The organism is Flaviramulus basaltis (assembly GCF_900114265.1).
Taxonomy (GTDB): domain Bacteria; phylum Bacteroidota; class Bacteroidia; order Flavobacteriales; family Flavobacteriaceae; genus Flaviramulus; species Flaviramulus basaltis.
On the sequence record NZ_FPKV01000005.1, the window covers coordinates 1 to 115343 of the forward strand.

General features: G+C 34.6%; 103 protein-coding genes, 1 tRNA gene and 3 pseudogenes (1 of these 107 running past the window's edge). 36 read left to right on the forward strand and 71 right to left on the reverse strand.

Going from position 1 to position 115343, the window contains the following annotated elements; all coding sequences use genetic code 11:
- The first annotated feature begins 113 nt into the window (after nt 1-113).
- The 5 genes from BT151_RS18645 to BT151_RS18650 all read left to right on the forward strand — a co-directional run bounded on the left by BT151_RS18645 (nt 114) and on the right by BT151_RS18650 (nt 2980).
- Nucleotides 114-542 carry a hypothetical protein gene (locus BT151_RS18645; RefSeq protein WP_072403477.1) on the forward strand — a complete coding sequence of 143 codons (429 nt, stop codon included), beginning with the start codon at nt 114-116 and terminating at the stop codon, nt 540-542.
- Between the two features lie 155 nt (nt 543-697).
- Nucleotides 698-1363 carry a hypothetical protein gene (locus BT151_RS16510; protein ID WP_072403478.1) on the forward strand — a complete coding sequence of 222 codons (666 nt, stop codon included), beginning with the start codon at nt 698-700 and terminating at the stop codon, nt 1361-1363.
- A 188-nt stretch (nt 1364-1551) separates the two neighbouring features.
- Complete coding sequence (locus BT151_RS16515; protein WP_072403629.1) at nt 1552-1917, forward strand: transposase; 366 nt, start codon at nt 1552-1554, stop codon at nt 1915-1917.
- Nucleotides 1918-1922: 5 nt separating this feature from the next.
- Nucleotides 1923-2780, forward strand: a complete 858-nt coding sequence (locus BT151_RS16520) for an IS3 family transposase (protein WP_072403479.1) — start codon at nt 1923-1925, stop codon at nt 2778-2780.
- A 44-nt stretch (nt 2781-2824) separates the two neighbouring features.
- Nucleotides 2825-2980: a hypothetical protein gene (locus tag BT151_RS18650; RefSeq protein WP_171946652.1), complete on the forward strand. Its 156-nt coding sequence runs from the start codon at nt 2825-2827 to the stop codon at nt 2978-2980.
- A 673-nt stretch (nt 2981-3653) separates the two neighbouring features.
- Here BT151_RS18650 and BT151_RS16525 read toward each other — a convergent pair.
- A tRNA-Met gene (locus tag BT151_RS16525) sits at nt 3654-3726 on the reverse strand.
- A gap of 1015 nt (nt 3727-4741) precedes the next feature.
- Here BT151_RS16525 and BT151_RS16530 point away from each other — a divergent pair.
- Nucleotides 4742-10018 (forward strand): AAA family ATPase, encoded by a 5277-nt coding sequence (locus tag BT151_RS16530; protein ID WP_072403480.1) that lies wholly within the window; start codon nt 4742-4744, stop codon nt 10016-10018.
- Between the two features lie 239 nt (nt 10019-10257).
- Here the strand turns inward: BT151_RS16530 and BT151_RS18515 are convergent, their stop codons facing one another.
- From BT151_RS18515 to BT151_RS16570, 8 genes and pseudogenes are all read right to left on the reverse strand, one after another.
- Entirely contained in the window at nt 10258-11454 is a 1197-nt protein-coding gene (locus BT151_RS18515; protein WP_072403481.1) for an NERD domain-containing protein, read from the reverse strand.
- Nucleotides 11451-13001 carry a hypothetical protein gene (locus BT151_RS16540; RefSeq protein WP_143144332.1) on the reverse strand — a complete coding sequence of 517 codons (1551 nt, stop codon included), beginning with the start codon at nt 12999-13001 and terminating at the stop codon, nt 11451-11453. The genes BT151_RS18515 and BT151_RS16540 overlap by 4 nt, the downstream gene beginning before the upstream one ends.
- Complete coding sequence (locus BT151_RS16545) at nt 12988-13935, reverse strand: hypothetical protein (RefSeq protein WP_072403483.1); 948 nt, start codon at nt 13933-13935, stop codon at nt 12988-12990. The genes BT151_RS16540 and BT151_RS16545 overlap by 14 nt, the downstream gene beginning before the upstream one ends.
- On the reverse strand, nt 13932-17126 hold the full coding sequence (locus tag BT151_RS16550) for a hypothetical protein (RefSeq protein WP_072403484.1): 3195 nt from the start codon (nt 17124-17126) through the stop codon (nt 13932-13934). The genes BT151_RS16545 and BT151_RS16550 overlap by 4 nt, the downstream gene beginning before the upstream one ends.
- On the reverse strand, nt 17119-17814 hold the full coding sequence (locus BT151_RS16555) for a condensin complex protein MksE (RefSeq protein WP_072403485.1): 696 nt from the start codon (nt 17812-17814) through the stop codon (nt 17119-17121). Before BT151_RS16555 ends, BT151_RS16550 begins: the two co-directional genes overlap by 8 nt.
- Nucleotides 17784-19064: a hypothetical protein gene (locus BT151_RS16560; RefSeq protein ID WP_072403486.1), complete on the reverse strand. Its 1281-nt coding sequence runs from the start codon at nt 19062-19064 to the stop codon at nt 17784-17786. Before BT151_RS16560 ends, BT151_RS16555 begins: the two co-directional genes overlap by 31 nt.
- 240 nt (nt 19065-19304) lie before the next feature.
- A pseudogene (locus tag BT151_RS16565) lies at nt 19305-19457 on the reverse strand (zinc-dependent peptidase); the annotation flags it as partial.
- Nucleotides 19458-19529: 72 nt separating this feature from the next.
- A complete protein-coding gene (locus BT151_RS16570) occupies nt 19530-20141 on the reverse strand; it encodes a class I SAM-dependent methyltransferase (RefSeq protein WP_072403487.1) in 612 nt (203 codons plus the stop codon).
- A gap of 50 nt (nt 20142-20191) precedes the next feature.
- Here BT151_RS16570 and BT151_RS18915 point away from each other — a divergent pair, with 50 nt between their 5' ends.
- Nucleotides 20192-20317 (forward strand): hypothetical protein, encoded by a 126-nt coding sequence (locus tag BT151_RS18915; protein ID WP_262494253.1) that lies wholly within the window; start codon nt 20192-20194, stop codon nt 20315-20317.
- Between the two features lie 55 nt (nt 20318-20372).
- Here the strand turns inward: BT151_RS18915 and BT151_RS16575 are convergent, their stop codons facing one another.
- The 62 genes and pseudogenes from BT151_RS16575 to BT151_RS16885 form a co-directional block, all read right to left on the reverse strand.
- On the reverse strand, nt 20373-21440 hold the full coding sequence (locus tag BT151_RS16575; RefSeq protein WP_072403488.1) for a hypothetical protein: 1068 nt from the start codon (nt 21438-21440) through the stop codon (nt 20373-20375).
- 14 nt (nt 21441-21454) lie between these two features.
- Entirely contained in the window at nt 21455-21850 is a 396-nt protein-coding gene (locus BT151_RS16580; RefSeq protein WP_072403489.1) for a hypothetical protein, read from the reverse strand.
- A gap of 3 nt (nt 21851-21853) precedes the next feature.
- Nucleotides 21854-22432, reverse strand: coding sequence for a TIR domain-containing protein (locus BT151_RS16585; protein WP_216231144.1), 579 nt, complete (start codon nt 22430-22432; stop codon nt 21854-21856).
- A gap of 1 nt (nt 22433) precedes the next feature.
- Nucleotides 22434-23000, reverse strand: coding sequence for a toll/interleukin-1 receptor domain-containing protein (locus BT151_RS16590; protein WP_072403490.1), 567 nt, complete (start codon nt 22998-23000; stop codon nt 22434-22436).
- A gap of 3 nt (nt 23001-23003) precedes the next feature.
- Nucleotides 23004-26132 (reverse strand): Eco57I restriction-modification methylase domain-containing protein, encoded by a 3129-nt coding sequence (locus BT151_RS16595; RefSeq protein WP_072403491.1) that lies wholly within the window; start codon nt 26130-26132, stop codon nt 23004-23006.
- 402 nt (nt 26133-26534) lie between these two features.
- Nucleotides 26535-26783, reverse strand: coding sequence for a (2Fe-2S) ferredoxin domain-containing protein (locus BT151_RS16600; protein ID WP_072403492.1), 249 nt, complete (start codon nt 26781-26783; stop codon nt 26535-26537).
- Nucleotides 26784-26787: 4 nt separating this feature from the next.
- Complete coding sequence (locus tag BT151_RS16605) at nt 26788-28020, reverse strand: MFS transporter (protein ID WP_072403493.1); 1233 nt, start codon at nt 28018-28020, stop codon at nt 26788-26790.
- A gap of 106 nt (nt 28021-28126) precedes the next feature.
- Nucleotides 28127-28750, reverse strand: coding sequence for a hypothetical protein (locus BT151_RS16610; RefSeq protein ID WP_245794902.1), 624 nt, complete (start codon nt 28748-28750; stop codon nt 28127-28129).
- A 21-nt stretch (nt 28751-28771) separates the two neighbouring features.
- A complete protein-coding gene (locus tag BT151_RS16615) occupies nt 28772-29461 on the reverse strand; it encodes a HupE/UreJ family protein (protein ID WP_072403495.1) in 690 nt (229 codons plus the stop codon).
- Between the two features lie 53 nt (nt 29462-29514).
- Nucleotides 29515-29730 (reverse strand): hypothetical protein, encoded by a 216-nt coding sequence (locus BT151_RS16620; RefSeq protein ID WP_072403496.1) that lies wholly within the window; start codon nt 29728-29730, stop codon nt 29515-29517.
- A 33-nt stretch (nt 29731-29763) separates the two neighbouring features.
- The gene (locus BT151_RS16625) at nt 29764-30876 is read right to left on the reverse strand and encodes an efflux RND transporter periplasmic adaptor subunit (protein ID WP_245794903.1); all 1113 of its coding nucleotides are present in this window, start codon (nt 30874-30876) and stop codon (nt 29764-29766) included.
- A 121-nt stretch (nt 30877-30997) separates the two neighbouring features.
- Complete coding sequence (locus BT151_RS16630; RefSeq protein WP_072403498.1) at nt 30998-35398, reverse strand: CusA/CzcA family heavy metal efflux RND transporter; 4401 nt, start codon at nt 35396-35398, stop codon at nt 30998-31000.
- 204 nt (nt 35399-35602) lie between these two features.
- Entirely contained in the window at nt 35603-35995 is a 393-nt protein-coding gene (locus BT151_RS16635) for a hypothetical protein (protein ID WP_245794904.1), read from the reverse strand.
- Nucleotides 35996-37087: 1092 nt separating this feature from the next.
- Nucleotides 37088-37867, reverse strand: a complete 780-nt coding sequence (locus BT151_RS16650) for a M90 family metallopeptidase (protein WP_072403501.1) — start codon at nt 37865-37867, stop codon at nt 37088-37090.
- A 15-nt stretch (nt 37868-37882) separates the two neighbouring features.
- Complete coding sequence (locus BT151_RS16655; RefSeq protein WP_072403502.1) at nt 37883-38095, reverse strand: heavy-metal-associated domain-containing protein; 213 nt, start codon at nt 38093-38095, stop codon at nt 37883-37885.
- A 23-nt stretch (nt 38096-38118) separates the two neighbouring features.
- The gene (locus tag BT151_RS16660) at nt 38119-40377 is read right to left on the reverse strand and encodes a heavy metal translocating P-type ATPase (RefSeq protein ID WP_072403503.1); all 2259 of its coding nucleotides are present in this window, start codon (nt 40375-40377) and stop codon (nt 38119-38121) included.
- Nucleotides 40378-40897: 520 nt separating this feature from the next.
- A pseudogene (locus BT151_RS16665) lies at nt 40898-41197 on the reverse strand (heavy metal translocating P-type ATPase); the annotation flags it as partial.
- Nucleotides 41198-41212: 15 nt separating this feature from the next.
- Nucleotides 41213-43162, reverse strand: coding sequence for an FTR1 family protein (locus BT151_RS16670; RefSeq protein WP_072403504.1), 1950 nt, complete (start codon nt 43160-43162; stop codon nt 41213-41215).
- 84 nt (nt 43163-43246) lie between these two features.
- Nucleotides 43247-45421 (reverse strand): TonB-dependent receptor family protein, encoded by a 2175-nt coding sequence (locus tag BT151_RS16675; protein WP_072403505.1) that lies wholly within the window; start codon nt 45419-45421, stop codon nt 43247-43249.
- 446 nt (nt 45422-45867) lie between these two features.
- Nucleotides 45868-47007 (reverse strand): MFS transporter, encoded by a 1140-nt coding sequence (locus BT151_RS16680; protein ID WP_245794905.1) that lies wholly within the window; start codon nt 47005-47007, stop codon nt 45868-45870.
- Nucleotides 47008-47054: 47 nt separating this feature from the next.
- Nucleotides 47055-49022 carry a heavy metal translocating P-type ATPase gene (locus tag BT151_RS16685; RefSeq protein ID WP_072403506.1) on the reverse strand — a complete coding sequence of 656 codons (1968 nt, stop codon included), beginning with the start codon at nt 49020-49022 and terminating at the stop codon, nt 47055-47057.
- Between the two features lie 51 nt (nt 49023-49073).
- Entirely contained in the window at nt 49074-49616 is a 543-nt protein-coding gene (locus BT151_RS16690; protein ID WP_072403632.1) for a hypothetical protein, read from the reverse strand.
- A 171-nt stretch (nt 49617-49787) separates the two neighbouring features.
- Entirely contained in the window at nt 49788-50054 is a 267-nt protein-coding gene (locus BT151_RS16695) for a hypothetical protein (protein WP_072403507.1), read from the reverse strand.
- A 24-nt stretch (nt 50055-50078) separates the two neighbouring features.
- Nucleotides 50079-50438, reverse strand: a complete 360-nt coding sequence (locus BT151_RS16700) for a SpoIIAA family protein (protein WP_072403633.1) — start codon at nt 50436-50438, stop codon at nt 50079-50081.
- Nucleotides 50439-50686: 248 nt separating this feature from the next.
- Nucleotides 50687-51118, reverse strand: coding sequence for a Fur family transcriptional regulator (locus tag BT151_RS16705; protein WP_072403508.1), 432 nt, complete (start codon nt 51116-51118; stop codon nt 50687-50689).
- A gap of 36 nt (nt 51119-51154) precedes the next feature.
- Nucleotides 51155-53662, reverse strand: a complete 2508-nt coding sequence (locus tag BT151_RS16710) for a heavy metal translocating P-type ATPase (RefSeq protein WP_072403509.1) — start codon at nt 53660-53662, stop codon at nt 51155-51157.
- Nucleotides 53663-53671: 9 nt separating this feature from the next.
- The gene (locus tag BT151_RS16715; RefSeq protein WP_072403510.1) at nt 53672-54019 is read right to left on the reverse strand and encodes a SpoIIAA family protein; all 348 of its coding nucleotides are present in this window, start codon (nt 54017-54019) and stop codon (nt 53672-53674) included.
- A 51-nt stretch (nt 54020-54070) separates the two neighbouring features.
- Nucleotides 54071-54502 carry an MgtC/SapB family protein gene (locus tag BT151_RS16720; RefSeq protein WP_072403511.1) on the reverse strand — a complete coding sequence of 144 codons (432 nt, stop codon included), beginning with the start codon at nt 54500-54502 and terminating at the stop codon, nt 54071-54073.
- Nucleotides 54503-54548: 46 nt separating this feature from the next.
- Nucleotides 54549-54818 carry a zinc ribbon domain-containing protein gene (locus tag BT151_RS19000; RefSeq protein ID WP_072403512.1) on the reverse strand — a complete coding sequence of 90 codons (270 nt, stop codon included), beginning with the start codon at nt 54816-54818 and terminating at the stop codon, nt 54549-54551.
- Nucleotides 54819-54882: 64 nt separating this feature from the next.
- The gene (locus tag BT151_RS16730) at nt 54883-55239 is read right to left on the reverse strand and encodes a SpoIIAA family protein (RefSeq protein ID WP_072403634.1); all 357 of its coding nucleotides are present in this window, start codon (nt 55237-55239) and stop codon (nt 54883-54885) included.
- Nucleotides 55240-55284: 45 nt separating this feature from the next.
- The gene (locus tag BT151_RS16735) at nt 55285-55698 is read right to left on the reverse strand and encodes a Fur family transcriptional regulator (protein ID WP_072403513.1); all 414 of its coding nucleotides are present in this window, start codon (nt 55696-55698) and stop codon (nt 55285-55287) included.
- Between the two features lie 15 nt (nt 55699-55713).
- On the reverse strand, nt 55714-56052 hold the full coding sequence (locus tag BT151_RS16740; protein ID WP_047418561.1) for a P-II family nitrogen regulator: 339 nt from the start codon (nt 56050-56052) through the stop codon (nt 55714-55716).
- A 115-nt stretch (nt 56053-56167) separates the two neighbouring features.
- On the reverse strand, nt 56168-57424 hold the full coding sequence (locus BT151_RS16745; RefSeq protein ID WP_072403514.1) for an efflux RND transporter periplasmic adaptor subunit: 1257 nt from the start codon (nt 57422-57424) through the stop codon (nt 56168-56170).
- 15 nt (nt 57425-57439) lie between these two features.
- Nucleotides 57440-61840, reverse strand: coding sequence for a CusA/CzcA family heavy metal efflux RND transporter (locus tag BT151_RS16750; RefSeq protein ID WP_072403515.1), 4401 nt, complete (start codon nt 61838-61840; stop codon nt 57440-57442).
- A gap of 120 nt (nt 61841-61960) precedes the next feature.
- Entirely contained in the window at nt 61961-62332 is a 372-nt protein-coding gene (locus BT151_RS16755; protein WP_072403516.1) for a hypothetical protein, read from the reverse strand.
- 77 nt (nt 62333-62409) lie between these two features.
- A pseudogene (locus tag BT151_RS18965) lies at nt 62410-62535 on the reverse strand (GDCCVxC domain-containing (seleno)protein); the annotation flags it as partial.
- A 26-nt stretch (nt 62536-62561) separates the two neighbouring features.
- Complete coding sequence (merA, locus tag BT151_RS16760; protein ID WP_072403517.1) at nt 62562-64241, reverse strand: mercury(II) reductase; 1680 nt, start codon at nt 64239-64241, stop codon at nt 62562-62564.
- A complete protein-coding gene (gene merTP, locus BT151_RS16765) occupies nt 64234-64845 on the reverse strand; it encodes a mercuric transport protein MerTP (protein ID WP_072403518.1) in 612 nt (203 codons plus the stop codon). The genes merA and merTP overlap by 8 nt, the downstream gene beginning before the upstream one ends.
- An 11-nt stretch (nt 64846-64856) precedes the next feature.
- Nucleotides 64857-65228 (reverse strand): ArsR/SmtB family transcription factor, encoded by a 372-nt coding sequence (locus tag BT151_RS16770; protein WP_072403519.1) that lies wholly within the window; start codon nt 65226-65228, stop codon nt 64857-64859.
- A gap of 240 nt (nt 65229-65468) precedes the next feature.
- A complete protein-coding gene (locus tag BT151_RS16775; RefSeq protein ID WP_072403520.1) occupies nt 65469-66320 on the reverse strand; it encodes a heparin lyase I family protein in 852 nt (283 codons plus the stop codon).
- 70 nt (nt 66321-66390) lie between these two features.
- The gene (locus BT151_RS16780) at nt 66391-67419 is read right to left on the reverse strand and encodes a methyltransferase (protein ID WP_072403521.1); all 1029 of its coding nucleotides are present in this window, start codon (nt 67417-67419) and stop codon (nt 66391-66393) included.
- A gap of 207 nt (nt 67420-67626) precedes the next feature.
- Entirely contained in the window at nt 67627-68169 is a 543-nt protein-coding gene (locus BT151_RS16785) for a hypothetical protein (RefSeq protein WP_072403635.1), read from the reverse strand.
- Nucleotides 68170-68276: 107 nt separating this feature from the next.
- Nucleotides 68277-68843, reverse strand: coding sequence for a helix-turn-helix domain-containing protein (locus tag BT151_RS16790; protein ID WP_072403522.1), 567 nt, complete (start codon nt 68841-68843; stop codon nt 68277-68279).
- 181 nt (nt 68844-69024) lie between these two features.
- Complete coding sequence (locus BT151_RS16795; RefSeq protein ID WP_072403523.1) at nt 69025-69738, reverse strand: PepSY domain-containing protein; 714 nt, start codon at nt 69736-69738, stop codon at nt 69025-69027.
- 44 nt (nt 69739-69782) lie between these two features.
- Nucleotides 69783-70334 carry a potassium channel family protein gene (locus BT151_RS16800; protein ID WP_072403524.1) on the reverse strand — a complete coding sequence of 184 codons (552 nt, stop codon included), beginning with the start codon at nt 70332-70334 and terminating at the stop codon, nt 69783-69785.
- A 415-nt stretch (nt 70335-70749) separates the two neighbouring features.
- Nucleotides 70750-71352, reverse strand: coding sequence for a DUF4136 domain-containing protein (locus BT151_RS16805; protein WP_245794906.1), 603 nt, complete (start codon nt 71350-71352; stop codon nt 70750-70752).
- 58 nt (nt 71353-71410) lie between these two features.
- On the reverse strand, nt 71411-72913 hold the full coding sequence (locus BT151_RS16810; RefSeq protein WP_084648007.1) for a ferredoxin reductase family protein: 1503 nt from the start codon (nt 72911-72913) through the stop codon (nt 71411-71413).
- Between the two features lie 56 nt (nt 72914-72969).
- Nucleotides 72970-73515 carry a YceI family protein gene (locus tag BT151_RS16815; RefSeq protein ID WP_072403637.1) on the reverse strand — a complete coding sequence of 182 codons (546 nt, stop codon included), beginning with the start codon at nt 73513-73515 and terminating at the stop codon, nt 72970-72972.
- 640 nt (nt 73516-74155) lie between these two features.
- Nucleotides 74156-74701: a DUF3347 domain-containing protein gene (locus tag BT151_RS16820; RefSeq protein ID WP_072403526.1), complete on the reverse strand. Its 546-nt coding sequence runs from the start codon at nt 74699-74701 to the stop codon at nt 74156-74158.
- 27 nt (nt 74702-74728) lie between these two features.
- The gene (locus tag BT151_RS16825; RefSeq protein ID WP_072403640.1) at nt 74729-75178 is read right to left on the reverse strand and encodes a heme-binding domain-containing protein; all 450 of its coding nucleotides are present in this window, start codon (nt 75176-75178) and stop codon (nt 74729-74731) included.
- A gap of 1 nt (nt 75179) precedes the next feature.
- Nucleotides 75180-75869 carry a DUF3347 domain-containing protein gene (locus BT151_RS16830; protein ID WP_072403527.1) on the reverse strand — a complete coding sequence of 230 codons (690 nt, stop codon included), beginning with the start codon at nt 75867-75869 and terminating at the stop codon, nt 75180-75182.
- 28 nt (nt 75870-75897) lie between these two features.
- Entirely contained in the window at nt 75898-76284 is a 387-nt protein-coding gene (locus BT151_RS16835; protein ID WP_072403639.1) for a DUF302 domain-containing protein, read from the reverse strand.
- A gap of 4 nt (nt 76285-76288) precedes the next feature.
- On the reverse strand, nt 76289-76477 hold the full coding sequence (locus tag BT151_RS16840) for an SHOCT domain-containing protein (RefSeq protein ID WP_072403528.1): 189 nt from the start codon (nt 76475-76477) through the stop codon (nt 76289-76291).
- A gap of 15 nt (nt 76478-76492) precedes the next feature.
- Nucleotides 76493-78889: a multicopper oxidase domain-containing protein gene (locus tag BT151_RS16845; RefSeq protein ID WP_084648015.1), complete on the reverse strand. Its 2397-nt coding sequence runs from the start codon at nt 78887-78889 to the stop codon at nt 76493-76495.
- A 73-nt stretch (nt 78890-78962) separates the two neighbouring features.
- Nucleotides 78963-79529, reverse strand: coding sequence for a helix-turn-helix domain-containing protein (locus BT151_RS16850; RefSeq protein ID WP_072403529.1), 567 nt, complete (start codon nt 79527-79529; stop codon nt 78963-78965).
- A 138-nt stretch (nt 79530-79667) separates the two neighbouring features.
- Nucleotides 79668-80093 (reverse strand): hypothetical protein, encoded by a 426-nt coding sequence (locus tag BT151_RS16855; RefSeq protein WP_072403530.1) that lies wholly within the window; start codon nt 80091-80093, stop codon nt 79668-79670.
- A gap of 13 nt (nt 80094-80106) precedes the next feature.
- Nucleotides 80107-80451 (reverse strand): P-II family nitrogen regulator, encoded by a 345-nt coding sequence (locus tag BT151_RS16860; protein WP_072403531.1) that lies wholly within the window; start codon nt 80449-80451, stop codon nt 80107-80109.
- A gap of 76 nt (nt 80452-80527) precedes the next feature.
- The gene (locus tag BT151_RS16865) at nt 80528-81067 is read right to left on the reverse strand and encodes a DUF3347 domain-containing protein (protein WP_072403532.1); all 540 of its coding nucleotides are present in this window, start codon (nt 81065-81067) and stop codon (nt 80528-80530) included.
- A gap of 26 nt (nt 81068-81093) precedes the next feature.
- Nucleotides 81094-82974, reverse strand: coding sequence for an efflux RND transporter periplasmic adaptor subunit (locus tag BT151_RS16870; protein WP_072403641.1), 1881 nt, complete (start codon nt 82972-82974; stop codon nt 81094-81096).
- Nucleotides 82975-82984: 10 nt separating this feature from the next.
- Nucleotides 82985-84232, reverse strand: coding sequence for a TolC family protein (locus BT151_RS16875; protein ID WP_072403533.1), 1248 nt, complete (start codon nt 84230-84232; stop codon nt 82985-82987).
- Between the two features lie 10 nt (nt 84233-84242).
- Nucleotides 84243-88082, reverse strand: coding sequence for an efflux RND transporter permease subunit (locus tag BT151_RS16880; RefSeq protein WP_072403642.1), 3840 nt, complete (start codon nt 88080-88082; stop codon nt 84243-84245).
- A 129-nt stretch (nt 88083-88211) separates the two neighbouring features.
- The gene (locus tag BT151_RS16885) at nt 88212-88628 is read right to left on the reverse strand and encodes an HYC_CC_PP family protein (protein WP_072403643.1); all 417 of its coding nucleotides are present in this window, start codon (nt 88626-88628) and stop codon (nt 88212-88214) included.
- A gap of 416 nt (nt 88629-89044) precedes the next feature.
- On the opposite strand from BT151_RS16885, the gene BT151_RS16890 reads away from it, so the two are divergent.
- From BT151_RS16890 to BT151_RS17030, 29 genes are all read left to right on the forward strand, one after another.
- Entirely contained in the window at nt 89045-91273 is a 2229-nt protein-coding gene (locus BT151_RS16890) for a TonB-dependent receptor family protein (RefSeq protein WP_072403534.1), read from the forward strand.
- A gap of 171 nt (nt 91274-91444) precedes the next feature.
- Entirely contained in the window at nt 91445-91867 is a 423-nt protein-coding gene (locus BT151_RS16895) for an HYC_CC_PP family protein (RefSeq protein ID WP_072403535.1), read from the forward strand.
- A gap of 174 nt (nt 91868-92041) precedes the next feature.
- Nucleotides 92042-92623 (forward strand): helix-turn-helix domain-containing protein, encoded by a 582-nt coding sequence (locus BT151_RS16900; RefSeq protein WP_072403644.1) that lies wholly within the window; start codon nt 92042-92044, stop codon nt 92621-92623.
- 72 nt (nt 92624-92695) lie between these two features.
- Nucleotides 92696-93124: a c-type cytochrome gene (locus BT151_RS16905; RefSeq protein WP_072403536.1), complete on the forward strand. Its 429-nt coding sequence runs from the start codon at nt 92696-92698 to the stop codon at nt 93122-93124.
- On the forward strand, nt 93124-94308 hold the full coding sequence (locus tag BT151_RS16910; protein ID WP_072403537.1) for a porin family protein: 1185 nt from the start codon (nt 93124-93126) through the stop codon (nt 94306-94308). The genes BT151_RS16905 and BT151_RS16910 overlap by 1 nt, the downstream gene beginning before the upstream one ends.
- Nucleotides 94309-94330: 22 nt before the next feature.
- Nucleotides 94331-94636, forward strand: a complete 306-nt coding sequence (locus tag BT151_RS16915) for a hypothetical protein (RefSeq protein ID WP_143144335.1) — start codon at nt 94331-94333, stop codon at nt 94634-94636.
- Between the two features lie 156 nt (nt 94637-94792).
- Nucleotides 94793-95401 carry a WG repeat-containing protein gene (locus BT151_RS16920; RefSeq protein WP_072403539.1) on the forward strand — a complete coding sequence of 203 codons (609 nt, stop codon included), beginning with the start codon at nt 94793-94795 and terminating at the stop codon, nt 95399-95401.
- A 17-nt stretch (nt 95402-95418) separates the two neighbouring features.
- Nucleotides 95419-95688 carry a hypothetical protein gene (locus tag BT151_RS16925; RefSeq protein ID WP_072403540.1) on the forward strand — a complete coding sequence of 90 codons (270 nt, stop codon included), beginning with the start codon at nt 95419-95421 and terminating at the stop codon, nt 95686-95688.
- A 12-nt stretch (nt 95689-95700) separates the two neighbouring features.
- On the forward strand, nt 95701-95919 hold the full coding sequence (locus BT151_RS16930) for a heavy-metal-associated domain-containing protein (protein WP_072403541.1): 219 nt from the start codon (nt 95701-95703) through the stop codon (nt 95917-95919).
- 19 nt (nt 95920-95938) lie between these two features.
- Nucleotides 95939-96157 (forward strand): SHOCT domain-containing protein, encoded by a 219-nt coding sequence (locus BT151_RS16935; RefSeq protein WP_072403542.1) that lies wholly within the window; start codon nt 95939-95941, stop codon nt 96155-96157.
- 35 nt (nt 96158-96192) lie between these two features.
- On the forward strand, nt 96193-97008 hold the full coding sequence (locus BT151_RS16940; protein WP_072403543.1) for a DUF3347 domain-containing protein: 816 nt from the start codon (nt 96193-96195) through the stop codon (nt 97006-97008).
- Nucleotides 97009-97160: 152 nt separating this feature from the next.
- Nucleotides 97161-97376 (forward strand): SHOCT domain-containing protein, encoded by a 216-nt coding sequence (locus BT151_RS16945; protein ID WP_072403544.1) that lies wholly within the window; start codon nt 97161-97163, stop codon nt 97374-97376.
- A gap of 59 nt (nt 97377-97435) precedes the next feature.
- A complete protein-coding gene (locus BT151_RS16950; RefSeq protein WP_143144336.1) occupies nt 97436-97852 on the forward strand; it encodes a hypothetical protein in 417 nt (138 codons plus the stop codon).
- Between the two features lie 50 nt (nt 97853-97902).
- Nucleotides 97903-98178, forward strand: coding sequence for a DUF5676 family membrane protein (locus BT151_RS16955; protein ID WP_072403546.1), 276 nt, complete (start codon nt 97903-97905; stop codon nt 98176-98178).
- Between the two features lie 4 nt (nt 98179-98182).
- A complete protein-coding gene (locus tag BT151_RS16960; protein ID WP_072403645.1) occupies nt 98183-99460 on the forward strand; it encodes a multicopper oxidase family protein in 1278 nt (425 codons plus the stop codon).
- A gap of 16 nt (nt 99461-99476) precedes the next feature.
- Nucleotides 99477-100631, forward strand: a complete 1155-nt coding sequence (locus tag BT151_RS16965; RefSeq protein ID WP_072403547.1) for a hypothetical protein — start codon at nt 99477-99479, stop codon at nt 100629-100631.
- Nucleotides 100632-100654: 23 nt separating this feature from the next.
- Nucleotides 100655-101437, forward strand: coding sequence for an AlbA family DNA-binding domain-containing protein (locus BT151_RS16970; protein WP_072403548.1), 783 nt, complete (start codon nt 100655-100657; stop codon nt 101435-101437).
- A 64-nt stretch (nt 101438-101501) separates the two neighbouring features.
- Nucleotides 101502-102140 (forward strand): lycopene cyclase domain-containing protein, encoded by a 639-nt coding sequence (locus BT151_RS16975; RefSeq protein WP_245794907.1) that lies wholly within the window; start codon nt 101502-101504, stop codon nt 102138-102140.
- 52 nt (nt 102141-102192) lie between these two features.
- Nucleotides 102193-102654: a universal stress protein gene (locus BT151_RS16980; protein WP_072403550.1), complete on the forward strand. Its 462-nt coding sequence runs from the start codon at nt 102193-102195 to the stop codon at nt 102652-102654.
- Nucleotides 102655-102706: 52 nt separating this feature from the next.
- A complete protein-coding gene (locus tag BT151_RS16985) occupies nt 102707-104101 on the forward strand; it encodes an NAD(P)/FAD-dependent oxidoreductase (RefSeq protein WP_072403551.1) in 1395 nt (464 codons plus the stop codon).
- Nucleotides 104101-105435, forward strand: a complete 1335-nt coding sequence (gene nhaA / locus BT151_RS16990; protein ID WP_072403552.1) for a Na+/H+ antiporter NhaA — start codon at nt 104101-104103, stop codon at nt 105433-105435. The genes BT151_RS16985 and nhaA overlap by 1 nt, the downstream gene beginning before the upstream one ends.
- Nucleotides 105435-106787 (forward strand): APC family permease, encoded by a 1353-nt coding sequence (locus BT151_RS16995; protein ID WP_072403553.1) that lies wholly within the window; start codon nt 105435-105437, stop codon nt 106785-106787. The genes nhaA and BT151_RS16995 overlap by 1 nt, the downstream gene beginning before the upstream one ends.
- Nucleotides 106788-106815: 28 nt before the next feature.
- Nucleotides 106816-107829 (forward strand): type II glyceraldehyde-3-phosphate dehydrogenase, encoded by a 1014-nt coding sequence (locus BT151_RS17000; RefSeq protein ID WP_072403554.1) that lies wholly within the window; start codon nt 106816-106818, stop codon nt 107827-107829.
- Between the two features lie 11 nt (nt 107830-107840).
- Nucleotides 107841-108902, forward strand: a complete 1062-nt coding sequence (locus BT151_RS17005) for a class I fructose-bisphosphate aldolase (RefSeq protein ID WP_072403555.1) — start codon at nt 107841-107843, stop codon at nt 108900-108902.
- Between the two features lie 11 nt (nt 108903-108913).
- Nucleotides 108914-110272, forward strand: a complete 1359-nt coding sequence (locus BT151_RS17010; protein ID WP_072403556.1) for a dicarboxylate/amino acid:cation symporter — start codon at nt 108914-108916, stop codon at nt 110270-110272.
- The gene (locus BT151_RS17015; RefSeq protein WP_072403557.1) at nt 110269-111189 is read left to right on the forward strand and encodes an alpha/beta fold hydrolase; all 921 of its coding nucleotides are present in this window, start codon (nt 110269-110271) and stop codon (nt 111187-111189) included. The genes BT151_RS17010 and BT151_RS17015 overlap by 4 nt, the downstream gene beginning before the upstream one ends.
- Nucleotides 111176-112150 (forward strand): ATP-dependent 6-phosphofructokinase, encoded by a 975-nt coding sequence (locus BT151_RS17020; RefSeq protein ID WP_072403558.1) that lies wholly within the window; start codon nt 111176-111178, stop codon nt 112148-112150. The genes BT151_RS17015 and BT151_RS17020 overlap by 14 nt, the downstream gene beginning before the upstream one ends.
- 76 nt (nt 112151-112226) lie before the next feature.
- Nucleotides 112227-113306, forward strand: a complete 1080-nt coding sequence (locus BT151_RS17025; protein WP_072403559.1) for a glycoside hydrolase family 130 protein — start codon at nt 112227-112229, stop codon at nt 113304-113306.
- Between the two features lie 61 nt (nt 113307-113367).
- A protein-coding gene (locus BT151_RS17030; RefSeq protein ID WP_245794908.1) for a glycosyltransferase crosses the window boundary here: on the forward strand, nt 113368-115343 show its 5' portion. 274 nt of this gene lie beyond the right edge of the window; 1976 of the gene's 2250 nt are visible here — the first part of the coding sequence; its start codon is at nt 113368-113370; its stop codon lies beyond the right edge, outside the window.

The following is a 115343-nucleotide window of genomic DNA, read 5'->3' on the forward strand; positions in this document are numbered from 1 at the left end:
CTAAACCAATGGTTGTTGCTCTGTTTGTTAGCTTCTGATTTTCCTGCGGAAAATCCTCGCACACAAACCTCGCAACTTTCCATACATTTACCGTTGTGCTTAATTTAAACAAATTGCGAAAAACCAAAATAAATATAGGAATTTTAATCATTTTACCTGTTTTGACAATTTTTATTTCTTGTAGTTCGTACAAGGATTTAAAAAAAGGACAATCAGCAATCACATTTTACTCAATCTTTGAAAATGATACTCTGAATGTAAATGTGAATGACTCAATCCTACTTCAGAACCATAAAATTGATATGATTCCTGAATTAGGAATTTCTAAATACTCAGTGATTTATGTAAATGGAACTGAGTTTAGAGTATCTGGAACTTATAAAACGACCGAAATAATTGACAAAGAACTCGGATTAAAATTCAATCGGACTTTGGAATTCGACACAATATTAAAAGCAAAAAACGGTAGATATATTGACATTGGCGCAAATGACAAAAAAGTTATTATTGTCCAAAAAAAGAAAACAAAAATAGTAGAATAAAAAAAACTAAGCACAACATTGTATATAAAAAATTGCTAGTTTTACCTAAACCAATGTTAGTTGCTCGTTTGCTTGCTTCTGATTTTCCTTCGGAAAATCCTCGCACACAAACACGCAACTTTCCATATACGTAACCGTTGTACCCAATTTAAGAAATGACCGATAAACAACAAAATTTGAATTTAAGTGATATTGGAAAATGGATTTCTGATTTCCTACAAGACCCAATTATTTTTCGGATATTTCTACCTGTTTTTTTACTTGTACTTGGATGGATTTTAAAAAGTTATTATGATAAATATTACGGAATCAGACCAAAATTATTTTTAAAACTTAGCAATCCACTTTACGGTCAAAAATTACTCGGACTTGAGGTTGGTCATATATTAACTTGGCGCTATGAAGCTGAATTAAAAAATAACTCAAAATTCGATGCTTATAATATCAAACTTTTTGAATTAGAAGCTGAAGATATAATTATCAATAATGTAGCGGAATTAAAATACGTTTTTAAAGAAAATAATCACCTTTCGAGTAATAACTTAATGCAGTTTGAGATAAAAAAACAGATTGAAGTTGATGCAGACGTTTTAATCCAAAGTCGAGTGGAAAATGGAATTAAATACATTATTCCTGGTTTAAAAATTCCAGAACCACAGAATGCGCTAAAACCAGAAGTTTTAGAAAATATAAAGCTTGTTGTAAAGTTTGAAAACGAAAAAGGAAAGAAGTTTTATATAAAATTCACAAAACAGAATGGAAAAGAAACGAGTAAAATAAAAACTATTAGACCATTTTGGTTTAATAAAGTATTGAAATAAAAACTGGGTACAACAATGTATAAAAATAATTGCTCAATTTTGGGCTTAACCAAAGGTAGTTGCAATTTTACTACGTCTGATTTTCCTTCGGAAAATCCTCGCACGTAAACCCGCAACTATTCTTATACGAGACCGTTGTACACAAGCTTGACCCGTCCTGAAATATGTATACACTAAACAACAAGTATATGTGTAAAAATGATGGATATGTAAGACGCTATAGCGAAAGCTTTAAACTCAAAGTCCTTGACGAACTTTCCAAGGGAAACCACTCTAAAAGACAAATAGGACTGCTCTATGGCATACAGCCAAGCACTATTAACGAATGGATTAAAAAGTACAATCGTAAAGATTTAATGAACACCCGCGTACTCGTGCAAACAGACGATGAACTTACCCGAATAAAAGCCCTGCAAAAGGAGCTCAAACAGCTAAAGGAACTTCTCATAAAGAAAGACCTAGATAAACTTATTGATGATAGTTATCTCAAAGTAGCGGCTAATAAATTAGGCTATAAAGATGTTTTAGAACTTAAAAAAAAACTAAACATCTAGCACTAATGGAAACTATAGACAATAACCCAAAAGAAATACCCTTTAGCATCTTCACTATTTGCAAGGGATATGACTTGACTCGTGATGCATTTTATAAATACAAAAAACGATTTGTCAAGCGAATAAAAATTGAAAATCAGGTATTGGAAATCGTTCACAAAAGAAGAAGGACATTACCCAGAGAAGGCGCTCGAAAGTTGATGCACTCACTAAAAATGGACTTTGAGAAACACAATATCAAAATAGGTAGAGACCAGTTATTATGTATCCTTAGAGATAATGACCTATTAATACGGAGAAAGAAATATTCCTCCAGAACAACCAATTCACATCATAGGTTTTACAAATATAAAAACAGTATTAAAGAAGTAGAAATAAATAGACCAAACCAAGTCTGGGCAGCAGACATAACATACATCAGAACCATAAAAGGATGTTGTTACTTAGCGCTATTAACCGATATGTACTCGCGTAAAATCGTAGGATATGACCTAAGTGATAGCTTAGAACTAACAGGCTGTGTAAGGGCTCTTAAAAAGGCATTGTATCATAATACAGGACTGAGGAACCTGACACACCACTCAGACAGAGGAATACAGTATTGCAGTAATGTATACACCAAAGAACTCAAGAGAAAGAAGATAGAAATCAGTATGACAGAGGAAAATCATTGTTATGAAAACGCTCTCGCAGAACGTGTAAATGGAATACTAAAAGATGAATTTTATCTCGACCAGACCTTTGCTAGTGTGCAAGAGGCAAAAAGAGCAACCAAAAATGCAATCAAATTATACAACTCTAAAAGATTACATTTATCTTTAGACTATAAAATACCTAATAACGTGCACCAAAATGCAGCTTAATTTTAATCAATAACCTGTAGACGTATTTTAGGACGAGACAAGATATGGAACGTGATTATATTTTATCTGTTTTAAAATTATGTAAAGGTAAAGTTTATGGAGGTGGTGGCGCATCTGAAATCTTGAAAATACCGGCATCAACATTAAATTCAAAAATCAAAAAGCTAGGTATTACAAAAGAAGATATTTATTCAACATAAATAAACACAAAACTTAAGTTTTGCTTTAAGTCTAGTTTTAGTAATATATAAAAATTTAAAACGTGCATAAGACGGAAAGACCCCAAGGTATTGAAACATGTTGCTTATTAACTGAGGACATATTACATTAATCACATTATACATAAGAACAATTATAGTACAAATGTTATCATTGGTATTTTATGAGAGAAGTACATTTGATAGCTATAATGTAGTATTATGTAAAATATGATCTTTAAGAATACTCTAGGCAAGTTTGGATGGAAATAGAAGTTTAATAGACCCTTCTATCTTGTTTCTTCTTGATTTGCTAAATTAATATACTTCATCACTTTGTATAACTTAAAAAAGTGCTAGCGGTTAATCTGCTAATGCAATTGCACTTAGCAGCCTACTTGGTTTTGACAGATAGACATACTTTAATCATAAAAGTTATAAACTCGAACATGCCTGCTTCATGACATACATTTATAACCAACAGCAATTAGTAGTTTGTTTAAAAAAAGCATTAAAACAAAAATCTTGATTCAAAATCCATAGTTTTTATCATGAAAAGACATTAATTAACATCAATTCTTATGGTAAACACGAAAAAAGCATTATTCTGTACCTATTCTGTACCCATAGAAATAAAAAAAGGGTATCAATCTCTTGAAACCCTTGTTATTCCTAGTAGCGGGAACTGGACTCGAACCAGTGACCTTCGGGTTATGAGTCCGACGAGCCACTTATTGCCCTACTCCACTATATATTAAATCACTGAAAAACAGCATGTTATTATTTATGTGAATTATCCAAATCGACTTAACCGTATGCGGTTTTGTATGCGGTTTGGAAGTACTAAAATACATCTTTTATTTCGAAAATCAATAGATAAGTAATGAAACTTTTAGAAGCAAAATCGAATATTTCAAATAAAGAAATACATCGTAGACGGAAGCTACAAAACTTAATATTATTTTGTTATGCGTATCAGAATAGAAATATTGGTGAAAGATGCAAAGTTTGGAGGAGTGATTGAAATGGATGAAATTTATTTTGGTGGTAAAGCAAGAAAAAAAAACAAAAAGGAGTAAGTGTACTGGTAAACAAAAGACAGTAACAAATTAAAAGAAAAGCTTATGGTATTTAATAATATTATACAAAAAACCCTACTTACAGAAGCAGGGCGGTTTCAAAAAAAGGCGCAGACCTTATTACTTAATTTTTGTCGTGTTATAAATTATAAAGTAACTGATTACTACTAATTTTACAACATCGAAGATAACTGTTACAGGGATTTTGACGTAAACCTCCTCTGTATTCAATCTGTTTTTCATTGGTTCTGTGTTTAAATTTTAAGTTTAAAAACAACAATGCTGTACGTACAGATTATCATCGAAAACAAAGCTATATAAAGTATTTCTATTATTCCTTAAGGAGTATATATATTAAAAGCAATAAATGAGTAAAATAGAAATTAAACCTAAAAAAGTCATCATTCCATCAAAGTGATAGATACGTAAAATTATATTATTCATGTTAACCCTTGAATAACTTTTTGCGATTTTCAGTCTTGTGTCACAAATTTTTAAGCTTTAGATAAAAGAATACTCCACATAAAACAAAAAAAATATCAATATATGATTGCTAGTATAATGATAATTATCAATATATCTAATGAGTGAATTATAACGAATTAAATGATATTATACCATTGTAATAGAACTATTTTTTTCTATTACAGCTATCTTTGTTAATACTAAAAACTACTTTTTTGGTATGGCAAAAAAAAAACAAACTTCAGGCATTAGAGAGATTGCAACTTCCAAGCAAACAGGAGGTGGTGGTTTCGTTTTTGAAGATAAGGTGTCAGCATGGTTTTTATCGCATTTCTTGGCAGACATAAAACCATTTACGCCAGAAATAGGAAAAATTAAAAGAATCGATTATCAAGTTCGAGGAGATGGATGGTTACTAGAGGATCTACTATTGACAACAGAAGTCAGCAATGATATAGAAATAAAAATTCCAATATCTAGTAAAAGTAATGTTCAAATAAATAGTAAAGGCCCTAACAGTGAATTGCTAGGTGACATTTGGAATGAGTACTTAAACATTGCCTCTGATGTATTTGATGCATCTAAAGATTACTTATGTATCATCAATTCCAAATTACACCCAAAAATCTCAAAAGAGTTAAATAGCTTAATAAAATTTTCTAAAGAGAATGATGCTAAATTATTACATCAGAGAATTAATCAAGATGATAAAGCTTTCTCTAAAGATTTAAAGAAATTATATAAGGGGTTCTACTGTCCTGTTAATATTGCTAAAGCCCATAATATAGATGAAAGTGAAACTGTAAAAATTTTAAGTAGGATTATATTAGTTGAATTTGATTTTGAAAATGCAATTTCTAATGATGAAAACCAGATTATTGAGGTCTGCAAGAATTGTTTACTAGAGACAAGTGGCAGTACAGAGCACCAATTGTACAAGAATATATGTTCTATAAGAGGAGAGCTTGCACCATTGTCTGGCTTTATAGATTACCAAAAATTAATTAAAAAGCTTAAAAATCATTTTCAATTGAGGGGCTTTACTAATCATAATAATGATTGGAATAAAATACTTGAAACTAGTAGGTTGAAAATTGACTCTATACCAGACAAAATTGGAAATAAAGTTAGTTTTTCAACTTTGAATGAATTGGAAGAGATACAAGGGTTAATACAAAAAAATAAAGCCGTGTTTATTCTTGGAAAATCTGGTTATGGAAAATCTGTTTTAGTCAAAAAATATATTCAAGAAAAGCTAAATCCAAACGATAAATTTGTTTGGGTCGACGCTCAAAGCATTCAAAATAATAAGCTGGAAAACCATTTTGGAGTACAACATAACTTAACTGATATCTTCAATAAAGTGCAACAGTCTAATTGTTATTTATTTATTGATGGCATTGATAGATTTTTTAAAGAGGCAGAACTAAATTTGATTTTCCCCATTCTTTCAGTCGCCAGTCATCCTTCTTCTTCGTGGAAAATAATCTTTACCTGTCAAATAGAGGATTATGAGAATGTTCTAGAAAGGCTTTACAGGATAAATATAACTTTAAACATAGTCGACTTTGAACTAAAAACGAATGTATCTAATTATGTTTCTCAGTTAAAAACCCATTTTCCTGTTTTATCAGAATTATTTAAACATAATCATTTAGCACCTATTTTAAATAATCTAAAATATTTAGATCTATTAGCTTATAACCTCTCTACAACGGCAAATATATCAAAGGCTGATTTTATTGGAGAATCTACTATTATCGATTGGATTTGGAAAAAAGAGATTGACTCTATAGGCGCTTCGAGTTCAAGATTCATTCAAGATTTTTCTGAAAAACAAGCCCAAAAACTTTCTGTGAGTATACCTGTTTCAGATTTTAGCATTTCCGAGATATCTCCACTCGATAAATTAAAAGAAAACAAAGTTTTTATTGAGATTGAAGATAGGCTTTATTTAACACACGATTTATTTGGCGATTGGGCAAGATATAAATTAATACGTGCAAATAGTAGAAACTTAAAACCATTTCTGCTGTCAAAAGATTTATTCTCACCACTTTGGTGTAAAGCCATTAGATTATATGGGATATATCTTCTTGAAAATAATAATGATGCTTCTGAATGGATAAAGTTATTTAATTCCCTTGTAGCTTCAGAACCGAATGAAAAAATAATCCAAGATTTACTTCTTGAATCAATTATATTTTCTGCTGATTCATATTCACATTTAACAGCTCTATGGGATGTGTTTCATCAAAATGATGGAGAACTTTTTAATCGTTTTCTAGACCAATTTTTGCTAAAGGCGACCCTGCCTAATAAGAATGTATTAAAACTAGCTGAAGAAATTGGTGGATATAGTGTTGCTGAAGCATCTACCTATAATAGAGTACCCAACTATTCATATTGGGGAGATATATTAAACTTTATCCACTCAAAAAAAAATAAAATCATAAATATATCAAGAGCAAAGACCGCCACAATAACTAAGATGTGGTTAGAATATACGCCATTGAATTTTTTATATAGGAGTGAATGTTCGGAAATAGCCCTAGCCAATGCAGAATGGATGTTTGAGTTTAAACATAATCGTGGTTTTGTGAAGGGTGAAGTTGATCAAAATATCTACAAAGCCTTTTTAATGGGAATTAATGAATTTCCAAATGAAGTTATTGAGTTGGCATTGAAATTAAGTAAACGTATTCAGGTTGAAAAATCTGAAAAAAAACATGATGAAAATTCTAATCCAAACAAGCAAGTAAAGTCCGTTTTTAGACATGCAAAGATTAGAGACAAGATACAATGGCCCGATGGTCCATATGAACGAGTGGATGATGCTTTTGAAAAAATCTGTATTGATGAAAATGCATTAAATCCAATTATCGATATTTTTCCAGAGAAAGCGAAAGAGATATTACTTGCTCTATTTATTGAAGCTCCAAAAGAGATTTCTTTTGGTTATGACAACCACTATGATCTCGATATAAATGAGCCTCATAATTGGTTTCCTCCTTTTTATACTAGAGGTCCTTTTTTATATTTCTTAAACCATCAACCAAAAACTGGGATTGAATTTATTGTTTCTTTAGTAAATTTTGCTACTAATCAATGGACTAATTCTTTCAAGCATAAAGAATTGAAAATACCAAAATTGTCTTTTAAACATGATGATAAAACTTTAGACTTTATAGGTGATGAGAGAGTCTATTTTTGGTTTAGAGACGCTACTGGCGCTCCTCATAGTATTGTAAGTACATTAATGGCTCTAGAAAAGTTTTTACTTGATAAGGTTCATTCTGAAAAATCAATTGCTGAATACGTTGAGATTATTTTAAAAAATGGTAATTCTGTTGCATATTTTGGCGTTTTAAATTCCATTGGGAAATATTCACACAAATTATTTCTAAATGAATTGAAACCCATGCTACAAGTTTATAATTTTTATGAATGGGAAAAATCTTTAGATTATGGTGCACATAATATTGAAGGCCATCAAATGATTGGTTCTAATTTTTTTGGCAAGAAAACATGGGATTTGGCAAAAGAATGGCATGACATGCCCCATAGAAAAACCTCGATTCAAAGTGTATCTCTTTCCTTATTCTTAAATAATCAAGATTTAAGAGAATATTATAGTTCAGTAACTGATTCATGGAAAAAAACATTGAGTAATATTGAATCTGAAGGCTATGAAAATGTTTATCTAAATAAATTAATTTCCTTTTATAATTATGACAACTATGATCCCATAGAAAATGAAGGCCGTTTTTACTATCAATACAAAGAACCCGAAAATTTAACCATTAAATATAAGGATGCTAGAGAGCAATTAACCGAGAGTAATGATTCCTTTATTTTTCCTTATCAGTGTTTTCAAGAAGTAGAACAAGAAAAAAAGTATTCGATAGAGGGTTGTGAAAAATTATGGAACAAAATTCAAACATATGCTAATTTGAATGATGAATATCCTTATTCTCATTTATCAGGGAAGCATCAATCTGTACTAGGAGGAGGTGCTTTACTTATACTCAATAAAAATGTTTGGATAGATAAATACCCAGACATTTTAGAATGGATAATAGAATATGTTGATAAAGTTTTACTTGATTATTCAATGGATAGGCACGATATGTCTCAAATAGGTATGGGACACTCTTGGTCACAGTTTACTGCAAACATTTTAGCAATGTTGTGGCCTACAGATTTAAATAATAAGAGCTTAAAAAAGCAAATAGCACTACTTCTTACTAAAGCAAGTTATGACACCATAAAAATATTATTCGTTTCACTTTCTAAATATCTTAAGTGGTCTGATAAAAGCTTTATACAAATCCAAAATCTAGTAATAATCTGGAGCTCAATTCTCTATAAAGATTATAAACAGACCCAAAATTATAATTCCATTGCTAATCAAGAAGATTTAAAGATAACGCATAATGATTTAACATTAGATGAGCATCGTGAGAAACTGTTAAGTGATTTTGTAGATAATAAAATAAATAGCACTCTAATTGACTGGTCTAAATTACGAACAGTTGAGCCTAAAATTAAACAAAGAAACTGGCGTCATGACTCCGATTTTACCATTGGCAACAAGCCAGGAATAGATTTAGAAATATTACAGCATGCTTTTAGCTCAATTCCTGAAATTGAAATAGTAGATGATAAAGAGCGGAATTATCTTTTGAACCTTTGGAAGCAGATAACTGAGCAGATAGTATTTGAACTTGGAAATATAAATGAGAATAGTAAACAACAAGAAGACTATCCGAATCAATTCCATATATGGGCGTTGCAAAAAATACCCAAATTAGTATCACAAATTAAACCCACAGATAATATAAAGACAGATTTCTTTTGGGAGCAAATACTACAATATGGCCATTTAGCAAGTCATTGGGTAGATATATTTTGCTTACATTATTTTTTAAATAATATTGAAAACAAAGAGTACCATAGCGGCTTCTTCAAAGAGTGGAAAAAAATGATTGCCTATGCTAGTGAATGCAAAACTTGGAATTATAAAAGGCATTATAGGGAAAATGAAATTTGGGAATCTTTGATGGGAGTGTCTAGTTCAATGATTAAGTTATGGGATAATGATGACTATATAGACTTCTTCAAAAAGGTGATTTTAGAAGATATTAAACTAATGAACAAAAAAGCTAATGACCAAGATATTATTTATAAAGTATTACTTGTTTTAAAAACAAAACCGGGTTTATATACTCTTAAAGAAGGGATTGATATAATTAATAAGTATCTGAATTTTAGAAAAATATTAGATAAAATAGGTACTCCAGACGGTTTTGTCAGAGTAGATTTTGAACATGAGGACGCTTTAGCACAAACTACTAGTTTTTTATGGGAAAATCATAGAGATAGAATAATCAATAATGTTTTAACATTAAATGGATTTAAGCAAATAATTTTATTTTTAGTAGCAAATCAAAACCCAATAGGTATAGAATTACAAAGAAGAATTTTAATGCACTAAATTATTAAACTGAAGAAATCTTTAAAATTATTAGGCACTTGTATTTATATACATTTCTATTCATATAAGGACATCAATAAATAAATATGTTTGACTAATAAAAAGCCTGAATTGAAGAAATCCATTAATATTTACCCTATATTTTTAAAATCTTTGATTTATACTATTTACGATTTTAATTAATTCTCTAGTCCTTAGGTAAGAAAGCACAAAGAGTTTATAGGTTCATAAAATTAACTTTAGGGCTTGAAACCAAAGGCCTCAAATGGATTATCTCTGAACTCTGAGCTATTAGACATTTTAGGATTTTGAAAATATCCGAATTCCTCTTGAATTTTAGTGGCGTTTTTTAAAAACTCATCTGTAAGATTTGGAATGTAATGATGGCATATATCAAAAACACTTTCTCCTTTAGTATTTGAACCAATCGCTATACCAATTACATTATGAATAGACGGGTTTAATTTTCGGGCTACAATGCACCTTAACTCAAGCTCTTGTTCTTTTCCGTCCCAATTATCTTGAGTTAATGGAATGAATACGTATAGATGGTTAGCATTTTCTTGGGGTAGTAACATCCTAGCATTAGACTTTTTATTAATTGCATCGTCTAAACATATTCCTAATTCTATTCTATTCATCCTATTTTCTTGATTAATCAATCTAACCGCAAACTCCATATTATCTCTTCTTTCTTGACTAGTAGAGTCTGTTATGTGGTAATTGAAAAGATGATTTATCATATAATCCCATATAAAACTCGGCTTAATAGTTTCTCGCCAATTATAATACTCTTGTGATGTAAGATAACTTACCCACAAATCATCAGGACAAGTTAAAACATCAACAGGTTGATCAAACTCTAAAGTTGTTTCTATATAAATTGCCAGAAAATCAACCTCACAAGCAACAAGTAAATTACAATTTTCAAGAAATTTTTCTTTTGCAAATAGATAGTTTGTGAAATCGGTAATTGTGTCCAACTCAGAAAGTATAGTTGCAGTAGATTTCTCATCAAAAATATGTACAAACTCCTCTTGATAATTTCCAATAGGAATTTGGTAATCTTTATCACTACCAAAAGCAATGGCTATTCTATAAATTACCCTTTGATCTTTTTTTGGCAGTTGAATAGATGTCTTTCTATCTTTTAGAAGAATACAATCTACAGAATTTAAGTGTCGTTCAGCTCCTTTTATCTGATTTATGGAGCTTTCGATTGCTTTCTTCGACCAACGCTTTTGCTGTATTTCTTGATTTTTATGTTCTGAAAACTTGATGTCTTTTACAGATATAATAATGACCGTATTAGCACATACTACAAGTAAATCGCAAAGTTCTTTTCCGTTTTTCCCGATTGGGTTTGGAAAGCTCCAAAACGGCAAGAAAGATATTCTGCATAAATGTGCTATATACTTTTCTGAAGGTGTCATCATATTTTAACAAGGCCTTTACCTTTAACTTTTTTCTCACTGATATAAGAATATACTTTAGGTAGATTAACAATATGACCAGAGAATCCAGAGGCTTTTAAAAGTAAAATCGCAGTAAGCTTATGCACAATCATACTGATATGAAATAACCCTTTGAACTCAGCTTCATAGTCTAGGCTATTTGATAAAAAATCGTCACCGTGTAAAAATTTATTACGGTCAATAAATACTGCATCGGATTCATCTTGACTTAGTTTATAATTAAACTTATCAAAAGGTTCAGAAAGTTTTTTGTTGTTCGTCCCACGATTAAGTCCATCTAATTTTGAACATATTCGGGCGTAGTTAGCTTTATATGCTTTTAAATCTGCTTCAGATAGATTTTTAGGCTCATTATCTCTTTTTAATTGGTTGACTTCTTTTTTAGCGTTATAGGTGATTTTTTTTAGTGCTTTTGCTATTTCAGTCTCTTCTATAAGTGTTGATTCTCCTTTGTCATTTTCAGCAAACATTTTCGATATATTTTCCAATGCAACAAACAGGGAAGGTACTTTTAATTCTAAGGTGTTGGAGTGACTATTAATTAATATTATTATAGATCTTAATACCTGTCCATTAGAATTAATCAAAGAGCAGAGGTTTGAATAGTTCTCCGTAGGGAATTCATTCATATATTCTAAAGAGGTATTACGATTAACTCTTTGAAGTACACCATTTTTATCTTTTTCAATTTTCATTTCTTGAAACTTCATATACTTGTGAGGACTTACTGTATGAAGCTCAAAACCTTTTAAATTACTTTTTGCGTAATCTATAGTTTTTATTCCTAGTGGATTTTCAAACTTATTATAATTATAAGAGAAAATATACCCTTCTCCACCAAAGTATTTACCCTTTAAAAAGGCATAAGTCATTAAAATAGAATTACAAACCCTGGTGAATTCATCGTAACTAATTTTGGACTGAGAATCTATACCTAGAAAAGTTTCTTCTTTCTTTTTGACGGTATAAAAATGATATTCTTGTGAGTCTATGCTTAATTTGATGAGTATGTCTGGATTGTTAAGATTATCTATCTGTATGCACCAACTGGGTTGGAAATCTCTCATTAAAATGGTTGCATCCTTTATTGGAAGTAATAGTCGGTAATACTTCTTTTTTTTATAATGAGTTTTACTTTTGTTAGAAATAGAGTGAATATTTGAAATGACTTTTTTGGTGATTGAACTATTTGTCGCCGTTGGATCATCAAAATTTGGGAAAGAAATATGTTTTGGTATAATATGCTTTCCTAACATGTAATAGTCAATATCAGTACAACTTAGTTTTATTTCGGTTTCAGCTTTTATTTTATAATCTGCTCCTTGCATTTTTTTAGTTATGTATGGATCTGGCTCTAAGGTGATATTATCAATAAAAGATATATTACAATTTAGGTTTGTATAAGGATGTTTGGGTGATGTGTCTACTTCTAAAACACCTTTACGGTCAGTCCTTAGTGATTTTAGAAGTTGAAGGTTGGGAACTATTAGTTTATTAATTATTGCCATCAAGTATATTATTATTTTCAATCATTATTTTGAGGTTGTTTCCTTCTTCCGTAATCCAATGATTTTTATGTATTAATTCTTTAATGAGAGATATGTCTCTTTCTGAATAAAATTCTTTTTTTAAACCAGATAAACTATCAGGATTCTCAGAATCCTTCCAATGACTTTTATGATCTGTATCTTTTATACCTCTAGAAATTCCATCGGGATGTAAAAGCTGTATATCTGGAATTATATTCTTCACTAATTGATATATTTCTAAACCATCTTTATCCCAATCTGCTGAATAATAAATGGGCAATCCTCTTCTTAATTCATAAGTATACTCTAACTTTGGAACATTCTTACCACCAGCATACCACAGTTCATACCCATTTTCTCTTGGTAATTTATCTCTGTTTAAAAAATTCCCGTTCTCACATAGAATAATAAGTTTTGGATCATAGCATTGTAAAACGTACAAGAACTGTTGGCTTTTATTATCTACAAGTTTTATATTAAAAATAGAATTGATGGCGTCGACAAGAGAAGGATGCTTATCTAAATATTTTTCATTTTTAAAAAACATTAACGAAAATCCTTTTACGCTTTCTTGAGCTTTTATAAGATCAGCTTTTAGCTTCTCTAGGCTTCCATCTTTAATACCTTCTTTAAAGTCTATTAATAATTTTATGTCTTTTTCCTCAAACCTAAGTTGAGGCTTCAATAGGTTTTCACTATCTAAAAAAGTAGCATAACGGCTATAATCTTCAAGATACTTATTTTCATATACCTCTATAAAATCTAGGTTTCGACTAAATGTTTTTCTATTACGCTTAATTTCTAAAGCAGTCTCGTGATTTTTAAAAACGGGACTTTTACTTATTGTCTTATTTAGTTTTACTTCTCCAGTCTCATACAGTTTGTGTAGTGCCTTTATTTCTATCCAATTCATTTAGTAGCCTTTCTTTTTAAATACCCCTGTAACTGTTCGTTTTTATAGTTTGTTTTAAAGCTACTATTAGGAATGGGATAATTACGATTTTTGTCTGTTTTACCTTCAAGAAGTTGATGCAAATACCAACCATCTTCTGTATTAGAACCAAATGGCTCTGGTGTCATTGTTATAATTTGATAACCATATTTTTGAGCAATTTGAGGGAAGGTGTTGAAATTGTCATCATCTAAATTAGATACTTCCTCAAGTATTAAAAATCGTAATCCGTCTCTTTTTTCTTTGGATGTTATAGACAACCTGCCAATGCCCAAGAGAACTCTAGCTGTATAACTCTCTCCTGTACTACCAGGATATTCTTTACCGTCGCTATCCTTAAATTCTGTTTTGAGCGTGAAATAAGTCTTTGGGTCTAGAAGATCTGAAAACTCTATGTTTTTGGAATAACCAGAGATATCCTTGAATGCTTCTTCAACAAAATTTTCAACTGTTTCTGACTCAAACAATCCTGCTGTTTGAGCTTTAGAAGACAAGCTATTTATCCAATTAATTTTGAAGTTGACATTTGGATCAAAGACGACTTGAAAATAGTATTTTTTACTTATCAACTCTCCTTTAAAAAAAGTATTAAGTTTAGCTACCACAGATTTATAATTATCATATTCATTCTGAGTCTTATGAAAAATCTTTAGCATTGTATCTATTATTGCCGAGGCCAGTTTATTCCTGTCTTGATGAATACTACCTAATACTTTTTCAATATTTTTTGTGGTAACAATATCATTACCTAATAATTTTTTCTCAAGAATTTTATACTCAAAAGTCTCTGTTTCTTTTTCAATTTCTTGTCTTACCTCAATATCATCCTTTAGTTCTTTATAGTTAGTTAGTGAGGATTTGTAGCTGGACTCATATGCAGTTTTTGCCAGTGCGAATTTTTCTTGAATAGAAGTAAGATTATCTACAGATGTAACATCTTTTAATAACGCATTTTTTAAGCTTGGATATTTAATCAATATAGCTTTCTCTTCTGCTTCAATTTTTTTGAGTCCTTCAATTTTTAAATCTTCAATCTCTTTAGGATTGTAGTTAACCTTTTCTAGTTCTTCAGTTTTAGTATTTAATAGGGTTTTTGTGCTCTCAAATACTCCATTTGCCTCAAGTTGGCCGGTGTTGAGTTTACTTTGTTCTGCACTACATTTGTTTATTTCTTCATCTAGATTTTCATTTGAAAATTTGAAAGGAATTTTCAAAGACAATGTATCTAGTTTTTCTTTCATATCAGCAATAGAGGCTTTTATATCAGCTTTAAAATTATCTAGATTCTGAATCATTATTACAGAGGATTTATACTCTTTAACTTTTCTTTGGTCTGGGATATTTACATCCCAATTAAAATCTAAATCAAGAGATTCTATACTATCTAATAGACCTTGTTCCAGTTTTTTTATACTACTAAGTTTCTTATCTATTTTAGTAATTTCTGTAATTAAATTCTGCTTTTTAATACTAAAAGCACTGGACAAAGCATCTTTGTCATCAAACAAACGATCTGTAGAAAGTGATTTTATAAATCTTTTTATGCCTCCTATGCTATACCACCATCCTTGGTTTTCTTCATCTTCTTCTATAAACGCCTCGTTGAGAATATCTAAACTAGAGGTATACATTACTTGATCTACAACTTCTTCCGGAAAATTCCATTTAGTATCTAACAGAAAAGAGCGAAGTACGGTCTCTTGTCCAAGAGAAATACTCTGCTTCTTATTAAGAAGCTGTGATGCAAATGAGGTGTCATCTTTGAGTTCTAATATTTCAGATAACTTTTCAAGATTACCTTTCTTTTTTAAGAGTTGATTTTTTAGGGTGTTTAATTTCTCATTTTGCTTTTGATATTGCTCTTCTACGCCTTCAATAGTTTTATATTCCTTAACTACATTTGTTACATCCTTAATTGACTGAATAATTTGTTTTACAGTCAAGTTCTTAAAATCAAAATCAATATTACCATTTTGAACTATTTTGGGCAGTTTACAATCATTTAAATCATTTAAATCTTGTTTTGTTTTAAGATAATCTGAATAGTTATTCTTATAAGTGTTAAGGTTGCTAAGAGCTTCAGAATATGATTTGAATTTTTCAATTGCCTTTTTCTGTTTTTCTTCTAAGTCTGGAATAGACTTATTGTATTTTTTAATTTCTGCATCAAGCTTATCTACTTTTGTTTTTGTATCGTCCCAAGTCTTACATTGTTGATTGAAGGTGTATTTATTTACGTAAAATTTATTCAACAAATATTCTTTTTCTGTTTCCTGATGCGTTATTGAAAGCTCTTCTAAAACTTCTAAGTACTCTCTCTTACCAGTAAGTGAACTTATTAAATCGCTTAGATTTTTGTAGCGCTCAACATAATCATCTAAGTTTTGTTTATTCTGTTTGTACTCAGCTTCAATTGCGTTTTTCTTGTTCTCAAATAAAAAACTCTTTAGACTCTCATCTTTATCAGTTTCTAGGGTGTTTGCTTTTGAAAATGCCTGTAAAACTTTCGCGAAAGCGGTAAGATGTGTGTCTTGGCTTAGATTAAGAGGAAGTATGTTTTTATCAAAAAAGAACTGGTATAACTCATTGCGTTCTGCTTTTCTGGTAAATACATCAAGGTATAATTCCTTTTCGTCTCTTAGATGTTTAGTAAGTACATCGATAGAAGGTATGGAAGGTTTTGTCCCTTTTGTAATAAAATCATCTTGATATACGAGCTTTTGTTCAGGTATTAAGCTACTTCCAAGGCTCTGTCTTTCTTTTTTAGTTTTTTTTGAATCTTTTTCTGAATCAAAAGGTTCGTTAAGAATTCTGAATAATTTGATTTGACTTGAGCTAGAGTTGGGTATGTTTACACCAAATGTGATATACATTTTATGCTCAACTTCTATGTTTAGAAAGAAATAAGCATTGGGCGTTTTATAAGGAATGGTATGAATTTGACGGTGTTCTTTTTTTACACTATCAGTTCCGAAATGTATTTTCTTGCGCTCGGCAATAAATAGAATTTGTAGTAAATCTGCTAAAAGGGATTTACCTATCCCGTTAGGACCAGTAAAATCTGTACGTGTATCGTGTATAAGATAGTCTTGGTTATAGTGCTTTATAATCCCTACAGTAGATATGGAATGTATTAATGGTAGTTTATTCATTATCTGTTTCTGTTAGGTTACTTACAAACTCTTCAAAATTTGATATTTCGTACTCATACATCATCTGAAAGCGATGTATAGATTCTTTTATAACAAAAGAAAAATCGTTTTCTCCCTTTTGAGTTAGTTGATCTACCCAACCTAACTGTTCAAAATCTTGAATAACATTTTTAATATTTTTCGTTACATTGGCCCACTCCTTTGGTGTAAAATTATCTCTTGCTCCATTTTTAAAGAAAACAGATTTGTACAGGCTACTAAACTCGCTACCTAAAATTTTTGATTTGATATCTTTTAAAAAGGAAATTTCTTTTACATTTTCAAAGTACCTATCATAATACATTTGAAGCAGGGTAATTGCTGCGATTGTCTCAATAGCAGTTAAATCTCTATGTCTGGTATGATCTGAAAGTATTCCTTTAGACTCCTCGCTAAAGGTTAAGAAGAAATAAGTTACTCCTTCAAATGTTTTCTTATCTAAAACAAGACGATAGAAAACATCATAATATTTTTTGAACTCTATGTAGTATTTTGATAGAATTCTATGATGATAATGTTCATCATCCTGAATGTGCTTTCCTTTCAGTAGTTCGATATTTAAATCTGCAAAATGTTTTTGAACATCTCTTAGCTTAAAAACATCTATAAAATTATAATTTAGCGTTTCTGCCATATGTTCATCTGCCATATTAAAATATTTTTATCCTGATAGTCCTCAGGTATTTGTTGAAGTATCTTTATGTCATAGTCCTTATGTTTACTAGCATATTTTAGGACATCATATATTACTTTTAAAGCAACTCCCTCATCTTTGGTTTCATCTAACAATCTGTAGAACTCCTTAGTAATGTCAGTGTTCTTATGTTTTGATAAGTTGATTTTGAGTATGTTGAGTTGACGTGCAATTTCCTCTTGCTTTAATAATAAACTATTAGCACTCTGTGTTTGTTGTAATGCATAAACAGGATCTATTTCTTGAGTAAGGACGTAACTTTTTTTCTTTATAAAGTTGTTATACTTTTTAACGTTTAAGAATTTAAACGACTCTTCTGGAATGTTTTTTAAATCAATATTTTTATAAAACTTAAGACCGTCTTTTCTATCATAAACAGATGCTTGAAGACTAGCTTCCAAAAATTTACGTAGATTTCTCTGGAATTGTGTTCTGGTTCTAAAATTCTCTTTAAAATTGGCTAGCTGTTTATCAGCATAAATATATCTTTCGATAATCTGCTCTAATTTCTGCTCAATAATTTCAAAAAAAGTATATACTTCATTTTTGATTTTAAGAGCTATTTCATAATCGGCTTTTAATTTTTCTAAGACTAAAGGTTCTTTTTCTATTTTAGTGTGTGAAACTTGCGAAATTTGACTTTCAAAATAATCCACAACAATTCTTATTTGTCCTTTTAAACTACCACTGAGTTGAAGGGTCTCTTTAATCTCTTCCGACCTAGCCATACTATCTCTAAACAGCGTAGTGAAAGCATCAAGATTTTCTAAAGCTAGACTATCTGTATTGGTAACGATAGTGTTAAGTCTAATAATAGATTGATTAACCAGATCTTTAAAAGCCTCTAAATGGTCTTCAATAACTGTTTTACTACTATTCTTAAAATTATGCTCGTACCAAGATTCAAATTCTAAAATCTCTTTAATTTCTTCAGCTTTAAAAAGTCCGTAATTTTGAAATGTTTTACGAAGCGGAAAATGTTTATGTTCATTAAACAACTTCTTTCCAACAAATTGAATAAACCTTACTGCGTGTGGTGTTAGTATATATTTATAAGGTTTATTAGGTGGATGTTCTAAAAAAAAGTGAAGTAAATTTTGTGTAAGTTTTTCAATTTGTGGTTTTGCTTCAGGAAAGAAATCTGATGCCTCACCAATGGCGCGTTCAAGATCAATCTCTTCAAATTCATTTCCTATATAATCCAATTCAATTCTTTTATGAAGGATATATAGAAGTAACCCCTCTGCTTTAGAGGGGACAAGTCTATCGTAAAAATCATTTATATCTTGTAATTCGGTTTCTATACTACACTGGTATTAAGTAAATTCCCTAAGATAAAAATAATTGAATTTTTAAGTATAGATATTTTAAAAAGAATTTAAAAAACTTGTTTTCTATATATGATTTAATAATGACTCCACTAGTGAGCACAAAAGACAAAAATTTTAAGTTTTTAAATTTTGATTGAAGCATTTAACCAACATTTTATATAACTCTGGATGTTTCTTTTTGAGTAAGTCTGGACGCTCGAAGAAATATTCTGAAGCTACTGCAAAAAATTCAGCCTGATTTGCACCTCCATGTTTTCGGATATCGGAAAGTTCCATATTAAAAAGAGAAAATAATTATAAGATACCCTATTAACAATGCGGCAGAACAGAAAAATAAGGCTATTTTCTTTTAAACCAACAAAACAAGAAGTTTTGATTTGTATCAAAGGGCGTTTTATGGTCAATTCTAATACATTTTATTTTGTCAAAAGACGCTTTAAATTGATTGGTCATAGTTGTTTCTGAATATTGTTTGATATCTAAACCACTACACTTTTTTGGACCATTTTCAGAAAAAGTGCCAATGACTAAATTACCATTCTTATTAAGATGCTTTTGAACAGTCTCAACATAATTACTTATACTTTCTTTATCTGTTAAAAAATGAAAAGCAGCCCTATCATGCCAAAAGTCATAATTTTCAGGTGGTAAAAAATTAGCGGCATCAGCTACTATCCATTTTATACAATCAGCATTATCTTTTAAACGTAGCTGTGCTCTATCTAATGCGGCTTCAGAAATATCTAATACTGTAATATCTGTATATCCCAATTTTAATAAATGGTCTACCAAAAAGCTATCACCTCCTCCAATATCAATAATCTTTGCGGATTTAGAAATGTTAGATTCTTTAAAAAAGGATAGCGATGCTTCAGGAATAGGTTCATACCAACTCACTTCTTTTAAGGATTTTGTTTTAAAAACGTTTTCCCAATGTTCTTTTTTATTCATAATTGGTATTTTAGTTCCAACTCATTTTATGTAATCTAACTGCATTCAAAATGGCTAATAACGCTACTCCTACATCTGCAAATACCGCTTCCCACATGGTTGCTAAACCACCCATTGCAATACCTAATACTGGTGCACTATTAGTGCCATTTAAAGATAAGTATGTTGGTTTTTAAGTGTTCTTGCATAAGTAATGAGGTGTTTTGGGTTTACATAGAGGAATATTTTTATTTAAAGTTTAGCATCAATTTTTGCTTTGATTGTTTTAAGCTCATTTATACTTTCATTATCAGGACTGAAATAATTATTAAACTGTTTTTCTATATCACCAGCATACTGAAGGCTGTAAACTTCAACATCCCAAGTTTTTTTTCTAATTGTCGAGGCAAATTCTATAATATTTCGACTACCTAAGTCATCATATCCTTCATCCCTTCTTATATCCATTGCAGCTTGAATAAAGGGTAATAACAGGTTATCTGATATATACCTAAAATCCGGTACATCTCCAGCATCTTGAATTTCTTGTAAATACGCGTAATGGGTTGGGGTGTATTCGTTAATTAAATTTGACCAAGGTTTTGTCAAATAATCTGCTGCACCAAATTTTATTCTATAATCATCTACTAATCTAGAATTAGCATTTAATAATTCCATCATATCAGAAGCAATTTGCTTTTGTTTAGATACTTTATCTTCGATATGGAATGTGTACTTCTTCTTTAAATCTTTAAATGCTTCATTATAAAAATCTGATATTTCATAAAGGTTAACAAATTGTTTTTGCCAATCTTCTTCATCTTCACTAAAAAAAGCTTGAAAGGCTTTAAAGTTGGACAGAATATCCATTTCAATGACTCTTTCAAAATTTTTGTTAGTATTAAAATACATTGTATTCATTGTTGATGGATTTTCTTTTTCAGCTTTGAAAAATACTTCCATTCGTTCACCGTGACGTATTATATCCTTTTCTAATGTTTTTAAATAATTAGTTAATAATAATAGACGGTCCTTTAAATCTTGAAGTTTATCATTAGTAGCGTCCTGCCTTTCTATAATTAAATGTTCTCTCTGTTCATAAACTTGATAAAGCACAAAAAGAATTGAGAGGAAAGCTAATATCCCACCAATTAATGAGCCATAAGCTGATATTATGTGGTCTCTCTTGTTGAAATCTACATCAAACAACTTCCAATTATCTGTTTCATAAATAGCTTGAAAAGTAAGAAATACAATTAAAGCCATCGTTAACCAAAAAACCCATTTGATTATTTTTTTATAGCGAGATAATGATTCCATAAGAATTACTTTTATTAGTTTTTAAAATAAATTACACATAAAATAAGTAAAATTATTTCTGATAAATAAATCGGCCATATTGTTGGTCTAAAAGCTATTCCCAATGGATTTGTCTTACTCTTAAGAGCCGAAATATCCATAGACATTGATTTAACTTCCTTATTTATGACAGCATCGTATAGTTTTCTAAAAATTTTTTCAAGCCACAAATAATGAGAGTCCAAATACCAGAATATCAAAGAAACTGGGAAACCTATAATAAATATTTTGTAATCTCCTTTATCAATACCAAATGCCATTAATGCCGTTATTGCTGTAATGCTCCAACTTTTAACCAAAAAAGATTTATGAGATAATCTATCAATAACATTATGAATCAATTCCAAATGCTTAATTCTTGTTTCTTTCATATTTTAATTTCTTTCTGAAGGTTCATATCCTTTTAGCCAACTATCCATTATAATATACTTATTCACACTTTCTCTAATCCATAGTTTAATATTATCCGTGTTAGCAATTTTATTTTGTGTTATGTACGGATAAATTCCCAAATACTCTGTTCCATTGAAATTATCAGACTCATAATCTGAAATAGGTAATACAGCAACTCTTCCTTTAATGCCATCAAAATACCCTAACTCCCAAGGCATCCATTTTGACAAACTACTATTTCTCGAAAATGCATATACTAATGACTTACAATTTTGCATTCTGTACCTTATTCTTTCTGCTGTTTCTTTAGTTACTGAATTGCGATTGAGTTGGTAATCATCAATCCAATCAACATAAACAGTAAAACGAAAATCTTCCAAGTAAATTTTTAGACTTGCTATCTCTTCTTTATCCAAATAACTATGTGATAAAAATATATCGTACTCTTTTTCAATACTGAATGATTCATTTAAAATCTGGGGTGCACCCAAACCTTTACTAAAATTAACTTTCCTGTAACTCGTTACTCGACTTAAAAGGTCTTTTGTTATTAAACCCATATTAATTTTTTAACCATTCTATTAACCCTATTTTTTTACCGTCTGGAAAAATAACATTGAATTCGTCATCCCATTCTAAACTTTTATATTTTTTGTCTACATAAGGATAGATTTGTAAATATTCATTTCCATTCCAATTACCTGTGTTATCCGCAACAGGCAAAAGAACTATGTTACTAATGTATTTATGAACATCGCCGATTCCCAATTCCCAATTACACCATTTTGATTCTATACCTTCATTTGTTGCTAACAGGATAAACTTTTTATTACCTTTTATCATTTCTTTAATTTTAATAGCAGTTTTGCCAGAAGGCGGATATGATAATTCATCATCCATCCAATCTACGTAAACTTGTATTTTTAGCTTATTAAGTATACCAACCAAATATCCTACTAAATCAGAATTTTTATGACTATGGCTAATAAATACACTTGACTCAAATTCATTTCTTTTTTTAGCAAGTTTTGAGGACATTGCTAACAGCACAGCCATACTTCCTTTTAAACCATAATCATCTTTACCAAGAGTAGATTTTAATTGTTCTTTAGTAATAAAATCTGCCATATCTTAACTATTCTCTACTATTACACGTTCTTCTTGGGTAAGGCCATAGAGGTCGTAAACCATTGTATCTATTGTTTTTTCGGTTTGATTTATTCGGGTTTGTAGGTCTTGGGCTTTCTTCTTGTTTTCTTCAAATAGCTCTAACCATTCAAACTCGTCTTTTTTGGTAAGTGGCTTACCACTTGCTTTTTTTATGGCTTTGTTGAGTTCTTTTATAAAGTCTGAAAAGTCTAACTCGTGCCAGTTTTCGAGTTTTCGGGTTAATATTAATAGAGGGAATTTTGATAAAATATAAGTCGAAAATCTATTAATAATTATATTAAAATCATTCTTATACTCAATCAGAATATTTGTTTGATTAGTTATTGAATCTTGCAAATCAATTGAAGCATTTTTAATCGGCAATTTCTCAATATATTTTGGTTTTATATTATAATCAATATGAACATTTTTAAAGTAAACGTTCATTAATTTTGAGTTCAAAATAGCCAATAAGTACTCAAGTTTAAAACTCTGATTTATTGATTCTACGAAAGAAAAATTATTAAGAGGATAAAATTTTCCATTATTGTCCAAAGCGCATACTAATCTTGTAGGCATACTTAACTTTCTTATATATTGAATTAAAATTTTTCTCCTTTCAAAACTGTTTTTAGAATAACCAGAAAGATGTTCTCCAAAATCAAGTTTATCTCCATCATAATTAATCATATATTTTTTCACACAACTTGCGGAAGGAATACAAAATTTCCAATCATTTTGAGAATCATTTAAATCTTCTTCTTTCTTTACATATTTCTTGTTATTACCTGTTTTAATACCATACCTCACATTGAAAATTTTATTTAATGAAACTGTATCCTTTTGAATTTTCAATAATAAATTTGTAAGATTAGGTGTTAATTGTAAATTAAACGATAGGCTCTGAAATCTTTCCCAATCCTTTGGTATGATTGAATTAATAATAAATTTATTGTTTTCAATTAAGTAATTTGGAATGTTATTAGTTTTTAACTTGTAAGTGTTTATTGATTTATTTTGATTTATAAGTAAATTTCTTATAATAAAAATAGCTGGAACAATATCCGGTGCATCAATGAATATTCTTTTCTCTAACTCAATTAATGTTAGAATCTCTTTCTTTAGGATATCTTTTCTTATTAAATAGTATTTGTCTAAATAATACCAAGTGTTTGGTGTGATAAATCCAAGAAACCCATTTTTCTTTATTAACTTATTAAGTGCTAAATCTGTAAAGTGAACATAAGTTTCTATTTCACCTTTTTTACATACATAATTACTTATTATATAATCCTTTTGTTGTTTCGGAACTTTAGCACCCCAAGGCGGATTTCCAATCACAACATCAAAGCCACCATTTAGAAATATTTGCGAGAACTCGGTTTGCCAATTAAAGGCTTTATCTCCTGCTACGGTTTTGCTATCAATTAAAGAGTTGCCACATTTTATGTTGTTACTTAAATCGTTGAGTTTACGTCGTGGTTGTGCTGTACGTAACCATAAGGATAGTTTGGCAATTTCTACAGATTCTTCGTTTAGGTCAACCCCATAAATATTGTTTTCCAGAATGGTAGTTTCTATGTCGCTTAAAATGAAGCCACCACCTAAAACTTTAGCTTTTAATTCATCGATGTAGCGGTGTTCTTTTATTAAAAAGTCTAACGCTTGGTTTAAGAATGCTCCAGAACCACAAGCTGGGTCGCAAATGGTTATTTGCAGTAGCCAATCTCTATAGGTATCTAACACCTCTAACAGTTGTTTTTTAGTGTTTTGGTGTGTGCCTCTTTTAAGCTCAAAATAGGCTTCTTCTTTAAAATCTAATGCTTGTTTTTTCTCTTGGCATAGTTTACCAACGGTATTTTCTACTATGTATTTGGTAATATATTTTGGCGTGTAGAATACACCATCTTTTTTACGTTTGCTTTTTTGTTTGTCGAACTCACCACCTTCAATTTCGGCATTTACGCTTTCAATTTCGTTAAGTGAGTTTTCAAAAATATGCCCTAAAATGTTGACATCTACCTGACTGCTAAAATCGTATTTAGCAAGTTTGTAGGCGTGTTTGTACAGTAATGCATCGTCAATCTCCAAACTATCTATAATAGCGTCCGGTTTAAAGAGACCACCATTGTAGGCATAAATTTCGGCTCTTGAGGTTGTGCCTTTTCTACCTTCGTCTAAAAAATGAAAGTATTGCTTAAAGAGGTTATACAATGGACGTTCGTCACCAAAATCGATGTCGGCTTTCCACTTGTCTAAAATCTGTATGGTTGAGTTTGGTGGTAATAGGTCTCTATCTTCGGCAAAGAAAATAAATAGAAAACGGTCTATTAATTTTTGAGATTTTTTGAATAGGGATAATTTTACGTTTTTTTCGAGTGCTTTGTTCTCATTAGCGTTGTTATCTTCAAGAGATTGCTGCGCTTCGCTCGCAATGACAGCATCCATTTTAATGCGTTTGGCGTTGCGTTTTACCAAGTCTCTAAAGAGTTCTCGTTTAAATACCGAGTAATCATTATAAAACTGTTTGGTAATTTTATCTTCCTCTACCAAAGAGGCTTCTTTAATAGTTAATGGAAGATTGTTTACAATGTTGTCTTTTTGTAAACATAGATATAATAAGGCAAATTCTTCTGGTGCTAATTGAAACAGATTGAACTCTAAAAACTCGGTGGCATCATTGATGTAAAACCTCAACTTCTCGAAGTTGGATGTTATGACATAAACGCAACCTTTTTGATTGGCTTTATAGTCGAATGCTTGTTTTCGGATGCTTTCTAAATCTTTGGTGTTTGTCCCTTTTAATTCTATGACACCAATAGCGTTTCCTTTGCTTAAAATAGCGCCATCTGCTTTTCCTGCTCCCTTTTGGTTTTTAAACTCTGTAGTAATGTTGAAGTCAGGCTTTGGATTAAGCGTATAATCCAATACATTTACAAACAACTCGTCTAAAAACTTGGCTTGGTATTGCTCTTCTTTAGAGTTTTTAATATTTTCTTGAATGGTAAGGTTGTGAAAATACTTGGTGAATTTTTTATAGGCACGCTCTACTACATGACTGTCTTGCTGTGTGATATATGTTTTTAAAACGGATGTTTGGAATAATGGCATTTAATTTCTTTTAGTTACAACAAAGCATGACTCTTATGACCTCATAAAAGCAAATGCTTAAGGTGTTAATAGTTAGGGAGAATTACGTTTCTAAAATAGTAAAAGAAAACAACATCTAACTAAAGACAAACATTATTTTAAAAGTAGTTCTTAACATTTTACTATTTATGCGGGAAACTGTATCCTGAAAAATGAATGTTAAAAATATTGAGGATTTAAAGGATTTTAAAGAAATACAATTCGCATTTCCTTAAAATCCTCAATTCCCTAATTATACTTTTGTAGAATTTAAGGAAAATAACAAAAGGAAGTTACCCCGATAATGTAGACTTCCTTCATTTCTTAAAAATATTGATAACGTATTTAGGGTTTTCATTGGGTTTATCTCAAAAACTTAAATGACTATTTATTCAAAATATGCCTTTTAACTATCGTTCCTAAATCTTTTTCCGAGAACCAAATATCCTCTGGATGAAGGTGAATCACAGGAGCCATTTCGCATTTATTATTACAGTCCATATCCTCCACTTCAAGTTTATCTTTCAGTTTATATTTCTTTATATAAAAATCTAAAAGCTTTCCTTTTTTCTTTCGGCAATTTACGCCATCACATCTATAAATGATGGTCTTGTTATTTTTAGAATCTGCCATAATTTTATTGTTTACGATGAATGTTTTTAGGTCTTAAAAAAATAACCACCAGCACTAATATTGCTAATGTAATTATACCCCCATATAAAAAACTTTGATTGGGAAATGTAGTTCCTAAAAATCCTGCAAGTGGATATGCAAACGCCCACCATAGATGGGAAAATGCAAAATGAGAACCGTAGACTTTACCTTGTTCTTCGATGGTTACTGTTTCTCCGATAAGTGTTTCGGATGGAATCTCTGCGAGACTTTGACCAAGTCCTGCAACAATCCATACAATGAATAACATTGAAAAATCGAGGTAATTGGCAAAACTTATGGCAACCCCTAAAATCAGAGCTCCAATAATGAGAGAGATACGTCTTGATTTGGATTTATCAATTGCTCCAGAAACGAAGGCTGCTACCATTGCGCCAATAGCGAAAGCTGCCATTATGATTCCATAGTCCTTATCTGTAAGTTCCAATCCACCTTTGACCAATACGATGGTATTGACCAAGATAAGTGCGCCAGCAACCGCAGAAACAAATTCAATGAATAATGCGAAGCGCACGTATTGATTGGAAAATAGTAGTCTAATACCCTTTAAAACATCTTGCCAAGTGGTTGGCTTTATTTTACTCTCGATTTCGTCTGGAACTACATCCAACTTACTTTTTGGAAGGCTCAATAATAATATACCTGCGATAACAAACGTAGCGGCATCGACAAAGAATATTTCCCTTGCACCTAACCAAATCGCTAAAATTCCTGCCATTCCTGGTCCTAAAACACCTAACAATTGATACGTGGCTGCTGATAAACCTATGGCTTGACGGTAAATGGATTTATCTACAACCTGTGGAATAATAGACCGATACGTCGGACTGAAAAACGCATTGAATACATTCATCAGAAAAATGAGAACATAAATTTGCCATTCTTCGGTTACAAAGGGCAAACAGCCTACTATAACCATTCTTATAAAATGTGTAGTGTACAATATTTTCTTTCGACTTATCCTATCTGCCAAGACGCTTGCAAAAGGCGAAAATATAATGAATGCAGTAACTCGTAAAGTAAGAGCTGTTGCCAATATGACCGCAGCCCTTTCTTCGCCAAACTGATATGCCAAAAGAGCCAATCCGACCCACGTAAAGGCATCGCCCAATAAACTGATGGTCTGTGCCAAATAAAGTTTTGCGAATAAACGATTACTTAAAGCTTGGAATGGCTCTAATAGTTTTGACAGTTTCATTAATTCTCTAAATATTAATTGAGTTCAAAAGTTTAATTTGTGCCTGCTGAATGGAAGGGTATTTCAATTGGGCGTAGAAATTGACCTTCCATTGCAGGACTTTAGGTTATAATGTATACTGACCTTTGAGCCTCAAGTTTACTGTTACATCTTCATTACTCGTATTTCTGAAAAACCAACCGTGTTTGCCTTCATAAGGGGCTAAAAAAGTGCCAACCATATTATGGGAATTTGAAATCGTATAACTTTCAAAATAAACTTCTTTAACCTCCTCTTTTTGTTTTACCTCGCCGTGAAAATCAAAGTATAGAACTTCGTTATTGGTTGTTGTCCATTCATATTTCATTGTTCCGTATTTGAGCATATTTATTTTAAATTCAATGCCTTTTCCTGCCGGAACTATCACTGTAGTTTCATCCTCGCGTGCAGCTAATTGCTCTTCGGGTGCTGGAAAATCTGCCTCAACGGGTCGAGCGACATCGGGTCCCGACCCAGCTTTTTCGAGTTTTATTAATGGAAGATTTGATGTTGAGACCATCATTCCCAAATCATCAGTTTGATTGCTTTCAGGCACATAGAGTTTGCTAAACCCTAAAACTTTACCTGCTCCTGTTGGGTCTATACCATATTCCGCAGGTAATACTGCTACAACCAAAAGAAGTGCTCCAACAACTAATGCTATGACGGTTGCCTTTATAATTTTACTTTTTTCCAAGATTGGATGTTTCATTTCTGACATAATAATTTTTTTTTAAGATGTAAAATAGCCTGTTAATTGGAAGCCGAGCAATAAAAACCCTGCTGCCATAAGTGCTGTATTTGTAATTGTTGAAAATTTCATAAAACTGGGTTGTCTTCTCCAAATTGTAATAAGGATTAACACAACTGCCAAAGCAATAAATTGTCCTATTTCTACACCTATATTGAAACCAATTAGATTAGTAAAAAGGCCGTCTTTATCAAATTTAAATTCTTGCAGTTTACTGGCAAGACCAAAACCGTGAAACAGACCGAATATCAAAACTGCTGCTTTCGTGTTAGGTTGTTTGCCAAAGAAACGTTTAAAGCCACCCAAATTGTCGAATCCTTTATAAACAATGGATAGCGCAATGATAGCATCTATTAAATATGCATTAATATTTATATCGGCTAAAACACCTAATAGTAACGTGGTACTATGGCCAATGGTAAAAAAGCTAACATATAAAAGCACTTCTTTCGGTTTATACAGGAAGAAAATAACGCCGACCAAAAATAGCAGATGGTCATAACCCGTAATCATATGCTTCGCTCCTATATAAAGAAAGGGGCCGAATGCCACGCCGCTGTTTCCTAATAAAAATGTTTGTGTGTCTTCATCTACTCCGTGAGCATACGCCATTGAACCAAATGCTCCGCATAGAAACAGAATGAGAAAGGCGTATATATTTTTGATTTTCATAATAAAATTGTTTAAGTCCCATTGCACATCGAAGTGCAATGGAACTATGATTATTAATGGGCGTGCCCGTGGGATTTAACTTGTTGTATGCTATCCAATCTTCTATTTTCTTCTCTTACTATTTCCAAGCTATCTTCCCTTTGGCTCATTTCTTCTGGGCTTAAAATTGTTTCAGTATTTTGATTTTCTACGTCCTTATTTTTATTGGATTCTCTGCAAGATGCTAATAGGGTTAAGCTAATGGTTGCGATAAAAAGTACTTTTTTCATAATGTTTAATTTTTATTGTTATCGATTTTTAAATTATTCTTCTTCTTCAGAATTTCTTAATGCAGACAAGATGGAATAAGCGTTTTTAACAACAGGTTTAAAATTTTGAACAGTAGCAGTTTCAGCAAAAGTTATGGCTGTATATCCTTCCTGCTCAATTCCTTTTTTAACCTGTTCTAACTTGAATGTATAGCCATTTTCCGTTTCTTCGGTTTGAAGAACTACAAAATCTTTTCCTTCATATTGAACTAAAGCTTCTGAAGGGATTGCATTTTGCTTATTTGTGCCGCTTTCTACCCAAGCCTTTACGTACATTCCTGGTAATAATCCTTTTTTGTCTTCTTTGTTTAAATGGCTATAAACTGGCGTCATACGGTCACTACCAGTCGCTTTTCCAATTAAGAAAACCTCGGCAGTACGATTGAAGGTATTGTCATCAGAAAGTGAAAATTTAACGGTTTGACCAATCTCCAACTTTCCCAAATCTTTTTCAAAGGCATTCAATGCCAAATGAATATCGTTTAAATCGACAATTTCAAATAGAACATCCTGTGGTGATACATAATCCCCAATATTTACATTGCTCGCTTTTATAAAACCTGAAATTGGCGCATAAAGATTTGCGGTTCGTGTTATATTGCCATTTTGGACAGAACTTCTACTTATTCCCGCAAGCGCAAGCTGCTGTTCGTATGCCTTCACTCTTCCTTGTGTTATTTTATAATCAGAAGAAACCTGTTGAAATGTTTTTGCTGAATTGATGTCCTCCTCTCTCAACTTTTTCTGGCGATTAAATTCTTCTTCAAGAAATTGAAGTCTGCTTAAACTTTCCAAATAGCCCTGTTGGATTTGGATAAATTCAGGGTTTTCAATGGTTGCCAAGATTTGCCCTTTTTTAATTGCTTCACCGGGCAATCTGCCAGCCGTTTTTAAATAACCTCCTAAAGGTGCAGATACAGAAGCCATACTTTCAGGCTCAACATCTATGGTTCCATTTAGTTTTATGATATTACTTAAATTCCGCATTTCAATCGCACCGGTTTCAATTCCGGCAAGATTGTATTGGTCTTTGGTAAAAGTGATTTGTTTGCTTCCAGTTGAAACTGGTTGTTCTTCTTTCATCGAAGATTCTTCGGAAGATTCCATTTTTTCGGAATCCTTATTGCCACAAGCCACCATAAATAGGGTGGATAAAATGAGCAGCGAAATTTTTGTATTGAATTTAATTTTCATCTTTTTTATGTTTTAATGTGATATCACAAGTTTTTTACAAGCCCAATAAGGCTTCGATTACTATGATGGACTGGTTATATTGATATAGTGTGTTTAGATACTCTGTTTGAATACTGTTCGCCAAAGTGAGGTTTTGCAAGTATTGCGTATAGGAAACATCCCCGCTTTTAAAGCTCTTTTCTGAATTATCAATGATAAGTTCCGCTTGTGGCAGAGCTTCATTTTGATAGTAATCTAAAGTACCTTGAAGTTTGTAATATTCTTGCAATAAATTTTGTAGTTCCCCTTGTAATTGCGTCTTATTTAACTCAATTTGAGATTGGACGATGTACTCTTCGATTTTGGCAGTTTGAATTTTGGCACGATGTCCACCAGGAAAAAGAGGAATTGAAATACCTAACTGAAAGAATGAAAATTGGTCATTGTCACTAAAATTTTGGTTTGCTATACCGCTATTTTGAGCCCCAATAAATGTTTGGCTATTATAACCGAACATAATATCGGGTAACACTTTATTCCTTTCTACATTGGTCTCCCTTTTCCTTAATTCCAACTGTTGTTTTAAATAAACGTAAAACGGACTTTGCTCCACAGACTGGTTTTCAATATCTAAATCTATCTCACGACGAACCAGTTCACTATCTGTAATGCGAATGTCATCGTTTGTGTTCAAAACTACCTGAAGCCGCTTTTTAGCGATTCTCATATCGGCTTCGTTTTGTTGAAGCTTGTTTTTTATTTGCATCGCTTGCGTTGCCGAGGTTACACTTTCCAATTTTGTGGATTCGCCAGATTCATAACGCATCGAACTTGAACGGTTGAGATTGCCATATAGACTATCTTGACGCTGCAATAATTGTTTGTTCTGAATTAAAAACACAACTCTGAAATAGGCAGCTTTTACATCCGCAATCAGGTCATTTTCTTCTATAACCTTTAGTTGTTCACTGCTATTAACTCTTGCTTTTGCGAGTTTGAATTGACTGGTATACACAGTAGGAAAATTGATTCGCTGTGTAATTCCATACAGATTATCCTTAACTGTAGGCGTATTAAATTCGCCACTTGAATATGAAAATTCTGTTCTGGGAATAGTTATAGCACCGTATTTTCCCTTTTCTTCAACCTCGATTTCATATTGAGCTATTTTTATACGGTTATTGTTCTGAAGTGCCATTTCAATAGCCTGCTGCAATGTAATTTCACGTTCTTGTACCATACTTGTTTCTTGTGCTTGAAGTTGCATTGCTGGAAAGAATAGGCCACCAATCACGATTAAAGTAATAACAATTTTCTTACTTCTAAAATTGAATTTAGCCTTTCTATCAGTAAAATAAATATACAAGACTGGAAGAACGATTAGCGTTAATGCGGTCGCAGTAATCAATCCACCAATAACTACAGTTGCCAATGGGCGCTGTACCTCTGCACCTGATGAATTTGACAATGCCATAGGTAAAAAACCTAAAGCAGCTACGGTAGCTGTCATTAACACAGGTCTCAATCTCACACGAGTTCCTTTAATGACGCGTTCATAAATATCGCTTACACCTTCTTTATCAAGCCTGTTGAATTCTGCCACCAGTACGATTCCATTTAGAACGGCCACACCAAATAGGGCAATAAATCCAATTCCAGCTGAAATACTGAAAGGTAAGTCTCTTATGATTAGTGCAAAAACACCACCAATGGCTGATAAAGGGATTGCCGTAAAAATGAGCAAACTTTGTTTCATTGAACCAAAAGTGAAATAAAGCAGCACCAAAATCAGCAACAAAGCGACAGGTAAAGCAATCATTAAACGTTGATTAGCTTCTTGCAAGTTCTGAAATTGACCGCCATAAGTTACATAGTAACCTGCTGGCATATCGACCTTCGAATTCATAATTTGCTTAATGTCCTCAATAATACTTTGTACATCCCTGTCACGTACATTGAAGCCAACAATAATTCGACGCTTTGCATTGTCACGCTGAATTTGCACAGGACCTGGTTCAAATGAAATGTTCGCCACCTGACTTAATGGAATTTGATTTCCCTGTGGTGTACTCACATACAAATTTTGTACATCGGTAATATCGGTTCGATAGTTCTTGTCCAACCGCACAACAAGGTCAAATCTACGTTCCCCTTCATAAACAAGTCCTGCCGAAGTACCCGCAAACGCAGTTTCGATAGCATTGTTTACATCCTCGATGTTCATTCCGTATTGAGAAATCTTATCTCGGTTCATTTGAATATTAATCTGTGGTAATCCGGTCACTTCTTCAACATACAAATCTTCAACACCTTCTACCGATTTTATTTTGCTCCCAACATTACCAGCCAAATCTGAAAGAAGATTGAGGTCTTCTCCATAAATTTTGATGACAACATCCTGTTTAGCACCTGTTAAAAGTTCGTTGAAACGCATTTGTATCGGTTGTTGAAAACTAAAAGTAGCATTTGGGATTATTGACAGGGATTCTTTCATTTCTGCTGCCAGTTCTTCTCTTCCGCCAGCTTTTGTCCATTCGGATTTTGGGCTTAAAATAACCATCATATCTCCTGCTTCAATAGGCATCGGGTCTGTGGGAATTTCCCCTGAACCAATCTTGTTTACAACTTGCTTTACTTCATCTGGATATTCATTTAATAATATGGACTGCGCCTTTTGAGAAACATCAATCATCTGGTCGATGGAACTTCCAACAGGCACTCGGGTTTCAACCGCAAAATCTCCTTCGTCCAATTGCGGAATAAACTCACCACCCATATTTGCAAAAACTATCAGCGTTATAATAAATAATCCTACTGCCAATCCAAGTACCAACAGTTTAGCGTGCAGGGCAGCTTCTAAAATAGGTTGGTACATACGCTGAAAGAAGTCCATCATTTTATCGGAAAAATTCCGTTTATGTTCCGTCTTGCGACCCAGTGCAAGGGCAGACATCATTGGAACATAGGTAAGCGATAAAATCAATGCTCCAAGAATAGCAAACATTACCGTTTGAGCCATTGGATGAAACATTTTTCCTGCAACCCCGCTCAAGGCCAAAATAGGAACGTAAACAATTAATATAATGATTTGTCCAAAGGCAGCGGAATTCATCATTTTTCCAGCCGAGTGCCTTACCTCGGCATCCATTTGTTTAGATGACAGCTTTTCAACGCCTGCATATTTCTTTTTACTGGTATGAATCCCAAACATTACAGATTCAACAACAATTACCGCCCCATCCACGATAAGACCAAAATCGATTGCACCCAAACTCATTAGGTTTCCGGAAACCCCAAAGAGGTTCATCATCGCGATTGCAAAAAGCATTGAGAGTGGAATGACCGAAGCCACTATCAAACCACCTCTTAAATTCCCAAGAAAGAGGATTAATACAAAAATTACTATTAAAGCACCTTCCGTAAGATTTGTGGTTACCGTTCCTATTGCACGGTCCACCAAACCTTTCCTATCCAAATAAGGCTCAATGGTTACGCCTTCGGGTAAAGTTTCTTTAATCTGTTCAATTTTAGCTTTTACATCATTGATAACTGCGGAAGAGTTTGCTCCCTTTAGCATCATTACAATTCCTGTAACAACTTCGCCCTCTCCATTTCGCGTAGCCGCTCCATAGCGCACACCGTGACCAAATTGTACTTTGGCAACATCCCTTACAAGTACTGGTGTTCCGTTATTTACTTTAACAGCTATTTTCTCCAATTCTTGTAAATTGTTCACAAGTCCTTCGCTTCGAATAAAATAAGCATTAGGACCTTTATCTATATAAGCGCCACCCGTGTTTTGATTGTTTTTTTCCAGCGCGGTAAAAATATCTTCAATAGAAACCTTCATACTTTGAAGTTTATCTGGGTCTATGGCAATTTCATATTGTTTAACCAAACCACCAAAACCACTCACTTCTGCAACACCAGGTGTTCCTAAAAGTTGTCTTTTGATAATCCAATCCTGTATAGTTCTTAATTCGGTGGCATCATATTTATCTTCATATCCTTTTTCGGTATGAATTACATATTGATAAATTTCACCCAAGCCGGTAGTTACGGGTCCCATTTCAGGTTTTCCGATGCCTTCAGGAATATCTTTGGCAGCCTGCGTTAATCGCTCTTGAACTTGTTGCCTTGCCCAATATAAATCGACACTTTCCTCAAAAACAATAGTTACTATAGAAAGCCCGAATCGAGAAAAGGAACGCATATCCTTAATACCAGGAATACTAACCATTGTTTGTTCTACTGGAAACGTAACTAATTGTTCTACTTCTTGTGCCGCTAAAGTGGGTGATATGGTAATAACCATAACTTGATTGTCTGTGATGTCTGGAACTGCATCAATGGGTAGCTGTGTTAGCGAATATGTGCCCCATCCAATTAGAGCCAGCGTAAATAATCCGATAACAAGTTTATTGTTTATCGAAAATGCAATGATTTTGTCTAACATTATGTTTAAAATATTTTTAAGTCGTAAATAATAAAAATGAAAATACCATAGGAGTGAACATCAGATTTGAACAACAAAGCCGATGATTAATTTTTAATACAAATATGGTAGAGGCAATGGCATTGAAGCTGACATTACCTAGGCACAATAAAATGGCAAATACAAATATTGTATTATGCTAATTTTATTAAGCTAGAAAGAAAATTAACAAAGAGGAGGCCCACGAAGGGAATAGGAGTAAAAATTAACGGAATAAGGCTTAACCAAATAATCTCGAAAACGTTGTTTTTCTCGATTGGTGTGCCATAGTTCCTGTTTTTCTAATTCAGAATATAAAAAATTATTAGCAATTGTTTTAGTTGTTGTTTTTATCACTTTTTCAACCCCTGTTAAGTAGGTCAAATTCCTGTCATTAGTGAAATGTTGAAAGTGTTCAAAAATATGACTTAAATCTGAATGGCTATGTTCTACCTGAATTTCAAAACTTATACTGTTAGAAATATCATTAGAATGTATTTCATCAATATGGGGTACCACATCGTGACCTATCATAATGAAGGCTGCTGTAAAGAACAGTATATTTCTAAATAGCTTCAAAGAATATTAAATTCAAAAATTAGTTGCGAAATTAGTTGTTTTATTCTAAACACCAAAATTTTTCAATGAATATGATCAGCAATATACATATTACTGTACAAGGCTAAAATGAATAATAGAAGTACGAAAATAACAATTGAAACAATAAAGAAAATTTTCAATGCTTTATATTTTTTTGCAATTTCTATTTCAGATTTTTTTCTATTTTTCTCTAGCTTTCTTTTATCTCTACGGTTTTGTGACATTACTTTAGGTAATATTATTTTAGTTAATGAGTAGTATTTTTAATACTAATTATGAATAATCGGAATAGTTATGACAAAAGATTATTGTATAACTAGATTATGATACAAGTAGCATCAAGCTCAATAAATACTTGAATAATATATCACTTTAAGGAATTAGCTAGAAGGAGGACCCCGAAGGGTATGGTGGGATAAAGTTGTAAAATATAAAATTTTAGGATAATCCCAAAAACGCTGCTTTTCAAAATTTGTATGCCAAATAAATTGATTATCAATATTAACTATTAAATCAGAATTTTGGAGAATTTTTGTCTTTAAATTCAGAGTTTTAACAGCTCCAATTACATATTTTGAAGTCCTTTCATTAGAAGAATGCTGGAAATGTTCAAATATATGACCTAGATCAAAAAATGGCTATGCTCTAATTGAACTACATAATTCGTGTTAGTAACATAAGTAGAATGTAATTCATCAATATGAGGTACCACATCGTGACCAATCATAATGAAAAGAGATACGCTAAATAATAGGCTTCTAATTAAATTCAAGTAATTTTTATAGAGGATGAGAAAATAATAAAATAATTCAAAACATAATTGAATTTATTACCACATATGAATTAGAAAATTGAATTCTTTAATTCTAATAACTTAAAAAAAATATTAATTTTAGGACTTTTCATTATTTCATTTCATCCTCCACGCTTCCACAAGCCAACACAACATATCTAAATCAAAATATGGATTGCTAATTTATCAATATACATATTAAAAATACAGTATTAATTTATAAAATATCGTTTCCCAGCAGTCTATTCAAATTTTATCCATTTTAAGATTCCATATACTTAAATAGCATTTGCTGATTTTTGATTGAAGCATTTTACCAACATTTTATAAAGTTCTGGATGTTTCTTTTTGAGCAAATCAGGTCGCTCAAAAAAATATTCTGAAGCTACAGCAAAAAATTCAGCCTGGTTTGTGCCTCCATATTTTCGGATATCCGAATGATTATCATTTATCGCTTCCATTTCCTTATGGATTAAATTCAACCAAGGCATCGCATATTGATGTTCTAATAACCGTTCTGGCACACCGTCTGTCTGGTCATCTATTTTATCAATAAGATGAACAAATTCGTGTATGCCAGTATTACTTTTATCGGTTGTGTTATTGAAACCGTGATACAATGCTTTTTTAGATAAAATCATTTGCTTCTCAAAACGTCCGTTTCCAACTATGCCGCCAATGTTTCTTGAGTTATCCTTGCTGCTAAATTGCATATCCTCATTAAAATAATCTGGATATAAAAGGATGCCGCTTAAATTGGTGTAATGCCATTCTTTAAAGCCAAAAACAGGAATTACCGCACTTGCTGCAATTAAAATTTTGTCTAATTCTTCTAATTCAAACTGCACACCATCAATATACACCTCACTTAAAAACTGCATCATTTTTTGTTGAAAAACAAGTTGCCTGCCTTTAGAAAGATTTTTATAATAAAGAACATTCTCCATTAATAATTTTTGCCAATGCTCTGGAAATGGCTTTACGGTTTGTCTTTTTGCTTTTCTGTAAAAATGAATAGCAAACAAAAGAATCACCACAAAAATTAACGTATAGACCATATTATAACAAAAGTATTAATCTACAGGTTCAGCCTTGAACCCTACTTTTTGCAATGTAGCCTTTACATCTTCTTCGGTAGCACCATCGCTTTCTACTGTTAGAATTTTATCTGGGTTGGCGGTATCCACTTCCCAGCTTTCAACACCTTCTTGCTTGTTTAAAATAGGGGTTACTTTTGATACACAACCACCACAATTGATATTTGTTTTAAATTTTAAAGTTTTCATCTTATTTGAATTTATAATTAATATTAAAGTTTTACTCGTTTAAGTCTTAAGCTATTTAAGACTACAGATACGCTACTGAAAGCCATTGCCATTCCTGCAATCATTGGGTCCAATAAAAATCCATTTATGGGATACAAAACGCCTGCTGCAATAGGAATACCAATGAGATTATAAATGAATGCCCAAAACAGGTTCTGACGTATGCCCAACACGGTTCTTTTTGACAGTTCCAATGCTTTTGGAATGGATTGTAAATCTGATGTTATCAAGGTCATTTTTGCTACGTCCATCGCTATATCTGAACCTTTTCCCATTGCAATACTCACATTGGCTTGCGCCAAAGCCTGGGAATCATTAATACCATCGCCAACCATTGCGACTATCTTTCCGTCCGCCTGTAATTTTTCGACAAAAGCCGCTTTGTCCGAAGGCATTACTTCGCCTTTATAATTGGATATTCCTACCTGATTTGCCACGGCAGAAGCCGTTTTATAGTTGTCTCCAGTGAGCATATAGACCTCGATGCCCCTTTCTTGAAGCGTAACTATAGCCTTTTTTGAAGTTTCCTTAATCTTGTCTGCAATGGCGAGTATCGCCAGCACTTGCTTTTCATTGCCAAGGAAAATGACTGTTTTCGCTTGCTCTTCGAGACTTTCTGCTGTTTGCATTAAGGAAGCGTCGATTTGGATATTTTTCTCAAGCATTAGTTTATGGTTTCCAACATAGTATTGTGAACCTTTTTCTGTTTGAGCTTTTACACCCATCCCTGTAATACTTTCAAAAGAAGCAATTTCAGCTTTTTCAATATTCTCATCTTTTAAGTGGTGGACTACCGCCTCTGCCAAAGGGTGTTCTGAATGTGCTTCGATTGCCAAAAGAATTTCCTTGTATTCGTTTTGATTTTCAAGTTCATCCTTCCAAAGTATATCCGTTACCAAAGGTTTTCCTTCCGTAATTGTGCCTGTTTTATCAAGAATGACCGCATTCACTTTATATCCGAGTTCCAAACTTTCGGCATCTTTTATAAGAATATTGTTTTCTGCGCCTTTACCAATTCCCACCATTATGGCGGTAGGTGTTGCCAATCCTAATGCACAAGGACAGGCTATAACCAATACTGCTACCGAGGTTAATAAGGCTTGTGAAAAACCATTATCGCCACCAATAGACATCCAAACTATGAATGTAATGATAGATATCCCCAGAACAACTGGAACAAAAATACCTGCAATCTTATCGACCAGTTTTTGGACAGGTGCCTTACTCCCTTGGGCTTCTTGAACCATTTTAATGATTTGTGACAACAAGGTTTCTCCACCTACTTTTTCGGCAGTAAATTGAAAACTTCCTTTTTGGTTTACCGTGCCTGCAAATACTTTTTCATTCTTTAATTTTTCAACTGGAACAGGTTCTCCCGTAATCATACTTTCATCTACATAAGAGCTTCCCTTGGAAACTAGGCCATCCACAGGAATCTTTTCTCCAGGACGAACCAATATGGTCTGACCAACTTGTACAGAAGAAATGGGAATTTCTTTTTCTTCCCCATTCTCAATAATTTTTAGCGTTTTGGGTTGTAATCCCATCAGTTTTTTAATGGCCGAAGAGGTATTTGATTTTGCCTTTTCTTCCAAAAGTTTCCCCAAGGAAATAAATGTGATAATCACGGTAGCTGCCTCATAATACACGTGAGGCTCGATACCACGACTCAACCAAAATTTAGGAAAAAAGGTATTGAATACACTAAAGATAAAAGCGATTCCTGTGCTCAAAGCTACCAAGGTATCCATATTTGCTTTACCGTGTTTGGCCTGCTTGAAAGCATTGATGAAAAAGCTACGCCCGAACCAAAAAAGAATTGGAAAAGTCAACACCAAAGAAATCCACTTACCTGGTTCCCATTGCATAAAAAACATTCCTAATACAAAAATTGGAAGCGTAAGTATTGCCGACCAGATGGTACGGTATTTTATATCCTGATAGTGCTTTTGTTGAAGTTCTTGTTGTACTTCCGAAGGATTTTCTGCATCTATGATAATATCATAACCTACCTCACGAAGTGCATTTTGAAGTTGATTAGGACTCAACGCTTTGTCGTATTCGACAAGAACTGAACTATTGGCAAAGTTTACGCTTGCATCAAATACGCCATCTGTGTGTTTTAAAACGGATTCAACGCTTGCTGCGCAAGATGCGCAGGTCATACCTGTAACTGGGAACGATTCTTTTATTCCCTGTTTATGGTTCTTTTCTTTGGTTTCAAATATGTTGATTGTTTCCATAATCCTATTCTTATTTGTAAACTACAAATTTCAGGATTAAAGGGCTTTAAACTGTTACGTTTTAGGCTGAAAGATTTGTAGAATTTGCTTAATTCGTTTCATCTATTGCAAAAGCATTGTTTCTAAATAGATATAAAATACTTTAGGAATTGCAAGAACAGTACAAAGCAAATTAACACAATAACAACGATTAGAATACTAATCCAAATTATTTTATCTTTTTTGGTAATGCTATTTTTTACAGAGGGTACTTTATTGCTTTTTTTATTTCGTCTATTCCGTCTATTTCTCCTGTTTTCTGACATAAAATATCATTTTTATTATATATCAATCATTTCCACTTCAATTTTTGTAATCACACAAACCAGTTGAATATTATATCCTGTTAATTCATTAATGCTTATAAATATTCCCTTTTAGCACAAAATATTGAACTTATCTTTTTTTGTGATTTTGTTATTCGATGATTTTTTAACTTTCTTATTTCTTTTTTTTTCTGTTTTTGATAAATCGTTTTTGATTATTTCCATTTCATCTTCTGCAATCGCACAGCGTTTATAATTGCCAACAATGCCACCCCTACATCGGCAAAAACTGCTTCCCACATTGTTGCCAAACCGCCTGCACCCAAAACCACAGCTTTTACCCCAAATGCCAAACCAATGTTTTGCCAAACGATACGACGTGCTGAACGACCAATTTTAATAGCTTTTGCTATTTTGCTCGGTTGGTCTGTTTGAATAATTACATCCGCTGTTTCTATGGCCACATCGCTGCCCAAACCGCCCATTGATATCCCAACATCGCTCGTGGCCAAAACAAGTATTATGTTGCCCTAATTAATTTTAATTATTCTATTTCTATAATTACTCAAATAATAAAGCAACATAAGAACCCCAAGTAAAACCAATTGTGACATTTGACTTTCCAACGTAGGATAGATTCCCAACCAATCAATCTTAAATGAATTTGAAAAACCTGTTACTGAAATCCATCCAGCCTCCTGAATGGCGTGAACACCCTTGCCGATAAGGATTACAGCCAAAAGGGTTATTATCCAAGAAGAATATCTGAAAAGTTGTCGAACAGGTATTTTTTTTGAATATTTCAGAAAAAGAACGGCAAGTAAGCCTATCAATGCAAAAGCCGCCAACACTCCAAACCCGATAGATGATTGAACGCCTGATTGGGTTTCCAAACCAATTGCCTGTAGAAAAAGGATCGATTCAAAAGCTTCGCGGAAAACAACCATAAATGAAAAGAATGCCAGACCAAACATTTTTTCACCATTCAATTGTGCCCCGACCTTTTTTTCAATAAACTCTTTCCATTTTTTGGAATGTGAATGATTGTGTAGCCAAAAACCGACAAAGGCAAGTACAATAACAGCTATCAAAGAGATCATTCCTTCCATTATCTCTCTGTTTTTCCCACTTATATTAATAACCCAATCCGAAAGTAACCATCCTGCCACTCCCATTAAAATAGCAGTTATCCATCCGCCGTGAATATAAGGTAAAGCTTTTTTCGCCCTTGGGGTACTACGTATGAGAGCCAAGATAAGTGCAATGATCAAAAATGCTTCCAGTCCTTCCCGAAGCATTATAGATGCCGCTAAAAAGAAAGACAGCCAATAGTTAAGCTTTTCATCTTTCATCATTTTTTCGGCGCGGTCAATTGTTGAGAGTGCACTATTTATTTTATTTTCGACCTCACTTGAATTTTCGCCCTTTTCAATTCCCTGCCTTACGTCCATCATTTTTTGCTCCAAATGGGAAGTAAATTCAGGATCATTAGCTTTTAGCCGTACTTCTACGGGTTCAATCCCTTCTAAATAGGCAGCCAAAGCATTTTGACGGGCTTCATCCTTATTGCCATTTTTATAGCTATTTAATGTTTGATGCAGATAATCTCTCGCAATGGTTAAACTGGATTGCGATAACTTTCCCGAAGGGGAAAAAATCCTTAACGCTTTCAGTTTTTTTTGTCCTGGTATATCTGAACCGAGCTTATTCAATAATTCATTATCGGATAGCGTGGCAACATCTTTTAGGGAGGTGTTACCATATTCCTGATCGAATGTTTTTTTCAGGGATACAGAATCTATTTTTTGTTTTTGAAACCGTAGTGATTTTGCATAAAACGCCAAATCCCAGGCTTCTTTATCTGTCAGTTCTGTAAATGCCCTCATCGCTGTACCTTCTACGCCCAGTTTTATAGTATTATAGGCTTCAAACGGGGATAAGTCCGTCATTAGGGAATCATTTAAAAAATTTGCGGGTGCTGGTTTTAACCCGACCGCTAAATTTCCATTTCCATCACCTGTGGCCCCGTGGCATTGAACACAGTTCTGCAAATACAGGCTTTGGCCATTTGCTTTATCCGGCCAATTTAAGGGGGCAACTTCATAGCCGGTTGCTTTAATAATCGCCCATTTCACTTTTTCAGTTAAATCCTTTATTTTTTTACTGGAAGCTTTATTCTTAACAAAGGTTTTTAAATCATTTAAGTCAGAAAGGATAGACTGACCTGATTCGGAAGGTAGGTTTATTGCTTTAGCCAAATTAAAAATCTTTAGGCTAAACTCCTGCATCTCTGCATATTCTGCCTTGTCGATTATTTCACCATCTCTTACCGCCATTGGATAATCTTTTGAAAGATAGTCCAGAAGGTGGATTATACTTTGAATATTAGTATTTTTTTCCTTGGCAGAAACCTGAAAGGAAGCAAAAAATATAAAAATATATGGGAAGTATACTGGGATTGAATGAAGTTGTAATCTCATTGAGATAATATTAAATAACTAATTATTATTATTTAGACCAAATACAAATAAAGGTTTTATATTTGACTTACTTGTAAAATCACTTTAGAATCTAACGGTAAAACCTGCATATAAACTTCTGCCAACCGATGGTATAATTCCTGGGCCAGGATATTCATCCGCTCTTCTGGTAAAATACTGTTTGTCGGTCAGATTGTTTGCCCCAAGTTTTAATACAAAGTTCTTGATTCTATAACTTGCACTCAAATCCAAAACCGTATAGGCAGGAATGTAGCCAGCAACTGCACCATCGCTTTGTCTTGCATTTGTGGCATCGCCAAAAGCATCGCCTACGGAATTTACCTGAAACGTTGTTGAAAATCTTTCATTATTGAAAATCAGTCCAACACGATTTATGGTTTCTGCGGCAGTTTCCACACGGTTTCCTTTAAATTCTCCACTGGTGTATTTAGCATCAATATAGGCGAAAGAGTTAAAGATACTTAAACCGAACTCTGATTCTTGGTTTATGAACTTCAATATATTGAACTCTACATAGCTCTCAATTCCTTTATGGACACTATTGGCAACATTGGTTCTTAAAGTGTATTCTACGTTTGTGACCGGGTCATTTTTTAGTACTGTTCCAATTCTGTCGTTATAGGCCAAATAAAATGCTCCTATATCAAAATTCAAGTAATTCTTAATGGTTCCCCTATATCCCAAATCAGCATTATAACCAGAAGCATCTTTTAAATTTGGGTCAATTCTTGACGTGATGCCAAATGGTTCTAATTCTCCATAATCTATAGGACGATAGGCTTGACTGATATTTCCATAGATGTTGGTGTTTTTAGAAGTTTTGTATTCCAAGCCTACACCAGCCAATGGAATGTACCTATTGCGACTTTCGTTTGAAATTATTTTTTCGCCGTCCTCTGTTTTATAGCCTTTTGCTGTACTCTTTAAATATTCAAATCTAAATCCAGGTGTAACGCTGAATTTATCTCCGAACCTAAAAATATTTTCGACAAAGGGGGCAATATTGGTAGTTGTAAAATCCAAATCATATCCCCAATCCCCCGTTATTGATAAATCGAAATCGCTGCCCGTTGTTCCCTGTCCGCCACCTAAACGCTTGAACCAGCCGTAACTAAAACGAATACCTCCAGCTACGGTTGCTTTGTTGTTTCCTATATTATATTGACTTGATACCCTTAATTCCGTAGTCGAATTATTAAAATCCTGTTTGCCCACTTCACGCGGTACATATTGATTTGTTTCTGGGTCGATAGCATCAACTGCATTTGCCCCACCATCCTCGTTTCTCCAAACTATGGAACGGTTGCCGAAAAGATAGGTTGATTTTAGGCTAATGAGTATGTCTTCCGAAGGGGTGTAATTTGCAAATGCCGTGATAATGTTCCAAGGGGTCTTTAGCCAATTTCTTGACCTTGTCGATTGTTCGGGGTCCTGATTAAACTGTTCATCGGTCAAACCTCCCGGCATTTTGATTTTATTACGAAGCAATGAGTATTCAACCCCGAAATTTAATTTGTCCGAATGATTGTATTGCACCTTGCCATAACCCGAAATTTGCGATTGCTGGCTGTTTGGTCTGTAGCCCTCCATATATCGGTACTGCAAAAAGCCGTAATAGCTTATTTTTTTGTAGTTGCCACCTACAGAGTTGAAGGAATTATACAAACCGAAACTCCCCAAGGTCTGTGATGTCACAAATTCAAAGGGCTTGTTTTTTGGTGCATCTTCAAGTACATAATTGACCAACCCCCCGAATTGGGAGCCAAATTGCAATGACGCCGCCCCACGAACCAGTTCTATCCTCTTGACCGCTTCCATCGGTGGGAGATAATAAGCTTCATTATACCCATAAACATCCGCGCTGATGTTATACCCATTTTGCCGGGTATTCATTTCAATGCTCTGCACGGGGTTCAATCCACGCGTTGCAATCCCGTTTGCGGTAAACCCGCCAGTTTCTGTCTCCACGATGTTCAACCCTGGCACCCTTCCTAAAATTTGCCGTGTATTGTTGAGTGCCTTATTGGCATCCAGACTATCGACCAGGATAACTTCATTTTTTTTACCTGCGTATATAATGCCGTCTTTGGTTTCTGGAAGATGCCCAACACCATTGACTGTTTTGTAACCTCTGACAATTACTTCGTTTAAACCAATTATACTGTCTTTCTTCTGTGCGATGGTCAAATGGCTTACTAATAAAATGGTTGGGATTAAAATAAGTTTTTTTAAATTCATTCCTTTTAATTATTTGGTTGATAAATATATTTATTTAGACTAAATAAATATAGCTGTAAATATATTGTAGTGATTTCAATTTTCAAAATTATTTAGAATAATTCTTAATAAATGTTTTTAATGCTTATGTATATTCCCCTTTAACACAAAAAAGTAAAGCAGAAATGCGGCTATTACCATAAGGATTATCATAAGAATACCCTTGACCTTATCTCTTTTTGTGATGTCGGGATTCGATGATTTCCGATTTTTTTTGTTTCTTTTATTTCTTCTATTTTGAGACATTCTTTTATACTATTTCCAATTCATCTTCTGCAACCTAACCGCATTCAAAATGGTTAACAAGGCCACGCCTACATCGGCAAAAACTGCTTCCCACATTATCGTTACACAATTTATTTTATAATATACTTTTGTTTCTTATTTCAACATCTAATCCACATTGTTTAAGGATAATTTTTAAGAGCAAAAGAAAAATAAATTACAATTAAAATTGTAGCGATACCTGTAACTATAAATGTAATAGATGCACCAAATTGAAACCAAATAAAACCAGCCAAACTACTTGCCAACATAGCACAAATGCTTTGAAAACCCGTATAAAAACCGATGGCTGTCGCCACCTCATTTTTATTTGAAATTTGACTAATCCAAGCCTTTGAAATTCCTTCTGTCGCAGCTGCATAAATTCCATAAAAAAGGAACAACAATCCTATTACAAATAAACTGGAAGCCGAACTCATTCCAAAATAGACAATTGAGAAAAGGATTATACCAATGATGTACATCTTTTTTAAACCAATTTTATCAGCAAGGATACCAACTGGAAAAGCAAATAAAGCATATATAAGGTTGTAGAAAATATAAACCCCAATTACCATTGTGTCATTTAATCCAGCTTCTTTGGCTTTAAGTAATAGAAAGACATCAGAACTATTGAATAAAGCAAATACTAACAAACCACTAACTAATTTACGATACTTTATAGAACTGGTTTTCCAATAGCTTAAAAATGAAAACAACTTCACTTTTTCATTTGCACAAACTGCATTATCGGGCTTGTCTTTTAAATAGAATGAAGTTATTACAGCAATTACTCCTGGAATGAAAGCGATGTAAAAAAGAGTGATATAATTTTCAGGATAAAAGTAAAGATAAAGTAGAGCTAAAGCTGGACCCAATACTGCTCCAAAAGTATCCATTGAACGATGGAAACCAAATATTCTACCTTTATTTTCAAGAGTAGCCTCACTTGAAAGCATAGCATCTCTTGCGCCTGTTCGTATTCCTTTTCCAAAACGGTCAACGGTACGTGAAAAGAAAATCCACAAGGGATATATTGAAAATGCCATCATTGGTTTAGATATGGCACTAAAAGCATAGCCAATCTGAACAAACGGTACTCGCTTGCCTGATAAATCAGAACGTTTTCCAAAATACCCTTTGCTTAAACCAGCAATTGCCTCCGCAAGCCCTTCAAGAATACCTATAAGTACAATTGAAAACCCAATGGTTTTTAAATAAATAGGCATTATAGGATAGAGCATTTCGCTTGCCGTATCAGTAAAAAGACTAATCAGCGACAATGTCCAGACTGTTTTTGATATATGTTTAATTTTATACATTTAATATATTATGAAGCCCACTGCATTCTTTGCAATCTAACAGCATTTAAAATCGCCAACAAAGCCACGCCCACATCTGCAAAAACTGCTTCCCACATAGTTGCCAAACCGCCAGCACCCAAAACTAAAACCACGGCTTTTACTCCGAACGCCAAACCAATGTTTTGCCAAACAATACGACGTGTAGAACGCCCAATTTTAATTGCTTTTGCAATTTTGCTCGGTTGGTCTGTTTGGATGATAACATCTGCGGTCTCAATGGCGACATCGCTACCTAAACCACCCATTGCAATACCTACATCACTTACTGCCAAAACTGGCGCATCGTTGATACCATCGCCAATGAACGCAACTTTGTTGTCGGTTTCGGACATTAGTTTTTCGACTTCCTTCAATTTATCTTCTGGAAGCAAACCGCCTTTTGCCCAATCTACACCCATTTCTTTTGCGACTTGTTGCGTAATGGAATCTTTATCTCCGGAAAGCATTATAATTTTGGAAATACCGGATTCACGAATTTGTTGGATGGCTTCGTGGGCATCTTCTTTTAATTCGTCTGCAATGGTGACATAACCAGCAAATGTGTTTTCAATGGAAACCATCACAATAGATTCAACAATATCGTCTGTTTCGGTAGGAACTGTGATATTATTTGAAGTCATAAGCGCTTTATTACCTACCAATACCGTTGTGCCATTTACTGTTCCTTTTAAACCTTTTCCTGCAACTTCAGTTACTTCGGTCGCCTGAAAATCTTCGCCATCAACTTTGTATTCCATTATGGCCTTGGCAATGGGATGGGTGGATTGTTCTTCCATCGCCATTAGGTATTTCATCATTTCGGCTTCGCTCAATGACCCATTGTTTACAACAACATTTTTGATTTTAAAAACCCCTTTGGTCACGGTTCCGGTTTTGTCCATTACAACCGTAGTTACCTTTGTCATTTCGTCCAAAAAGGAAGCTCCCTTAAATAGAATTCCATTTTTTGAAGCTGCTCCCAATCCACCGAAATAACCCAACGGAATAGAGATAACCAATGCACACGGACAGGAAATGACCAAGAAAATCAATGCTCTGTATAACCATTCACTAAAAACATAATCATCCACAAAAAAGTAGGGTATAAACGTCAATCCAATTGCAAGAAAGACAACGATTGGTGTATAGATTCTTGCGAACTTTCTAATGAACAATTCGGTTTTTGATTTACGAGCCGTGGCATTCTGGACCATATCAAGTATTCGTGCAATGGAACTGTCCTTAAATTCCTTGGTGGTTTCGATTTCAATAACGCCATCAAGGTTGATGCTTCCTGCAAATACTTTTTCTCCTTTTGCAATGGTGTCAGGTTTGCTTTCGCCTGTTAATGCTGCGGTATTGAACGAGCCTTTTTCAGACAATAAAATACCATCCAAAGGGATTTTTTCGCCCACACGGACTTGCACTTTTTCGCCAATGGCAACGGTTTCGGGATTTACAGAAACATAATTGTTGTTCCTATAGACCAAGGCTTCATTAGGTCGTACATCCAGTAATGCCTTGATGCTTCCCTTGGCTTTTTTAACCGCAGCACTTTGGAACAATTCGCCCACGGCATAAAATAGCATCACGGCAACACCTTCAGGATATTCGCCAATGGCGAATGCCCCTATTGTGGCAATTGACATCAATAGAAATTCGGTAAAGAAATCGCCTTTTTTAATACTTTCCCAGCCCTCTTTGATTACCGGGAAACCAACAGGAAGGTAAGCGATTGCATACCAGACGATACGTATCCAATCTTTAAAAAATGCTACGTCAAAATAATCCATCGCAATGCCAATAATCAGCATCACAAAACTGAAAATTGCTGGTAGATAGGTATTAAAATTCACTATACTTTCTAGACCGCTGTGGTTGTAGCCATCATTGCGCTTGTGATTATCGGATGAAGTTTTATTTAAATCTCTTAAATTCAGTTTCTTTTTTTTCATTGTTCTACTATTATATTGTCCTTTCAAAAGCTCCAATTCTAAAATTTATTGTCATTCTAACTTTAATACCAATTGAGCAAATTGTACCTCTAAAGTTTTATCCAAGTCTTGTATTAATTTGTCTAATCCTGTATCTGAAACCAAAACCTGCCCTCTGGCACTTATTAAACAAGAAGTAGTTGTGCCTTGGTCAAAATGGGTAAGGGTAGTTTTAAAAACTGATTTATAGGTTTTGTCTTTGTACGTAACCGTTACCAACCAATTAAAAGTAATTGGGTCGTGCCGTTTTGTTAAAAAATCTTCAGATGGAATAGTCCCTGTAAAGCGCAGCATAAGAGGTTCTTCTTCCTCTTGTAAAATGGAATTGATTTCTGGAATATCCGTAGATAAGGTTTTTATGTCAAGTACACCATTAACCACTTTGGAATCATAATCAAGATATAAGGCCAATTTATGGCTTTCTGCCTTAACGGGTTTATCATCAACCAAAGTCATCATCATAATATGACCTTCTTCAGTTGTATAAATTTTTTGAGCGTTTACTTTATAATAACTAACCAACAAGATTATTAAAATACAATGTTTAACATTCATAATATCCATTTTTAATTGTAATTAAAAAAAAAAGCAGCTTCTACTTTTGCTTTTAATGCTATTAATCATTTTGCTTTAAAAAAGCATCATAAAAGCTGCCTACTATTAATTAAGTTTTTACTTAATTAATTTTAAATAAAAAATTTCACTCTTTCACATAACCAGTTACCACTACTTATTATCTATATCCTTTTCTCTTTTACCTAAATAATACATCAGCGCAATACTGGCACCTAATAATCCAAACAGAATATTCTCAAAAATTTGATTCCCATTGATATTCAAAATTTCAATGAAATTATTTATTAAATATTGCCACCAATTGATTTCGTAATTCTGGCTGCTAAACGTGAAAATTGTTATCCCCAAAGGTTGAAGGATAAAAACACCTATGGCAAACCCAATTAGTATGGTAATAAAAATATTCTTTTTATTCATCGTCTGTCTTTTATGGAAGTAAGCTTACTGGCTCTCAATCCAACTTTTGGCATCTTCCTTTTGCTCTATATAGAAATACTTAATTTCGGCGTTCGTAAAAGGCTTCATAAATTGGGTTATCCATTCCTGCAATTTTTTATCTCCTACCATTGCTATTTTTTCATAGTCCTTGGCGTGGGCCGTATCCATTTTGAGGTCTTCCCATAAACCAGGCAAGTCCCAACCCGTAAAGTTGTCCATCTCAAAATACCAACGGACTTTCATTCCCTTGTCCAGTATAGCGTGGATAAGTGGATGGATTTTTTCTATATCTTCTTTACGTAGCTTACCATAGGCTTTGGATGCAATTACATTGTCATTGGTCAATTCTATTATCTGTAACATAATCCTATTTTTCATTGTTATCCTGCTAAATCGCAGAAGCATTCTTCGATTTTTATCCGTTTTTTTTTGTTCAGAAAGAACTCCTTTGCATATTTCAAAGCTGCCATCTTAATGTCCTAATCCATTTCAACATTCCTCTTTTGGCTATCCTTAAAACAATCTTTTCCTATTTCTAAAAGATTATACATACTTTAAACAACATAAACGCAATTCAACCAAAAAGATGCGACATCCTTCGCTTTGGGTTTTTATTTCAGGCATTTTTCACATATTCCCTTTAATACCAGATTCACATCGTTCACTTCATAATCGTCTGGCAGGCTTTCTTCCGATATTTTATTTGGTAAACAGATTGTTTTCCTACAATTGGTGCAATGAAAGTGCATATGTAAATCTGTACCGTATTTACCTTTGGCGTTTTCATCAGAAATCGCATATTTTGCCACTCCGACCCCATCATTAATTTGATGAATCAGCCTTTTATCCTCAAAAATCTTGAGATTACGATAAAAGGTAGTTCTGTTTGCTGTTTTATTGGTTTCGCTCTTTTGAACAAAGGCCTTTTCCAAATCGGAAAAGGACACGGCACTTTGTTTCCTTTTTAGGAACTTGTATATCTTCGACCTCATTTTAGTAGGTCGAATCCCGTGATATGATAGTATCTTTTCCGTTTTGGTCATTTTAACCTTTTCAAAAGCAACCCTTTTTTATTAAATTTATTTTTTATAAGCCAAAAGCCTTAACGCATTAAAAACCACAAGTAACGTTGAGCCTTCGTGGATGACCACTGCAATACCGATATTGGCCCAACCCATAATGGTCGATGGAATAAGCAATGCCACAATACCGAGGCTTACCCAAAGGTTTTGCTTAATAATGGTCTTTGCCTTCCTGCTCAAACCTATGGCAAAGGGCAGGGTTTCCAGTTTATCGGCCATTAGGGCAATGTCCGCTGTTTCCAATGCTACATCACTGCCCGCAGCACCCATTGCGATTCCTACGGTGCTGTTTGCCATTGCAGGGGCATCGTTCACACCGTCGCCTACCATTGCGACTTTGGATTCCTGTTCTTTTAATTTTTTAATGGCATCAACCTTTTCCTCCGGCAACAGGCTTCCCCAGGCATCGGTCAACCCAATTTCTTTAGCAACGGCATCGGCAACCTTTTGATTATCCCCGGTTAGCATTATCATCCGTTTGATGCCGATTTCCTTTAATTTTTTCAGTGTTTCCTTGGCCGCTTCCCGTGGGGTATCCATCAGGGCGATGATACCGATATATTCTTTGTTCCTTCTTATGAGCATTGTGGTATTTCCACCACCTTCAAGTTCTTTTACTTTATTCGATATTTCTTCGGATGGTTTTGCTTCATCGAGGTCTTCGTACAAGTCAAGGTTTCCAATATAGATTTTATCCTTGCTCAAGGACGCTTTGATACCTTTTCCGAGAACCGCTTCTAAATCTGACGCATCGTTAATATCAGTACCTTTCAGACGCTCTTTCCCATCCCTTACGACGGCTTTTGCCAAAGGATGGTCGCTCAATTTTTCAACAGCAACGGCTATCTTTAACAGTTCATTTTCTTCAATATCCCCCAATGGTACCACTTCGGTAAGTTTGGGCTTGCCTTCTGTAAGCGTGCCTGTTTTATCAAAAGCCAAAGCGGTAATGACCCCTAAATCCTCAAGTGGTCGCCCACCTTTGATAAGAACACCGCCACGTGCTGCCCTTGCCACACCGCTTAATACGGCACTTGGTGTTGAAATGGCCAGTGCACAGGGACTTGCAGCTACCAATACCGCCATTGCACGATAAAAGCTGGCACTAAACGGTTCATCAATGACCAGAAAGGCAAAGAGCAGGATGCCAACCAGTATCAGTACGGATGGCACAAAATATCTTTCAAATTTATCGGTCAACAGCTGTGTTGGTGACTTTTGGGTCTGTGCCTCGTTGACCAACTTGACCAAGCGTGATAAGGTTGAATCCTTGGCTTCTTTAATGACCTTTATTTCCAGCGTATTATTACCGTTGATAGTTCCTGCAAAAACACGGTTTTCGTCTTTTATATCATCATCTGCGGAATAGTCCCTGCTCGTATCTTCCACGGGAATTTTGTCCACGGGTACACTTTCCCCGGTAATAGGTGCCTGGTTGACGCTGCTTTTTCCATTGACCACGACGCCATCTGCGGATATTTTACTATTGGGCTTGACCACTATAATATCGCCAATACTCAATTCCTCAATTCCAACTTCTTCGGTCTTGCCATCTTTTTTGAGCAATGCCGTTTTTGGTGCTAAATCTGCCAGTGCCGCAATGGACTTTCGGGCCTTTTCCATTGCATAATGTTCAAGGGCGTGCCCCAAACTAAACAGGAACAGCAACAAGGCACCTTCTGCCCATTCTCCCAAAATGGCTGCCCCAATGGCTGCAACAAGCATTAAGAAGTCAATTTCAAAACCGCCTTTGGCGACGGTCTGTACTGCTTCCTTGGCCGTAAAGAAACCACCGAAAAAGTAAGCACCAATATATAAAGTAAGACTGACCCAATCTGGGATGGATTCTACATAGGAAAGTCCGAAACCTATTCCGAGAAGTGCCCCACAGATAATGGAAAAAATGAGCTCCGTATTTTTACCGAAAATACCACCGTGGGCGTGCTCTTCTCCTTCCCCGTGGGTCTCGCCCTTTGTGGAAGTTTGTTCTTTAGTATCTTCCTTCTTTGAACGCTCCTGTTTTTTGGATGCTTTGGTGTAATCATTTTCGTTTGAAGCACTCCGCTGAATCTGAAGGTTTTCTTTTTCAATTTGTTTACTTATTTCATCAAAATTTGTTTGCTTTTTATCAAATTCAAGTCGTACCATTCCAGAGCCTGAAACGGAAACTTCCAAAACTCCATTGATTGTCAAAAGGCTTTTCTCTATGGAACGAGCCTGCCTTGTGTGTCTGATTCCTTTAACTTCAATGAGCAAATGCCCGTATTTTTCGGTAATCTCGGCACCAGTACTTTCGGCGAGGGATTGAATGCGGTCAATGGAAATGATATCTGGGTCATAATGAAAACAGAGCTGCGGCACATCATCTCCGTTTTCATCGGCAATGTGCACTTTTTCGATGCCCTCTTTAGCTTGTAGTTTTTGAATAAGCCTTTCAACACAAGAATCTTTTTCGTTAGGAACTTGCGGAAGGATGACCGGTATTTTTAGTTGTAGTTTTTCCATTTTTTATTTTTATTTTATCCACTCTTTGGCATCGTCTTTTTCTTCGGTCTTATAAAATTTTATATGAGCTTCTGAAAAAGGAAGCAATACCTCGGTAAATTGCTCCTGCCATTTAACGCTACCCACCAAAGCAACACGCTTTAAATGCTTTTCATTCGGAAGGTTTAATTCAATTCCCTTCCAATGTGCCTCTGCTGTCCAACCTTCAAAATTTTCCATCTCGATGTACCAATACACCTGTGGATGGGTTTTTATATGGTCTGTCAATTCAAGGTTTAGAGTTTCATAGTCTTTTGCGTCAAGTTTATGCTGCGCCACGATATATACCGTACTTTGTTCTTTATAAATTGATATCATTTCTATAATCTTTACAAATCAATATTTTAGCTTAAACACCTTTTCTTATAATTAGCTTTTATTTTTATTTACTTTTTTGAAATAGGGTAATTTTCGGGCGACCAGCAGCAAGATGATAAGTAATGTGCTTGTGATACTCAACAAGTACATCCCAAACCCTAAAGCAATACCTACTCCTGCTGTTGCCCACACTGTAGCGGCCGTGGTTAAACCCACTATAGAGTTGGTTGAATTGTCCTTAAAAATAATTCCCGCTCCCAAAAAACCAATACCAGAAACAATATTTGCAACAATCCGAGTTTGGTCTGCCACATCAATATGTGTATTGATGATTGTTAAAAGTGCGGCTCCAAGACATACAGCTGCATAGGTTCGGATACCGGCGTCGTGGCCGTCAGTTTCCCTGTCGACTCCAATCAAAATCCCCAATAAAACTGCCAACCCTAATCGTGGCAATAACAGTAGTTCAGTTTGTAGGTCCATTGATTATATTTGATTCTGTCTTATAAAATTAATAATCCGTTGTTGTTTACGTTCGGTTGCCGCAATTAGGACAAAATTTGGCATCCAAAAGAATATCCTGCCTGCAATTGTCACATTTTCCTTTACCTAATACTAAACCGCATTTTTGACAAAAGGCCGCACTTAATTCATTTTTCTCATCACATTTTGGGCTTTTTATCTTAACCCTTGAATCTGAATAATTATCTCTGTTTTCATAATCGTGTTTGCGGTTATGTCTCCTTGAATGATGGCCTCCTCTGCCTTTTCCTCCTAACAAATGTTTTAAAAACCCCATAATATTTCGTTATTATTATTACTGTTTTTCAAATTTTAAATCAACATCGATGATTCCATTTTGACTAAATTTCAATCCATTTTTGTGCATTACTTTTTTGCTTTATATCAAAGTATTTTATTTCGGCATTTGTAAAAGGTTTCATAAATCGGGCTACCCAATCGTGCCATTGTTCTTTACCTACTATTGCGATTTTTTCATACTCTTTTTCGTGTGCGGCATCGATTTTTAAATCTTCCCAAAAGCCATTGATATTCCACCCTTCAAAATCTTGCATCTCAAAATACCAACGGATTTTTAACCCCTTATCCAGAATAGTATGTATTATGGGGTGCACTTTTTCAATATCTTTTTGATGTAATTTCCCAATTGCAATTGTTGTGATTACATTTTCTTTCTTAATATCTAATATTTGTAACATTTCTTTAAAATTAAATATAGTGTCCTCATATAGGAAGAGCAATTATTACTTGCTACATTTCTCACAAATGCCCTTTACCACCAAGTTGATATCCTCGGTAATATAACCATCAGGTAAGTTGATGTGAGGGATTTTATGCTCTGTTAAACAGACCGTTTCATTACAATTGTTGCAATGAAAGTGCAAATGAAGGTCGTTGCCGACCTCGCATTCACAATTTTCTTCGCAAAGGGCGTATTTTATAACTCCCGTACCATCCTCGATTTGATGCACAATCCCTTTTTCTTCAAACGCTTTCATAGTCCTAAATAGGGTACTTCTTTCACTGACCTTAAAATCTTTTTCCAAGTCGCCAAGGCTGATGGCCACATTCAACTCTGCCAACCGCTTATAGGTCATAAGGCGCATAGCCGTAGGTCGTATCCCTTTGTTTTCCAGAAGTTGAACTATTTTTTCCATTTGTACTGAAGTGTTTTATAGGTCGTACCGTTTTAAGGAATCCCCAGTTTTAATCTGAAAGGCATCTTCAATATTTGCTATATAGATAATGCCGTCTCCAGGTTCTTCCGTTTTGCCATTTTTTAAAATTATTTCAATGGCAGCTTGGGCTTCCTCATTTTGACAGACCAATTCCAGCTTAACCACAGGACTATCGGTAATACGAAAATCCAACGAAGGTCTTGCACCTTTTGCCTTGAATGCGCCAGTACCTTCTGCTTGTGAAAGGGTCATACTTTCAAATCCATTATCTGATAGTGCTTCAATGACTCTTTGGATTCGGTTCGGTTTTACAAATGCTTTTATTTCTTTCATCTTAAAAATATTTTTATGTTTTAATCGATTTTGAACCGAGCTTGTTTTCTAATTTTTAACTAACTAATTAAGACGATAAACAAACTCGGAATCAAAATCTTTGATTGTTATTGAATTAATGTCCGTGTTCCAGTTCGCCTTTAACCATTTCCGAAGACAGGTTATACGCTCCGTTTATCACGACTTTGGCGTCCTTTGAAACTTCGGCAGGCAGGTTGACTTCAACAAAGCCTAAATCAGTAATACCAACCGTTACGGGTATCATTTTAAATTTCATTTTGTTCGCTTCCATTTCTTCATCTTCATCCAAAATAAAAATAAAGGATTGCTCGCCTTCTTTTATAATGGCAGCTTCCGGTACGGCGAAACCCTTTTTTTCGCCCTGCACTATTCGTCCTTGTACGTACATACCCGGCAATAGGTTTTTATCCTTGTTTTCAATGTCTGCCAGAACTTCCAAAGCTTTTGGGTCGGTGTTGAAGGTTTTGCCCACAGACCGAACGGTTGCTTTAAGCAGTTCATCTGGACGAGAAGCTGTTGAAAAATATATCTGTTGCCCTTTCTTGATTTGCTTTATGTCTTTTTCATATACTTTGAAGTTGACATAGATTTTTGAGTTGTCGCTTATTGAGAACATTTTGGATTGTTGTGCCACGTAATCGCCAAGGCTAATCATTACTTCATCCACATACCCACTTATGGGTGTGGTAATGGGAACAGCGGAATATATTTGGCCTTCCGCCACTTTGTCCGGGTTAATGCCCAACAGTCTCAACTGGGACCGCAAACCATTGACGCTGGATGTTGTGGAACGAAATTTTGACTGCGCCATCTGAAATTCCTTGCCAGAAGAAACACCTTTATCATAAAGGGTCTGCTTACGTTCAAAATCCTGTTTCAAAAAGACCAGTTCGTCATTTTTTTCCTGATAATCTTGTTGCATTGCAATGATATCTGGGTGTTCTATATATGCCAACACCTGACCTTTCTTTACGTTATCTCCAGGGATTACTTTTATGGAACTCACATTTCCACCAACAAAAGGACTTATGTTCGCCTTGTCCTGTGGGAAAAGTTCCAGCGTTCCTGTTACTTTAATGTTGTTCCCTAAATTGCGTTCCTCCAAAGGTTTCATTTCCAAACCTATGGTTTCGGCCTGTTGCTTTGTGAGTTCCACAACGCCTTCTTCCTCGCTGTGACCTTCTTCTTCTCCTTCATTGTGGCCTTCCTCGCCGTGTGCATCTTCCCCAGCTTCATTGGTTTTTGATACACCTTCGGCTTCGTTATGCCCAAGTTCAGATTTTTGGGAATCATTACAACTCATAAACATAAGTGTAAATAATACGGTACTTACTAATAGTATATTCTTCATTTTTCTTTTTTTAGATTATAGATTACCCAGTTGGTATTGCAGCTCGACGAACTGCTGATTAAATTGATTTATAAACTGCAAATGGTTTTGTTTGATTCTGATAGCACTATTAAGAATTGTAATGTAGTTTACATAGTCTATTTCACCTTCTTTTGATGCCAGTTCTGCCGTAGCGATTTGCTGTTCTGCCAAAAGTAATGCGCCTTCCTCATAATAGGAAAGGGTTTTTTTGGTCTTTTCCAATGATTTTAATAGTTGGGAAACCCTACTTTCGGTCATTGCTTTTTGTTCGAGATATTGGTTCTCGGCAACCATAGCATCTGCCTTGGCAGCCTTTACCCTTGATTTCTGTGGAAAGAACCAAAGCGGTATGCTAATACCGGCCTGATATGCGCTAAAGCCAGACACATCATTGTACTTCAATTTATCATAACTTATGCTGAATTTTGGTAGGAACTCGGATTTTTCAACACCTATATTCGCTTTGCTTACTTCGGCATTTTGCATAGCATATTGAAGCAAAGGATTATTGGCTGCGGAAGCCGAATCCAAATTGGCCAAAAAATCCATTGGTTCATAGGTCAAATTCACAGTTTCAATTTCTTGGTCAATGCCCAAATACTGCTTCAATGCTCTTTTTGCAATTTCAATATCATCATAGGCTTGTTGCCTTAATACTTGAATCTGCTGATATTCGGAAGAAGCCGCAATAAATTCCAGCTTGCCTGTTTCCCCTGTATCATAGCGCAATTCGGCAGCCGTCCTAAAGTTGGCATAAACACTGTCCAACTGTTCCGCAAAACGCAATTGTGCTTTGTTATAATTGATAAGGTCATACGCCTGCATCACATTACGAATCAATTGCTGCTCATTGACAGCATAGAATTTTTCGCCCAATTTAACCCGTTCTTTATAGAACTTGTTTTTTGAAAAACCAGAAAGCAAATCAATATTGCCCTGTTGTACGCCATACGTACGCAATATTCCTTGTTGCACCCCTTGGTCTTCTCTACCGGTATATAAAGAGGTGCTCCCCAAATCAAAACTTGTTCCTTTCATCGCCTGTTCTCTTTGGATTAAAGCTTGACTTTCCTTTAGGGAAGGATAATTTTCCTTGGCCATAGATATGGCTTCTTCCAAAGTAATTGTTTGAGCCATCTGGCTATTCTGCGCAGTAGCGGAATTTGAGGTCAGAAAGCCTCCCAAACTCAATAATATAATAATAACCGTTGCGCCTTTCTTAATGTAACTTGTGTCACCACCATTATCCTTCTTTTCTTTTCGGGATTCAAGCCAATAGTATAATACGGGGAGAACCACAAGCGTTAAAAACGTCGCTGTAAGTAATCCACCAATAACCACCGTTGCCAATGGTCGCTGCACTTCTGCACCTCCAGAGGTAGAAATCGCCATTGGGATAAAGCCCATAATGGCTGCCGTTGCCGTAAGCAAAATTGGACGTAAGCGTTCGTGCGTTGCTTCGTATATTCGTTTTTTTAAGTCTGTCATTCCACTTTCTTTTAGTTCATTGAATTTGTTTATCAGTACCAATCCGTTTAAAACCGCAACTCCAAAGAGCACAATAAAACCAACACCTGCCGATATACTAAAAGGCATTCCTCGTATCAATAGTGCAAACACGCCACCAATGGCCGCCAATGGCACTGCCATATAAATCATTAATGATTGCGAGAACGAACTCAATGCAAAATAGAGCAATATGAATATTAGGAAAAGTGCAATAGGCACTACAATCATCAATCGGTCTGAAGCACGTTGAAGGTTTTCGAAAGAACCTCCGTAGGTTACAAAATAACCAGGTGGCAGTTTCACGTCCGTTTCTAATTTTTGCTGAATTTCCTCGACCATCGATTTTACATCGCGCCCACGAACATTGACCCCTACCGAAATACGACGAGACGTGTTGTCCCTTGAAATCTGCATCGGACCAGGCTTATAGCTGATATCTGCAACCTCCTTTAAAGGTACTTGCGCTCCGTTTGGCAAATCGATATAAAGATTTTTAAGGCTGTTGATGTCTTGTCGAAATTCCTTCGCCAAACGAATGACCACATCAAACCTTTTTTCGCCTTCAAAAATCACACTTGCCTGTTCTCCAGAAAATGAAGCACTCACATAATCGTTCAGCTTGTCAACGGTTACACCGTATTGTGCCATTTTCGCACGGTTATATACCACCGTCATTTGTGGTAAACCGCTTGTAGCTTCCACATTGAGGTCAGCTGCTCCGGGAACGGTTCTGATGACTGCTGCGATTTCCTGTACCTTGTCTGCCAACACGCCCAAATCTTCTCCGTACAGTTTGATTGCTACGTCCTCACGAACCCCTGTAAGCAATTCATTAAAACGAAGTTCTACAGGTTGGGTAAATACGAAATTTACGCCGGGAACGACTGAAATTTTTTCCTGTATTTTTTCTATGAGTTCTTCTTTACTCTCTGCGGAAGTCCATTTACTCTTATCTTTTTCAAGAATAATGTAACTATCCGCTATATCCATAGGCATTGGGTCTGTTGGTATTTCGGCCACACCAATCCTTGAAACTACCGTTTTTACCTCTGGAAATTCATTGATTAAATTTTGAAGTTTTTTTGAAGCCTCAATGGATTCTGTAAGACTGCTCCCCGGTTTTATCAACGCCTGAAACGCAATATCGCCCTCATCAAATTTTGGAATAAATTCGCCACCCATATTGCTGAAAATAAATCCCGCAATCAATAGCAGGGCAACAGCGCCCATAACGACTCCAGCCCTAAAGCGAAGTGCAAAATTGAGCAATGGTACATAACCTCTGTTTAAACCGGACATTATTTTATCACTAAACCTATCAATCTTGTTTTCAAATTTGGCAAACCAACTATTCTGATTTTTAGCAGGTTTTAGGAACATTGCAGAAATCATTGGAACATACGTAAGACAAAGGATAATCGCTCCTAAAACTGCAAATCCAAAGGTAAATGCCATTGGACGGAACATTTTTCCTTCTACACCCGTTAAAAAGAGAATTGGTGTAAAGACGATAAGGATAATAAGCTGTCCGAAAAATGCCGAATTCATCATCGTACTTGCCGATTCATAGGCTATTTCATCCATTTCAGACTGGTCTATGGCGGTTGTGGTTTTTTTCATCCGTTGATGAATGTGGAATACCATTCCTTCTACAATGATTACAGCACCATCCACGATGATTCCAAAATCGATTGCACCCAAGGACATTAAGTTTGCCCATACACCAAATTGTTTCATCAAGATAAATGCAAAGAGTAATGATAAAGGGATTACCGAAGCTGTAATCAAGCCACCACGGAAACTTCCCAAAAGCAAGACAAGCACAAAAATCACAATCAATGAACCTTCAATAAGGTTTTTTTCAACGGTGCTTGTGGTTCTTCCAATGAGTTCACTTCGGCTTAAAAATGTATCTATGTAAACGCCTTCGGGTAGGGATTTTTGTATTTCTACAATGCGCTTCTCCACATTTTCGACTACGTTGCCTGGGCTTTCGCCTTTCAGCATTAAAATTTGTCCACCAACAGTTTCGTGTCCATCTTGGGTAAACGCACCATAACGCACTTGATTACCATAGCCTACTTTTTCGGCGACATCCCGTATTAAAACAGGGCTTCCGTTTTGTGTGGTTACAACTGTATTTTCCAAATCTTCAATGCTACGTGCCAAACCTTCTCCACGAATGAAATTTGCTTGGTGGTTTTTTTCAATGTAAGCACCACCAGTATTGGCATTGTTCACTTTCAAGGCTTCAAAGACCTGATTCATTGTAATACCGAAACTTTTCAGCTTATTAGGGTTTATGGCAACTTCATACTGCTTTACGTAACCACCAAATGCATTTACCTCAACGACTCCGGGGACTAATGCCATTTGACGTTTTACAATCCAATCCTGAATGGTACGAAGCTCCATGGCATCGTATTTATCTTCGTAGCCCTCTTTTAATTTTAAGGTGTATTGGTAGATTTCGCCCAGACCTGTAGTTATTGGTGCCATAAATGGCGTGCCGAAACCTTCGGGGATTTCTCCAGCAACTTCGGTTAATTTCTCTTGTACCAATTGCCGTGGCAGATAAGTGCCTGCCTCGTCCTTAAAGACAATGGTAACCACAGACAGCCCAAAACGGGATACCGAACGCAGTTCGATAACGTCAGGAAGATTTGCCATTGCCAATTCTACCGGATAGGTAACAAATTGCTCAATATCTTCAGTACCTAAATTTGGGGCAACTGTAATAACCTGTACTTGGTTGTTGGTAATATCGGGTACAGAACCCAGATTTATAGTGGCCATAGACCAAATGCCTATACCAACAAGTGCCACTATAAAGAGCCCAATAATAAATTTATTATTGATGGAAAATGAAATGATTTTGTTAATCATAGAAAAAGTATTAATTCAGTTTAAACATCGCAATGCAATTAGATGCAATGCGTTTATAATGCGATGCTTACTTTGAAAAGCATCACGGTAGGATATAGCTATCCTAAAAAAAAAACTGAATTATACTTGAGGGGGTTGGAAAAGCGATTCCAGATATCTGGAAGTGAAGTTTACTTTATGTAAGTTAAACTGTTTTTTCTCTTCAAACTTTAGTCGATTGGTTAAAGCCGAATTGTTGTTCGCAATAATTAATACTAAAGGATGACAACATTGATTATGGGGATGAACTGGTGAATTCTCCTTAACTGGGTTATTATGATGCCCTTCATTTTTTGCATCATTGTCAATGTAATCTTCAACTACATATTCAAGGAAAGAGTCGCCATAAACTTTATGGTCTTGATAATGGGTAATAATACTTGAAATTTCTTTAATTGGCCCACAAAAGTCCATATCTATGCTAATCCCTTGAAAAAAGAATAGAAGCGACATTGATATGGAAAAGAATATTTTCATAAAGTTTTACAAATATACAAATTAATCGATGCACAGGTTGTGCAAAGAAATTATCAGCAACTTTTATTTTCTTGAATCGGTGGACAGGGTATAATTCCAAAAGAGCAATAAATACAACAGTCTCCTTCTTTTGGTTTTAATACTTTCTCGCAGTTTTCAAATTCATAAAAGAACTGGCATTCCCTTTAAAACCTTTTATTTTGAATTAACTCGCACAGCAACTTAATTTAGAAACATCTTTTCCAAAGGTAATTGCTGCCAGTTTAACAGCTTCCCCTAAAGTTAAATATGGATAAAAACTTTCTGCCAAGTCTTTTACAGTGATTCCAAATTTAATAGCCATACTTAATTGTTGGATGAGTTCGCCACCTTCTGTTGCTATGACTCTTGCGCCTATTAATTTATCGGTTTCAGTGTTGCGCATCAGTTTTATGAACCCTCTGGTATCTTGCGCTGCCAATGCTCTTGGAACGTGAATTAAATCAAGTTTACTGACTTCAAAAGGAATTCCCTTTTTTTCTGCTTCCAATTCGTCCATACCTGCTCCTGCAATTTGAGGGTCTGTAAATACTACCCAAGGTAAAGATGAATAATCCAAAATGGTTTTTGATAATGAAAATGCGTTTTGTACTGCTGCACTGCCTTCGGTTGCTGCTGTATACACAAATGCTGGTGTATTGGTAACATCTCCTGCTGCGTAAATATTGGAAATATTAGTTTCCATTTTTTCGTTAACTAAAATATGTCCTTTTTCTGTCAGGTTTAAGTCAATATTCTTAAGACCTAATTTAGATGTATTTGGTTTTGTTCCTGTAGCTACGACAATATGGCCTTCTTCAATTATTTGAGTGGTAGAGTCATCAGGACATTTGCAATGAATAATAGTGTTGTCGCCATCTTTTTCAAATTTAATGGCTCTAAAATTTGGAAGGATTTCAATCCCTTCAGTTTTCATTTGTGTTTCTAAAACATCTGTAATATCGTTGGTTTGACTACGTAATGGTCTATCTGTAAATTCTATGATACGAACCTTTACTCCCAAGCGGTTATATGCCATTGCAATTTCCAAACCGATATAGCCAGCTCCCATTATGGTTAAGCTTTTTGGTTTTTCTTCTAAATCGAATAAAGATACATTCGTTAAGTAGCCTACTTTATTTAGTCCTTCAATGTTTGGAATGTTTGTTGTTGCTCCTGTTGCTATAATGATGTTAGTTGCGGTGTATGTATCTTTTCCATCTACAAGAATGGTTTTATTATCTACAAATTTTGCCCAACCTTTAAGCATTGTTAAGTTTTTGAAATCACTTACCACATCCATATATTTATGTTGCTGTAATGTGGATACTAATGCTTTTTTGTCTTTTATAATTTGAGTAAAATCAATTTCAACACCTTTGGGTTTAATTCCTTTAAAATTAGAATGTGTTGCGTGATACACTGTTTCGGCAGCTCTAATCAAATTTTTAGAAGGTACACAGCCAACATTGACACAGGTTCCTCCAAAATCTAATCCATCATTTACCATTAATGTTGTTAAGCCAATGCCTTCGGCTTTTATAGCTGCTGAAAATGCTGCTGAACCTCCACCAATAACAATTAAATCGAATTTATTCTTTTCATCATAATCTTTGGTATTTGTAACACAGCAATCTTCCTTTTCAATATCTTCAATAACTGAATAATTTCCTATATTGTTTACTGCATTAATAACATCTTGATTACTTATCTTATTGGTGTCATAAACAAATTTTCCTTCTCCTGTTTCGTGATTTACAATACTACTTACAATTCCGTCTTTAACGTTTAAATCTTTTTCAATATGTGATGAACACCCAGAACAAGTCATTCCGTTGATGTTTAAATTTATTATTTTATTACTCATCTTTTTCTTTATTAATTACTTTATACCCTGTTGAGTTTATTGCTTTTTCTATATCCTCTTTAGTCGTTTTTGTATTATCAAACTCCACTTCTGCGTTTGCCTTTTCATAGGAAGCATTGATATTTACAATACCTTCTAACTCATTAACTGCGTGTTTAACGTGTTCTTCACAAGATGCACAAGTCATCCCTTTAACATCAAAATTTAATGTTTGAATATTGGATTGATTGACTATAACCACTTCTTTCTTATTATCAGGATAAAAAATATGAGCATAATAAGGAAAAGCAATTGAAACCGTTGCAAACAATGTAATACCAACTAAAAAACCTTTGGTTTGATACCATTTTGGTTTTGCATCAACTTCACAACCACAATCATCGGCATTTTTTGGTTTTAAATAATTATACCAGGCATAGCCAATTGCGACTATAGCTAAACCAATTAAATAGGGTCTAAATGGTTTCATCCAAGATAGTGCAGACGCACTTCCTCCAACGCCAGCAATTAATGCTATAACAGGTGGTATGCAACAAGATGATGCTGCTACTGCAGCAAATAAACCTGTGTATGCCGCATTTTTTGATGTTTTTTCTGTTTTCATTTCTTAATAAATTATGCTGTTTTTCTAATTAATTCTATTGATTTAAAAATGCTATTAAATATCTCTGTTTCATCTCTATTTAAAGAATAGTAAAGCGTTTGACCATCTCGTCTTGAATTGATTATTCCTGCATCTTTGATTTTGCGTATATGTTGTGAGATTGCAGGCATACTCATTTTTAGAATATCTGCTAAATCACAAGGGCATAGCTCATTTTCTAAATTCAATAAATAAAGAATTTTCAATCTTACATCGCTTCCGGCAATTGATAAAAGTTTTGTCATTTTTTGAAAACTTCCTTCCATTTCATCCAATGTCTCCATACAGTTTTGTAACTGCTTATGGTTGGCTTCCGCCCTTGTACAGGTTATTTCTAATTTCATAAGTCACTATTATTTTTATTAAAGTTATTCGGTTTGTCGCACAAACATATAATTAATTACGTATTTAAGCAAATACTTAAATAATAAAATAAACATTTGATTAAAGTACTTTATTGTATTACATTATTTACTATATGATTTATAGAATATAGTGATATACCAAACTGTTGCCAAAGTTTGTTTAGTTAATAGTAGTTTTATAGGAAATAGCGTTTAATGAATTCTTTGTTGCAGCAAATTTTATTCCACTTTAATTGAAAAATTATCAACAAATAATTCAATATTACCCGCAGTAGGATTAGCTGTTGCTCCAATTTGCACCCGTTCGTAAAAGGTAGGTTCTTGTAAAGTAAAATCAATTCCTTGGTTTGCAAATACATCACTAAAAACCTGCGCATTTGGCATATTCATAGCACTCTCATTCAGAACTTCTGTTCCGTTAATAAGTAATCTATTAAGTCCGCTTTCGGTATCAGACATTGTCATTTCCCAATGTACCGAAACCCATTGGGTTCTTGGAAAAGCAACATTTGTTTGCTGTAAGGTAGTTCCTGATATTTTTCCTCTTTCAATGGAAAGATAATCATTACCTCCAGACATCATAAGTCTAACTCCAGGACATTGATTTTCCGAACCATAATTGTCTCCAACCGAAGGATCCCAGCAAGAACAACATTCTAAATCAATCAGTAATAGATTTTCTAGGGATTCATTACTATTTATATAAAAATCTGCTGTTATAACTACCTTATCTCCTGCTTTTATATTTAATCCATTTTTCTCAATATCTATTTTCGATAATTGCGAATCCGATTGATATACAAGAAAGCGAAGTGCATTTTGTCCTTCAGAAAATTCAGAATTCGTTATAGAAATTTCATTAATAGCATTTGAAGGGTTGGTTTGTTGTATTGTAGACCATCTAGTACCGTTTGAAGGAAACAGTTCATCTAACAAATCATTTTGGGGTTCAAATCCGTCTTCGAAAATGAAGTTTTGAGTTGTAGACTCTTTGTTGTTTTTATCATCTGTATCGCAAGCCACAAAAATTGACAAGAAAACAACAAAAAGAAAGATTTTATATTGTTTCATAACTTACTAACGCCTCAATTAAAAATTTGTTACTACCGATTACGTCAAAATGTACAACAACAGTTTATTTTTATTTTATAGCAATTACTGCACTTGAAGGTCCGGTCAAAGGCATAACGGAAGTTCGTGTAAAACCACATTCTTTGGCCCAACCATCAAAATCTGCTGCAGAAAAGTCAAAGCCTTCATCTGTTTCTATATTCATAGTTAATGACATCATTAGACCAAAAGCATTTTCACTTCGATTATCATCAATGATATTCTCAATAACGACTAAAACCCCTCCTTGTGGTAGCGCATCATATGCTTTTTTAATTAGCATTTTCTTATCGTCTATTCCCCAGTCATGAAGAATGTTACCCATAGTAATTATATCAGCTTTAGGAAGGGCTTCGTTTAAAAAGTCACCAGATTGTGTAGATATTCTATCATCTAGCCCCATCATAGTAATGTTTTCTCTGGCAATAGGTTCTACAGGTGGCAAGTCAAATGAAACACAAATCATATGTTCATTAGTCTTGGCTACTTGAATGGCAAGATTTGCTCCTGCCCCTCCTATGTCACAAAGTGTTTTATAATTGGTAAAGTCAAACGCTTTAGAGAACATCATGAAATTACCCATTTGGATACCACCCATAGCTTTTAAGAATTCCCTTAATTTTTGCTCATTAGCATATAGGGCTTCAAAAATGGGAACACCACCCGTTTTTGTTTCATTTTGAGGTTTTCCTGTTTTTAGTCCTTCTTCAAGATCGTTCCAAAAAGGATATAAACGATTATTTGCCATTTCAAGCATGCCACCAATGTAACTTAGTTTATTCTTATCGAGAAACAAGTTCGCATCTTCTGCATTACTGTACATTGAAGTTTCCTTTAGTCCACTTCTTTTTAAAAACCCTAATGCAACTAAGGTGTCTAAGAAATCATAAAGACCTCTGTCATGTAGTCCTAATTTTGTCTTGATATCTTGCCCTGACAACTCTCCATTTGCCAGATGTGTAAACAATTCCATATTTACCGCTGTAAGGAGTGTTTTGGATGCCCAAAATCCCATGCCAATTTGCATTATTTTAGAAGGATTTACTGTAGTTGTTTCCATTTTGTTGTGTTTTAATTATTAAATTGATTATTTTATTTTCGTTTCTAAAGCTTGTGTATGCCTAGGTATATAGTTTAACACTATTAATATAGTAAATATAAACCGAACTGACCGGCTGGCAGAAAATACGTAAGTATTTTCGTGATCAAGAAATGTTTTATACTACAAATTCTAATATAAGGCTTAATATCTATTAAAAACAAACAACTATTCCAATTTTAATACTAGCTGAGCAAACTGTACTTCAATAGTCTTATCTATGCCTTCTATTAGGGAATCCAAACCTGTATCTGACACTAAAACCTGACCCCTTGCGCTTATCAAGCATGACATCGCTGCTCCATGCTCAATATGTGTAATGGTGGCTTTAAATTGTGACTTATAAAACTTCCCTTGATAGGTAACGGTTACCAGCCAATCGAAATTGATAGGATCGTGCCGTTTTGATAAAAAATCATGCGAAGGGATTGTGCCGGTAAACCGAAGCATCAAAGGGTCTTCCTGCTCTTGTAAAATGGTATTGATTTTAGAAACATCCGTTGACAAGGTTTTCAGGTCAAGAACACCATTAACTATTTTGGAATCATAATCAAGATATAGGGCCAATTTATGACTTTCTGCCTTGATGGGTTTATTGTTTACCAAAGTCATCATCTTAATGTGACCTTCTTCCGTTTTAAAAGTTTTTTGGGCTGTAACCTCACAAAATGTTATTAAAACAATAATTAAAGTAAATAGTTTTGTTTTCATACTGTTTGTTTTATTTGAATATTTTTTACACTTAAAACTTTTAAAATTGACATCAATAATTCCAAAAAACATCAATTAAAATGAATCTACTTTTTCTTAATAAATTCTTAAATACCATCTAAATGTTTTCTGTTTTTATTTGTACTTTTTTTGAATTTAGTAGGTGTCATTCCAGTAACCTTTTTAAACTGGCTACTCAAATAGGCAACACTACTATAGTTAAGTTTAAAAGCTATTTCACTCAAGTTTAACTCGTCATAAATGATGAGTTCTTTTACACGTTCAATTTTTTGGTTGATGATGTATTGCTCAAACGTGATACTTTCAACAGATGAGAAAAGAGAGCTTAGGTATTTATAATCAAGATGCAGATTTTGACTTATATAATCTGCCCATTTAATATCCAATTCATCTAATGAGTGATGGATTTTATCCACTACTAAAGTTTTCATCTGTTCAATAAGCTGACTTTTACGGTCGTCAATCAAACTAAAGCCAGAATCTTGAAGTGCTTTGGAAAAAGCATTTTTAGTTTCCATATTTAATGATGATGTTAATTCAACCTCTCCTAATTTAATTGAGCTATATGGAATCTCTAGCCCTTGTAAAATATTCGATACTGCCGAGATACATCTTGGACAGACCATATTCTTTATGTGGATAGTCTCACTCATATTCTATTTGCTTTAAAACAATGTCATTCCTGCTTTTGAAAGAGAATAATAATAGGCCATAACCGTTGCTAATATGACAATGATGATTATTGCAATTATACCAATAATTTTATCCTTTCTTGATATATTACTTTTCTTTTGATGCTTACTATTCTTATTCTTTCTTCTATTTCTTCTATTTTCACTCACTTTTTTTCATTTTTATAATTTTCTTAATACTTGGTGAAGAAGTGTACCAAAGCAAAAAACCACTTAATACTGTTATTAAACCCAATATTGAGAATGCCCTTAAAACAATGGTGTTAAAATTGTCTCTTCCTTCATAATCCATAGTATGTGTCATCCATAAAAAGTCGAACCAGCGCCAACTGCGGTGTCTTACGGTTTGGAATTTTCCATCATTCACAGAAACATAGGCTTTAAGTGCTTCATCATTATCATAAGACATCACATATGCTGGTAATAATCTCTCACGATATTCATGTTTTTTATCAACTTCACTAATTAATTTAACATCAATGACCTTTAGGGATTTGTCCATAAATTGATTGGCAACATATAATGCTTCACGTTCTGTAATCCCTTTTTTTAATTCTCCGTTTGATGCATTATAGAGCTGATTTTGATTTATCCAATAATATGGCATATTATCTATATCTCTTATTTCAATGGTCCTGATTCCTTTTGGTACATCTAATTTAGAGGGACTGATAAGATTCTGGAACCCTTTAGGTTGGTAATGTGAATTTCTAAATTGGTCTCCATGAATGTCATCAATATCCGTCCAACTAAAATACAAGCCACTAATGGTCCACATTAAAAATTGAACACCAATGAAAAGACCTAAATAACGGTGAACCTTCCTAATTTTAAGTGCTGTATGCTTGTTTACCATTTTTAATTATTTTTTAATACTTTAAAGTATTGGTTTTAGAAACTTTATTTATCAACATGTATTCGATTAATATTTGCAATACCAAAGACTAGAACGAAAAAGCTTAAAAACACTTCCAACATTACCATTATTTTTCCTGAAACAGAAATAGGTACGATATCTCCAAAGCCAACGGAAGAAAAGGTGATTAAACTGAAATATAAAAATTCGAAAAATTGCCGAATAAATGAGCCATTTCCTGTGAGTGATGTTTTAAAGCTATCAACATCCATTATATAAAGGGTGTAATAGTCAAACGAAAACGAAAAAACAATTAAAAGGATTAAGACTCCAAAAAGTATTAGTACATGACTAAGCTTATGGCTTTCTCCAATTATTTTACTCAACTGTATAAATGTTAATCGCACAATAAAAAAGGTTTTTATAAATGCTAAAAATACTATAATATAAGATAAGAATGGATGCGTAACATTAAGGGATGCAAATAGTACATAACTAAGCGATAAAGTAACAACTACAGTTGTCGTTAATAAAAGCTTCTTAAATAGCTGTTTATAGAATCCTTTAAACTCAGATATGCTGCTTTTTTTTTGCATTATTAAATAAAAAAATTTTAACCGAATAGCTGAACTATCAAAGCTCCCAATACTATAACCGTAATTATTGTGTAAAGTAAATAATTAAACCAGGTTCTTAGGTCCGTTTGTTTTGTTTTGTTTTTACAATACGTTTTACAACATTCTTTCATCTAAATCCTATATTAAATTCTAGTATCGTTCATTAAACTTCTCCTTTTTAAAGTTTCTGTATCGCCTGACATAGGAAGAGAGATGCTATTAATCAATCACTTAGGGAAAATTTCTCTCTCCCTTGTACAGGCTACTTTTAACCAAATCAACTTTTTTAAAATTTTTTGTGCCTAACTAGGGAAGGGTTAAACACTAACCATCAATATTGACCCTTCCCTAAATTAGGGCTTTTTTTCTTGATATTTTTTATATCATTTTAAGCTCAGTTTTTTGTGGTATTTCCAAATTGATATTTTGCAAATATTTTTACCACGGCCTCTTTGATTTCTTTTTGTTTATCATTTGTATCTGCGTGGAGCACATCTGGCGCAAATCCCTGCCAGACCAGTTGACGGCGGGACATATCTATGAGCTCTACAACCACACCACCTTCCTTGTGCTCTTCAGAAGATTGATAATTGCCGTAATAGCCATAGCCGTAAGACCCAAAATGGCCATAGCCGTGACCGTAGAATGGAAAATACGGATAGCTGCCGGAATTGTAGTTTATATTTCTGGTTTTGACCACAATACGTGAATCTACCAATAAATCAGGATTGGCTTTGTCCATTACATATCCTTTCTTTTCCATTTCGTCCTGAATGGCCGACTTTAGTCTTTTTTTGATCAATGTATTGACAAAGAGCGGTTCTTCTTCCTTTCCGCTATCTATTTGAAAATCATCTGACCAATAGAAGGTCTTGTATGTCCCAAACTGTGCCTCACGGTCATAATCGGTAACAATGGCCGAAGAACTGACCGAACAACTGACTGCGGTAGCTGCTATTAAAAGGCAGGCTACCATTGTTTTTAATGTTCTCATCATTTATTTATTTAGTTAAACATTTATTTTTATTTTTTTACATTTGGTATTCCATCACTACTTAGTTTAGTTCCCTATTTAAAGTGAGGCTGCTTGAGGCACTGTGTTCGTTTTCCAGTGTATCGTCCCCAAATAATTCCCAGCCGGATCGAAGGCCTGCAAACACAATAACCAACACTATTAAAGCCATAACAATAAGCCTAGAAACCAATTGGGCTTGTTTTTTATGATGGGTAGTGGGTGAGCCAGATACCGCAAGCCCAAACATTTCACTGTGTATTTTAGTTAGTGGAACTTGCAATTGTCTCAAATCCTTGATTACAGCGTTGATCATAAGTGGAGGACCACATACATAATAATCATTTTGTAGGAGCGAGCCTGAACAGTATTTTTCCAATAATTTAGTATCGAACCGTCCTTTTTCCCCTTCCCAATTATCTTGCTTACTGAGTATGTGTACCACTTTTAATTTAAGGGATGTGTTTTCTGAGATATGGTATAATTCTTCCCTAAAGGCAATGTCCGACTCGGTAGCATTAAAATAGAATAGGGTTACTTCCCGCTGCTCGTCCTTGTCTGCCATATACTGCAACATACTTGCAAATGGCGTTATACCAATGCCTCCCGCAATAAATACTATAGACCCCGAATGTGATTTTTCTAAATGGGACATCTTGCCGAATGGCCCTATGATTTTAACCTTATCACCTTTTTGAAGTTGGTGTATCTGGCTTGTAAAGTCACCAGAAGCCTTTATGGTAGATGCCAAATGTAACTTTTGGCTTGGGCTTGAGGATATGGTAAATGGATGCTCTTCAGGCTTTAAATGCTTACAATCCGTAAATTTGATAAAATGGAACTGTCCTGGGTTATGCGAATAGGGTGCATTCCCGTTTACAGGTACAAACTGAACGCTGTACGTATCCTTGGCTTTTTTAACGACATTCAGCACTTCATATTTGGGTGCGAAAGTGAACAAAAAGTACCGTTGCCATATAAAAAAGGCTATGGCAGTAGGTGGGAGAATGAACCATAATACCTGTAAGGGCAGCAACTCCAAATCGTCTCCTGCATAAAAACTGTGCACAAACATTAAGACGAGAATACTGATGGCAAAAACGTTGTGCATCGTTCGCCAATGCTCATAGCGAACACTTATTTTTTTGTGGCCGATACTTACCAAAACCTGAACCAAAAGTATTAAAAACGTGATTTTACCCAGATTGATGTACCACGGTTCGTCATACCCCAAAAGCATATCGAAGGACTGCTCCGATAGGGTAAGCATCACAAAATGAACCATAATAAATACAAATGCCCAAACTCCCATCCTTCTGTGAAAATCGATTAAGTTGTTATAGGCAAACAAGCGGTCTAGCCATTTTATTCTGGCAGAAATGATAAATTGAAAGAACACCATCATTATACCGGATAAACCCATTAGCATCCCTATTTGCGCAATAAATCCTTCTTTAGTAGTTGGCATTAACCAATACACCATTACCAATGGAATGGCCATCGCTATAAAATAGGTGCTTACTACCAAAATATGTTTTATATTCATCAACTAAATTTTAGAATCTATTAATTAATCTTCCGCAGGGTTTTTATAAATACAGTCTATTTTTCTTTAAGCAACACATCGACCCTTAAGAAGTGTTTGTCTTTAACTTTTATAAATGCAAAGCTTGGGCGTTCCAAATTATAATCGGTAATCAATAATGACCAAGAAGTGTTTAATTGAATAGTACCTTCTGAAACAAGCTCTAAGTTTATGGGAATGTTTATTTGTCGAGTCGTTCCGGCAAGGCTAAAATCACCCTTTGCTTGGACAGATTGAATTCCATTTCGTTTAAAATTAAAACCGCTTATAAATTTTCCTTTGAAAACAACATTGGGATATTTTTCCGCTTCAACCAACTGGTACATATGTTCATCCCGTTTTTCATTACCAGTTTTTATGAATTTTACAGGTACTGAAAAAGTTAAGGTTCCGGCCTTAAAATCTATAGTGCCTTTTACATCATTAGATATGCCTTCATATGAGATAAGAGGTGTTTTTGCCTTGAAAGATGCACTTCCTTCCTTAACCACATACTCTTGAGCGTTGAGAAATATGTTGCTTGCCAACAGCAATATTAATAAACAAATCAAATTTTTACCCATTACTGTTTCGTTTTTTAGACCATTCAATCAATTTGAATAAATCTCCTGATAGGTTTTGGTCTCGTTCTCATTCATTCGCTAGAGAACATATTTTTTGTCGATATCATTTCAGTTCTCAATTCCCATTGATTTAAGAAGTTCCTTAAACCCTACAACTGTTCTTATGATAAAAGCTACCCAAGATAAGACCATTGTTGTTATCCTGGTAGGGCATCTAAATTAGATTAAGTGATTTGGACACAGCCCACCCAGAGCAAACATATTCCTTTTATGCTATATCAAGTATCTGCTCGAAAGGCCAATATTCTTTTAAATTATTCTCCAACCAATTGTAGCACTAATGCACCAATCAGTATGGCAGCCAAAATGCCATACAAAATATAATTGAACCATTTTTTGAAGCCACTTTTCTTTTGTTCGGTCTTAATACCAGTCTTGCAACAATCTTTCATCCTATTTGATTTTGTGCCTAACGAGGGAAGGGCCTAACACTAACCATCAACATTTTCACCCTTCCCAGACTAGGACTTTTCTAATACCATAAAATGAAAAGTTTTAACTAACAACCAATCAACAATGAAAAGTTCCTTTTCCATTTTATGAATTAGATATTTTATTCCTTTACTCTAAAAGATATGCTCTAATTATTAATCTCTCTTTGCACTTTTCCACAACTCGGCATTTTTTTGCCTAAGTACGGATTTCTTACATCGTTACTAGTACTCAACCAAGCACTACCCTTATCGTACATTGGGCAAAATTGTTCGTATAATTTTGATGATGTACCAGTAATAGCAACCATATCCGTGATATCCTTACTTAGTGTTTTAAAATGTTCGCGTTGGTGTTCCATTGGACTTTTCGAAATGTGTTCTGCGTGTTCAGTTGCATCTTCAATAATATCAATCAGTTCTTTTTGATCTTCTTTACTATACTTGGTCATATCGAAAGCCTTTAGAGAGGCCATTAGTTTAGTTCCAGCCTGTGCTGCTTTTTTAGTGTCATCACCTACCAATGCATCTTTCATCATAAAATAGTCATTAAGAACTACCTCGGCTTTGGCGTCTTTCATTTTGTCCATGTTCATTTTACCATGATCCATGTTCATTTTTTCCTTTTCCTGTGCATTGGTAAAAGAAACTGCTAACAATAGCATTGCTGCTATACTCATTTTTAAATTTTTCATTTTTATTTGTTTTTAAATTATTGTTTCTTAATTATCTTTTAATTGTGTCAACCATGTAATGACTTTCTTTTTATCATCTTCTGAAAAGCTAGCATCTTTATGTATTAAGGTATATGAACTCAAAGGCATTTCATCATCTTTAATCTGACTTATAATAGATTTTAATTTGCTCTTCTTTCGTCTATCTGAATAGTCAGCCCATTCGTTAAAATTGAGTTCCTCTTTTCCTTTCTTGATATGGTCTTCCATAAACCAGGCAACAGGTTGAATTTTGTTATACCAAGGATAAGCAGTATTGTTGCTGTGGCAATCATAACAAGAAACCTGCAACTTGTTCTCAATCTCTTTAGGGACATCATTAACCAACATAAAATCTGTTTTTGGTACAACATCGCTTTGGTTTCGCTCTGTGGGCACAAACTGTATGCCCACAAACGCTACCAGCAAAACCAAAACTATGATCTTAACAATTTTCATTTTAGTTAATTTGCTTTTTAACATTCCCACAGGTTAGCATTTCACTACCATAAAATGGATTTTTGATGTCTTTGGTTTCGCTCAACCAGCTTACTTTTTTCATTGGGCAATAATCTAGATATAAGGTTTTATCAGTACCTAAAAGGGTAATTAAATCATTAATATCCGTACTCAAGGTTTCAAAATGCTCTCTTTGATGGTCAATAGGGTTTTCTACAATATGTTCTGCTTGTTCCTTGGCACTTTCTGCAATTTCCATATATTCTTGACGGGTTCCATCAGTTAATGTTTTCATATCAAACTTTGAAAAGGCAGCAAGTAATGCTGTACCTCCTTTTGCAGCGTTCTCTTTGCTATCGGTTACTAAAGCATTTTTAATTTGAAAGTAAGCATCAATAATCGCTGAAGTTGCTCCATTTTTTTGGGTAGATACTGCTATATCCCTTGCTTCAGAAGTCATCTCTGCGCTATCTCCATCATGATGCCCATCACTGTTATCGTGAGTTGCTTCTTCATCATGGTGACCATCGCTGTTGTCGTGGTTCATTTCTGAATGATTTTCTTCAGTGCTCATTTCAGATTGATGCTCCTCTTCATTATTTTGTTCTTTTTTTGCATCTTTACATGATGCTACAGTTAGGGTTGCAAATACAATTGCTAAAATTCCCATTGATAATTTTAATTTTCTCATTTTTATTTGTTTTAGTGTTTATTCCTTTTTAAAGTTTTTCAATTACATTTTTAAGTTTAGCAGTTATTTCATCGGCAATTTCCATCAATTGCTTGTTATCTACTGCCATCATAGAAGCCATCGGGTTAATTGCTGCCACTTCTACAATTCCGGGATTAATCTCCTGAACTATGACATTGCATGGCAACATGGTTCCAATTTTATCTTCTGCTTGCAAAGCTTTATGCGCATAGGGTGGATTACAAGCTCCTAATATCCTATACTTTTTAAAGTCTATATCCAGCTTTTTCTTTAAGGTTGCTGTTACATCAATTTCTGTAAGAATGCCAAAACCTTCATCTTTTAGTTCTTTTGTGACTTTTTCGATAACATCTTCAAAAGTTCCACTAACCGTTTTATTAAAATAATACTTCATTTTTTTATTTTTTTGAATTAATGCTTTGTTTTCTTTCTTCATATTCTTCCTTGGTAATTTCACCATTAGCATAGCGTCTGTTTAAAATATCTAAAGGGCGTTCTCTCTTCAGTATTTTATTTCCGTTTTTACCTGCATATAGGATAACCGCAAAGACAATTACTCCCAAAACTATTATCCATGTGTACATCATAACTACCTTTATTACTTAAAATCTTACCGACAATCCTCCACCACCGCCAAAACGGTTATCGTAACTTCCTAGCAACGATATGTTTCTGGATAAAAAATATTCAGCGCCAGCACTCCAAACGGTTTCTGATTCAGAATTAACACCAGATGGTAAGGAGTTTACCCAACCAAAATCTAATTGATACTCGTAGTAACCAAACACCGAAAATTTTGGAAATAACATGATACTCCGCCCAAGACCAATTCTAGGTCTTAAATCACTATCAATCCTGGCATCGAGGCTAAACAAATAAGGGGTTAAAAACCTGATACCAGCAACAGCAGTAGTTTTGAACTCATTTAAACTGTCATCAATTTCATTTTCAATATTTACACCACCAAATACCCTTAAATAATCATGCAAATATCTTTCGTAAGTAAATTCTGCTTCTAGGTTTTCATTATATCCATATTCAACAGAAGCATTAAATTGGTTTCTCATGTTTGAAGCTACCAAGTTTAAAGTTGTGTTTTGTGACGATGCATCAACCATTCCCCAAGAATAATAACGATCCGTTTCGGCTACTGCAATGGCTGCTGGATAGCCTTTCATACGAATGTCTGGAGGGGTATCATAACTCATAACGCGTGCCATTCCGCCCATCAAATGATATAAAATGTGGCAGTGAAAAAACCAATCGCCATACTCATTGCCATAAAACTCTATGGTCACTTCCTGCATTGGTGGTACATTAACCGTATGCTTTAATGGTGAATATTCCCCATTTTTATTAATGACTCTAAAAAAATGCCCATGTAAATGCATTGGGTGATGCATCATGGTTAAATTGTTCAATGTTATCCTAGTAACCTGATCTCCTTCTATTTTTATATTATCAGTTTCAGATAAAGGAACGCCGTTCATGCTCCAGATATAACGTTGCATGTTCCCTGTGAGGTTCAGTAAAATTTCCTTGATAGGCGTACCTTCGGGATAGCTCGTTTTTTCTGGTGATTTTAGAAAGTCGTAATTATACTCTGAAAATAAATTCATGCCTTCCATATTGCCCGTTTTCATAGTATCCCTTTGATCATTCATCTGCATGCCTTTCATAGCATCATCATTGTTCATTTCCATCCCTTTCATTTTGGAATGGTCCATTTGCATTCCTGCCATAGTGGAATCCTTATCCGTTTTCATGCCTTCCATTTTCATGGCCTTCGTATCAACAGTCTTGGATTTTTCCATGTTCATACCGCTCATATCATCTTTCATCTGCATACCATACTCATTTTTCATTTTGAAGCTTTCATCTTTGCTTGGGCGATATTTTAGAGCGTGCGCTCCCATTTTCATGTCCATTTTGGCCATGGTTTTCATCATTCCTATTTTATCAGGTCTTTGCAAGGTTTCGGCTGCAAACACTTTTCCATTTCCAAAAAATGCCGAAGCAGTTCCTGAACCATCTTGTGCCATGATCTTAAGTTCTATCTTACCTTCTTGAGGAATGGTTACTATGTAATCATAAGTTTCTGCGATGCCAATAAAGGTTTTGTTTTTTGCTATAGGCTCTACATCAATACCGTCTGCCGATACCAACAGTGGGTCTTCACCACCAAAAGTCATCCAGAACGAGGTAGAAGCACCACCATTGATAATACGTAATCTAACTTTTTCTCCGGGATTAAATTCTGGATATTCAATAGATTCTTCACCATTGATTAAAAAGGCAGGATAATAAACATCGGCAATATCGGCCCCATTCATACGTTGTCTCCAAAAATTTAATTGCGCTCCAAAAGCTCCGCGTGCAATAACTTGATTTAATGGTGTAGCTGTTCCTTTTCGTATGCCATACCATTCATTGCCACGTTTTAGGTTTCGCAGTACATGCATGGGGTCTTCATTGGTCCAATCGGATAGCATTAATACCAATTCTTTATCATACTTCAAGGTTTCGTTCTTTGGATGGATAACAAAGGATCCAAAAACCCCACTTTGTTCCTGTAGGAGCGTATGCGAATGGTACCAATAAGTGCCCGATTGTTTTAGGGCAAACTCATATTTTTGTGTATGTCCAGGTTCAATGGGTGGCGTGGTCAAATAAGGTACGCCATCGTAGAAGTTTGGTAATAAAAGTCCGTGCCAGTGGATGGAAGTTTCTACGCTCATTTCATTTTTAACATATATCACGGCATACTCACCTTCGGTAAATTCCAATACGGGTCCAGGAATACTGCCGTTTATGGTCATGCCTTTTACAGCTTTTCCAGTTTTATTGATAGTGGCCTCATTAATAGTAAGTGTGTATTCCTTTACAGGTAAATTATCAACATTGCCTTCAACAGATGGCTTGTCTTGTGCGAGTGCACCAATGGTCACAAAAGTTGATAAAAAAATTAGTGTTTTTATTTTCTTAGTTAATCGTTTCATTTGCATATTGTATATTTTTTTTTCAAAAATACTCTTGATTTTCAATAATTTGTGTCATAATTATGGGCATTATCTATACAATTTTGTCCAAAGAATTCCTAAAGCTCTTATATTGGGATTTATATGCTGACATGCTCATTCCTGTTTCATTTTTAAACTGACTACTTAAATGGTTGATATGGCTATAATCCAGCAGTTGTCCTATTTCGGTAAAATTGTATTCTTGTATTTGGATAATCTCTTTTACCTTTTCAATTTTCAATTTTATAAAGTACTTTTCTACGGTAACCTGTTCTGTATATGAAAAAACCTTACTTATTTTGGAATAATCCTGGCACATTTTATTTTCTAAATAAACCGATAGGTTTTCATAGAGTTGTAATGGTAGATGCTGTAGCAGTTTTATAAGTTCAATTTTTACTTGTTCAACCAAAAGCTGTTCTGGTGTATCAATTAATAAAAACCCGTTTTCCTTTAGGATATGATCCAACTTATTCTTGTCCATTGCATCTTTAAGATCAAGTTTAATTCTGCCCAATTCAATTTCTATAACCTTTGCCCCAGCCTGACTTAATTCATCTTTCAACACTTTGATGCATCGGTTGCAAACCATATTTTTTACAAAAATCTCTCTTATCATAATTAGTTGCTAAAGTTATTGACAATGGCGAACTGAACGTAATTCTGATTTATAGGTTCTAGTTGCTCAATCCTGAACTTAAAATCACAATTCTTGAATATAAAAAGTGGTATTATAAACGATTCATCCAAAAACACTTTATTTTGATTTATTATATTTCAAATAATTTTCTTTAGATTCAAAGTAGGCTACATCTCCTTCTTTTTTTACCAAAACAATATATGCCTCTGTTTTATCTACTGTCTTACCACTAAAAGGGTCTTTCGCTGTTCTAGCAGTTTCATTGTCGTTCAATGTGCCCACACACATTTGGCAGCAACCATAGTAAGTCTTTCCATTAACAGGAACAGGCATTTGGGGCTTACCCATATACGCATTGTTCACCATACAGACCAATTTATTTGGTACCTGAGAGCCTACTTGGTAATCCTCTTGTGTTGTTTCTGTTTTAACTTCAACTTTGTTTTCAACTGTGACTTCAGCAACTTCTGCTTTCTTGGTTTCATTTTTGCAACCAATCAAAGTAATGATTGAAAGTGCTATAATAATGCCTTGTTTTATCATGACTTTATATTTATTATGCCTTACGGCTACTATTATTATGTTCTCCTGTTTTAATTCTTACGCTATAGTCTATATTACTAACATAGATGAGTCCATCACCGTTTTTGCCCGTTTGGGCATGCTTTGTTAAAATATCTATAACTTTATCTACTTTTTCCTTTTCTATAACCATTTCTATTTTAACCACTTTATGGTGTAAAAACGGAAAATCTAAACTTGGAAATTCTGTCTCTGGATCTATATAATCACCAACTCCTTCACCTTCAAAAACTGTAAAACAACAGAACTGATTTTCTTTTAAGTGCTTTGCAACTTCATTGAGTTTTTCTTTTTGTATAAATGCTTTAATTTCTTTCATGTCTTTATTTTTTTTGATTAATAAGCTGGCTTAAAAATGTCATAAAAGGCATTTATAAACCAGCTTCTGCTATCAATCACATAGACTTAAATGTTTCTTTTAAACTTCCACAACTGGCCATAGCTTTATCCATATAAGGGTTTGCAATTTTGTTGGAATTTGAAAACCAGTACGAACCTCCATCGTTTGCCATGGGACAAAAATTCTTGTAAATTTCACCTTCGGTTACATTGTCTTTTAATAAAGGCTCAAATGCTGTTGTAAGTTTTGAAAATATGACACGTTGGTCCATAATATTGGACTTTGATGCCATGTCTTCGGCCACCTTTTGCGCATCAGTTGCTTTACCGTATTTCTTTAAAATTCCAACAAGCATTTTAGATGCTTTTTGTACCTTTTCAGCATTGGCTTCAATTAAAGCGTTGTTTATCATGGTGTAATGCATATATGCCTTGGTAAGGTTTTTATCGTTTAACTTTACCATAGATTTATCATGATTCATCATATTATGATCGTCCTGTTTCATGTTCATTTTGCTATGATCGTGCTGTGCACTGATAACATTAGTTACACTCATTATTAAAGCAATTATTACTACTGATTTTAAATTTTTCATTTGTTTTTGTTTATAAAGTTTTTTTATTATTTTACAATGACTGTTTTCGTGTCTCCACAAGTAAGCATTTTAGCACCTAAATACGGGTTCTTAATAGGCTCATTAAGGCTTAGCCAGTAAGCACCTTTATTGTTGTCGGCCATTGGGCAAAATTGTTCGTACACTTTTTGGTTTACTCCAAATAGTTTTACACCTTTAGATAAATGTGCCGATAAGTGCTTAAAATGGCTGCGCTGTTTTTCTATATCCGAAATTTTTGAAATAGAAGTTGCAGACTCTGTAATTTCTTTGGATATGGTCATCCAATGGTTATGTGCATTATGATCTGTCAATTGTTTCATATCCACATTTTTCATGGCACTCAATAACGTTTTGGCTGAAGCGCTAGCGGTACTGTTATCACCTTTTACAAAGGCATCCTTTAATTTAACATAGGCGTTAAACACTTGTTCCAACTGGTTTTTAAATCCGTCCGTTGTTGTAATGCGCTGGTTCATATCTGTATGATCGGTCTCCTTTTCCATTTTGCTATGGTCTGGGCTTATTTCTCCTTCCATTTTTGAATCACTCATGTCCATTTTAGAATGGTCTTCGCTACTTGCTTTCGTATCGCCACCCATATCCATTCCGGCATGACCACCTAGGTTTACCTTTCCGCCTTCTGGATTCATCATACTTTTTTGCCCCAATAATTGTGCAGAAGCATCTATTCTAAATACACCATTTGTTGCAACAGTTTCACCTTCTTTCAAACCCTCCTTAATACTATAAAATTGTCCCATATCCTGTCCCAGTGTAACTTCTCTATACAGAAAGGAGATGGTCTTTTCGTGTGGAACCTTTACATAAACAACCGCTCGTTTTCCTGTCCATAGTACAGCTGATTTTGGGATGACAATGGTATTGTCCATCCCTTTCATCTTTGCTTTAATAATACCACTAGCATACATTTCTGGTAAAAGCATGTTTGAAGGGTTTTTTACTTCTACACGTACTTTGGCAACCCTTGTATTCGATGACACAAAAGGATCTACGTAGGTAACTTTACCTTCAAAGTTTTTTCCAGGAATAGCCTGTATCGTAAAGCTTACCTTGTCGTTAATGTGTATCCAAGGAATATCTGCCTCATAGGCTTCAAACATAACCCATACTGTACTCAAATTAGCAATATCGAACAGATTACCACCAGCCTTAATATAATCTCCAGTGTCTACATTTCTACTCATTACATAACCAGAATGATCGGATAAAATATCAATCTGTTCTTGAACCTTTCCAGAAGACTCAATAGCCTCAATTTGTTTGTCCGACAGTTTCCAAAGCTTTAATTTATTACGTGATGCGGTATATAACTGTGGATAAACATCTTTAGACTTAATAGCCTCAAACAATTCTTTTTGCGCAGAAATTAATTCTGGCGAATAAATACGCACTATTTTTTGACCAGCATATACTTTTTCGCCAGTAAAATTAACATACAATCGTTCTATACGACCAGGTATATGAGACACTTGAGAATACAATCTACGCTCGTCAGGTTTTACACGACCCAATAATCGTATTTCCTTATTGGCACTAGACTTTTCAACTACTGTAGTCTGAATATTTGCCAACTGATAGGATTCTTCATTCATTACAATTTCGTCGTCTGCAATGTTTTCTGAAGAGCTATCCGATGCTTCCAGTGGAATAAGTTCCATACCACAAATTGGGCAATTCCCTGGTTTTTCCATCTTTATTTGTGGATGCATTGAGCAAGTCCATAATTGTGTTACAGGATCTTGAACATATTCATGTTCACCTTCTGTATGTGTTTTTTCTGAGTCTCCACCAGAAAATACATTTCCCAAAATCATCCCGAGTATTAAAATACCCACTGCTATGATATATTTTTTATATTTCTTCATGATATTCATTTTATTGTCCTATTAAATAATCCATAAATGCCGCTGCAGCATTTTTATCGGTTAATGCTTTTTGATGTTCTAATTCGTATTTAAGTAATTGGCGTTCTATGCGTAATACTTCTTCAAAATCCTTAGAGTTCGTAGAGTATGAAACTATTAAAATGTCCAAAACTTTTTTTGCGATTTCAGATTGCCTTAAATTTAAAGCAATACGTCTGTCTCCATCATTAAAATCTTTATATGTATTTTCATAAACTGAACTCAAAGTATTCTTTTTATCCTCTTTTCTGGATATTTCGGCTTCCTGTCTGTATTGTGCTTCTTTTATTAAAGCTTTATATTTTTTACGATATAAAGGAATTTTAACCCCTACCGATGGAAACAAAAACACATCTTTACCATTATCTGATGCTGTTGACATAGGATTTTCACCAACTATGGTATAATTTACACCAACAGTAAACTTTGGTAATCCTTCTTTTTTAGCTACAATTTCCTGATTTAAAAAGGCGTTTAACTTATGTTCTATACTTTTAATTTGATGGTTTGAAGTATAGATTTCATCAAGCATATTTAACTGTTCCAAAGGAATTTCTTCTTGCCACAATACATCTGGAACTAGTATTTCAGAAACAGCTTCCCCGTTTAATAAGTTGTTAAACTTTATTCTTAAAACATCTTTTGTGTCCAAAAACAATTCTAATTGATTTTCCAAATCATTTAGTTCCAACTCAACACGTAATTCATCTACAATAGAAGCATTTCCTGCTTCAATTTTAACCAAAGACAAACGTTTAAAAACTTGAAGGATTTCAATATTCTCTTTAGTTATCTCAATGGCCTTTTCAATAAAATAATAATTATAATAAGCTGTTTTAACCTCGAAGAAAATATTGGATTTTGTGTTTTCAAAATCCTCGTACATGGCTTTTGCCATTTCAGTCGCAACATCCTCTTTAGCACTTAACAAACCGAACCAAGGAAAGCTTTGCATTAAATTAAAGTTTGCCCTTTGCGGGCCAACCCTTGTTTCTACTGGTTGAATAAAATATCCAAAAGCAAAAGTAGGATCTGGTAAAGTACCTACTTGAGGTACTTTTTCCATAGCAGCCATATAATCGTTAAATTTAGCTTTTAAAGCAGGGTTATTATTGGCTGCTATTTCCAAATAGTTATTCAAATTTTCTTGACTAAAAATACTTGTTGTAAAAAGTACAACTAGACTCAAGAAAAGATATTTTTTAGTATTCGCTGTCATCTTTATAAATTTAAGCATTACTTGATTTTAATTGTTTTTTTAATCCTTTCTCCTTCCACATACTGTAAAGCACAGGAACTACAAACATGGTCATAACCTGTAACAGCATACCTCCAAAAGAAGGGATTGCCATCGGAATAACTACATCGGCACCTTTACCCGTAGCGGTTAGTACTGGTATTAAAGCGATAATAGCGGTTGCCGCGGTCATCATTGCAGGTCGTACCCTTTTGGAACCTGCCGCAATTACTGAAGCCCGTATTTCTTTGACTGTATCAGGATGTCTCTTATCAAAAACCTGGGTCAAGTAAGTTCCCATGATAACTCCATCATCTGTAGCAATACCAAATAGAGCTATAAATCCTACCCAAACGGCGACGCTCAGGTTTATGGTATGAAGCTGAAATAAATCTCTCATTTGGACTCCAAAAACATCAAAATTCAAGAACCAACCCTGGCCATATAACCAAATCATGATAAAACCACCAGCAAATGCTACAAATATTCCTGAGAATACCATAAGCGCGGGAACCATAGATTTAAACTGGAAATATAATATTAAGAGAATCACAATTAACGATATAGGCACGACAATCATTAAACGTTTTGATGCCCTAATTTGATTTTCGTAATTTCCTGTAAAACGGTACGTCACACCATCAGGTAACTTGAATTCACCAGAATCAATTTTTTTCTTGATAAGTGCTTGAGCATCTTCAACCACATTGGTTTCGGCATAGCCATCTTTCATGTCGAAAATAACGTAGCCTGTTAAAAAAGTATCTTCACTTTTAATCACTTGAGGACCTCTAACGTATTCTAAAGAAGCCAACTCACCCAATTCAACTTGAACACCTGCCGGTGTTGGTATTAATATTTTTTTAATATCATCTGGATTATCTCTAAATTCTCTCGCATAACGCACACGTACAGGGAATCGTTCCCTGCCTTCTACAGTTGTTGAGAGTTGCTTTCCACCAACGGCTACCGAAAGTTGCATTTGCATATCTTTGACGGATAGTCCGTAACGAGACATCGCTTGTCGATTTAGCTTTATTTCTAAGTAAGGCTTACCAACAACACGATCTGCAAACACTGTTGGCGGATTAACGCTAGGGACTTCTTTTAGAATGTTTTCTAATTCAAACCCAACTTTTTCAATCGCTTCCAATGTAGGCCCAAACACTTTTATACCCATTGGTGCTCGCATTCCTGTAGCCAACATGATTAATCGTGTTTGTATTGGTTGTAGTTTTGGTGCAGATGTTAATCCAGGGAATTTCGCATGTTTAACAATTTCATTCCAAATATCATCTGGTTTTTTTATGTGCTCTCGCCATTGCCTGAAGTTTTCTCCATCTTCATCTAGGATAAGCTCTTTTTTGGTTATTTTTCTAAACTCGTCCGTACCATACGCATAAGTTGTGCCATCTTTTAAAACAAAAGCATCATATTTATTAACTTTAAAACGCTCTCTATGCCCATCTTCATCTAAAATATATTCTGGAATATAATTTATAGTGTTTTCATACATAGATGTTGGCGCAGGGTCTAATGCAGAGTTTACACGCCCCCATTTACCTACAGATGATTCTATTTCAGGTATGGTCATTACGTGTTTATCTATGCTTGCGATAACTTCAGTATTTTCAGTTATACTGGAATGCGGCATGGTAGTTGGCATCAATAAGAATGAACCTTCATTTAATGCTGGCATAAACTCATTGCCTAGCCCAGGGAAGTTTTTGTCCAATTTCTCCCAGACCACATTGTTTTTAGTGAATTCCGGCATAAAACCAAGGACTTTTCCAAACCCTAACCATATGGTTACCCCGAAGAAAACCACCAAAATAGGGATCATTAAAAATTTCCACTTATTATCCAAACACCATGATAGGATTTTTTTATAAAAATGCACTATCGCCATTAATGCCCCTAAAACCAAACTTATAACTAATGTTACAAAAATGAAATTGACAAATACCGAATTAGATGCTCCCAAAGGCATCCATTCTATAGTCAGAAAGTAGACTAAAATTATAATTGTAATGGCTATATTGATATAATTGGCTATTTTTTCGGTATAAGGAAGTTTTATTTTTCCTTTCAAAAATGTTTTTTCTGGCACTTGCGTGAGTAAATTATTTATACCAATAGCAATTAGGGCTATAGCAATAATACTACCATAAGCAAATAGGAAAACAAATCCAAAACCGATCAAGGTTCCATTAAATATTCGGCTCGTTCGCTTTGTATTAATTCTAATGGAAAACAAAATTTTTGCTAAGGCCGGAATAAACATAATTCCAATAAAGAGTGCAGAAATCAACGCAAACGTTTTGGTCCATGCTAAAGGTTTAAACAATTTACCTTCGGCAGCTTGCATTGCAAAAACGGGTAAGAAACTCACAACTGTGGTAGCAAGAGCAGTGATTACTGCCGATGCGACTTCCACAGTAGCAACATAAATAACCTCTATCAATTTTTTCCCTCTTACACCTTCATTTTCTGGCATTTCTAGATGCCGTACTATATTTTCGGTAAAAACAATCCCCACATCAATCATGACACCAATAGCAATAGCAATACCGGAAAGTGCCACAATATTGGCATCAACTCCAAAATATTTCATTAATATAAAGGTCATCAATACGCCTACTGGTAATATACTTGATATTAACACGGATGCTCTAAGATTAAGAACCAATACAATTACCACTAAAATACTAATCAATATTTCGTGTGAAAGCGAAGATTCCAAAGTCCCTAAAGTTTCCTGAATTAAACCAGATCGATCATAAAAAGGAACAATAGTTACTTTTGAAACCGTTCCATCAGCCAATACTTTGGAAGGTAAACCAGGAGCAACTTCATCAATTTTACTTTTAAGATTATGAATCACTTCTTGCGGGTTGGCACCATAACGTGCTACAACCACACCACCAACAGCCTCTACACCACTTTTGTCAAGTCCTCCTCTGCGGCCTGCTGGCCCAAACTGTATTTTGGCTACATCTTTAAGACGTATTGGAACATTATCTCTAACGGTCACCACACTTTCTTCTAGATCACTTAGGTTTTTAATATACCCTAAACCTCTTACCAAATACTCAACCTTATTAAACTCTAAAGTTCGTGCGCCAATATCAAGATTACTGTCTTTTACAGCCTTCATAATCATACCAACATCTACGTTGTTGGCTTTCATGGCATCAGGATCAATCTCAACTTGATATTCCTTTAAAAAGCCCCCAATGGAAGCAACTTCTGAAACTCCAGATGCAGCAGTTAAATAATAACGTACATAAAAATCTTGAATGGTTCTTAATTCTTGAGGATCCCAACCTCCTGTTGCTTTACCTGTTTTAGGGTCTCTTCCCTCTAAGGTGTACCAATACACTTGACCCAAGGCCGTTGCATCAGGGCCAAGCGCTGGAGTCACTTCATTAGGAACTGTACCAGGTGGCAATGAATTTAGTTTTTCAAGTATTCGTGTCCTGCTCCAATAGAAGTCTACATCTTCATTAAAAATGATGTATATACTGGATAGCCCGAAAATGGAATTACTTCGTATGGTTTTTACACCAGGAATCCCTAGTAAAGAGGTCGTTAATGGATAAGTAATTTGATCCTCAATATCTTGAGGAGATTGCCCCATCCATTCAGTAAATACAATTTGTTGGTTTTCACCAATATCTGGTATAGCATCAACTGGCACAGGGTTTCGCTCTATCAATGAGGTTTCCCAGTTAAAAGGTGCTGTAATAAATCCTCCAACAATAAATGCGGCGAGTAATAGAAATGTTATCAACTTGTTTTCAAGAAAATAACGGATAGTTTTATTTAACATAAATTTGATAATTAAACAATTAAACATTGGTATCAAGAAAATACCGAATACCTGCCTACCGGTCAGGCAGGCAAAAAACTATCCTAATGGAAAAACATCCATTGGATAATAAAGTCTATTGTTTAAAAATCAAATTAAATAAGTCTCATCAAGCTTGTAGATATTCTTGACAATAAGTGGTGGTGGATATTGTGAAAATGAGGATACTTCGTTTTCTAAACCTTCAAAAAGGTTGATATAGGCATATACAAATGTAGCAACAAAAATTTGCTGATCATTTGTGAGATTATCAAACGAAACGTTTAACTCATTTTGCCCATTTACGGTAATTTGTTCATTATTACAGCAATTCTTTCCTTCAAGAGTATCTTCTTTTGATGATTTAGTTTGTGCTAAATCCATACCACAACTTTCGGCAGAACCAAAATAAGATGAATCCACTAAAAAATCACCACAATAATGACTTTCAATAGTGAAAGACACCGTTGAGAGCATGACTAATAATGCCATTAAAAAGGATGATATTTTATAAAAAGTTTTTTTCATTAACATTGCAAAGTTAAAAAAAATTGAATTCAAATCAGTTGTTTAACAAAAATTTATATTTTCAAAATCTTTTTTTGTTTGAAAATAGTAGAGCTATTTTGATTATTTTGAAATCTAAATAACGTGATTTTCATTTCAACTAACTCCACTAAATTTGTTTGCAAATTAAAGATACCTGTTCTTTATATTTTATGATAAATATCATCGTTTCCTTAAATTTTCAATTTATTTGATACTTTTTTTTCAATGATAATTAATCTTGAAACCAAAATTTGGTACTCAATTATGACTATTTATGATGATAGCCACAATGAACCAAAATATTATTAAGAATTATTCTAAATAATGTTGGGATTTTAAAAGTAGCTTATTATATTTGCCGCTTATTCAAATTCATTCTAAATTATTTATCACATATGAGAACTCTTTTTTTCCTTATTTCCATTTTACAATTTTCTTCAATATGGGCACAAACCAATCCTAAGAAAGAAGATAGTATTCAACAAAAAACCGAACAACTAAAAGAAGTAATTGTGTCTGCCAACACCATATTAGGCAGCAAATTTGAGATTAAAAACAAAACGGGTTCTGCAAGCTATATTTCCGAAGAGGAGTTAAAAAAGTTTTCTCACACAAATATCAATAGGGTATTGCAAACGGTTCCAGGAATTAACATCTATGAAGAAGATGGCTTTGGGCTACGCCCAAATATAAGTTTGCGAGGCACATCGCCTGAGCGTAGTGCAAAAATCAACTTGATGGAAGATGGTATTCTGATTGCGCCTGCACCCTACAGCGCACCTGCCGCCTATTATTTTCCTACCATTGGGCGTATGCAAGCCATTGAAGTCTTAAAAGGAAGCAGTCAAATTCAATACGGACCCAATACTACAGGTGGTGCCATTAATATGATATCTTCCCGAATTCCAGACAAATTTTCTGGACGAGCTTCCATTGCCGCAGGAAATTATGATTCAAGAAACACCCAATTAGTTATTGGTGATAGCTATAAAAACTTTGGATTTGTCACGGATTATTTTAACTATAATTCTGATGGTTTTAAAAATCTCGATGGCGGTGGTAATACAGGGTTTGATAAATCTGATTATTCTGCTAAATTTCGGGTTAACTCAAATTTAGATGCGATAACGTATCAGTCATTAACGTTTAAAATCCAATATTCTGAAGAAGAGGCAAACGAAACTTACTTAGGTTTGACAGATGAAGATTTTGAAGAAAGCCCCTTTAGAAGATACAGAGCTTCTTCAGAGGATGTTATGAACGCCGAGCATCAACAATATCAACTTACCCATTTTATACGATTATCATCATCATTAGACATAAGCACTACCGGTTACTTGAATAAATTCAAACGTAATTGGTACAAATTGGATGATGTAAATTTAGGCGAAAGAGTAAGCATTAGTAATATCCTTTCATCGCCACAGAATTTCCCATTAGAATACCAGACCATTTTAGGTAATGAAAACACCCAAGACGATGTTATGGGCGTAAAGGCAAACAATAGAACATACACGTCAAATGGTGTTCAATCCATTGCCAAACTAAGATGGGGTTCTGATTGGTTACAAACTTTAGAAGCCGGAATACGTTACCACGAAGATGATGAGGACAGATTTCAATGGGTGGACAGATATGCATTCTTGAACAATGAATTAATACGAACGACAGTAGGTGAAAAAGGGTCTGATGCTAACCGCATAAGTGGTGCAAAAGCTCTCGCCGCACACCTCTTATACACCCTAAAAGTTGAGAACCTGACCCTAACACCTGGCTTACGCTATGAGAATATAACTCTAACCCGAATGGACTATGGTACCAATGACCCTTCGAGGACTGGTCAAGATTTATCCATTCGCGAAAACAAAGTAAACGTTTGGATTCCTGGTATAGGCGCAAATTATAGATTTAACAACGATTTTTCGGTTTTTGGTGGTGTGCACAAAGGGTTTTCCCCTCCAAGTAATACACCGGGGCAAAATGCCGAAGAAAGTATTAACTATGAAGTAGGTACTCGATTTAGCGTTAAAGGGCTTCAAGGGGAACTTGTTGGGTTTTACAATGACTATCAAAACCTACTTGGAAGTGATTTGGCTGCTACAGGTGGCACGGGAAGTCTTGACCAGTTTAATGCAGGTGAAGTACGCGTCAGCGGAATTGAATTTTTACTGAATTACAACCTATTATATAATAAGTCAGAAAAATTTAAACTTCCTCTATCGATTTCCTATACCCTCACGGACACAGAATTTCTGACCAGTTTTGATAGTAACGAAGATATTTATGGGGTGGTGACCAAAGGGGACGAAATACCATACATTGCAAAAAATCAATTGAATGCAACTTTTGGACTAGAGCATAAGAAATTTGAAGTGAACTTGAATTCACGATATACTGGAGCATTTAGAACTAGATCTGGTTTAGGATCTATTCCTGAAAATTTTAAAGTGGATTCTAACTTCATAGTTGACTTATCTGCTAGTTATTTTCTTAATGAAAATTTTACGCTATCAACAAACATCATAAACCTATTTAATACAAAATATGCTGTTTCTCGTGTGCCAGCAGGTTTACGTCCTGGCCATCCTTTTGGAATTAACTTTTCTGTAGCATATGGATTTTAAGACAAATTTAATTATATGACAAAAGTCATATTTCTGTTTAATCTTTAAGATTACATTTGTGTAATTGCATTATTGTTATTATATATAACATATTGATATTTAGAATTATAAATGAATTTTATTTAATTCATAAAAAAACTAAATGTTAAACATTAATGCCTACCTTCAAATGTGAACTCTTTTTTAACTAAAATATTATCCTTTTTTCTAGCAGTTTTTATACTGTTTTCAACCTCTTCATTTGCGGTAAATATGCACTTTTGCTGTAATAAATTGGTGGATATGGCCATTCTAAGTAAAGCGGAAGCATGTAAAGACAAAGTTCAAAAGAAAGATGTCTCGACCAAGAAATGCACAACATTTCAAGAAAAAAATTGTTGTAACAGTAGGTCATTTTTAAAAACAGGAGATGATATTATCAAAAAAGCCAACAATGAACTTCAGGCTGAAGACATCGTTTTCCTAAATACTTTTTTTTACACTTATATAAATCTATTTGAAGGACTAGATGAAAGTGTTGTTCCTTTTAAACATTACAGGCCGCCCTTGTTATTTAAGGACATACAAATTCTCCACGAGACTTATTTAATTTGATTTTCTACATCGCAGATTAAATTTAATCTACGTCTATTTTAGCCATTATTTCACTTCTGGCTAGCAAATTGTTGTACCCATTTCTCAACAACACTATTTACACCATTAATCTTGTAAAGGCTCCGTCTTTGCGAACTATTGAGTTTAAAACGCAATAGTAATACATTAAAAACTATGAGCACACCAAAGGAATTTTGGATTAAAAACATGGTATGCAATCGCTGTATAAAAGTCATTAGGCAAGAACTGATAGAACTTGGAGTAACTATACTTTCTTTAGAATTAGGAAGACTCTTGGTAGAAGCTCCTAACAAAACTAATGATGAAATTATTAACGCTGTAACAAATATACTTCACGCCAATGATTTTGAAATTGTACAGACTGAAGAGGAAATGCTTGTAGAGAGAATCAAAATTATTTTGATTGAAGAATTGCAAGAGTTGCCACTACATATAAAAGTAAAGACTTCTGAACTTTTAGCTTCTGCACTTCATCGTGACTATAAGACATTGAGCAAATTGTTTTCTGCTAATGAAAAGACCACTATTGAAAAATACTTTATCAAACTGAAAATCGAAAAAGTTAAAGAACTCATACAATTAAAGCAGTATTCTTTTTCGGATATAAGTTATTTATTGGATTACAGTAGTATAAATCACTTGTCAAGACAATTTAAAGAAGTTGTCGGAATGAGTATGACGGACTATAAAAACACAGAAAACTGGAAACGTAATTTCTATGATGAAATTATATAAATAACAACGAAAGTTATGTAAATGAAAAATCTGCAAGACCATTAAATTTAATAATTCTAAAAAACCAATAATATGAAAACAAAAAAAATCTTAATCAGTATCACATTTACTGGCTTCCTTTTTTTACTACTAGTAAGCTTTGTGAAAGCGCCAAAAAATGATTACATAACTGTACAACAAAAAAAATGGGTTGCACCCGCGAGTGCAGACAAAATAGTCAATCCTTTAAAAGGAGATGCTAATGCCGCTACTTCTGGCAAAAAACTTTATAAAGTCATGTGCTTTGTATGCCATGGTCCGAAAGGTAAAGGCGATGGCATGGCAGGAGCTGGTTTAACCCCTAAACCAACAGATTTAACCAGTGATGAGTTTCAATCTCAATCAGATGGTGCCATTTTTTGGAAAATTGCTGAAGGTAGAGCTCCTATGGCTAGCTACAAATCATCTATTCCAGAAAAAAAGCGCTGGGAAATTATTAACTACATAAGAACACTTAAATAATGAAAAAGCTAATTATATTATTAATGATTGTTGGATTTGGTCATATTACTTATGGGCAAACGTACAACAACTTTGAAACTGACAGCGTAACTGCGTCTCAGCCATTTAAGCCAAGTAAAACTCAGTTTATGATTAGAGGCTATGGCCATACTGGATTAAACTTTATGAATACCGAAGGCGAAAAGGAGTCTTCATACGTTGGTTCAGCCTTTGCTCCTATCTTTTTATTCAAACATTCAGACAGACTTATGTTTGAAGCAGAACTTGAATTTGGGCTTGAAGATAACGAACTTGAAGTAGGCTTGGAATACGCAGATGTTATGTATATATTAAATAAGAACATGACGGTTCGTGCTGGTAAATTTCTGCTTCCTTTTGGTACGTTTATGGAACGGTTACATCCTGCTTGGATTAATAGGCTTCCAACAACACCATTAGGCTATGGTCATGATGGAATTGCACCTTCATCAGGAATTGGAGTTGAATTAAGAGGTGCTTTTGATCTTGGAGGACCAAAACTTAATTATGCTGTATATTCAACCAATGGTCCAAGACTAAAGGACGGCAGTCTAGAACCCGAAGAAGCTGGAATGCTTATGTTTCAAAATTTTGAAGATAACAATACCAGTAAAGCTTTTGGAGGCCGTATTGGGTTATTGCCCTTTGCAGATTCATCCACCGAAATAGGCTTTTCTACATATTCAACAAGTAAAGTTGGAACGACAGATTCAGAATACGAAAATACTGGAGCATTTTTATATGCCTTTGATTTTGCTTTCATAAAACAAATACCCGCAATTGGTGGGTTTATTGATATAAAAGGACAGTATAATAATTCTGATATTGATGATGCTACTTATATTGAGATAGAGGATGATATAGAAGAAGAATATACTTTTGATAACAAGAGTGACTCTTTTTACGCTCAATTAAGCTACCGCCCTACAATGGCCAGCAATGATTTTCTGAAAAAGTTAGAACTAGTTGGAAGATATTCAAATCTCAATACACCAGAAGGTGCGGAATGGGAAGAACAATCCGACCAATATGCCTTCGGCTTAAATTATTGGTTAACCTGGAGATCGGTTATAAAAGTGGCATATCAGACAACGGACAGCGTTGGGGGTCATGATGGAGGTGGCACAGCAAATGGCTTCTTTATGCACTGGGCCATTGGATTCTAACAAACATAAAAACACAAAGATTATGAAAACAATACATAAAATATTTACCGTGGCAATACTGCTCTTCATTTCAGGAGGAACGATTGTTGGCTGTTCATCAACAAAAAACAATTATACAGCTGCAACAGATGTCCAAGAGGAATTTAAAATGGAAAAATCTGGCGCCCAAATGTGGGGAGAAGCCTGTAATAGATGCCATTTGGCACCTTCACCAGCCGATTATAATGACACAGATTGGAGCACTATAAGCTTGCACATGAGAGTTAGGGCAAATCTCGCTGAAAATGAAATTGCAAAAATTGAAACCTTTTTAAAATCTGCGAATTAATAGCTAGTAACCCATTCCCGTTACTATGGCTAATAGACTATTGGGAATGGGTTTATTAAAATGACTTATTATGAAATTATATAAATAAGAACGAAAGTTATGCAGATGCAAAACGAGAATCGTCACTAAATTTAACAAAACCAAAATCAATTTAAAATGAAAAAACTACTTATCATATTATTATTAATTCCCTTTATTGGAATTGCACAAACTTTAGAAGATTTAGAGTATATCTCGCCTTTTGTCGATGATGTAGCAGCAATTAAGAAAGGAAATGAATGGGCCTTTATAAATAAGAATGGCGACATAGTTATCGATTTTAGAAGTGACCTCGTATCGTCAAATATAGATGGAGAAAACTATCCGTTATTCTATAACGATAGATGTTTGATTGCACATCATAAGGAAGGGGTGCTGTATTACGGTTATATAAATAAAAAAGGGGAAACCACCATCATACCTCAATTCCTCAACGCTACTAATTTCGAAAATGAGAAGGCATTAGCGCTAACAGTTCATAAAGAGACCATTGGTTACAATGATATTTTCAACAAAGACGTGGTTAGCTACCATTATTTTGAAGTAGTTATAGATAAACAAGGAAAAACCATTGACCATTTAACTCAGTTGGCCATTCACATCTCACCCAAAAATAAGAATGATAAAAATCCGCCTGTCATTACATCCAAGCTTATTTCCAACGATTTAGTCTTGGTTCTAGACAAAAATAATAAGGGGACATTAAAAAAAATAAATAAACAATAATATCTAAAACTAATAAAATGAAAAAAAATCATTGGATATGGATGGTTATTGGTTGTGGCTTACCACTATTGTTCATCTTTTTAGCACCCTCATTTGGGATTGGAGGCGGTTCTTCCCTCTTCATTTTTATCATTTTTATGTTTGGCATTCATCTATTTATGCCTCACGGCTCGCATGGACATGGTGGGCATAAACACGATAGTGAAAATCATAAGGGTCACGACCATAAACAAAAAGAATCAACAGAGAAGCCAATAGAAAAACACAAAGGGCATCAACATCACTAAAAGCTAAACACAATGAAACAAAAATTTCAAATAAACGGAATCACTTGTGGCGGCTGTGTGGCAAGGGTCAAGATGACCTTAGAAAAACATCCCAAAATAGAGAAAGCGGAGATTTTCTTGGCACCTAAAGGAGCTACAATCATCACGATGAAAGAGGTCCTTTCAATTGCTGAGTTACAAAAGCAACTCAGCAAACTTATTGGATATACAATTACTGAACTAAAACAATAACAATTAAAACCTAAAAACTATGCATTTATACGACGGACATTTTGGAGGCATGCACCTAATATGGTGGATTATATGGTTCATCTTTATTATGTGGATATTCTTTATCCCAGTGGATATTCCATATCAAAAAACAAAAAAAGAAAGCCCACTGGATGTTTTGAAAAAGCGTTTTGCAAAAGGCGAAATATCCAAAGAAGAATTTGAAGAATCTAAAAAGATTTTGGAATTAAAAGATTAATTAAAAAAAACATGTAAAAAAACCATTAAAAAAAAATGAAAAAAAGAGTAATTATTAGCCTAGTATTCTTGGTAGGAATACTGCAATCAGCACAAACCGCATTCGCCCAAGCAAGTGATAAAACCAAACGGCAGATGTCTATTAACGGTAAAGGCGAAGTCTTAGATCGTGGAACAAAACTCGGCTATATAAGCAAGGAGGATATTGTCTATAACAACCAAGGAAAGAAACTTGGCTTCATAAAAAATGGTAAAGTAAATGATGCAGAAGGTAATTCATTAGGAAAAGTAAAAAAAGGAGGGCAATATTATAATGAGAGTGGACAACTAGTGCTTTCTGTTAAAGGGAACGATGAAAAATGTGAAATTTTGGACCCTAAAGGTCATGCTATAGGTTACGTTCATAAAAACTACAAACTTCATGCCTGTGCCATCCACTGCTTTTTTGGAGAGAAGAAGATAGGAGATGATATGGATGCCATAATATCAGGGTACCTGAACATTGAAAATGCCTTGGCTGCCGATAACAGCAAGTCTGCTCAGGAAGCGGCAATAAAACTACTGAATGAAGAAACTGCCCTGAATGAAACTTATATGAAAAAGACATTGGAGCAACTATCAAAATCCACGGAAATTAACGAACAACGAAATCAATTTGCGAATTTGTCCAAACAACTGTACACTGTTTTTAAGGAAATCAATTTAGCTGGAAAAACACTTTATTGGATCCATTGCCCAATGGCCATGGATGGTAATGGTGCTAATTGGCTAAGCCTAACCGAAAAAATCAAGAATCCTTATTTGGGTTCAAAAATGCCCAATTGTGGCTCGGTAAAAGAGACTTTAAAATAAAAACATCATTTGTGCATTTTGATTAATGTGTCACAATTCGAGCAATTTTTGATTGAAAATTGCTCGAATTGTAATCAAATCAAGTTTTAGATTTAATGGATAAAAACTCACAACAGATTAAAAAAAATTAATAAAATATCAAATTAAACATTATGCATTTACACAACGGACATTTTGGAGGTATGCACCTAATATGGTGGATTATATGGTTCATCCTTATTGTATGGATATTCTTTATCCCTGTAGATATCCCCTATCAAAAAACAAAGAAGGACAGCCCACTGGAAATTTTAAAAAAACGTTTTGAACAAGGCGAAATATCCAAGGAAGAATATGAAGAATCTAAAAAGATTTTAAAATCCGAATAATAAGTTTTAAATATTAAAATTAAATAAAAATGAAAACAACATTAAAAAGAACCGTAGGAGTGATATTGATAGCCCTAGTACTATCTTCTTGCTCACAAAAACAAGAAAATTCTATTAGTGAAATGCTTAAAGACCCATCACAACAAGAAAAGGTTTTAGCATTGATGACTGAAGATCACGACCTAGGTAAAAAGTATATTGGCAAGATGATGAATAATGACCATGCAACAGGCATGATGGTAGACGAGTTGGTAAGAGCTGCTGCAAATGACACCATTTTGGCAGGCAAATTAAGTACTATGATAACCAAATACCCCGAACTTATGGTTCTCACAAACCATCATTTTATGCCAATAATAGCTTCCGATGAACATTTAAGCGACACTTTTTGCGACCATGCCTTGGAGCATGATAATATAGCTAAATCAATGTGTCAGAAAATGAATGACAAAGAAGGAATGGAACCTTGTCATTAATTAGTAACTCTAATAATTAATTAAATACAACAATTTAAAACTAAAAACCTATGTATCGGTTAAACGTAAAAAAACTCGGCTTTGCTTTTGGGCTTACAGGAGCACTGATTTATTTGGGTTGTATGATCGTAATGAATACGGCAGGACAAGAAGGAACTATTATCTTTTTCAACAGCCTGTTGCACGGTTTAGATACAAGCCAGATAATAAGAATGGATATTCCCTTATTGGAAGCACTGTTTGGCATTGTTCAAACATTCATTCTGGGATGGCTTATTGGTGCTTGTATTGGCGCTTTTTATAATGCTCAAATTAAAAATAAATAAAATTATGAACAGAAGATATTTTTTAGCCACAGGAGCCGTATCAACAGCCGGAATGGTGTTTTTCCCTGGAAATTTATTAGCAGAGGAAGCAAAAAGCAATAATAAACTTGTACAACCATTGCCTTTTAAAATGGATGGTGAATGGAAAGAGTTTGAACTTTACATAGACATACATGTACATGAGCCCGCACCAGGATTTAAATACCATACGTTAGCATTTAATGATATGATTCCTGGACCAGAAATAAGAGTAAATGCTGGAGATAAGGTACGGGTAAAATTCATTAACAAAACAGATTTAAACCATACTATACACTGGCATGGTATGCATGTACCTTGGCGAATGGACGGTGTTCCATTTGTAACGCAATTGCCCGTAATGCCAAAAAATGAATTTATTTACGAGTTTGAAGCCCAACCAGAAGGAACACACTTTTACCACTGTCATTGGGGAACACTTATGCATATGCAAGCAGGAATGTTTGGTAGTCTTATTGTTGAAAATCCAAACGACCCAATTAAAAAGAAATTTTCTTATGAAAGAGAATATACTTTAGTGTATTCGGCTCACGATACCAATTATGTACGTGGAGAAATGAACGGAATGCTTGAGCGTATGAAGCAACAAAGTTTTCTTATGAAAGAAGGACGTTTTACACCTGAAGAATGGTCTGTTTTTGATAGCAAAGAGCAACTACAGGAAAGTATGTCAAACGGTTTCATTCCACCATACGTTAACAGCAGAAGATCTATGCCAGATTTACCACAGGCAAACTGGTTTACGGTTAATGGAAAATCGTACCCATCTACACCATACTTGTTTATTAAGTCTGGCGAGAATATTCGTGTTCGACTCATAAATGCTGGTGCAGAAATTCATCATTTACATTTACATGGTCACGATTTTTGGATGGTAGCCGATGATGGGATTCCTATAGATAACCCATGGAAAAGAAATACAGTAGCATTATCGCCAGGTAAAACATACGACATAATTATAGAAGGCAAAAACAGAGGTATTTGGACGTTTCATGATCATGACACGAGAAAAGTAACGAATAATGGATTGTACCCAGGTGGTAATTTATTGGCATTGGTGTATGAAGATTTACCTGCTGATGAATTAATTATCTCAAAACATTCAGGAAACCCTATGTATAATTCTAAAGCAGGCATGAGTGGTATGAAAGGAATGGACGCAATGAAAGATGGAGAAAAGGGCAATATGAATAAAATGATGTTTGGGCAGGATAAATTACCTAAAATAGCTCTAGACGAATAATTCTTAAACTAAAAAAATGAAAAAAATTATATATGTACTCGTATTTATTACAGGAGTGGTAAATGCACAGATTACCCCAGAGTTTGAAGTTGGGGCTAAAGGAGTCTTTTCTGGTAATTTTAATATAAATTCAGACGAGTCCAGCGCAGTAACAGATTTTTCTGATACTCAGTTATTACTAGGATTGCGTCAAAAACTTTATAACAATTGGAGGGCTCAATTTGTTTTAGGTCTTCAGTTTCCAGATGCTAACTCAAACTTAGGAGAAGTGTTTTACAATAACATCTTTATGAGAATAGAAGATGAAAAAAACATAGTAAAAGTAGGGCGTACCCTTGCCCAAACCAATCTAAATCAGTTTCCAACCTTAAGAGATGATGACGCAATACAGTTTACATATGCATTGAACCCGTTTTCAGATGGAGTCAATACACAACGAGATCAATATGCCAATGTACTTGAATATGCACATATTTTTAAACAAAGATATATTTTGTCTTTGCATGGCGAAAATTTTCACAACAGCTTAAACCCTAACGATTTTAAACTAAATTCTATGGGTTTGTCTTTTATGTACAAAGTACCATTCAGTCAAAAATGGGACCGGAATATTATACAAGAGATTGGCTTAAGTTATAATAATTATTTTACCGATAGACCGGGTTATTCTGATGATTTTAAATCTTCAATAAAGAATCTTGTTTTTTCGTCCACATTAAATTTAAAACCTGACCCTATAAATTTTATAGATTTTAAGCTGCAGGCCATACAAAACTTTGGTTGGGATGAAATTACCGCTTTAACCGATTATTTTGACTATACCAGAACACAATCTACATCGGTTTTTGGAACCTTAAGATATATGAAACGCAAACAAAAAAGACCTAATTACCAGTTTATGCTTGGAGGAGGCTATAAAAGCCTATCTAATTTAAATATGGATTCAGATCAATTTATAATGATGGCTAATAGCTTTTATCGAATGGGAGAAAATTTTGATGTAGGCTTACAATACAGGTTTACGAGTAATAATGGCTATACTAAAACATTATTTGGAAAAAACGAACACCGTATTCAATTAGCATTGGTTTACTCTTTTGATAAAATATTTAACAAGCAATTTGGCGATAGGGACCAAATCTTGAATTTAGAACATAGTTATATAAAATAACGCTATAAAAGTTTAAAAGGAAAATGGCAAAAATAAAGATCATATTAATACACTTATTGTTGGGAACAGGCGTGTTCTATTTCATAGTACACCCATTTACAATGGCCCTGTATTGGTTTGAATATAGCAATACGCCATTATCAACTTCACTTTTCATAGATACTTTAAATAAGAATTTTCTGAAATCTTTCAGTTTTGAAATGAGAGGAATGAGTACTTTATTAACCCTTTTTGGAAGCGCCTTAGGTTTGGTTTCTGGATTTTTTTGGAGCCAACTTAAAAAGAAGGACAATCTAATAAATGTACAACAGCGTTTATTGTATCGAGACATTGCCGAAATTATCGCAGATGGCGAAAATGAGATGGTAGAATTCAAGTCTTCCATACGCTATGACTATTATCGTAAAGCAACCAACCGCGACCTTGAAAAGGTTATTGCTAAAACCATCACAGGTTTTATGAATGCAAATGGTGGTAAATTAATTATTGGCGTAGATGATGATGGAAATGTTTTAGGATTAGAAAAAGATTTCAAAACCCTAAAGCACAAAAACAGGGACGGTTATGAGCGCGAAGTTTTCAGAATCATTTCTACACAATTAGGCCACGAAGCTTGTTTCAGCAATCACATTTCATTCTATAGTTTAAATGAAAAAGATGTGTGTTTAGTAGATATAGAACCTTCTGAAAAACCTATTTACGTTAGCGATACCGAAAATACCACCTTTTATGTTCGGACAGGTAACGCTACTTATCCACTATCGGTTAAAGAAGCTGTTAATTATTTAGAAACTAGAAAATCATAAAGTTATGCAATACGTCTGGTTTATATGGTCACTTATCATTCTTCTCCTATGGGTAATTATCTATATGTCAAAAAAAGGGGTTAGAAAAGAAATGCTAAAAATGAGCCTGATTACCATGCCGTTTGGTTTAACAGAACCATTGTTTGTGCCAGAATATTGGTTTCCGCCGTCGTTGTTTGATTTGGCAGAAAAAACAAGTTTCGATATAGAGAGCCTTATCTTTTCTTTTGCTATAGGTGGCATTGGCACGGTGCTTTACAACCTTATTTTTAAACGCAGCCTTGTCGAAATACCACATACTGAACGCACTCACCAAAGCCACAGATTGCATATTTACATTCTTTTTACACCAGTGATTGTATTTATTATTCTGGCGTTGTTTACTTCACTCAATCACATTTATTGTGGTGTCATAGCTTTATTTATCGGTGGGTTGGCAACGCTTTACTGCCGTCCAGATTTAAAAGGAAAAATATGGGTTGGGGGCATCTTGTTTATGGTACTGTACTTCATTTATTTTGGAAGTATCCTTCCGTTTTACCCCCTTTATGTGGAGCTGTACTGGAACCTTGACAACCTGACCCATATTCTTTTGTTAGGAATTCCTATTGAAGAATTGCTGTTTGCCTTCACTTTTGGAATGTACTGGTCAGGATTATACGAACACCTGTATTGGCGAAAATTAATAAAGGCAAAAGCTTAATAGCCTAAAAAACAAAAAAATAATTTAATGTATAACCTAAAAAACATATATCATGAAAATAGTATTAGCCATAGACGGTTCTGAACACAGTAAAGTTGCCGTTTCTCAACTTGGAGCTCTGCCATTACCGATTGAAACCGAAGTATGTGTTATAAATGTTTACGAACATACTATAATAGTTGGCCCAGCGCCTATTCCTATGGGAGGTTTTCCAAGCGATTATTATGAGGAAATGATGTCCAAAAATAAAAAATCTGCTGAAGAATTTGTTTCCAGTGCATCGAAATTGTTAAAGACTTTAAATCCCAAAATTAAAATAACAACCACTATTGTTAGCGGTCTTCCAAAAAGAGAAATTTTAGAAAAGGCAGAATCCTTTGGTGCAGACTTAATTGTGGTCGGTTCTCAAGGTCATGGAGCGTTTTCAAGCTTTTTATTAGGTTCCGTTTCACAATATTTAGCAACCCACGCCAACTGTTCAGTAATGATTGCGAAAGAAAAAGAGGAGAAGTAATGTATGGCTAACATCAATGCTCTAAAGAAAGATATCAAGTCTAAAATTAAATATGAAAGTTAACGACTCAAATAATAGTATAGGAGGATCTACTTGCAAGATAACAGATGAAATTTGCCTTCCAGATTCCAATGTACCTCGTGTTGTTATCATTGGTGGTGGATTTTCTGGTTTGGCACTGGTAGAAAAATTGAAGCATAAAGAAGTACAGGTGGTATTGTTCGATAAAAACAACTTCCACCAGTTTCAGCCTTTATTTTATCAAGTGGCAACGAGTGCTTTGGAACCTGATAGTATTGTATTTCCTTTCAGGAAACAAATCAATGGGTATAAAAATGTATTATTTAGACTAGCGGAAGTCGAGGAAATCCAACCCTCTTCAAACATCATTATAACCAATAAGGGAAGGGTTCATTTCGATTATCTCGTATTGGCAACTGGAACAACTACCAATTTTTTCGGTATGGAAAACGTCGAGTCCCATAGTCTTGGAATGAAAGACATACGTGATTCTCTAAATATCCGTCATATGATGCTTCAAAATTTGGAAGAAGCAGCCATTACCTGTGATGATAAAGAAAGGGATGCCTTGACCAATTTCGTTATTGTTGGTGGCGGTCCTGCTGGCGTAGAGATGGCAGGAGCTTTGGCTGAATTTTGTAAATACATACTACCAAAGGATTATCCGGAGTACCCTGCTTCCATTATGAATATTTATTTAATAGAGGCCATTGATGAGTTGTTAAGTACAATGTCTGACAAAGCATCTTCGAAAACTCTAAAATATTTGAAGGACTTAGATGTAAAGGTACTATTCAATGAATCGGTAAGCGATTATGACGGCTCAAAGGTCACTACAAAAAGCGGGAAGACCATTTTAGCCAAAAACCTAATCTGGACTGCGGGTGTTAAAGGACAGTTCCCAAAAGGTATAGATGAAAAACACGTGGTTAGAGGCAATCGTTTAAAAACCAATTTTTTTTTAATGGTAGAAGGTTATGAAAACATATTTGCCATAGGTGATATCGCAGCTAATATTTCTCAGCATACGCCCAAAGGGCACCCACAAGTAGCACAAGTAGCGATTCAGCAAGGCAAATGGTTGGGTGATTCATTACTAAAAATTATTAACAATGAAGGCGTAAAACCTTTTGAATATAAAAACAAAGGTTCATTAGCAACAGTAGGAAAACGAAAAGCAGTAGCTGATTTGGGGAAGTTCAAATTTGCAGGTTATTTCGCTTGGTTGCTATGGTCAATTGTACACTTATTATCCATAAGCGGATTTAGAAATAGATTGATGGTTGGTTTTAATTGGGCGGTAAGCTATTTCACATATGAAAAGAGCAACCGCCTAATTATTAGAAACTTTAAAAAAGAAACCAATAATGAACAAATAATACCAAAAACAGTTAATAAAGAAAAAATCAAACACACAACTCAATAATGCTGAAAAATAGAACATACAGTGCCATACGAAGCTTGTTTATTGCCATATCAAAAGGCTTAAACAATACAGGTATTGTACTTCTCATCACCGTTATCATTGCAATGATATGGGCCAATTCACCTTGGCAAGAATTATACCGAAGTTTAATGAGAACGGACATCTCTTTGGCCGTGGGTAATTTTGAAATCACAGAACCTATGCTGATTTGGATTAACGATGGGTTAATGGCTTTGTTCTTCCTACAGGTTGGTTTGGAATTAAAACGTGAAATATTAGGAGGGAAACTATCAAACCCTAAAAATGCAATACTTCCTATAGGTGCTGCTATAGGTGGTATAGTTTTTCCTGCATTTATCTATTTTCTGTTCAATACTTCGGGAGAAGCTTCTCAGGGATGGGGAATACCTATGGCAACAGACATAGCATTTTCCTTAGGTGTGTTAGCCCTTTTTGGAAAACGTTTGCCCGCAGCATTGCGAGTATTTTTAATAACACTAGCAATAGTTGATGATTTAGGTGGTGTACTGGTAATTGCGCTGTTTTATACCTCTGGTATCTCTACAATGGATTTGTTTCACGGCTTATTGTTCTTTGGACTTTTAATCATTGGAAATTATACGGGTATTAGAAATACATGGTTTTATGCCATTATCGGTATTGGTGGTGTTTGGTTAGCCTTTTTCTTTTCGGGTATTCATCCTACAATTGCGGGTATCCTTACGGCAATAGCAATTCCTGGAAGGGTAAAAATAAACAAAGAGACTTTTCTTAAGCGTTTAAGCACCTTGCACTCCCGTTTCCTGAAAATAAAACCTGTAAAAGGAACACTTATTTCCAACGAACAACTTGAAATATTAGAGGAAATTAAAGCCACGAGTTCGGAAGCCGAAACCCCACTTCAGAAATTGGAAAAGGCGTTACACCCAGTCGTAAGTTTTTTGGTACTACCGCTTTTTGCCTTGGCAAATGCAGGTATACATTTACACGGAGAAATAGGAAAAGTGTTGCTCAACCCTATTAGTTTGGGTATAGGTGCTGGATTGATTTTAGGGAAATTTTTAGGCATAGTATCTTTTACCAGACTACTTGTTGCCTTTAGACTTGCCAAATTACCAGATACTGTTAATTGGAATCAAATTTACGGAGTTGCCTTTCTTGGTGGAATAGGATTCACAATGTCATTATTCATCAACGAACTAGCATTTACGAACGAAGAATTTATATACACGGCAAAGGTGAGTATTCTTTTTTCTTCACTCATAGCAGGAATTATTGGTTCTATCATTTTAATAAATAATTCGAGAAAACCACAAAAACTAAAAACAGCATAATGACTAAGAACACCACAAAAGAAAACAATAAACTTTCCTTAATAGGTTCTATATCTCTAGGTACAGGCGTAATGATTGGTGCTGGGATTTTTGTTCTTATGGGACAAATAGCGGAGTTGGTAGGAGATTTATTTCCTATTGCCTTCATTGCTGGTGCTATTGTGGTAGGTTTCAGCTCATATTCTTATGTTAAGTTCTCAAATGCCTTTCCATCTTCTGGAGGTGTTGTCAAATTCTTTAATAAAGCCTATGGACCGGGAACCACAACTGGTGTCTTTTCTTTGTTAATGTATGTTTCAATGGTGGTCTCAGAAAGCTTGGTGGCGGGTACTTTTGGAGCCTACACGCTTCGGTTGTTCCCAGAAAGTTTTGCCAGTTACGCATCCATTCTCGCCATCCTGCTTTTGGTAACTGCCTATATATTGAATATTTTAGGCAATAAAGTTATTGGAGCAACCGCCACCTTTACAGCAATTATTAAGGTTGCAGGTATTGCCTTGCTCGCCATTGCGGGTCTAATAATTTCTGGGATTGCAGATATTACAGGGGATTATATTCCTGAAAATTCCGAAACTATGCCGCAAGGACTAGGTTTTGTAGCAGCACTAGCGTTATCAATTCTTGCCTATAAAGGATTCACAACAATCACAAATCAAGGTGGAGATATTAAAAACCCTCATAAAAACATAGGTCGATCTATTGTGTATTCAATCCTTATCTGCACTGTCATATATGTAGCATTGGCACTTGCTGTTGCAGGAGGTTTAAGTATTCCTGAAATAATCAAAGCAAAAGATTATGCCTTGGCTGCGGCAGCAAAACCTGTATTTGGAGAATGGGGATTATGGATTACCATAGCCATAGCAATTGTAGCAACATTTTCAGGCGTGTTAGCTAGTATGTTTTCCGCATCACGTTTATTGGGAATGTTAAGCAATATGAAACAAGTACCATCCTTAAAAAAACTAGGAAATTTTAAAAACCCTGCACTCATATTTACGGCTTCTCTTGCCATTTTACTAACTGTTCTCTTCGATTTAACGAGGATTGCTTCCATAGGAGCTATTTTTTACCTCATTATGGACATTGCTATTCATTGGGGACTTTTCCGTTATCTTAAAAAAGAAGTAAAATTTCAACCAATCATTCCATTAATAGCCATTGTAATAGATATAGCCGTACTCGTAGCCTTTCTTTATTTAAAATACTTGAACGATCCACTGGTACTTATCGTGGCGGCAATTGGAATTATCCTGATTCTTGTTGCGGAACGTTTTTTTATGAAGTCACATACAGATAATGAAGGTAATATGGAAATGGGAATGAAAAATTTAAGTAACAAAAAACAATAAAACAAAATTAATTAATAAAACAATACATATGAAAAATATAGCAGTAATAGGATACGGAGTCATTGGAAAAAGAGTAACCGATGCCATCAGTTTACAAGATGACATGAACCTTGTTGGGGTTTGCGATGTCATTAGCGATTGGCGTATACAGAACGCCGTGAGAAAACAGTATAATATCTATGCAGCAACCGTAAAAGCCGAAAAAGAAATGAAGGCTTCCGGCATTTCGGTAAAGGGAAACTTGCAGGATTTATTGAATAAAGTGGACCTTGTGGTAGATTGTACACCAAAAAGCATAGCGGCAAAGAATGTAGAGGTATATAAAAAACAAGGGATAAAGTTCATTGTCCAAGGTGGCGAAAAACACGAAACTACAGGCCATTCTTTTAGTGCTGAAAACAATTATCAATCAGCTCTAAATCTAGATGCTACAAGAGTTGTTTCCTGCAACACCACTTCTATCTTAAGAACATTGACCGCTTTAAAAAGAGCCGATTTATTGGATTATGCCAGAGGCACACTATTGAGAAGAGCAACAGACCCTTGGGAAAGCCATTTAGGTGGTATTATGAACACTATGGTGCCTGAAAAAGATATTCCGAGCCATCAAGGTCCTGATGCTAAAAGTGTTGACCCCGATTTGGATGTCATCACTTCCGCTGTAAAAGTACCCGAAACCTTAAGCCATATGCACTATTGGAACGTGAAGTTAAAAAAACAAGCTTCAAAAGAAGAAGTCCTTGATGCTTTTAAAACGTCTAGTCGTATCAAGCTAATTCAATATGATCAAGGCCTAGTTTCTAACAACACTATTAAGGAAATGTTTTTGGATATGGGAAGACCTTGGGGCGATATGTATGAAGTTGCCCTTTGGGAGGATATGCTGAAGGTAGTGGGCGATGAACTTTTTTATGCGTACGTGGTAGATAATCAAGCTATCGTAGTACCTGAAACAATCGATGCCATTAGAGCACTTACTGGAATTGAAACAGATGCAGCAAAATCCATTGCCAAAACCAATGAAAGTTTAGGAATTCATTAATTCTATTTAAAATGAAAACAGATATAAATATTACAGAACTATTAGGTGAAAAAGCGTCCTTCTATTTGAATCACGTTTGTGAAAAAATAACCAAGGACGAATTGCAAACACCTAGTAAAACGAGCCTAGACAAGGTATTTACTCAAAGTAATAGAAATCCGCAGGTACTACGAAGCCTTTCACAATTGTATAACCACGGAAATCTTGGTGGCACAGGCTACTTGAGCATCCTTCCAGTAGACCAAGGTATTGAGCATAGTGCAGCTTATTCATTCTATAAAAACCCAGACTATTTTGACCCAGAGAATATCATAAAACTCGCTATTGAAGCTGGCTGCAACGGAGTGGCTTCGACATTTGGTGTTTTAGGACTGAACGCTCGGAAATATGCCCATAAAATTCCCTTTATCGTAAAGATTAACCACAATGAGCTGCTTACCTATCCCAATAAATATGACCAAACACTTTTTGGCAATGTAAAAGCTGCTTGGAATATAGGAGCCGTTGCTGTGGGTGCTACCATTTATTTTGGTTCCGAGGAAAGTAACAGACAGCTTAAAGAAATAGCCGAAGCCTTCGAAGAAGCACATAATTTAGGAATGGCGACCATCTTATGGTGCTATACTAGAAACGAAGCTTTTAAAACTGAAAAAGAAGACTATCACACAGCTGCCGATATAACAGGACAAGCCAATCATTTGGGCGTTACCATTCAGGCAGATATCATCAAACAGAAACTGCCAACAAACAATTTCGGATTTAAAAACATCGAATTTGGAAAATATGATGATGCAATGTATGATACGTTGACGACAGACCATCCCATTGACCTATGTAGGTTACAAGTAGCCAATTGTTATATGGGTAAAATAGGATTGATTAATTCCGGTGGCGGTTCAAAAGGAGAGTCCGATTTAGTGGAAGCAATTACTACAGCGGTAATCAATAAAAAAGCTGGGGGTTCTGGGTTGATTATGGGAAGAAAGGCATTTCAAAAGCCCTTCGGCGAAGGCGTTGAAGTATTGCAATCCGTTCAGAAAGTTTATTTAGACCATAAAATAAGTATTGCATAACAAAATAAAAAATGTTCGAAACAGAAGTAAAATCACTTAAGTCACTAAATCACTATCTGGTAAAACTGGTAGAAAGCCGCTTATGGCTTAAGGTTATTATTGCTTTATTTTTAGGTGTTGGATTTGGATTGCTATTGAGTCCTCAAAATGGTTGGATTACCAAAGAAACAGCTGATGCTTTAGGAAATTGGTTGGCATTGCCAGGCGTACTCTTTCTAAAACTGGTACAGATGATTATGATTCCTTTGATTGTGGCTTCCATCATTACAGGAATCGCCAGCAATGATAAGGATAGTCTAAAAAAATTAGGTGGTGGCGTATTATTATATTTTCTGGGTACTACCATAGTTTCGGTAAGTCTGGGCGTTATCCTATCACAACTTTTTAGACCTGGTCGTTTTTTACACCAACAATCGCTATCGGAACACAACGAAATAATGACTACCTCTACGGAAGATGCCGAACTTTCTTTTGGGCTAGAAAATATTCCAGATGCTATTTCAAATCTGCTTCCCGAAAACCCCTTGGCCTCTATGGTAAATGCCGATATGTTAAGTATTGTGATTTTCACAATTATTATTGGTGTGGCTGTGTTGTCACTTGATGCAGCTTTACTACGCCCAGTAAAGGTGCTCTTAAGTGCCATTCAAGAAGTCTGTATGACGGTGGTGAAATGGTCTATGTTGTTAGTTCCTGTTGCTGTTTTTGGGCTTATGGCACAGCTTACTTCTAGTGTTGGTTTGAGTTCTCTTTCAGGACTAGCCTACTATGTTGGGGTGGTGTTGCTCGGTCTATTGATACTGGTGTTTTTCTATTTAGGATTAGTTCTTCTTATTGGAAAAACCAACCCAATGTATTTTCTGAAAAAAATAAGAGATGTTCAACTATTGGCCTTTTCAACCACAAGCTCTGCGGCTGTGATGCCCTTATCACTACAAACAGCGGAAGAAGAACTAAAAGTAGATAAAGCCATTAGCAATTTTATCATTCCCATTGGTGCAACCGTCAATATGGATGGAACGGCGCTCTATCAAACTATAACGACTCTTTTTATAGCTCAAGCCTATGGACTGGAAATGAGTTTACTAAATATTATTGTGGTCATCGTAACCATAGTAGCTGCTTCCATTGGCACCCCAGCTATTCCTGGAGGAGGCGTGGTTATACTCGCTTCTGTTTTAGGAAGTGTTGGTATTCCAGCGGAAGGCATCATAATCATCATTGGTGTAGAAAGATTGCTCGGAATGTTTAGGACTGCTGTTAATGTAACTGGTGATTTGACTGCCTGTATGGTTTTCAATAGATTCTATGGTAAAACCCCAGTCTTGGAAAGTGAAAAAACAAATGATAAATCAAGTTCAAAACAATGACACTTCTACTCATATTCATATTGTTCATTCTTCCCGTTGTAGCTATAGCAAGCTATCAGCATTACAAGATTAGTAAGCAACCAGTCTATAATGCCAAAGAAACACTGTTGAATTATGAAATAATAGGCTCTGGAGAAAACAAACTTATTTTGTTACACGGTTTAACAGGCTCATTGCATTATTGGAAACGCAATTTAGAAAGTATTACAACTACACATAAGCTACTTTTAGTCGACCTGCTAGGTTTTGGTGATTCGCCAAAACCACAAAGTGATTATTCCCTTTCAATACAATTGCAAGCTCTTGAATTGATTCTAAACAAAGAAGAATTCAATGATGGCAAAACAATTATTGCGGGACATTCTATGGGAGCTATGATTTCATTGGCACTATTGGAAAAGCAACCAATTTGGTTCAAAGCAGGAATTTTTATAAGCATACCCGTTTATAAAGATACAAATGAATTTAAGGAAATTATGTCATCCCATTCATTTGTAGATAGGATTTCAACAAGCAAATTCTCGAAATACATTTGTATGATTCATCCCATTTTTATGTCACGCGCATTCAAGCCTGATAACCTAACAGATGAAGTTTATGAAGATGCAAAAAAGCATCATTGGCAGAGTTATTATTATTCTCTTACAAAGGTCATCTTGAAAACAGATTTATATGCGATGGCAAGGAAAATTGAGGCAAAAGATGTGCTTTTTATTCACGGAGAAAAAGACACCACTGCGCCTTTAGAAAATGCCATAAAATTATCAAAGGAATTTAAAAACGCACAAATAATTACTTCATTTGAAGGAGACCATCAGTTCTTTCTGAAAGAAGCAGAATTTGTTTGGAGCACAATTCAAGATTTTACTAATTCGGAAAAAAAGTTACAAAAAACAATATCTAATGAGCACAAATAAAATTAAACATATAGGCGTATTCACATCTGGAGGCGACAGTCCTGGGATGAACGCTGCATTGTACGCTATTACAAAATTCGCAGAAGTAAATGATATAAAAGTGAGTGGTTTTCGGAAAGGATATGAAGGATTAATCGATGGTGATTTAGTTCCATTGAAATCACACGAATTACAAAAAATAACCCAAAAAGGCGGTACAATATTAAAAACAGCACGAAGCAAACGATTTCTTGAATTGGAGGGTCGTAAAAAAGCATTGCAAACTCTAAAAGCAAATAACATAGATGCTTTAATTGCTATTGGTGGCGATGGTACTTTTAAAGGTCTATTGGCTTTTTCAGAAATATGCGACATCCCATTTATAGGTATTCCTGGGACTATTGACAACGATATTTCTGGCACTGATTATACCCTTGGTTTTGATTCCGCAGTAAACACAGCCATTGAAAATATTGATAAAATAAAAGACACTGCCGAATCTCACAACCGCGTATTTATTGTGGAAGTAATGGGAAGGGATTCCGGTTATATTGCCATACATTCAGGACTGGTGGTGGGTGCCGATGCTGTTTTAATACCTGAAAGTGGTAAAGATTTTATCTACTTACTAAGTAAAATAAAAGATTATGAAAGTGAAGATGCCTTTTTAGTAGTGGTTTCTGAAGGCGATGAAATCGGTGCCGAACTAGTCGCATCAAAAGTTAAGGAAATCAACCCCAGTCTTGACTTACGTATTACAAAATTAGGACACGTACAACGCGGTGGAAATCCGTCAGCTTTAGATAGAATGTTGGGTATTAGACTTGGAGTGGCAGCTGTGAAAACAATTTTACAAGGCAAAAAAAATGAAATGGTAGGAATCTTAAATAATCAATTACATCTAACCTCTTTTAAAGAAGTAGTCAAGCAACATCAGGTTAATGATGAATTAATGGAACTTTTAGAACTTTTCGGTAAATAAAAACAAGAAAATGAAAACGATATTATCAAGCTAAAGGACAAATACAACCGGGAATACCCAAAATAAATGTAGCAATATGGAACATACACATCAGATTAATACCAAGATACTCGTAGAAAAAAAAGGAATACTGCTCAGTCCCACCAAAAATCCCTTTGAAAGCAACGGCGTACTCAATCCCGGAATATTTCAAGAGGGCGAAGATGTGCATATTTTTTACCGTGCAGTGGAAGACGGCAACTTTTCCACCATAGGATATGCCAAAACAAATGAGTATTTAGATCTTATAGAAAGGAAAACGAGTCCACTTATAACAAGAGAATTCGACTATGAAAAACATGGTGTGGAAGATGCACGCATCGTTAAAATCGAAGACACCTTTTATTTAACATATACAGCTTATGATGGTGTTAATGCTATGGGTGCGTTGGCAACTTCCAAAGACATGATACATTTCGAAAAAAAAGGCATCATTACCCCTCCTCTGAATTACAAGGAGTATAAATTTCATTTAGAACACTGCAATCAAGGTAGACTCAATCCAAAATATTTTCATTATTACAACCTTTTTGCCGAAATAGGCATGGTAGAGGAAGAACATAGGTTGTTAAGGGACAAGGACATTGTACTCTTTCCCAGAAAGATAAACAATAAGTTTATAATGCTACACCGTATATGGCCCGGAATACAAATAGTCCAGTTTGAAAACTGGAAAGACCTTACCAAATCATTTTGGGAAGATCACATAAAGAATCTTACCAATCATATCCTTCTGGATCCGTTCTATGATTTTGAAGTTAATTATCTCGGAGCAGGATGTCCACCCATAGAAACAGAAGATGGTTGGCTGATGATTTATCACGGCGTTTGTGAAACAAACATCGGAAAAACGTATCACACGGCCGCTGCCCTCTTGGATATCAATGATCCCAAAAAAGTAATTGGACGGTTGCCTTATCCCTTATTCTCCCCATCAATGGAATGGGAATTAAAAGGAGTTGTAAACCACGTTGTATTTCCTACTGGAACAGCCTTATTTGATGATGATCTCCATATATATTATGGGGCGGCAGATAAACATACGGCAGTGGCCAAGGTAAGCCTACAAGAATTATTAAATGAATTAAAAAAACAGACTAAAAATGAAAACACATAAAATTTTATTCGTTTGTTCCTATCCTCCACGCGAATGCGGAATTGCTACTTTTTCAAAAGATTTGATTACGTCTCTAAAAAACTGTTTTGGTGCTACCATGCAAATCGAAGTTTGTGCACTAGAAAATGAATGTTGCGATATGGATGATTATCCAGAGGAAGTTTCATATAAAATAAATGCCCAAGAGTTAAGTTCATTTTTCAAAGTAGCGAATAAGTTAAATGAAAGAGATGATATTGGGATGGTTTGTGTACAACACGAATTTGGACTTTTTGGAGGTGACTATGGTAGCCATTTAATAGCTTTTCTGCTTAAGTTAGACATTCCCATCTCTTGTGTGTTCCATACGGTTCTTCCCCATCCAGATAAAAAACGGACCAAAATTGTGCAGGCTTTAGGTGACCTCACCGAGAAACTTATTGTACTAACAAACAAATCTGCAGAAATTCTAGAAAGGGATTATCACATAGATAAAAACAAAATAGCTATCATACCTCACGGTACCCATATTGTACTATGGAAAGAAAAACAAAGACTAAAAAATAAATATGGCTTTCAAAATAAAAATGTGCTCTCTACGTTTGGGTTATTAAGTGAGAATAAAAATATAGAAACAGCACTTCGTGCATTGCCAAAAGCAATTCATAAATTCCCAAACACAATTTATCTGGTTTTAGGTAAAACCCATCCTGAAATAATAAAAAGAGAAGGTGAAACATATAGGGATTCACTCATAGCAATGGTCGATGGTTTAGGCATTAAAGACCATGTTATTTTTATAAATGAATATCTGGAACTAAACAAATTATTGGAATACCTATCCTTATCCGACATTTACCTATTCTCATCAAAAGACCCCAACCAAGCGGTAAGCGGTACTTTTTCTTATGCCATGAGTTGCGGAAACCCAGTTATATCAACTCCAATTCCACATTCCAAAGAATGCCTTAATCCAAGTACTGGTATTTTATTGAATGATTTTGAAAATCATCTCGAAATGAGCAATGCTATTATTGACTTGCTAGAACAACCTCTAATAGCATCATCAATGGGAAAAAATGCTTTTACTAAAATGCGCGCTTTTAGTTGGGAAAATGCGGCCATTTCCTATTCCGATATTTTTCAGGAGTATTTGCAATATGACGCCCCTTTGGATTTTAGTTTACCACCCATAAAAACCGATCATATTGAAGATATGACCACTCATTTTGGCATGCTTCAATTTTCGAATTTCAGTGAGCCGGATACGTCTTTTGGTTATACGCTTGATGATAATGCCAGGGCATTAATAGCAATGCTTATGTATTATAAGCGAAAAAGAACTAACAATGTCTTACAACTAATTGAAATTTATATGGATTTCATCGTGTTTTGCCAGCAAGACAATGGCCTGTTCTACAATTATGTAGATTACAAAGAGCAATTTACCGAGCAAAATACAGAAGTGAATTTAGAAGATTCCATTGGCAGAACTATTTGGGCACTTGGCTATGTATTGTCTAATACAGAAAACCTACCAAAAGGTTTAGTAACCAAATCCGAAAACTGTTTTAAAAGCGTCATACAAAATGTAGCAAATTTTAAATCCCCAAGAGCCATTGGTTTTATATTAAAAGGACTTTATTATTATCAAGAAAATGAATCCAAAATCCAATATAATGAAATAGCGGAAACATTGGCCGAAGAGCTCCTGCGTATTTTTCATATAAGCAATGATAAAGAATGGGTATGGTTTGAAGATTACCTAACCTATGCAAACAGTGTATTGCCAGAAGCCTTATTATATGCATGGCTCATTACAAAAAATAAAAAATACAAGGACGTTGCCGAAACTACCTTTGACTTTTTATTGTCACAATATTTTATGAAAGGGGAAATCAAAGTCATATCCAATGATGGATGGTTCCACAAAAGAAACAAACGCACCTTTCATGGTGAACAACCCATTGAAGTGGCTTATACTATTCTTTCATTAGACATCTTCTATAAGGTTACCCATAAAAAGAAATATGCCAAACAATTACATACTGCATTTAG

Bases quoted from the DNA above. Each gene is read 5' to 3' on its own strand.
- BT151_RS16575 (WP_072403488.1), bottom strand. From the start codon at position 21,440: ATGGAATCATTATCTCGCTATAAAAAAATAATCAAATGGGTTTTTTGG.
- BT151_RS16825 (WP_072403640.1), bottom strand. From the start codon at position 75,178: ATGAAAATTGTTAAGATCATAGTTTTGGTTTTGCTGGTAGCGTTTGTG.
- BT151_RS16595 (WP_072403491.1), bottom strand. From the start codon at position 26,132: ATGCCATTATTCCAAACATCCGTTTTAAAAACATATATCACACAGCAA.
- BT151_RS17015 (WP_072403557.1), top strand. From the start codon at position 110,269: ATGACACTTCTACTCATATTCATATTGTTCATTCTTCCCGTTGTAGCT.
- BT151_RS16705 (WP_072403508.1), bottom strand. From the start codon at position 51,118: ATGACCAAAACGGAAAAGATACTATCATATCACGGGATTCGACCTACT.
- BT151_RS16910 (WP_072403537.1), top strand. From the start codon at position 93,124: ATGAAAAAGCTAATTATATTATTAATGATTGTTGGATTTGGTCATATT.
- BT151_RS16655 (WP_072403502.1), bottom strand. From the start codon at position 38,095: ATGAAAACTTTAAAATTTAAAACAAATATCAATTGTGGTGGTTGTGTA.
- nhaA (WP_072403552.1), top strand. From the start codon at position 104,101: ATGCTGAAAAATAGAACATACAGTGCCATACGAAGCTTGTTTATTGCC.
- BT151_RS16520 (WP_072403479.1), top strand. From the start codon at position 1,923: ATGGAAACTATAGACAATAACCCAAAAGAAATACCCTTTAGCATCTTC.
- BT151_RS16530 (WP_072403480.1), top strand. From the start codon at position 4,742: ATGGCAAAAAAAAAACAAACTTCAGGCATTAGAGAGATTGCAACTTCC.
- BT151_RS16965 (WP_072403547.1), top strand. From the start codon at position 99,477: ATGAAAAAAATTATATATGTACTCGTATTTATTACAGGAGTGGTAAAT.
- BT151_RS16615 (WP_072403495.1), bottom strand. From the start codon at position 29,461: ATGAAAATCAAAAATATATACGCCTTTCTCATTCTGTTTCTATGCGGA.
- BT151_RS16690 (WP_072403632.1), bottom strand. From the start codon at position 49,616: ATGAATGTTAAACATTGTATTTTAATAATCTTGTTGGTTAGTTATTAT.
- BT151_RS16515 (WP_072403629.1), top strand. From the start codon at position 1,552: ATGTGTAAAAATGATGGATATGTAAGACGCTATAGCGAAAGCTTTAAA.
- BT151_RS16555 (WP_072403485.1), bottom strand. From the start codon at position 17,814: ATGGCAGATGAACATATGGCAGAAACGCTAAATTATAATTTTATAGAT.
- BT151_RS16755 (WP_072403516.1), bottom strand. From the start codon at position 62,332: ATGTCGCTTCTATTCTTTTTTCAAGGGATTAGCATAGATATGGACTTT.
- BT151_RS16630 (WP_072403498.1), bottom strand. From the start codon at position 35,398: ATGTTAGACAAAATCATTGCATTTTCGATAAACAATAAACTTGTTATC.
- BT151_RS16845 (WP_084648015.1), bottom strand. From the start codon at position 78,889: ATGAAACGATTAACTAAGAAAATAAAAACACTAATTTTTTTATCAACT.
- BT151_RS16745 (WP_072403514.1), bottom strand. From the start codon at position 57,424: ATGAAGAATATACTATTAGTAAGTACCGTATTATTTACACTTATGTTT.
- BT151_RS16580 (WP_072403489.1), bottom strand. From the start codon at position 21,850: ATGAAAGAAACAAGAATTAAGCATTTGGAATTGATTCATAATGTTATT.
- BT151_RS17010 (WP_072403556.1), top strand. From the start codon at position 108,914: ATGTTCGAAACAGAAGTAAAATCACTTAAGTCACTAAATCACTATCTG.
- BT151_RS16785 (WP_072403635.1), bottom strand. From the start codon at position 68,169: ATGAAAACAAAACTATTTACTTTAATTATTGTTTTAATAACATTTTGT.
- BT151_RS16820 (WP_072403526.1), bottom strand. From the start codon at position 74,701: ATGAAAAATTTAAAAATGAGTATAGCAGCAATGCTATTGTTAGCAGTT.
- BT151_RS16730 (WP_072403634.1), bottom strand. From the start codon at position 55,239: ATGTTACAAATATTAGATATTAAGAAAGAAAATGTAATCACAACAATT.
- BT151_RS16830 (WP_072403527.1), bottom strand. From the start codon at position 75,869: ATGAGAAAATTAAAATTATCAATGGGAATTTTAGCAATTGTATTTGCA.
- BT151_RS18650 (WP_171946652.1), top strand. From the start codon at position 2,825: ATGGAACGTGATTATATTTTATCTGTTTTAAAATTATGTAAAGGTAAA.
- BT151_RS16930 (WP_072403541.1), top strand. From the start codon at position 95,701: ATGAAACAAAAATTTCAAATAAACGGAATCACTTGTGGCGGCTGTGTG.
- BT151_RS16880 (WP_072403642.1), bottom strand. From the start codon at position 88,082: ATGTTAAATAAAACTATCCGTTATTTTCTTGAAAACAAGTTGATAACA.
- BT151_RS16510 (WP_072403478.1), top strand. From the start codon at position 698: ATGACCGATAAACAACAAAATTTGAATTTAAGTGATATTGGAAAATGG.
- BT151_RS16870 (WP_072403641.1), bottom strand. From the start codon at position 82,974: ATGAAGAAATATAAAAAATATATCATAGCAGTGGGTATTTTAATACTC.
- BT151_RS16875 (WP_072403533.1), bottom strand. From the start codon at position 84,232: ATGACAGCGAATACTAAAAAATATCTTTTCTTGAGTCTAGTTGTACTT.
- BT151_RS16940 (WP_072403543.1), top strand. From the start codon at position 96,193: ATGAAAAAAAGAGTAATTATTAGCCTAGTATTCTTGGTAGGAATACTG.
- BT151_RS16885 (WP_072403643.1), bottom strand. From the start codon at position 88,628: ATGAAAAAAACTTTTTATAAAATATCATCCTTTTTAATGGCATTATTA.
- BT151_RS16570 (WP_072403487.1), bottom strand. From the start codon at position 20,141: ATGAATAAAAAAGAACATTGGGAAAACGTTTTTAAAACAAAATCCTTA.
- BT151_RS17025 (WP_072403559.1), top strand. From the start codon at position 112,227: ATGGAACATACACATCAGATTAATACCAAGATACTCGTAGAAAAAAAA.
- BT151_RS16605 (WP_072403493.1), bottom strand. From the start codon at position 28,020: ATGAAACTGTCAAAACTATTAGAGCCATTCCAAGCTTTAAGTAATCGT.
- BT151_RS16985 (WP_072403551.1), top strand. From the start codon at position 102,707: ATGAAAGTTAACGACTCAAATAATAGTATAGGAGGATCTACTTGCAAG.
- BT151_RS16955 (WP_072403546.1), top strand. From the start codon at position 97,903: ATGTATCGGTTAAACGTAAAAAAACTCGGCTTTGCTTTTGGGCTTACA.
- BT151_RS16540 (WP_143144332.1), bottom strand. From the start codon at position 13,001: ATGGCAATAATTAATAAACTAATAGTTCCCAACCTTCAACTTCTAAAA.
- BT151_RS16550 (WP_072403484.1), bottom strand. From the start codon at position 17,126: ATGAATAAACTACCATTAATACATTCCATATCTACTGTAGGGATTATA.
- BT151_RS16600 (WP_072403492.1), bottom strand. From the start codon at position 26,783: ATGGCAGATTCTAAAAATAACAAGACCATCATTTATAGATGTGATGGC.
- BT151_RS16920 (WP_072403539.1), top strand. From the start codon at position 94,793: ATGAAAAAACTACTTATCATATTATTATTAATTCCCTTTATTGGAATT.
- merA (WP_072403517.1), bottom strand. From the start codon at position 64,241: ATGAGTAATAAAATAATAAATTTAAACATCAACGGAATGACTTGTTCT.
- BT151_RS16805 (WP_245794906.1), bottom strand. From the start codon at position 71,352: ATGATGAGAACATTAAAAACAATGGTAGCCTGCCTTTTAATAGCAGCT.
- BT151_RS16620 (WP_072403496.1), bottom strand. From the start codon at position 29,730: ATGAAAAAAGTACTTTTTATCGCAACCATTAGCTTAACCCTATTAGCA.
- BT151_RS16970 (WP_072403548.1), top strand. From the start codon at position 100,655: ATGGCAAAAATAAAGATCATATTAATACACTTATTGTTGGGAACAGGC.
- BT151_RS16770 (WP_072403519.1), bottom strand. From the start codon at position 65,228: ATGAAATTAGAAATAACCTGTACAAGGGCGGAAGCCAACCATAAGCAG.
- BT151_RS18915 (WP_262494253.1), top strand. From the start codon at position 20,192: ATGGCTAATAACGCTACTCCTACATCTGCAAATACCGCTTCCCACATG.
- BT151_RS16995 (WP_072403553.1), top strand. From the start codon at position 105,435: ATGACTAAGAACACCACAAAAGAAAACAATAAACTTTCCTTAATAGGT.
- BT151_RS16545 (WP_072403483.1), bottom strand. From the start codon at position 13,935: ATGAATTGGATAGAAATAAAGGCACTACACAAACTGTATGAGACTGGA.
- BT151_RS16850 (WP_072403529.1), bottom strand. From the start codon at position 79,529: ATGATAAGAGAGATTTTTGTAAAAAATATGGTTTGCAACCGATGCATC.
- merTP (WP_072403518.1), bottom strand. From the start codon at position 64,845: ATGAAAACAGAAAAAACATCAAAAAATGCGGCATACACAGGTTTATTT.
- BT151_RS16945 (WP_072403544.1), top strand. From the start codon at position 97,161: ATGCATTTACACAACGGACATTTTGGAGGTATGCACCTAATATGGTGG.
- BT151_RS16900 (WP_072403644.1), top strand. From the start codon at position 92,042: ATGAGCACACCAAAGGAATTTTGGATTAAAAACATGGTATGCAATCGC.
- BT151_RS19000 (WP_072403512.1), bottom strand. From the start codon at position 54,818: ATGGGGTTTTTAAAACATTTGTTAGGAGGAAAAGGCAGAGGAGGCCAT.
- BT151_RS16675 (WP_072403505.1), bottom strand. From the start codon at position 45,421: ATGAATTTAAAAAAACTTATTTTAATCCCAACCATTTTATTAGTAAGC.
- BT151_RS16740 (WP_047418561.1), bottom strand. From the start codon at position 56,052: ATGAAAGAAATAAAAGCATTTGTAAAACCGAACCGAATCCAAAGAGTC.
- BT151_RS16855 (WP_072403530.1), bottom strand. From the start codon at position 80,093: ATGATAAAACAAGGCATTATTATAGCACTTTCAATCATTACTTTGATT.
- BT151_RS16840 (WP_072403528.1), bottom strand. From the start codon at position 76,477: ATGATGTACACATGGATAATAGTTTTGGGAGTAATTGTCTTTGCGGTT.
- BT151_RS16715 (WP_072403510.1), bottom strand. From the start codon at position 54,019: ATGATATCAATTTATAAAGAACAAAGTACGGTATATATCGTGGCGCAG.
- BT151_RS16915 (WP_143144335.1), top strand. From the start codon at position 94,331: ATGAAAACAATACATAAAATATTTACCGTGGCAATACTGCTCTTCATT.
- BT151_RS16590 (WP_072403490.1), bottom strand. From the start codon at position 23,000: ATGGCAGATTTTATTACTAAAGAACAATTAAAATCTACTCTTGGTAAA.
- BT151_RS16905 (WP_072403536.1), top strand. From the start codon at position 92,696: ATGAAAACAAAAAAAATCTTAATCAGTATCACATTTACTGGCTTCCTT.
- BT151_RS16980 (WP_072403550.1), top strand. From the start codon at position 102,193: ATGAAAATAGTATTAGCCATAGACGGTTCTGAACACAGTAAAGTTGCC.
- BT151_RS16610 (WP_245794902.1), bottom strand. From the start codon at position 28,750: ATGAAACATCCAATCTTGGAAAAAAGTAAAATTATAAAGGCAACCGTC.
- BT151_RS16890 (WP_072403534.1), top strand. From the start codon at position 89,045: ATGAGAACTCTTTTTTTCCTTATTTCCATTTTACAATTTTCTTCAATA.
- BT151_RS16750 (WP_072403515.1), bottom strand. From the start codon at position 61,840: ATGATTAACAAAATCATTTCATTTTCCATCAATAATAAATTTATTATT.
- BT151_RS16685 (WP_072403506.1), bottom strand. From the start codon at position 49,022: ATGAAAAAAAAGAAACTGAATTTAAGAGATTTAAATAAAACTTCATCC.
- BT151_RS16720 (WP_072403511.1), bottom strand. From the start codon at position 54,502: ATGGACCTACAAACTGAACTACTGTTATTGCCACGATTAGGGTTGGCA.
- BT151_RS16925 (WP_072403540.1), top strand. From the start codon at position 95,419: ATGAAAAAAAATCATTGGATATGGATGGTTATTGGTTGTGGCTTACCA.
- BT151_RS16835 (WP_072403639.1), bottom strand. From the start codon at position 76,284: ATGAAGTATTATTTTAATAAAACGGTTAGTGGAACTTTTGAAGATGTT.
- BT151_RS17005 (WP_072403555.1), top strand. From the start codon at position 107,841: ATGAAAACAGATATAAATATTACAGAACTATTAGGTGAAAAAGCGTCC.
- BT151_RS16800 (WP_072403524.1), bottom strand. From the start codon at position 70,334: ATGCAAAAAAAAAGCAGCATATCTGAGTTTAAAGGATTCTATAAACAG.
- BT151_RS18515 (WP_072403481.1), bottom strand. From the start codon at position 11,454: ATGATGACACCTTCAGAAAAGTATATAGCACATTTATGCAGAATATCT.
- BT151_RS16865 (WP_072403532.1), bottom strand. From the start codon at position 81,067: ATGAAAAATTTAAAATCAGTAGTAATAATTGCTTTAATAATGAGTGTA.
- BT151_RS16735 (WP_072403513.1), bottom strand. From the start codon at position 55,698: ATGGAAAAAATAGTTCAACTTCTGGAAAACAAAGGGATACGACCTACG.
- BT151_RS16660 (WP_072403503.1), bottom strand. From the start codon at position 40,377: ATGGAAACAATCAACATATTTGAAACCAAAGAAAAGAACCATAAACAG.
- BT151_RS16795 (WP_072403523.1), bottom strand. From the start codon at position 69,738: ATGGTAAACAAGCATACAGCACTTAAAATTAGGAAGGTTCACCGTTAT.
- BT151_RS16790 (WP_072403522.1), bottom strand. From the start codon at position 68,843: ATGAGTGAGACTATCCACATAAAGAATATGGTCTGTCCAAGATGTATC.
- BT151_RS16780 (WP_072403521.1), bottom strand. From the start codon at position 67,419: ATGGAAACAACTACAGTAAATCCTTCTAAAATAATGCAAATTGGCATG.
- BT151_RS16710 (WP_072403509.1), bottom strand. From the start codon at position 53,662: ATGGAAAAACTACAACTAAAAATACCGGTCATCCTTCCGCAAGTTCCT.
- BT151_RS17020 (WP_072403558.1), top strand. From the start codon at position 111,176: ATGAGCACAAATAAAATTAAACATATAGGCGTATTCACATCTGGAGGC.
- BT151_RS16700 (WP_072403633.1), bottom strand. From the start codon at position 50,438: ATGTTACAGATAATAGAATTGACCAATGACAATGTAATTGCATCCAAA.
- BT151_RS16810 (WP_084648007.1), bottom strand. From the start codon at position 72,913: ATGAATATAAAACATATTTTGGTAGTAAGCACCTATTTTATAGCGATG.
- BT151_RS16775 (WP_072403520.1), bottom strand. From the start codon at position 66,320: ATGAAACAATATAAAATCTTTCTTTTTGTTGTTTTCTTGTCAATTTTT.
- BT151_RS16815 (WP_072403637.1), bottom strand. From the start codon at position 73,515: ATGGGTAAAAATTTGATTTGTTTATTAATATTGCTGTTGGCAAGCAAC.
- BT151_RS16625 (WP_245794903.1), bottom strand. From the start codon at position 30,876: ATGGAATCTTCCGAAGAATCTTCGATGAAAGAAGAACAACCAGTTTCA.
- BT151_RS16960 (WP_072403645.1), top strand. From the start codon at position 98,183: ATGAACAGAAGATATTTTTTAGCCACAGGAGCCGTATCAACAGCCGGA.
- BT151_RS16935 (WP_072403542.1), top strand. From the start codon at position 95,939: ATGCATTTATACGACGGACATTTTGGAGGCATGCACCTAATATGGTGG.
- BT151_RS17000 (WP_072403554.1), top strand. From the start codon at position 106,816: ATGAAAAATATAGCAGTAATAGGATACGGAGTCATTGGAAAAAGAGTA.
- BT151_RS16585 (WP_216231144.1), bottom strand. From the start codon at position 22,432: ATGGGTTTAATAACAAAAGACCTTTTAAGTCGAGTAACGAGTTACAGG.
- BT151_RS16975 (WP_245794907.1), top strand. From the start codon at position 101,502: ATGTCAAAAAAAGGGGTTAGAAAAGAAATGCTAAAAATGAGCCTGATT.
- BT151_RS16695 (WP_072403507.1), bottom strand. From the start codon at position 50,054: ATGAATAAAAAGAATATTTTTATTACCATACTAATTGGGTTTGCCATA.
- BT151_RS16670 (WP_072403504.1), bottom strand. From the start codon at position 43,162: ATGAGATTACAACTTCATTCAATCCCAGTATACTTCCCATATATTTTT.
- BT151_RS16860 (WP_072403531.1), bottom strand. From the start codon at position 80,451: ATGAAAGAAATTAAAGCATTTATACAAAAAGAAAAACTCAATGAAGTT.
- BT151_RS16650 (WP_072403501.1), bottom strand. From the start codon at position 37,867: ATGGTCTATACGTTAATTTTTGTGGTGATTCTTTTGTTTGCTATTCAT.